The sequence below is a fragment of the Azospirillum sp. UENF 111221 genome (assembly GCF_058780625.1).
In genome coordinates, this window is record NZ_JBSNCH010000004.1 from 35,001 (window position 1) to 146,445 (window position 111,445).

A 111,445-nucleotide genomic window follows, 5' to 3' on the forward strand; every position below is an offset into this window, starting at 1 on the left:
GGCTGATGACTCCCAAGAGTCCATATCGACGGAGTCGTTTGGCACCTCGATGTCGGCTCATCACATCCTGGGGCTGGAGCAGGTCCCAAGGGTTCGGCTGTTCGCCGATTAAAGTGGTACGTGAGCTGGGTTTAGAACGTCGTGAGACAGTTCGGTCCCTATCTGCCGTGGGTGTCGGAGTTTTGCGAGGATTTGTCCCTAGTACGAGAGGACCGGGATGGACATACCTCTGGTGCACCGGTTGTCACGCCAGTGGCATGGCCGGGTAGCTAAGTATGGACGGGATAACCGCTGAAAGCATCTAAGCGGGAAACCCACCTCTAAACCAGAGCTCCCTTGAGAGCCGTGACAGACCATCACGTCGATAGGAGGCATGTGGACGGGCGGCAACGCCTGAAGCTAAGCCTTACTAATCGCTCGATCGGCTTGATCTCGACACCACTAACCGCGCCATGCGCAGCAGCAAGCCTGCTCCAAAGCAGTGCTTGACCAGCGCATCGCCGTTCGATACATCCTCCTCACTTGCACTGAACAAGCATTAAGCGCTTTCGGTAACAGCGTCGGTCTTGTGCCTCGGTGACCTGGTGGTCATGGCGAGGTGTCAAACACCCGATCCCATCCCGAACTCGGCCGTGAAAAGCCTCCGCGCCAATGGTACTGCGTCTTAAGACGTGGGAGAGTAGGTCGCCGCCAGGTCGCTCAGGCACATGAGACGCTCAAATCAAAAGCACGCACGCTTGCATCTTCATCCGGATCACGAACGCCCCGCCTCGAAAGAGACGGGGCGTTTCGCTGTTTACTTCAGGTTCATGCAGTTCGCGTAATAGGTGACGGTCGCCGGCCAATCCGAGAAGATGCCCTCGACGCCGACCTGCTGGGCCAGCACATCGACCAGCTCATAGATCATGCCGTCGTTGTTCACGATCTCGTTGATCGACTTATAGTAATACCCGCCGCCCTTCTGTAGCGGGCCCGAGCGCTCCAGCGACCAGGTGATGATCTTCAGCCCGGCGGCCTTGGCTTCCCTGGCGTAGGCCGACGGAGCGATCCTGCCATTCTCCACGGTCACCAGCAGCGGCAGCGAGGGGGCGATGTAGTTGACGCCCATCTCCTTCAGCTCCTGCATCGAGGGCTTGAAGGTGGCCGGGTCCATGTGGTTGAAATTCTTGTCAGTTTCGTCCCGCTCATCCAGCAGGATGGCCTGCCTGGCGAAAGCCGGCTCGGCCTTGATCCAGTACAGAATGTCGGACAGGTTGAAGGACTGCGGGAACACATCCTCCGGCGGGATGCCGGCGGCCTTGTATTCGTCGATCATCGCCTGGGCGTAATTCTCCTGGGTCCAGCCCTGGTACGGCATGTCGACCGCAGGCGCCTTCAGTTCGGGCGTGAATTTCAGACCCTGCGCCTTGACCAGTTGAATGTACTCGGCATGGGTCATCAGCGTGCCGCCGGCCGCGGCATACAGGTCGGTGCGCCAGGCGGGCGTACCCTTCATATAGGCATCGACACTGGTCGCCTTGGTATTGGCGGCATCCATCTTGCCGGTCAGGCTCTTGAACTCGGCCAGGGTGATGTCGCTGGTGCGGCATTCAGCCGAGGCCGGCTTGTCCCCGTCGGACGGAGTGAAAGGCTTGGTGCATTTCCTGGCGAGGTCGGTTGCCAGGATGTTCGTGGTGGTGTGCAGGTCGTTCTGGGCGTGACGGCAGACGAGTTGCTTGTCGGCGGTGAAGGCCACGTCGCATTCCTGGATGCCGACACCCATCCGTGCCGCCGCGCGGTAGGACTGAAGGGTGTGCTCCGGGAACTGCATCGGCGCGCCACGGTGGGCGATGGAGAAGAGCTTCTTCTCCAGCGGCTTGTCGGCACAGGCCTCCAGCTTCGCCTTCAGCTCCGGATTGCGGATCTGGTCGATCAGGAAATAGGGGCGGGGGCCGACCTCCACCGCGGCCGCCGAAGCGGCACCAGCGGGCAGCGCCAAGGCCACGAAGAAAACCGGTGCGAACAGCCTGCGCATGGGGGGTGTGTCCTTACAGTATCCGGGGCCTTACATGTGCTTGATCACCCGATATGATCTTATGCCGTTTCGATGAAGAAGCGATGACGTGAGGATATTTGGGCTTTCTCGGCACCAAACCAGCTGTTCCCGGCGCCGCTTCACCGGCTATTAACATGTTTTTGCTGAATTTGACGGATGCGGTCCATCCCATGCGGTGATGACCTTGACGGTGGCGTGGTGATGGCGATGGGCGATTCGGACGATCTCTTCGACATGTATCGCAAGGACCACGCCGCGGCGGCGCCGACCGGTCCGGCCCTGGCGGCGGCGCTTGCCGACACGGTGAAGCGCAGCTTCGCCCAGATCGAGGAGCTTTGCGCCGACGTGACGCGGGCGCTCGCCCAGGCGCGCTACACCACGAAGCTGGCGCAGACGGTGACCGACCGCTCGAGCTATGTGCGGCTCGACCGCCAGTCGGAGACCTTCCGCGACTATCTGCGGAACTGGAGCCAGCAGCGGGCCGACAAGGGCGCCGGCGGCATGCATTGGGAAGCGCAGAATCCTCGTCACCGACCATCGGCGGACGACGAAGGAGATCGGGCTGGGCGTCGCCTTCGAATGGCCGGGTGCGGGGGAGGAGGGCAGCCTCGCCTTCGTCGAATTCTGGCCGACCGGTGCCGGTGTGTCGCTGCCATCCGATGCCCGCGGCTTCCAGCGCGCGCTGGTCGCCAGCATCATCAAGCTGGAACAGGCCGGCGAGCTGTCCAGCGTGAAGGGCCGCTAAAGTCGATCAGATACCAACAGGCGCTACAGCGTGGCGTTCAGGCCGGAGGCCGACAGCTCCACCGGCCGGCGGGCCTGCCCGTCGCGGGCATAGGTGCCGTCGCTCGATGCCTTTTCCAGCGCGGTCAGCAGGTTGCGGTTGATGGTCAGCACCGCCTTGCGCAGGGCGACAAGGCCGGAGGCGTTGACCGACACCGCCCGCTCCAGCCGGTCGATGCGCTCCAGCGTCATTGTGCGCAGATCGTCGGGCAGGCGGATGCCCTCGTCGCGGGCGCGCAGGACGGCGCCTTCCAGCTGCTCGGCCATCGCCGCCTTGCGGTGGGCGAAGGCCTCCAGCCGGTCGAGCATGCCGGCGGCGATGCAGGCGGATTCCTCCTCCAGGACGGCGGACAGCGCCTCCACCGCGTCGAGGAAGTCGCGCACCAGCAGGGCGGTGGCACCGTCATAGCCGGGATCGGGAGCGGCCGGTCCCACAGCCTCCGCCTGTTCGGGCCGCCGGTCGGGGGCGAATTCGTGGATCAGGTCCTTGAGGGTGACGCTCATGAGCGCTGCTCCGCTTGGGCCGCGTAGAGGCGGGCGATCTCGTCGTGCGTCATCCTGCCGATGCCGAGCGTGCCGGATTCGGCGATGGCCTTGCCGTATTCCTGCAACATCATGCTGCGCCACGGCTTTTCCGCCGGACCGCCGCCGCCGAACAGCGGGCTTTCGCGCATGCCCGCGAACATGCTTTCCATCAGCTGGCCGACCAGCATCGCCTCGAATTCCTTCGCAACCTTGTCGGCCGCTTCCGGGGTGGGGATGGCCGGCGTCGCGGTTGTCGGCGTGGGCGTCGCAGGGCTGCGGAGGGTCGTTGCGGCGATGTCCATCGTCGTCTCCGGCGTTCAGATGATTTCGAGGTCGGCGTGCAGGGCGCCGGCTGCCTTGATGGCCTGGAGGATGGCGACCATGTCGCGCGGGCCCACCCCCAGCGCATTCAGCCCGTTGACCAGCTGTTGCAGGCTGACATTGCCGCCGACGGTCACGAACTGGCGGCCGTTGCCTTCCTGAACCTGCACGTCTGTGCGCGGCACGACGACGGTGGAGCCGTTGCTGAAGGGCTGCGGCTGCGACACCTGCGGCGTCTCCACCACGCGGACGGTGAGGTTGCCCTGGGTGATGGCGACCCGGCTGACCCGGACATCGTCACCGATGACGATGGTGCCGCTGCGCTCGTCCACCACCACGCGGGCGACGGCATCGGGGCGGACCGCCAGCTGTTCGATCTCGCCGATCAGGCGGGAGACGTTGCCGACATAAGAGCCGGTGATCCGCACGTCGACGGTGGTCAGGTCGACCACCCGGGCGTTGCCGGTGCCGAGCCGGCCGTTCACCGCGTCGGCGATGCGGATCGCCGTGGTGAAGTCGGGGTTGCGCAGGGCCATCCGCACCGCGCCGACATCGTTCAGCGCGAATTTCAGCTCGCGCTCCACCGTGGCGCCGTTGGCGATGCGGGCGGTGGTCGGCACGCCCTTGGTTACCGTCGCCGCCGCCCCGCCGGCGGTGAAGCCGCTGACCGACAGCGGCCCCTGGGCCACGGCATAGGCCTCGCCGTCGGCCCCCAGCAGCGGCGTCACCACCAGCGTGCCGCCCAGCAGGCTGGTGGCGTCGCCGAGTGCCGAGACCGTCACATCCACAGTGGTGCCTTGGCGCGGGAAGGGCGGCAGGCTGGCCGTCACCATGACAGCCGCGGCGTTGCGGGTGCGCAGGGTCTCGCCGCGGGTGTTGATGCCCAGCCGCTCCATCATCCCCTTCAGGCTCTGTTCGGTGAAGGGCGTGTTGATCAGCCGGTCGCCGGTGCCGTTCAGCCCGACGACAAGGCCGTAGCCGACCAGCTGGTTGCGGCGCACCCCGTCGAAGGTGACCAGATCCTTCACCCGTGTCTGCGCCGCCACGGGCACGGCCGACTGCATGCCGAACGCCAGCAGCAGCCCGCCGGCCAGCACCATGGCACGGCGCAAGGCGGGCCGGAGCCGGTACGATAGGGGGACCTGGATGCCGGGGATCATGTCGATGCGGCCTAGAGATAGTTGGTCAGGTGCAGCTTGGCGATGCGCGCGGTGGCGCTGGAGGTGGCGTCGATCTGCGCCTCCAGTTGGCTGATCCGCGTGCTGGCCTCGTAGGGATCGACCCCTTCCAGATTGTCGATCTGCAGGCTGAGGATCGATTTCTGCGTCTTGTGCTGTTCGGCCAGCGTCGCGAGCTGGGCGCGCTGGATGCCGAGCTGCGCCGTCGCCTCCCGCAGCTTGCCGAGGCCGCCGGACAGCTTGTCGACCGCAGTCCTGATGTAGTCGGGATAGGCGTCGACATCCATCTGCGAGGTATCGACCGCCGCCAGCATGTAGATGCCCTCCAGCATCTGCCGCATCATCGGGTCGTTTGCCTGCACGCCATAGGCGATGCCGGTGGACTCCGCCGGCTGGCCGCTGACGCGCGGCGATGCGGTGCCGCCCGGCTGCATCGCCGTGGTGCCGGTGTAGAGGCCACCCTCGAAGCTGTCGGTCAGCGGGGCGGGGGCCGGGGTCGCCGGATCGCGCACTGCGAACAGATCGTCGAGCCGGGCGACGACCGCCGCGGTCTCCGCCGCCGTGACCGGCATGGCGGTGCCGCCGGTGGCCGACTGGATGGCGTCCCGGACGATCTGCATCGGCGAGCGCAGGCCCGACTTGTCGCCGTCGACATTGCGCATCGGCGGCTGGTCGAGTGCTGTGCCGGCGAAGAGATAGCTGTTGCCGGACGAGGCGTTCAGCAGCCCGACCACCTGATCCAGCACGCCGCGCGCGCGGATTTGCAGAGACGTCCCGGTCGGCGACTGCTGTCCCAGCCCCGTCGAGGCGGCGGCCAGCAGGTCGGTGCCCGACGCGAGGATGCTGGTCATCGCGCTGTCCATCGTCTTCATCCGGCCGTCGAGCAGGTCGGTGGTCTTCACATACTCGTCGGTGCGGTCGAACAGGTTGCGCAGCGCGATGTCGCGGCCGGTGCCGGCGCCGATGGTCGCGGCGACGTCGGCATGGACGCCGGTCGACACCTCCTCGTTGGCGCGGGTCAGCTCCATCTGCTGCCGGGTCATGGTGCTTTGCAGCGACCGGCTCATCCCCAGCGTGGACAGGGCATTGTACAGCATCGGCTTACCCCTTGATCTGCAACAGGATGTCGATCATGCGGCCGGCGACCTGCACCACCTGGGCGCTGGCTCCGTAGCTCTGCTCGATCAGCAGCAGCTTCTGCATCTCGTCATCGATGTTGACGCCGTCGCGGTTGATGCGGGCGGTCTCCAGCGTGTCGGCGCTGATCTTGCGCGCGTTCATCTCCGACTCCGCCCCGGTGCGGTAGCCCTGCTGGGCCGACACCATGGCGGTGGCGTAGCTGCCGAGCGTCGCGGTGGCCGGCATGTCGGTGGCGGCGAAGCTGCGGATGCCGGTGAAGACGGCCTGGAATTTCTCGATCTGCGTCTGGTCGCCCGGCTGGAGCGGGGCCGCCGCCTGCACGCCGCTCTGCACCCGCCAGCTTTCCGTCCGCACCGCGTCGTTGACGGCGATGCGCGAGGCCAGCCCGGCGGTGGCGCCATAGGCGGCGCCTGCATCGGTGAACAGGCCGGGCTGGGTCGGGTCGGCCTCCGCCCCCTGGAAGGCCTGGACGAGGCCGGCGGCCAGCTCGTCCAACTGCGCCATGGCGCGGGGCATGTCCTGCTTGACGGTCTGGACATAGCCCATGATGCGGCCGCTCTGGATTTCGCTGTCCGGGTTGGCCGACAGGGCGACGCCATTGGCCATCACCTCGTCGCCCAGCAGGGTCAGCGGGCTTTCGCCGGGCGCCAGCGGATGGTCGAGCAGGGTCTGGCCGTTGCGGGTCATCACCACGACCTGGCCGTCCTCGCGGCTGTAGGTGCGGATGCCGATCTCCTGCGAGACCTGATCGAGCAGGCGGTCGCGCTGGTCGCGCAGGTCGCCGGCATCGCCGCCGCGCGTCTCCAGAGTCGCGATCTTGCCGTTCAGGTCGCTGATCCGCTGGAGCGAGGTGTTCACCGTATCGACGGAGGTCTGGAGCCGGCCCCTGGCATCGTCCTGCACCGTCTGCGCCGCTTCGGCGGCACGGTTCAGCCCGCCGGCCAGAGCCGTCGCCTGCGACACCACGGCGTTCCGCGCCGCGTCGTCGTTGGGCATGTCGTGCAGGCGGGAGAAGGCCTGTTGCAGCTTCGACAGCTGGGTCGAGACCGACTTCTCGTCCTGCGGCTGGCCCAGCACCAGCGCATAGTCGGCCAGCGCCGAGGCGCGCGCCTCCTGCCCGCTGTAGCGGCTGGTCTCGAACCGCGCATCGCGGATCAGCAACTCGTCCACCTTGCGGGCGACGGCGTCGACCCGCACCCCTGCACCTCGGCCCGCGGTGGTGACCGCCGACAGATCGAGGTTGCGGCGCACATAGCCGGCGGTGGTGGCGTTGGCGAGGTTGTGGGACACCATCGCCGCCTGCTGCTGCGTCGTGCGCAGGCCGGACAGGGCGGACGTGAGGGCGAGTTGGACGCTCATGGCCGGGGCTCCGTCGAGGCTGGGCTCAGCGCTTCAGGCGCGTGGTTTCTTCGACCATCTCGTCGGCGGTGCGCACCAGGGTGGCGCTGGACGAGTAGGCGCGCTGCGTCTCGATCAGCGACACCAGCTCGGTCGCGATGTCGACGTTGGACTGTTCCAGCGCGCTGCCGATGACGCTGCCGGCGCCGCCCTGCTTGCCCGCCCCCAGCGTCAGGGTCCCGGTGTCCGCGCCCAGCGTGTAGGTGTTGCCGTCCTGGGCGACCAGACCGTCCGGGTTGGTGACGGTGGCCATCGGGATCTGGTACAGCGCCTGACGGGCGCCGTTGTCGTACATCACCCACAGCTTGCCGCTGTCGTCGATGTTGACCGAAGTGACCTGACCGACCTTGGCGCCGTCGCCGGTGACGGTCGGCACGTAGTCGCCGTTCAGCTGGGTGAGGTTGCCGAGCGACAGGGTGAAGCTGTCGGCGGTCGGCGTGGCCGGCGAGGTGACGGTGAGGCCCGGCATCGGGTCGAGTGGCAGGCCGGCGCCGTCCACCGGCTTGCCGGCATAGGGGCCGGTCGCGGCGAAGGTCAGCGTCACCGGCGCGCCGGTCACGGTATAGCCGGCCGGGCCGGTGGCGGTCAGCGTCCATTGGTTGGGGCCGGCGGCCTTGGTCCAGGTCATCGACAGGTCGAGCGGGTTGCCCAGCCCGTCATAGAAGGTCGGGCTGCTGGTGAAGCTGTCGCCGGTCGCGGCCTGGGCCGGCAAATTGCCGGAGAAATCCATCTGCGTCGTTTTGCTGCCGCCATAGACCAGATTGCCGACATTCACCGACTGGAGGTCGTCGAAGCGGGAGCTGCTGACGTTCGGCATGGTGCCGTCCGGGTTCAGCTTCCAGGCCTCCAGATACTGGCCGGCATTGTTGCGCAGGAAGCCGGCTTCGTCGGGCAGGAAGCTGCCGGCGCGGGTCAGCGAATATTGCGGCGTGCCGGACGCCTTGTTGCCGACGACGAAGAAGCCGTTGCCGCTGATCGCCATGTCGGTGGTCGAGCTGGTCCCGAGGATCGTGCCGTCCTGCTGCATCTGATAGTGCGTGGCGGACTGCACGCCGCTTGCCGTGTAGGTGCTGCGGCTGCCGGGCGAGGTGACCAGGGTGGAGAAATCCACAGTGGCCCGCTTGTAGCCGACCGTCTGCGAATTGCTGATGTTGTCCGAAATGGCGGCAAGGCGCGAGCTTTGCGCGGACATGCCGCTGACACCGGACCGCATGGCGCTGTAAAGGCTCATCCTTGGAATCCTCTGGTCAACCGTCGAACGGGCCGTCGCAGTGACGACGAACGGAAGGGAAGGTGTGCGTTCCGGGATTCTCCGCGGATGACTGGCGGGGTTAACGGTAGCGAAGGGGTTTTAAAGGGGCTTTAAAAGAAAAAGCCGGCGGTTTTGTTAAAATGCGCAAGGCTTTTTCTTTTGATTGCCTTTCCGGCTTGATTGTTTTCGCCTATTGCCCCGCCGGCCGGCGCAGAAGCGTGATGCTGATCCGCCGGTTGCTGGGGTCCAGCGGGTCGCTGGCGCCGAAATGGTCCAGATCGGCCCGCCCTTCCACCCGGACGATGCGCCCGCCCGGAATGCCGCTGGCCAGCAGTTCGCGGCGGGCGGCGTTGGCGCGGTCGCTCGACAGTTCCCAGTTGCCGTACTTCGCATCCGGCGCATAGCCCAGCGCATCCGTGTGTCCGGTGATGCCGATGGGGTTCGGCACCGAGCCGAGCGCCGACGCCACCATCCGCATCAGCCGCCGCCCCTGGTCGTTCATCTGGGCCGAGCCGACCTTGAACATCGAGAAGCGGGCCTGATCGGTCAGCTGGACGCGCAGCCCCTCCGGTACCTGCTGGATCACCAGACTGCCTTGCAGGGCGCTGAGGTCCGGCGACGCGGCGATGCGCTGGCGGAGATCCCGTTCCAGCGACTCCAGCGCCACCTTCTCCGTCAGTTCGGAGGATTGGCGGTCGAGCAGCGCCTCCAGCTCGGCACGGGTGGCCTGGACAGTGGGAGCGGGCGGTTCCGCTGAGGGGGCTGCGGGCGCGCTTTCCGTCGCGGGGCGCAGCAGGTCCACCGGCGGGGCCGTGCCGCCGGGCGGGTGGGGCATCGGGTCCTTGCGGCCGGCGGGCTGGCGGTCGCTGTCGCCGACCGAGGCGACGACCGGCGGGGAGGCGACCGGGCTCGCCTGATCGCCGGCGGCGTTCGGGGTGGTCAGCGATCCGGTCTCTGTCGACCGAACGGCCGGCCAGCATGCCGTCGGCGCCGGAATTGCTCTGCGACACCGCGACCGGGTTGAAGTAATCGGCGATTCCCTTGCGCTGTTCGGTGGTGGTGATGTTCATCAGCCACATCACCAGGAAGAAGGTCATCATCGCCGTCACGAAGTCGGCGTAGGCCAGCTTCCAGGTTCCGTTGTGCTCCTCTTCCTCGTGGCCGCCGAGGTGGCGCTTGACGATGATCGGGGGCAGGGCGGTCTTGCGCGGCATGGCCGGTCACGCCGGCTGGCGGGCGTCGCGGGCCTTGGCCTGCGACGACAGCGCGGTGGCGACCTCGACCTCGGCAAGGCTGGGCTGGATGTCGGTGTACAGCACCTTGCGGGCATATTCGGCGCAGACCTGCGGCGGGCTGCCGCGCAGATAGGCGCACAGCGCCGCCTTGATGCAGAAATACATGTTCAGCTCCGATTCGCGGCGCTGGCGGGCGGCGCTGGCGATGGGACCGACCATGCCGTAGGAGAGCAGCACGCCGAGGAAGGTGCCGGTCAGCGCGCCGCCGATCATCCGGCCCAGCACCTCCGGCGCCTCGCTGATCGCGCCCATGGCGTTGATGACGCCCAGCACCGCGGCGACGATGCCCAGCGCCGGCAGCGCGTCGGCAAGGTTCTGCAACGCCTTCGGCACCTGGTTCAGCTCGCGGCCCAGCGTGTCCAGCTCTTCCGCCATCAGCGATTCCAGGTCGTGCGGGTTGTCCTGGCCCAGCGCGATCAGGCGCAGATAGTCGCACAGGAAGGTGATGCAGCGGTCATAGCGCAGGACGTTGGGGTACTGGGTGAACAGCGGGCTGTCGGCCGGCTTGTCGATGTCGGTTTCGATCTGCGACATGCCCTTGGACTTAGCGACGCGCAGCAGTCCGTAGACCAGCGCGATCATGTCGAGATAGTCGTTCTTGGGCGTGGTCCGCCCGCGGGCGATGGTGCCGACGGCGCGCAGCGTGTCGCGCAGCACCGCCGGGCTGTTGGCGATGGCGAAGCCGCCGATGCCGGCGCCGATGATGATGACGATCTCCACCGGCTGCCACAGCACCGCCATCCGCCCGCCCATCGCGTAGAACCCGCCGAGCACGCTGGCAAACACCGCGATCAACCCGAACATCAAGCGCATGTCTTCTTCTCCGGATGTGCAAAGGCCATCGCGATTGGGGGCAACGGTCTGCCGACGCTACAGCCCGCCGTTTAAAGCGGCTTTACGGATCGGGGCCGAACGGTCAGGGGGACTTCCGCCACCCGCGCGCCAGCCGGTCGAGCGCGGTCGCCGCGGCAAGGTCACGCTCCACCGACTCCGCGCGCAGCGGCCCGTCGGCCGGCGGCGGGGCCAGCGCATCGAGCAGCCCGGCCCAGCGAGTGCCGGCCAGCCGCGCGCGCTGGGCCGCGCCGAAACCGCGCGAGGCATCGGCGTCGCCGGCCAGATAGGCCGACAGCCCCTGCAAGGCCAGATCGTCGGCCGTCGGTTCCGTCCCGGTGGCGGCCAGTTCGGCGAAGGCGCTCCGCGCCGCCCGCCATTCGCCGGCCGCGAACAGCCCCTCGGCCCGCAGCCGCGCCGCCTCCGCCCCGCCCAGGCCGCGCAGCGCGTCGAGCGCCCGTACGGTGTCGCCGTCGCCGAGCAGCGCGTCGGCGCGCAGCAGGGCGCGGCGTTCGGCCAGGGCCGGCTCCAGCGCCGCGCCACCGGTGCGGGCCAGCACATCCAGCGCCTCCCCCTCGCGCCCGCCGTCGATCAGGGCGCGGGCCAGCGTGGCGCCAAGCTCCGCCCGGCGCGGGCCGGTGGCGCCTTCCGTCAGCGCATGCAGGATGCGGGTCGCCTCCAGCCCATAGCCGTCGCGCAGCAGCAGGGTGGCGAGGCGCAGCCGCAACCCGCCATCCGAGCCGTCGACCAGCGTCACCAGCCGTCCATGGCGTGCCTGCAACGCCAGCGCATAGAGCCCGCCGGGCGGGGATTGCTCCAGCCGGTCGAGCACGGCGGCCAGCAGGGTCCGCCCGGCCGCCAGCGCGTCGCGTCCGCGCGCGGTGGCGCCGAAACGCCGCCCCAGCAGGCCGAAGATGTCGAGCGCCGCTTCGGTCCTGCCGCTGCGGGCATAGGCGCCGCCGAGCGCCGCCAGCGCATCCGTTCTCCACATCGTCGCCGCGCCAGGCGAAGCGCAGGGCTTCCAGCGCCTTGATGGCGCCGTCCTCGTCCAGCCGTCCGAGCCCGCGGCGCAGTTCGATGGCGCGCACCTCCGCCCGGCGGGCGAAGGGACCGCGGCGCAAGGCCGCTGCGGCGTCGTAGCGGTCCAGAGCCGCGTCCGGTGTCGCCTTCAGCTCTGCTAGCCGGCCGCGGAAATAATCCAGCCGGCCGTCGGCCATGCCCGTCGAATCGACGGTGATCATCTCCAGCACGATCAGGTTCAGCGCCGCGCTGTCCCCTGCCTCGTCGGCCGCGGCGGCGAGCGTGGTCAGCAGCCGGCTGCGCAGGTCGGCCGGATAGTCGAGCAGCCGGCGCAGCGCGATGGGCAGTCCCTCCTTCGCCGCCATCCAGCGGCTCGGCGCCAGCGCGACGCTGCGCCAGACATGATGGTCGGGCATGGCGCCGGCCGGCAGCTGGACGAACAGGTTGTCGTCGGGCGCGTCCTCGCGGTCGAGCGCCCGGAAGGCGTCGCCCAGAATGCGCAGGCCATAGCGCTGGTCGGGCGCCGGCGACAGGCTGGCCGCCGTCTCCAGCGCCGCGCGCCCTTCCTCATCCATGGCGCGGGCCAGCAGGAAGCTGACCAGCGCGATCTGCGCCTCGACCCGCGCGCGGCCCTGCGCCGTGTCGAGCGCCCTTTGCAGAGCCTCGCGCGTGCGGTTGAAATCGTCCCCGGCCCAGCCGGCGAGGTCCATCGCCCCGATGGGCGGCGGAGCGGGCGGCTTGGGCGGTTCGGCGGTTTGCGGGACGGGTTTCGCTGGGCGTTCCGGCATGCGCTCCAACTGGCGCAGGGTCTGCTGGATGCTGTCGCGGATTTCGCCCTCCAGGCTGGCGACGACGGGGAGGGGCGGCGTCTCCCTCTCCCCCCGAGGAGAGGGGATTGCTCCTGGGGTGCGAGGGTGACAGGCGCAGCATTCGCTGTGCCGATAGGATTCAGCGCTTCAACGACCTCGGCGACAATGACAGGAGCCGAAGCCTGCGGCGGCGCAGTGGCGACCACCGCATCCGGCGTCCCCTCCATCGTCCCATCCGCCGGCGCCTCCGGCTTGACCCCCGGAACCGGCGGCCCGCCGACATCGACGATCAGGTTCCGCCGCTCCATGAAGCTCGCCACCCGCGCCCCGCAGGGCACCGTCGCGGTCAGGCTGCGCCCACCGTCCGCCGTGACGAAGTCCGACAGCCGGCGGGAAAAGCTGTCGCGCAGGCTCGCCAGCGGCCAGCGCACCGGATCGGGCACGGCGATGCGCAGGACGCAACCGTCGACGACCGCCACCGGCTCCATCCCCTTCGGCACCGACAGCACCAGCCGCGAATAGTCGCCGTGATCGCCCAGCTGAGCCCGGACGGCGGCCTGCGCCGTCCCCGACAGCAGGGCAAGGACCAGTGTCGAACCAAGCGTCAGTGCGGTATCCGGGCGCCGTTTCATCACAGTCGTCTCGCATTTTATCGAAATGATCGCCAAACCCGTGCCAAGTCCGGCAAGGCATCCGCCGGAATGGGTCAGGTTGAAACCCGGCTTTAAACTGCCTCGTCCAGATTAAGGCGGAGTTCAAAACCGGAGTGTTCGGCGATGGAGAACCAGCTTTACATCGGACTGTCGCGCCAGATGGCGCTGCGGCGGCAGCTGGACGTCGTCGCCAACAACGTCGCCAACATGAATACCGTCGGTTTCCGTGGCGAACGCACCCTGTTCGAAGCGGCGATGGAGGCGGGCGGGCGCAAGCCGACCGACCGCATCGCCTTCACCATCGACCGCTCCACTTACACCGACCTGCGGGCCGGCGCCTTCACCGAGACCGGCAACCCCTATGACGTGGCGCTGGACGGCGACGGCTTCCTGTCGGTGCAGACGTCGGACGGCGTGCGCTACACCCGCGACGGCCGGCTGCGCCGCGATGCCGACGGCACGCTGGTCGGCCCCAACGGGTATGCCGTGCTCGACGACGGCCGCCGGCCCATCGTCATCCCGTCCGATGCGTCCAGGATCACCATCGGGTCCGACGGGCTGCTGTCGGCCGACGGCGCCGTGGTCTCCCGCATCGCCGTCTCGCGCTTCGACAGCCCGCAGGCGCTGAAGCAGACCGGCGACCTGCTGTTCGAGCCGGCCGACGGCATGGAGGCGCGCCCCGCCCCCGACACCCGGCTGGTGGAAGGCAAGGTCGAGCGGTCCAACGTGCAGGGCATCGTCGAGATCGGCCGCATGATGGACCTGACCCGCGACTATCAGGCGGTGACCAAGATGGTGGACGACGGCCAGGACCTGCTGCGCTCCGCCATCAACCGCCTCGGCAAATCCTCTTAAAATCCCCACAGGGAGAGTCCGTCCATGCGCGTGCTCAGCATCGCGTCCACCGGGATGATGGCCCAGCAGATGAACGTCGAGGTCATCTCGAACAACATCGCCAACATCAACACCACCGCCTTCAAGCGCTCGCGCGCCGAATTCCAAGACCTGATGTATCAGGCGGAGCGCCGGCAGGGCAGCCAGTCGACCGACAGCGGCACCATCGTGCCGACCGGCGTCGAGGTGGGGCTGGGCGTGCGGCCGACCTCGGTCAACCGCATCAACACCACCGGCAACCTGACCTCGACCGGCAACGAGCTGGATCTGGCGATCGAGGGGCGCGGCTATTTCAACGTGACCCAGCCCGGCGGCGAGACCGTCTACACCCGCGCCGGCAGCTTCAAGCTGTCGCCGGAGGGCACCATCGTCACCGCCGACGGCTTCACCGTCGCCCCTGGCATCACCGTGCCGCAGGGCACGCGCGAGGTGGTGATCAACCGCTCCGGCGAGGTGCTGGCCTATGTCGACGGCAAGGCCCAGCCGGTCAACCAGGGCCAGCTGGCGATGACGGTGTTCGTCAACGACAGCGGGCTGGAGGCGCTGGGCGACAACCTGTTCCGCGCCACCCCGGCCTCGGGCGAACCGCAGGAGGGGCTGGCGGGCCAAGCCGGCTTCGGCACCATCCGCCAGAAATACCTGGAATCCTCCAATGTCAACGTCGTGCAGGAAATCACCGAACTGATCTCCGCCCAGCGCGCCTACGAGATGAACGCCAAGGTGATCGAGGCCGGCGACCAGATGGCCTCCACCATGACCAACATGCGGTGATCGTCGTGCTGCAATCCCTCCGCCGGCCGCTCTCCGTTCTCCTGCTCGGGACCATGCTGGCGCTTCCCCTTCCGGCTGCTGCCGGTCCTGTCGAGACGCGGCTGGCGGAGGAGCTTCTGGCCTCCCTCGGCCCGTCGGTGCCGCCGGACGCCCAGGTGGCGCTGACGCTGGGCCGTCCCTTCGATGGGCCTGTGGATGCCGTGCGCGACATCGCGCTCGACCCCCGCACCGGCATCTTCCAGGCCCGCATCCTCAGCAACGGCCATGCCGTCGAGCTGAGCGGCCGGGCCGACGTGGAGGTGACGATGCCGGTGCCGGTCCGCCGCATCCGGCCGGGCGAGGTGATCGAGCCGTCGGACCTGACCACCATGCGCCTGTCGCTCGACCGTGCCGGGGCCGGCTTCATCGCCACCGCCGATGCGCTGGTCGGCCAGTCGCCGCGCCGCCAGCTCTCCGCCGGGCGGCTGGTCCAGGTCGGTTCGGTCGGCGCCCCCATCGTCGTCCAGCGCAACCGGCCGGTGACGCTGGTCTACGAGGACGGCGCGCTGCTGCTGGCCGCCCGCGGGCGGGCGTTGCAGGAGGGCGGCGTCGGCGACAGCGTCCGCGTCATGAACATCGCCAGCAGCACCGTCGTCACCGGCACCGTCACCGGGGCCGAGACCGTGTCGGTCAGCGGCCCGCGGGTTCCGCAAGCGGCACGGCCCTAGGCCATCTCATCAAGGGAGCTTCCGTCATGCGCACCGCGCTCGTCCCCATCCTGCTGCTGTCGCTTGGCGCCGGCGGCTGCGCGCGGCTGGCCGACATCGGCAGCGCTCCTTCCCTGTCGGAGATCTCCAACCCGGCGATGCAGCCGGAGGCCCGCGTCATCTCGCTGCCGATGCCGCAGCCGTCGACGGCCGAGCAGATCCCAAGCTCGCTGTGGCGCACCGGGTCGCGCGATTTCTTCCGCGATCCCCGCGCCAAGGCGGTGGGCGACCTGCTGACCGTCGTCATCGACATCTCCGATCAGGCGCAGCTGCGCAACAGCACCCAGCGCGGGCGCACCAACAACGAGAAGGCCGGGCTGCCCAACTTCTTCGGGCTGGAGAGCCGCCTTCCCGCCATCCTGCCCGACGCGGTCGATCCGTCCAGCCTGGTCGATCTCGACAGTTCCAGCACGTCGAGCGGCAACGGCACCATCCAGCGCAACGAGCGCATCGCCATGCGCGTCGCCGGCGTGGTGACCCAGGTGCTGCCCAACGGCAATTTCGTCATCGCCGGCCGGCAGGAGGTGCGGGTGAATTACGAGCTGCGCGAGATGCGCATCGCCGGCGTGATCCGTCCCGAGGACATCAGCAACGCCAACACCATCGAATACGACAAGATCGCCGAGGCGCGGATCACCTATGGCGGCCGCGGCCAGATCACCGACGTGCAGCAGCCGCGCTACGGCCAGCAGGTGCTGGACGTGATTCTGCCCTTCTGATGATCCTGCCTGTTCGGGAGCCCGCGCCATGAAAGCCGTCCTGCTGTTCGCCGTGGCCGCGGCCCTCGCCTTCGCCGGCGGCTACGGCTTCGGCCGGTTCGAGGCCCCGCAGGAGGCCGCCCCCGCGGCCCCCGCCGAAACCGTCGCCGGCGGTCCCTATTACGTGGAGGCCGGCCAACTGGTCGTGCCGATGCTGGAGCGCGGGCGGACCGTCGCCTTCATCCTGACCCAGGTCACGCTGGAGGCGTCCAGCGCCGACGACGCGCTCCTGGTCCGCCGCCGCCTGCCGCACGCGCGCAGCGCCATGCTGGAAGCCCTGTTCGACCTTGCCGGCCATGGCCGCTTCAACGGCCCGGCGGTCGATCCGCAAGGGGTGGCGATTGCGCTGCTGGCCGGCGCCAACGGCTCCCTCACCGGCCGCGAGAGCGCCCAGCCGGTCCGTGCCGTGCTGATCGACCGCTTGCTGCGTCAGGACAACACGCGGCTGTAAGAGTGCCCTTTCTTCCAAGAATCCCCTCTCCCCGGGGAGAGGGAGAGTCCGCCGGGAGAGGGATTGTTCCGTCACGATGCCGACAGCACCGCGTTCGACTCCACAGTGGCGCCGTTCTTCAGCACGAACTTGCTGGCGCCGTCGACACTGCGCACCTCGGCGACCGTGTCGCTGACGACGGTGGCGCTGGTCAGCGCCTTGCCGTCCTTGTCCTTCGCCGTCACCCGCAGCGTATAGACCCCGTCGGGTGCCGTGCCACCGCTGGCGGTCCTGCCGGTCCAGTCGAAGACCTGCCGGCCCGTCTTCAGCGAGCCGGGGGCGCTGTAGACGACGCTGCCGGCGCCGTTCAGCACCTCCAGCTTCACGGAAGCCGGCGTGCCGTCGACGGTGTAGGCGGCCTCCGCCTTGCCGCCGGTCAGCGACAGCTGGTCGGACGCCACCTCCACCTTGCGGCCGAGCAGGGCCATGTCCATCCGCATGCCGCTGCTCTTCAGCGTGTCCAGCACCTTGCCCAGCGTGTCGTTGGAGCGCATCGACTGCTCCACCGTGGACAGCTGTGCCAGCTGGGTCATGAACTGGGTGGCGTCCATCGGCGCCAGCGGGTCCTGGTTGCGCAGCTGGGCGGTCAGCAGCTTCAGGAAGGATTCGTAATCGACCGTGGCCTTCTTGGGCTCTTCCGTGGCGGCCGTCCTGGTGGCGGCCGTCGTCGGGGCGGTGCTGGGCGTGGTGGTCATTGGGGAAGTCTTTCCTGTTCAGACGGTGACGTCGACCAGCCCGTCGATCGGGCGCAACGACCGGTCGGCAACGGGTTCGGGAACAGCCTCGGCCTGCACGCGCCAGCCGCCGGAACTGCCGCCGCGGTCGGGAGCGGCGAAACCGCGCGACTGGCCGTCGCCCTGCAACGAGAACTGAAGGCTGGAACTGTCGAGCGACAGGCCGGCATCGCCGAGCGCGCGTTCCAACTGCGTCAAGTCGCGCCGCAGCAGGACCAGCGTGTCGGCCTGTTCGGCCTGGACGGTCAGCGAGACCTTGCCGTCGCTGACGTCGGCGACGACGCGGATGCGGCCCAGTTCCGCCGGGGCGAGGTCGATGTGGAACTCGCCGCCGCCGGACTCCGCCACGCGGACCAGCGGGGCCGCCAGCTGCGCCATCGCCGGGCTGTGCGCGGTGGCGGCCCGGCCGGACGCGGCGGCAGCGGCATAGTGCGTCGCCGCCTGGGCCGGCAGGGGCGGCACCGCCTCGAACCCGGTGGCCGCCGCCTCGCCGCCGCCCGTGGCCGGGGGAGCGCCGAAGGGAAGGGCGGCATCCCGACCGGCGGGGGCGGGAGCGGTATCGGGTGCCGGCTGGCCGCGTTGGGGGGGTGCGGATGCAGCGGCCGGCTGGCCGGCATTGCCGGCAGCGGTATTCTGACGACTGCCTCGCAAGCCACGGACGACGGTGCGGGGATCGGTGCTTTCGTCGCGCCTGCTCTCCCGCCCGTCCGGGGAGGGCGTTGCCTCTGCGGTCGTGCCCGGTGTCGCGGATGTTGCGGCCGGCAGGGTGGCCTGTACGGCCTGGAGCGGCGCCGGAGCCTCCGCCGTCTGTCCGGCGCTGCCCTGTGCCGCCATGTCGGCCTGTGCCACCTGATCCGGTCCGCTCTTCCCGGCCGGTCCATTGGAGACGGACGGTTCCGGCGTCGGCTGCGGAATGGCTGCCGGTGCGGTCGTCGATGCGGTCGCCGCGGCTTGCTCGGCGGGGTGCCTGCCGATACCGGCGGGTTGTCCGGCTTTGGGCACGGCGGAGTCCGGCCCAGCTTCAGGGACCGCCGCTGTCAGAGCCGGTGAGACGGTGGGAGTCGCGTCGGACGGCGGAACGATGGCCACCATCCAGGGCATCAGCGGCGCGTCGGTGCCGCCAGCCTGGACGACCGCCTGCACCACCGCCTGGACGATTGCGCCCTGCGCGGCGACGGGATCGTCCGGCCGCGGGTCCCTGCGTTTGCGCAAGCGGTCGGGGCGGGCCGCATCGTCGGGCTCCTCGTCGGCGGACTCGTCGACCAGACTGGCGAAATCCTCGTCGCGCGCGTCGTCGCCGGACGAACCGCCGCGCTGGGTCTGGGTCGGGCGCGACGGGGCCGCGACGGCATCGGGCATGCTGGTCATGGCGCTCAATTGGTCAGGGTGGGGCGCGGCATGGCGGTGACGGGAACTGCGGCCCCGACGACCGCCGGAACGGCCTTGCGGTCGCCGGGCAGGGCGCGGCGTTGCAGGATCAGCCGCGTCACCTCGCGTGCCTTGGCGTCGGCCATCTCGGCCAGGATCGGCGCGGCGCGCCGTTCGGAAATGCGGTCCAGCACATCGACGACCATGTCGGTTTCCATGTCGGTCAGGATGCGGGCGGCGTCGCGCGGCTTCATCGCCTCGTAGATCGCCACCATCCGCTTCAGGTCTTCCTGCGCCAGGGTGGAGCGCTGGCTCATCAGCGCCTCGACCTCGCGCTTCACCCCGTTCAGCCGCTGGATCTGCGTGCCGACCCGCGCCTCGGTGGCGGCGAGCACCGCCTCGGCTTCGCGCAGGCGGTTCTGCCGGCCGGACGTGTCGGTCTTCTGCTCGTCGATGGCGGCGCGCAGCAGCGGATCGGTGCAGTTGGGCGGCGCCAGCGCCACCGGCGGCGGGATTTCGGCGACCGGCGTGGACGTCGGCTGTGGCAGCGGCAGCGGTGTGGGCGCCGCCTCCGCCGTGGCCTTGCCGTCGTTCGCCTTCAGGTCGGTCGCCCAGGGCCGTTCATGGGCGCCGAACTCGCGGTCGAACTGCTGGGCGATGACCGGAAAGCCGTCGACCAGGGCGCCGAGCTTCAGCGGCAGCACCATCAGCACGGCAACCAGGGTGATGGGAAGGATGCGCGGGATCATGCCGACGCCTCCGACCCGACGGTGCGCAGCCGCGCATAGAAGGCGCTGGCCGCCGCCTTCGCCGGGCCGGCGGACCCGGAAGCGGGCGCTGGGGCTGGGGCTGGCGCTGGGACTGGGGCGGCGGCCTCGACAGGCTGGCCGGCAACCGCGCGCAGCGCCGCTTCGAGCGCCTGGAACTCGCCCTTGTCCACGTCCGCCGCCTTCAATGCCGACAGCAGCGGAGAAGCGGGTGCGACCTCCGCGTCCCTGGTCACGCTACTGGCCTCATCACCCTCTTCCGGTCGCGCCCGGTTGCGCGCGGCGCGCGCAGAGCTTGCCATCGCGCCCTCGTCCAGGCGGCGCAGCAGGGCGCGGGCGTGCTGGACCGACTCCTCCATGCGCGCGGTGGTGCGCTCGCAGGAGCCCAGGATCAGCGTCATGTCCTCCTTCATGCCCCGGGCGCGGTCGAGATCGTCGGACAGCCGGGCAGCGATCTCCGTCGCCGACGCCACCATGCGCTTCATCGAGGCGTCGGTGTCGTCGATGGACTTGGAGAAGGTCGACACCAGGGCGTTGATCTCGGACTGGCCGGTGCGCAGCAGCTTCAGCCGCTTGTTGACGATGACCAGATAGGCGGTCGCCGTGACCAGCATCACCGCCAGGGCCGCATCAATGAGAAAGGAGACCATCGATCAGCTCCTGCTTGGTGTCGAGATCGGTGTCGATCTTCACCGCGATGTTGTCGTTGCGCTGTCCCATGTGTCCGGCGAACAGCGGGATGGTTTTGCTGAAGACCAGGACGGTGGAATTGGGGTTTATGCGCAGCTTCAGCGACTGGCCCTTCTGCCAGGCCAGCACCTCGCCCAGCGGAACCTTGGTCTCCGCCAGCACGGCGACCAGCTCCAGCTTGGAGCGCATCAGCTCGTTCTTCAGGTGGCTTTCCCACACCGTGTCATGGCCGAACTTCTCGCCCATGAACATCTGCACCAGCTTGCCGCGGACCGGCTCCAGCGTGGCGTAGGGGATGACGATGTCGATGTGGCCGATGCGGCGCTCCACCTCCACGGCGATGCGCACGCGGATGATGGCGTTGGTGGCCCGCGTGATGGTGGCGAACTGCGGGTTCACCTCCAGCCGGTCAAAGACGAAATCGACCTGGGCCAGCGGGTCGAAGGACTGCCCCAGATCCTGGAGCACCACCTTCATCATCCGCTCGGTCATCTTGCGTTCGATGGAGGTGTAGGCCCGCCCGTCGATCCGCCCCGGCCTCGACCGCCGACCGCCCAGCAGCACATCCATCATGCAATAGATCAGCGCGCTGTCGATGGTCACCAGCATCTGGTTGTCCCACGGCTCGGCGCGGGCGACGCCGATCAGGGCCGGCAGCTCGATGGCGTCCTGGAAGTCGGTGTAGCGCAGCCATTCGATCTTCGACAGCGATGCCTCGACGTTGGTGGAGGCAAACTGGCGCAGCGAGGTGTTCAGCATCCGCACCATGCGGTCGAACACCACGTCCAGCATCGGCAGCCGGTCCTTGTTGACCGTCGTCGAGCTGACCAGCCGCTGGATGGCGCTCATCTCCGGCCCGCCACCTTCCGGCGCGCCGAAATTCAGCAGCCGGTCGATCTCCTCCTGGCTCAGCGTCTTGGTCTCGCCGGCCAGCGCCTCCCGCATCGCCTCCGCCATTGCCGCGGCCTCCTCGGCCTGCGGCGGGGCGGGAGCGGCGGTCTGCTGGGCCGCGGCCAGTTCCCACGCGGCGTCCGACCAGTCCGCATCCTCGGCCGGAGGGGATTGGGGGGCTGGCATGGTCGTGGAAGGCGGGGCGGGGGTGTCGGTCGTCATCCGGTGCCTCTGGAGGTCGCTATTGCGTGAGCAGGCTGCGCAGCAGAACGTCGGTGACGACGTCGCGCCGGCCGGCGGGGTCGGACAGGATCAGGTTGAAGCGGCGCTTGATCTCGCTGCGCAGGCGGTGAAGCCCGGCCGATCCCTCAAGATCGTCCTGGTCCAGATTGCGCAGAAACTCCTGCAGGCTGTCGGTCAGCTGCGGCATCGCCTGTTCCAGCGCCTGCCGGTCGCGGTGGGCGACGGTCAGGGACAGGCCGATCTTCAGGAAGCGGGACGGCGTGTCGCGGCGAAGGTTGACCACCAGTTCCGGCATGTCGACCACGGCATCGGCCGGCGCCGTCTCCGCCGACCGCGTCCACAGCCGCTCGACCGCCTGCGGACCGGCAGCCAGCCAGTAGCCGCCGAACCCGGCCGCCGCCACCGCCGCCAGCGCCGCAAGGCCGGCGAGCAGCCGGGCGACCGGCAAGGCCACCACCAGGATGCGTCCCGATCCACGCAGCCGGTCGAGCACCTCGTCCCGTGCCGCACCCGTCCCTGTCTTCGCCATGCCGAACCGTGTAATCATCGCTCCATCCCACCGGACATTGCCGAAAATTTTAATCAACCGAGCGTTCTTTAAAGTTTTAGCGGCTTTGTCTTTGGCGACATCCCCGTTTTTTACTCCGCTTAAAAGTCGCGTCGTTAGCGTGACGGGGTGCGCAGGGCGAAGACTAGGCCCGCCGATTTTCAGAAACTTTAAAGGTGCGGGGAACCGTGGACAGTCTGATCGACACCTTGCGGTCCTTGGGGCGCGGTCGGCTGCTCGTGCTGGCGGGCACCGGGCTCGGCATCGTCCTGGCGGTCGCCGGTATGGCGCTGCTGCTGTCGCAGCCGCACATGACCGCCCTTTACAGCGGGCTGGAACCGGCGGAGGCTGGCCGCATCGCCAAGGCGGTCCAGGACATGGGCGTGCCGGTCAATGCCGGCTTCGACGGCACGACGATCAGCGTGCCGCATGCCGACGTCTCCCGCGTCCGCATGGCCCTGGCGGAGAAGGGCCTGCCCGCGCATGGCGGTGTCGGCTACGAGCTGTTCGACACCGACAAGCCGCTGGGCATCACCAGCTTCATGCAGCGCATCAACCGCCTGCGCGCCATGGAAGGGGAGCTGGGCCGCACCATCGAGACGCTGTCCGGCGTCGAGGCCGCCCGCGTCCACATCGTCCTGCCGGAGCGCGAGGAGTTTTCGCGCAGCGCGCCGAAGCCGACGGCCTCGGTGGTGGTGCGCATGCGCGGCCGGGGGTCGATGGACCGCAAACAGGCCCTGTCGATCCGTCATCTCGTCTCCGCCGCCGTGCCCAACCTGAAGCCCAGCGCCGTGACGGTGATGGACTCCTCCGGCGAGCTTCTGCTGACCGAGGACGATGGGCCGGGGCTGGCGTCGGCGCGCACCGACGGGCTGCGGGTCGCGGCGGAAACCCGCGTCGCCCGCGCGGTGGAGCAGATGCTGACCGCCCGGCTCGGCGCCGGCAATGTCCGCGTCCAGGTCGCCGCCGAGGTGGAGACCAAGCGCGAGGTGGTGCGCAGCCAGACCTTCGACCCCAACAGCCAGGTGATCCGCTCCACCCAATCCGTGCAGGAGCAGGAGCGCAGCCAGGACAGCAATGGCGAGCCGCCGGTCACCGCCGAACAGAACCTGCCGCAGCGCGACGTGCGCGCCCAGCAGCAGGGGCCGCAATCCTCCAACGACACCAAGCGGCAGGAGGAGACGGTCAATTACGAGATCTCCAACGTCAGCCGCGAAACGGTGATCGAGCCGGGCGACGTCCGCCGCCTCAGCGTCGCCGTGCTGGTCAACGGCACCTGGAAGACCGCCGCCGACGGCACCCGCCAGTACGAGCCGCGCAGTGCGGAGGAGCTTCTGCGCCTGGGCGAGCTGGTCCGCTCCGCCATGGGCTTCAGCGAGGCGCGCGGCGACCGGGTGACGGTGGACAATCTGGAATTCGTCGATCTGGCCCCCGACCTCGCGCCGCGCCCGCTGGGCGACGAGATCGCCGAGACGCTGACCCGCAACGTCATGACGCTGATCCAGTGGGTGATCCTGCTGGTGCTCTCCGCCCTGGTGATCCTGGTCGGCCTGCGTCCGCTGATCCGCCGCGTCTTCCCGGCGCCGGAACCGGTGGTGGCGGAGGCTCCCGCCCCGGCGCTGGCAGCTCCGGCCGGCGGCGCCATGCCGCAGCTTACCGGTCCCGCCGTCACCGCGGCGGCCGGTGCGGCGCTGGCCGACGGCGGGGAGGCCGATGCCGCGCTGGCCGCCGCGCCGATGGCGCCGCAGCTGGGCATCGAGGAGACGATGGACCAATTGATCGAGCTGCGCACCGTGGAGGGCCGCGTCCGCGCCTCCTCCATCCGCCGGCTGGGCGAACTGGTCGACCAGTATCCGGACGAGGCCATCGATATCCTGCGCTCCTGGCTCTATGAGGAGGTGGCGTGATGGCCGCCTATCCGCGCTACCGCTTCGACCACAGCTTCGGCGCGCCCGCCGCAGTGCTGGAACCGGACGAGGCGGATGCCGTCGATCCGCTCGACCTGCCGAGCCTGTCCGAGCGCGACCATCGCGCCGCACTGGACAAAACCCGCCGGACCGCGCTGGCCGAGGGCCTCGCCCAGGGCCGGCGCGACGGCGAACTGGCCGCCGCCCGCCGGATCGAGGCGGAGCTGTCGGCCACCCTCGACCGGCTGGCACAGCGGATGGCGGCGCTCGACACCGATCATGCCGCTCTGATGGAGCGGCTGGAGGCCCAGGGCGCCTTCGTTCTGCTGGCGCTCGTCCGTCGGATGGCGCCGCGGCTGCTCGACAAGGTCGCCCGCGCCGAGGTGGAGCGTCTGGCCGTCGATGCCCTGCGCGCCGCCGGGCCGGCTCCCGTCCTGACCCTGCGCCTGCACCCCTCGCTCTGCGGCCCGCTGGAGGAGCGGCTGGCCGGGCTGGGCAGCTTCCAGGGCCGCCTCGACATCCAGGGCGACCCGGCGCTGGACGTCGGCGCCCTGGAGGCGGGTTGGGGCGCCGGCTCCGTCAGCCGCGACCCGGCCGCCATCCAGGCTTCCATTGAGGCCGCCGTCGCCGCCCTCACCGACCGGGCCGTCGCCGCCCTGGCGCCGGCACTGTCGCCCGCCCCTTAACGATCCGGAGCGAGAACCCTCATGCCTCCCTTGAACCTCGACATGCTCGACGACGATCCCAAGCAGGCGGAGAAGGCCGCCGAAAAGGCCGGCGACAAGCCTTACGACGGGCCGATGAACGCGATCTACAACGTGCCGGTGGACGTGCAGGTGGTCCTTGGCCGCACCAGCATGCTGGTGGCGCAACTGCTGAAGCTCGGCCGCGGCGCGGTGCTGGAACTGGAGCGCAAGGTGGACGAACCGGTCGAGGTGCTGGTCAACCACCGTCTGGTCGCCCGCGGCGAAGTGGTGATCGTCGAGGATCAGCGGCTCGGCGTGACGCTGACCGAGATCGTGCGGACGGAGCTGGAGATCGACTGAGGGACTGTCCCCTCTCCCCCCTGGGGAGAGGGTTAGGGTGAGGGGGACGCGCGGCGTGCCTTGGTCGGCCCAGCAGCATTTCGCATCCTTGCCTATCCACCCCCTGCATCCCCCTCACCCCGACCCTCTCCCCGGGGGGGAGAGGGAGCATCCCCGAAAGCCTCCCATGCGCCTCCGATCGCTGATCCTCCTCGCCCTTCTCCTCGCCGCCGGCCCGGCCGCGGCGGCGCCGCTCGACCTCAATCTCGGTGCGCTGGGCTCGCTGGCGGACGGAGGGAGCCTGTCGGGGCGGATCGTCCAGGGCATCGTGTTGCTGACGGTGCTGAGCGTCGCGCCCGGCCTGCTGATCATGGTCACCTGCTTCACCCGCATCATCGTCGTGCTGTCGCTGCTGCGCTCCGCTCTCGGGTTGCAGCAGTCGCCGCCCAACATGGTGCTGGTCAGCCTCGCCATGTTCCTGACCTTCCACATCATGGGGCCGGTGATCGACAGCGCCTGGCAGGACGGGCTGCGTCCGCTGCTGAACGAGCAGGTCACCCAGGAGCAGGGGCTGGAGCGGATGATCGAGCCGTTCCGCGGTTTCATGGCCTCGCATGTCCGGGACCGCGATCTGGCCGCCTTCGCCGCCTTCACCGCAAAGCCGAAGCCGGCGGGCGAGGGCACCGAACCGGCTCGGGACGAGCGTCCGGTGACGGCGGAAAGCGTCGATCTGCGGCTCTTGATGCCGGCCTTCCTGCTGTCGGAGCTGCGCCGCGCCTTCGAGATCGGCTTCCTGCTGTTCCTGCCCTTCCTGGTGATCGACATGGTGGTGGCGGCGATCCTGATGGCGATGGGCATGATGATGCTGCCGCCGGTGATGATCGCGCTGCCCTTCAAGATCATCTTCTTCGTGCTGACCGACGGCTGGTTCCTGATCGCCGGCAGCCTGATCCGCTCCTATGGGGTGTGAGACGATGGACGACACGCCCGCCGACGTTGCCGCCAGTCCCGGCGCCAGTCTGGCCGACAGCCTGCTGGCGCTGGCCCGCCGCCGCGGGGTGGCGGTGCCGGAGGACGGTTCGGTCGCCGGGCTGCTTGCCGCCCTCGATCCCAACCCGCTGATCCCGCATCCGCTGCTGCTGGTGGCCGGGGCGGTGATGGCGGTGGCCTTCCGCCATGACCGCGCGCTGGCCCTGCCGCCGGCCGACGCGTCCGACAACGCCCCGTCTTCCGCCCGCTCCGCCGATTGCTCATTCTGAGGTGCCGCCATGGGAACGCCGATCAAGATCCGTGAGAACTACAAGAGCCTGACCGGCATCGAGAAGAGTGCGGTCATCTTCCTGGCGCTGGGCGAGGAACGCGGATCGCGGCTGATGGAGCGGCTGGACGAGGACGAGATCCGCCTCGTCAGCCGCTCGATGGCGACGCTGGGCAACGTCACCTCCAATCTGGTGGAGACGCTGATGCGCATCTTCACCGAACGCTTCGCCAATGCCGGATCGGTCGTCGGCTCCTACGACAGCACGGAGCGGATGCTGAACCGCTTCCTGCCGGCCGACCGCGTGACGGAGATCATGGGCGAGATCCGCGGCCCCGCCGGCCGCACCATGTGGGAGAAGATGTCCAACGTGAACGAGGGGGTGCTCGCCAGCTATCTCGCCGGCGAATATCCCCAGACGGCGGCGGTCATCCTGTCCAAGATGCGGGCCGACCACGCCGCCAAGGTGCTGGTCCTGCTGCCGCCGGCCGCGCGCACCGAGGTGATCGAGCGCATGATCCAGATCGAATTGGTGCAGCGCGAGGTGCTGCTGGACATTGAATCGATCCTGCACAACGAATTCATGGCGAATTACGCCCGCACCCACGGCAACGACTCGCTGGAGCGGATGGCCGACATCTTCAACCGCATCGACCGCGAGACGCTGACCGAGATCTTCGACGATCTGGAAACCGTGATGCCGGAGCCGACCCAGCGCATCAAGCAGCTGATGTTCACCTTCGAGGATTCGATGCGGCTCGACCGCGTCTCGTTGCAGGCGGTGATCCGCCGCTGCGACACCGGCCAGCTCGCCATCGCGCTGAAGGGGGCGCCGACGCCCCAGCGCGACCATTTCCTGTCGGTCCTGTCCGAACGCGCCCGCCTGATCCTGCTGGACGAGATCGAGAACATGGGCCCCTTGCGCATGCGCGACGTCAACGATGCCCAGGCGGAGATCGTGCGCGTCGCCAAGGCGATGGCGGAGGACGGCACCATCATCATCCCGCAATCCGACGACGCCGACGCCGTCGTCTATTGAGCGGAGCGCCAGCGAATGGGGACCATCCGGATGGAGGCCGATTGAATGGCGGGGCGCGACCTCGTTCCCCGGCATGTGCCGCCGCCGAGCCTGCTGGCGGCGCATTTCGCCTCGTCGCCGGCACCCGCCGCCCATGCCCACGGCTTGGCCGACGGCGACGAGGCACCGGCGCTGGTGCGCCGTCTGCTCGACCTGCTGGAGTCGCTGTCGCCGGCCGATGCGGTGCTGGCGCGCGGCTGCCTGCCGCGCTGCGATTCGACGTTCGGCGCGGCACTCGCCCTGTTCCTGGCGGCGACCGCCGGCGGCTGCCGCGGCTGGGTCGGCGCGGACGCGGCCGCAAGGCTGGCGGATCTGGACGGCGGATTGCTGATCGACGAGTGCGACCGGGCGCTGGCGTCGCGCTTCCAGCCGGTGGACGGGCGGCTGTGGCGGCTGTCGCGCGTGCCCCTGCTCGACAGCGACGACGGGCTGCTCTGTGCCGTCGGCATCGACGACGGGCTGTCCGACCGCGTCACCCTGGTGCTTCAGGCCCGGCCGCAGCGGCTGGGCCCGGTGCAGCTGATGGCGACGCTGGCAGGCCACCGGCTGGACGTGACCTTGCGGCTGGCGATGGGCCTGCCGTCCGCCGCCCTGGCCGACCTGCATGAAACCTTCAGCACCGCCCTGGCCGACTGCCGGATCGACGGGGCATTGACCGTCGGCCCGCTGGCCGATGCGTGGCTTGGGCTGGATCAGCCCCTATCGTCCGATCTGGCGCTGTGACCGGGGCGTTCCGCTCCTTCGGCCATCCCCGGATCGTCGCTCAGATCATTGCCAGCGGCTGCTTGCGTTTCGGCGGCGGAAAGGCCTTGTCGATCTCCGCGATGTCCTCGCCGGTCAGGGTCAGCTTCACCGCCTCGGCATTCTCCAGCGCATGCGCCGTCGTGCCGGCCTTGGGGATCGCGATCACCCCCTGCTGCCGCAGTGCCCACGCAATCGCGACCTGGGCCGGCGTCACGCCGTGGCGCTTCGCCACCGCCAGCAAGGCGGGGGAGCGCAGCAGGCGACCGCCCTGGCCGATGGGGGAATAGGCCATCACCGGCATCCGCGCGGTGTGCTGGAAGGGCAGCAGGTCGTATTCGATACCGCGGTGTTCGGGGTTGTAGAGCACCTGATTGACGGCGCAGCCGTGCAGGTCGGTGGCCTCCGCCAGTTCCTCCAGATCGTCGACATCGAAGTTGGAGACGCCCCAGCGGGCGATCTTGCCGGCCTGGATCAGCGATTGGAACGCCTCCACCGTCTCCTCCAGCGGCACGCCGCCGCGCCAGTGCAGCAGATAGAGGTCGATGCGGTCGATCTTCAGCCGCTTCAGGCTGCGCTCGCAGGCCTTGACCGTGCCGATGCGCGACGCGTTGCTGGGCAGCACCTTGGTGACGATGAACAGCCCGTCGCGCCGGCCGGCGATGGCCTCGCCCACCAGTTCCTCCGACGCGCCGTCGCCATACATCTCGGCGGTGTCGATCAGGGTCATGCCGCGGTCGATGCCGGCCCGGATGGCGGCGATCTCGGCGGCGCGGTCGCCGCGCCCTTCCGCCATCATCCAGGTGCCCTGGCCGAGAGCCGGGACCTCGGTGCCGTCCGGCAGGGTCACGCGCTTCATCTTCCTCTCTCCCGTCTCAATCGCCGAAAGACAACAAGCTGGTCCCGCGGGGCCAGCTTGTCGATGGGTCTTCGGTGGGCTTTCCGGGGGATGGGACGCCGCTATGCCGCCTTTTTCGGCGCCCCGGCATGGCCGCCTTCGAGGAAGTTCAGCAGCTCCTCGCGGTAGTCGTAATAGCGCGGGTGCTCCAGCAGGGCCTGGCGGGTGCGGGGATGGGGGATGTCGACGGATAGGATGTGGCCGATCTTGGCGTTCGGGCCGTTGGTCATCATCACCACCCGGTCGGCCAGCAGCAGCGCCTCGTCCACGTCATGGGTGACGCAGACCGCGGTGACCTTGGTGCGCGCCCACACCTCCATCAGCACTTCCTGCAACTCCCAGCGGGTCAGGCTGTCGAGCATGCCGAACGGCTCGTCCAGCAGCAGCAGCTTGGGCGACAGGGCGAAGGCGCGGGCGATGCCGACGCGCTGCTTCATGCCGTTGGACAGCTCCGACGCCTTCTTGTTCATGCTGTCGCCCAAGCCCACGCGGGCGAGGTAATAGCGGGCGATGTCGGCGCGCTCGCCCTTGCTGGCGTGCGGGAAGACGCGGTCGACGCCGAGCATGACGTTTTCGTAAGCCGTCAGCCAGGGGAACAGGCTGGGGGCCTGGAACACCACGGCGCGGTCGGGACCGGCGCCGTCCACCTCCTTGCCGTCCAGCACGATGCCGCCGCTGGTCACGTCGGCCAGCCCGGCGACCATCGACAGCACGGTGGACTTGCCGCAGCCGGAATGACCGATCAGCGAGACGAACTCGCCCTTGCGCATCTTCAGATCGAAGCCGTCTACCACGGTCAGCGGACCCTTCGGCGTGGCGAAGGTCTTGGTCAGGCGGGTGAATTCGAGATAGCGGTCCTCCATCCCGCGCCCGCCCATCGCCTCGATATAGGCCTTGGGCGGGGGCGAGGCGGTGATCGGCTTCACGTCGGGCAGGACAAGCCCGTCATCGCCGCCGGTCCCGCGGGCGACGCCGACCTCCATCAGATACGCGGTGACCTCGGCGCGCAGGCGTTTGAAATCCTCGTCATGGTTGACGGCGGTGCGGTCGCGCGGGCGCGGCAGATCGACGGTGAAGGCAGGGCCGAGCGTGGCGTTCGGGCCGGGGGTCAGGGGCACGATGCGGTCGGCCAGCAGGATCGCCTCGTCCACATCGTTGGTGATGAGGATGACGGTCTTGCGGTCCTTGCGCCAGATCGCCTCGATCTCGTCCTGAAGCTTGGCGCGGGTCAGGGCGTCGAGCGCCGACAGCGGCTCGTCCAGCAGCAGCATCTCCGGGCTCATGGCCAGCGCGCGGGCGAAGCCGACGCGCTGGCGCATGCCGCCCGACAGTTCCTTCGGCCGGCGGTCGGTGGCATGGCCGAGACCGACCGTCTCCACCGCCCGGCGGGTCAGCACGCCGCGTTCGGCGCCGCCCTTCGCCTTGTGGACGGCGTCCACCGCCAGGGCGACATTCTCCTTCACGCTGAGCCAGGGCATCAGCGAATAGGACTGGAAGACGAGGCCGCGCTCCGGGCCGGGGCCGGTGACCGGCTTGCCGCGGTAGAGCACTTCGCCGGCATCGGGCATCGCCAGACCGGCGATCAGGTTGATGAGGGTCGACTTGCCGGAGCCGGAGAAGCCGACGATGGCGACGAACTCGCCCTCTTCGATCGACAGGTCGATGTCGCGCAGCACGGTGTTGCCGCCGTAGGACTTCGACACACCCTTCAGGTCCAGGATCGCCATGGCCGGTCTCCTTAGCGGGCGGGGCTGTGGCTGACGGCGGACTGGAGCGCCAGCATCACGCGGTCGAGCAGGAAGCCGATCAGGCCGATGGTGAAGACCGCCACCATGATCCTGGCGAGCGAGCTGGCGGAGCCGTTCTGGAACTCGTCCCAGACGAACTTGCCGAGGCCGGGGTTCTGGGCCAGCATCTCCGCCGCGATCAGCACCATCCAGCCCACGCCCAGCGACAGGCGCAGCCCGGTGAAGATGAAGGGCAGGGCCGACGGCAGAACGAGGCGGCGGACCATGGTGAAGCCGGAGAGCTGAAGCACCTTGCCGACATTCATCAGGTCGCGGTCGATGGAGGAGACGCCGACCGCCGTGTTGATCAGCGTCGGCCACAGCGAGCACAGCGTGACGGTGATGGCGGACGTCAGGAAGGACTTCTCGAACAGCGGGTCGCTGCCCGACACGGTGGCGCTGACCACCATGGTGACCAGCGGCAGCCAGGCCAGCGGCGACACCGGCTTGAAGATCTGGATCAGCGGGTTGATCGCGGCGTTGACCGTCGGCGACAGGCCGCTCGCCACCCCCAGCGGCACCGCCACCAGGGCACCCAGCAGGAAGCCGGTGAAGACGGTCTTCAGGCTGGTGACGATCTGGTCGAGGTAGGTCGGCTTGCCGGCATAGGGGCGGGTCCTGACCTCCGCCTTCGGATCCTTCGCCAGGATCTCGGCGTTGCGCTTGGCCTGCCGGTCGTAGAAGGCGGCCTCCTTGGCGCGTTCGGCCTTGTGGTCGGCGTAGAGGTTGGTCGCCTGCTCCCACACCTGGGCCGGGCCGGGGATGGCGCCGAGGCTGGTCTGCACCTGCGGGGCGGCCCAGCCCCAGGCGGCGAGGAACAGCAGGATGGCGGTGAGCGGGATGCCCATCTGGCGCCACAGCTCGATGCCCTGCTGGCGCGGGTTCTCGCCGGATGCCAGCCGCAGCAGCGGCGCCAGCCAGCCGAGGCCGATCGTGGTCAGGGCGGAGGCGATGCGGTTCAGCACATGGGCGCGGCGGGCCTTGTGCTGGGCGCGGGCAAGGTCGGCGGAGGTGTCGGTCAGGCTGGTCATGGAAGTCTTCCCCTTGGAAAGATCCCTTCTCCCCCCTGGGGAGAAGGTTAGGATGAGGGGGTTCGGCGCAGCCGAAATCAGTTCGGCCTGTGCATCCCCCTCACCCCGACCCTCTCCCCGGGGGGAGAGGGGGAATTGGCGGGTAAAGGCGGGAGGACTCAGCCCCCCACCACCTGACCGCCCTCGATCTTCTGGTCGCCCTTCAGGCCGATGGGCTGCTTGGCGAGGTAGTCGTTCGGCTTGTGGCCGTCATAGGGGATGCCGTCGATGAAGCCGGTGTCGACCGGCTTGTAGCCGTCGCTCTTCCACGGGAAGTCGGCTTCCTTGGATTTGCCCTCCTCGACCAGCAGCTTCGCGGCCTGGAGATAGATGTCCGGCTTGTAGACGCTGCGGGCGGTCTCGTCGTACCAGTTGTCGGGCTTGGCCTCGGCGATCTGGCCCCAGCGCCGCATCTGGGTCAGGTACCAGACGGCGTCCGAATAGAAGGGGTAGGTCGCGTTGTAGCGGAAGAAGACGTTGAAGTCGGGAACGTCGCGCTTGTCGCCCTTCTCGTATTCGAAGGTGCCGGTCATCGAATTGGCGATGACCTTGGCGTCGGCGCCGACATATTCGGACTTGGCGAGGATCTTCACCGCTTCGGCGCGGTTGGCATTGTTGTTCTCGTCCAGCCACTGGGCGGCGCGGATCAGCGCCTTGACGACGGCCAGATGGGTCTTGGGGTTCTTGCTAGCCCACTCGTCGGTGACGCCGAAGACCTTCTCGGGGTTGTTCTTCCAGATCTCGGTGTCGGTGATCACCGGCACGCCGATGCCCTTGACCACCGCCTGCTGGTTCCACGGCTCGCCGACGCTGTAGCCGTAGATGGTGCCGGCCTCCAGCGTCGCCGGCATCTGCGGCGGCGGGGTGACGGAGAGCAGCGCGTCGGCGCCGATCTGGCCCGACACGTCGGTCGGGCTGTAGAAGCCGGGGTTGATCCCGCCCGATGCCAGCCAGTAGCGCAGCTCGTAATTGTGGGTCGAGACCGGGAAGACCATGCCCATGTTGAAGGGCTTGCCCTCGGCCTTGTACTGGGCGATCACCGGCTTCAGCGCATCGGCCTTGATCGGGTGGACCGGCTTGCCGTCGGCGCCGGTGGGCACGTTGGCCTTCATCTTGCGCCAGACGTCGTTCGACAGCGTGATGCCGTTGCCGTTCAGGTCCATCGAGAAGGCGGTGACGATGTGGGCCTTGGTGCCGAAGCCGATGGTGGCACCCAGCGGCTGGCCGGCCAGCATATGGGCGCCGTCCAGCTCGCCGGAGATCACGCGGTCGAGCAGGACCTTCCAGTTCGCCTGCGGCTCCAGCGTGACGGAGAGGCCTTCATCCTCGAAGAAGCCCTTCTCGGCGGCGATGGCGAGCGGCGCCATGTCGGTCAGCTTGATGAAGCCGAGCTTCAGCTGCTCCTTTTCGACGTCGAGCGGGGCGGCATAGGCAGAGACGCTTGCCGTCAGGGCGACGACGGCAGCAGCGGATGAGAGAAGGTGGCGGAAGGTGCGGTGGGCCACGTCGGTTGCTCCATCTCTGAAATCCGGACCAGCGGTCGGGCGTGCGACACCGGTGTCGATTTTCTGGGCAGATTCCGGACTGGCTGTTTTTCGGGCAGATGGCTCATGCGTGCCTTGGCCGTCGAAAGCGTCCAGCGGGATCGACCGGAAAAGCCTTTTGAAAAGGCCTGTCGATACCGGGGTCGGCAACACTGCCGGGGGCTGGCCCATCATTGGACGCTTGGGATGCACGCACCGTCGTTGGCGCGTCTCTGGCATGCCTCTTCGCAAGCCTCATGCCAAAGGATGGCTTTTGCCGAAAAATCGGCCGGAGCGGTTGATTTCGTTGGCTATGACCGGGCTGAAGGTATGAGCTGCCTGTCGAGAGTATCGGGCCGCCTGCTGATTTTTGCGGCGCACACAGGCCGGCATGTCCATGCTTTGTGCAATACCTAAGCATGATCCAAAAATAGGCACCTAGGTATCGGGTGCGATGATGGTCGGGAGCCCGCGGAATCCCTGGAGTTTTGCCGGACGCACCCATCGATGCGGTGACTGGCACGTGGATTGCTTAGGAGACGGCGAGACAACAGCGGGCGCCGGCAACGTCGTCGGTGCCCGCAACATCGGCCAACACCGTGCGACGACGTGCGGATTTGGCCCTGGTTCGACGACGAACCGCCCGGACAACGGCGTCCGAACAGGTTTGCACCGGTCTTCGCGGTTCACTCGCGGGGCAGGGACGCAGGCCCGTTCGGACGCCTTTCTTTTTGGCCCCGTGCCTGACTTTGCAGCAGGCCGGACACGATAGACGAGGCAGACGCGCCATGGACATGCATCTCTCATCGAACAACGGGCCCGCCGTCGAATCCAACGAATCAGAACTGCACAGCACCGGCCCGGTCAGGGAACGGCTGGTTGTGGTCGGCAACGGCATGGCCGGCATGAAGACGGTGGAGGAACTGCTGGCCAAGGCGCCCGGCCGCTTCGACATCACCGTCTTCGGTGCCGAGCCGCACCCCAATTACAACCGCATCATGCTGTCGCCGGTGCTGGCGGGCGAGAAGACCTTCGACCAGATCGTGCTGAACAGCCGCGAGTGGTACGACGCCAACGGCATCGCGCTGCTGACCGGCGAGGCGGTTGAGAGCATCGACCGCGTGGGCAAGATGGTGGTCTCGCAGTCCGGCCGCGTCGTTCCCTATGACCGGCTGCTGATCGCCACCGGCTCCATGCCCTTCATCATCCCGGTGCCGGGATCGACCCTGCCCGGCGTCATTGGCTTCCGCGATCTGGCCGACGTCGACGCCATGCTGGCGGCGGCGGCGAAGGGCGGCCGCGCCGTGGTGATCGGCGGCGGGCTCTTGGGGCTGGAAGCCGCCAACGGCCTGCGCGTCAAGGGTATGGAGGTCACCGTCGTTCATCTGATGCCGACGCTGATGGAACGCCAGCTCGACCCGTCGGCCGGCATGCTGCTGCAACGCGAGCTGGAACGCCGCGGCATCGAGGTGCTGACCGGCGCCGACACGGCGGAGATTGTCGGCGACGAGTGGGTCAGCGCGGTCCGGCTGCGGGATGGGCGCGAACTGCCGGCCGACATCGTCGTCATGGCGGTGGGCATCCGCCCCAACATGGCGCTGGGCAAGGCAGCCGGTCTGGACTGCGGGCGCGGCATCCGCGTCGACGACCGGATGCGCACCAGCGACCCGTCGATTTCCGCGGTCGGCGAATGCGTCGAGCATCGCGGCGTCACCTGGGGCCTCGTCGCTCCGTTGTTCGAGATGGCGAAGGTGCTGGCCCACGATCTCGCGGGCGGGGAGGGGGCGGCCTACACCGGCTCCGTCACCTCGACCAAGCTGAAGGTCACCGGCGTTGACGTGTTCTCCGCCGGCGATTTCTCGGGAGGGGTGGGGACCGAGGACATCGTGTTCCGCGACGCCGCCCGCGGTGTCTACAAGCGTCTGGTGCTGAAGGACGGCAAGCTGCTGGGCGCGGTGCTGTATGGCGATACCAAGGACGGCGCCTGGTACTTCTCGCTGCTGAAGGACGGCACCGACGTGTCGGCCGAGCGCGACAGCATGATCTTCGGCCAGGGCTTCGGCGGCGCCGACGCCGGCGACCCGAACGCCGCCATCTCGGCACTGCCCGACAGCGCCGAGATCTGCGGCTGCAACGGCGTCTGCAAGGGCACCATCGTCAAGGCGATCACCGAGAAGGGCCTGACCAGCCTGGACGAGGTGAAGGCGCACACCAAGGCCTCTGCCTCCTGCGGCGGCTGCTCCGGCACGGTGGAACGGCTGCTGGCGGTGACGCTGGGCGACGGCTTCACCGCCGCGCCCAAGGTCAAGCCGATGTGCAAATGCACTCACCACACCCATGATCAGGTGCGGGCGGCCATCGTCGAGAGCGGGCTGAAGACCATGCCCGAGGTCTTCCAGGCGATGGAGTGGACGACGCCCGACGGCTGCGCCTCCTGCCGGCCGGCGCTGAACTATTACCTGCTCTGTGCGTGGCCGGGCGAGTACAAGGACGACTACCAGTCGCGCTACATCAACGAGCGCGCCCACGCCAACATCCAGAAGGACGGCACCTATTCGGTCGTGCCGCGCATGTGGGGCGGCCTGACCAATGCGGCGGAACTGCGCGCCATCGCCGACGTGGTCGACAAGTTCGCCATCCCGACCGTGAAGGTGACCGGCGGCCAGCGCATCGACCTGTTCGGCGTGAAGAAGGAGGATTTGCCGGCGGTCTGGGCGGATCTGAATGCCGCCGGGATGGTGTCGGGCCATGCCTATGCCAAGGGGCTGCGCACGGTGAAGACCTGCGTCGGGTCGGAATGGTGCCGCTTCGGCACGCAGGATTCGACCGGGCTGGGCGTGAAGCTCGAGCGGATGACCTGGGGCACCTGGACCCCGCACAAGGTCAAGCTGGCGGTGTCCGGCTGCCCGCGCAACTGCGCCGAGGCCACCATCAAGGATCTCGGCGTCGTCTGCATCGACAGCGGATACGAGCTGCATGTCGGCGGCAACGGCGGCCTGCATGTCCGCGCCTGCGACCTGCTGATCCGCGTGGGCACGGAGGAGGAGGTTCTGGAATACACCGGCGCCTTCATGCAGCTCTACCGCGAGGAGGCCCGCTATCTGGAGCGCACAGCACCCTGGGTTGAGCGGGTCGGCCTCGACCACATCAAGGCGGCGCTGGTCGAGGATCCGGAGCGGCGCCGGGCGTTGAACGCGCGCTTCCTGTTCTCGCAGACCTTCTCGCAGGACGACCCGTGGGCGGAACGCGCCGCCAAGGGCGTCGACCGTCACGAATTCAATCTGCTCGCCGAAGTGGGGTAAGGGATCATGGACAGCATCATCATGGAAAACGCCGTCTCCGAGCCCGCCATCTCGGAAACCGTCTGGACCCAGGTCGGCAGCATCGACGACATCCCGGTGCTGGGCTCGCGCGTCGTCCGCACGCCCGGCGGCGACATCGCCCTGTTCCGCACGGCGGCCGACGAGGTCTTCGCGCTGGAGGATGCCTGCCCGCACAAGCAGGGGCCGCTGTCCCAGGGCATCGTCCATGGCCGCCGCGTCACCTGCCCGCTGCACAGCTGGGTGATCGAACTGGCGACCGGCGAGGCCGTCGCCCCCGACGAGGGCCGCACCGGCCATGTCCCGGTGCGGGTCGAGGGGCGCAGCGTCGCCATCGCGCTGGGCGAGGCCAAGCTGTCGCGCGGCGGCTGCCGCAAGGCCTGCGGCCATGTTTGACGGGGCGGAGTCGCCCTCCGGACCGGCACGGGAGGTGAAGACCACCTGTCCCTATTGCGGGGTCGGGTGCGGGGTGATCGCGCGCGTTTCGGCCGATGGCGCCGTGACCGTGCGCGGCGATGCCGACCACCCGGCGAACCGGGGACGGCTCTGCTCCAAGGGATCGGCGCTGGCCGACACGCTGGTGCCGGATGGGCGGCTGCTCTATCCGGAAATCGGCGACAAGCGGGTGTCGTGGGACGAAGCGCTGGACGAGGTGGCCCGGCGCTTTTCCGACACCATCGCCAGGCATGGGCCGGACTCGGTGGCCTTCTACGTCTCCGGCCAGCTGCTGACCGAGGATTACTACGTCGCCAACAAGCTGATGAAGGGCTTCATCGGCTCGGCCAACATCGACACCAACTCGCGGCTGTGCATGGCCTCGTCGGTGGTCGGGCACAAGCGGGGGCTGGGCGCCGACGCGGTGCCGGGGGCTTACGAGGATTTCGAGTGCGCCGATCTGGTGGTGCTGGTGGGGTCCAACCTCGCCTGGTGCCACCCGGTTTTGCACCAGCGGCTGCTGGCGGCACGGGCCGAACGCGGCACCCGGATCGTCGTCGTCGATCCAAGGCGGACCGACTGCGTCGATGCCGCCGACCGCCATCTGGCGCTGAGGGCCGGCACCGACGCGCTGCTGTTCAACGGGCTGATGGCCTATCTGGATGAGCGCGGCCATCGCGATGCGGGCTTCGTCGCCGCCCATGCCGAGGGGGTCGAGGAGGCGCTGGCCGCCGCCCGTGCCGATGCGCCGGATGTGGCGACCGTGGCCCGCCGCTGTGGGCTGGAGGAGGCGGAGGTCGCCGCCTTCTATGCCGAGTTCGCCGCCACAGACCGGGTGGTGACGGTCTATTCGCAGGGCGTCAACCAGTCCTCCCAGGGCAGCGACACCGTCAACACCATCCTGAACGTCCATTTCCTGACCGGGCGCATCGGCCGGCCCGGCTGCGGCCCCTTCTCCGTCACCGGGCAGCCGAACGCCATGGGCGGGCGCGAGGTCGGCGGGCTGGCGAACCAGCTGGCCGCCCATATGGGCTTTACCGAAACGGAAGTGGACCGGGTCGGCCGCTTCTGGAATGCGCCGCGCGTGGCGGCCAAGCCGGGGCTGAAGGCGGTCGATCTGTTCCGCGCCATCGAGGCCGGCACGGTCAAGGCGGTGTGGATCATGGCGACCAACCCTGCCGTCAGCATGCCCGATGCGGGCCGGGTGCAGCGGGCGCTGGAACGCTGCGAGACGGTGGTGGTCTCCGACTGCATCCGCGACACCGACACCGGCCGCTTCGCCCATATCCGCCTGCCGGCCAGGGGCTGGAGCGAGAAGGACGGCACCGTCACCAACTCCGACCGCACCATCTCGCGCCAGCGCGCCTTCAAGGACGGCGCCGGGGAGGCGCGGGCTGACTGGTGGATCGTCACCCAGGTCGCCCGCCGCATGGGTTTCGCCGAGGCTTTCTCCTACGAGAGTGCTGCGGCGGTGTTCCGCGAGCATGCCGCGCTGTCGGACTTCGAGAATGGCGGGACGCGGGCGTTCGACATCGGGGCGCTGAGCGGGCTGGACGATGGCGGGTACGATGCGCTGGCGCCCTTCCCCTGGCCCTGGCGGGTGGATGCCAAGCCGCAGAAGCGGCTGTTCGGCGATGGACGATTCTTCACCGCGGACGGGCGCGCCCGGGTGCTGCCGGTCACGGCGAAGCCGCTGCCGCGCGAGATGCCGGACGGGGCGCTGTTGCTGAACACCGGGCGGCTGCGCGACCAGTGGCATACCATGACCCGCACCGGACTGTCGGCGCGGCTGTCCGCCCATGCGCCGGAACCGCGGCTGGAGATCCACCCGGCCGATGCAGCGGCGTGGGGGCTGGAGGATGGCGGGCTGGCCCGCATCGCCACGGCGGCGGGTGAGGCGCTGGCGCGGGTGCGCGTCACCGATGCGCAAGGCGAAGGCACGGTCTTCCTGCCGATGCATTGGACCGAGCGCTTCACCGGTGCCTGCGTCATCGGCCGGCTGGTCGACGACGAGGCGGTGGACCCCTTCTCCGGCCAACCCGACCTGAAGCGGATGCCGGCGACGGTGGAGCCCTGGCGGCCGCACTGGAACGCCTTCCTGCTGGTCCGCCATGCCGTGGAGCCCGGCCATGGCGGCTATTGGGCGCGCCGCGCCGTGGCGGGCGGGCATCTGGTGGAGATGGCGGGGATGGGGGCGATCCCGGCGGTGGCGGAGTGGCTGCCCGGCCTCGACCCCGCCGGGGCGGTGGTGGAGTTCCGCGACCCTGCGCGCGGCGGCCTGCGGATGGCCTGGATGGACGGGGACCGGCTGGAGGCCTGCCTGTTCGTCGCCGCCGACGGGCGCCTGCCGCCGCGCGGTTGGCTCGCCGGGCTTTTGGAAAAGGATGGGCTGGACGACGGGGCGCGGGCCGGGCTGCTCGCCGGCCGGGCGCCGGGGGTGCAGGCCGATGAGGGGCGGATCGTCTGTGCCTGCTTCAGCGTCGGCATCAACCGGTTGGTCGGCGCCATCCGCGACCGCCGGCTGACCAGCGTGGCGGAGATCGGTGCGGCATTGAAGGCCGGGACGAATTGTGGTTCCTGCGTGCCTGAACTCAAGGAGGTGCTTCGTCATGCTCACCAGCGCGAAGTGGCGTGAGAGTCTCGCGGCGCTGGCGCGCCTCTTGGTGCCGCGCTTTGCGGGTGCTGGCGGCGGTGCCTTGTCCCTTCTCCCTCTCCCTTGGGAAAGGGCCGCCACGCGACCCCCTCACCCTAACCCTCTCCCCGGGGGGGAGAGGGGGTACCGTGCTGCTCGGCAAAAAGAGTGCGGGCAAGTCACCCTCGTCGGTGCCGGTCCCGGCGACCCCGACCTGCTGACCGTCGCGGCGGTCAAGGCGCTGGCGGCGGCCGAAGTCGTGCTCTACGACGCGCTGGTCGGCGACGGGATCCTCGACCTCGCCCATCCCAAGGCCGAGCGCATCTGCGTCGGCAAGCGCTCCGGCCGGCATTCGCTGCCGCAGGGGGAGATCAACGCGCTGATCGCCTTCCATGCCCGGCGTGGCAAGCGGGTGGTGCGGCTGAAGGGCGGCGACCCGATGGTGTTCGGCCGGGCCGGCGAGGAGATCGAGCATCTCGACAGCCTCGGCATTCCGGTGCGGGTGGTGCCGGGAATCACCGCGGCACTCGGTTGTGCCGCTTCGACCGGGCTGTCGCTGACCAAGCGCGGGGTGTCGCGCGCCGTCACCTTCGTCACCGCCCATGGCCGTGACGGAGAGCGGTTCGAGCCCGATTGGGCGCGGCTGGCCGATCCGCAGGGCACGCTGGCGATCTACATGGGACGCGAGCAGGCTCGCGCGGTCGGGCAGGGGCTGACCGGTGCCGGGCTGCCGGCCACGACGCCGGTGCTGGCGGTGGAGAATGGCTGCCGGCCCGACGAGCGGCGGTACTGGACGACGCTCGGCCGGATGGCGGAGCAGGGGGTGGCCGCCGGCAAGGGGCCGACCCTGCTGCTGGTGGGGGAGGCGCTACGCCCGCGCCAAATTGCCGGTGAGACGGTTGGGACGGCGGACACCATTGACCTCCGCGCGCTCGGCGACCTCGCTCAGGGGTTCGATCACGACTGACATGGTGAAGACGGTGGCGTGCAGCAGGTTCGTCCCGTCCACCATCAGCCCGACATGGCCGGGGAAGAAGACGATGTCGCCGCGCCGATACTCGACGCCGCGGCCGTCCTCGGACACCCACGCCCCCAGCCGCTCGTCTTTGCGCTGCATGCCGCTGCTGTGGTGGGAGACGATTCCGGCGGCCGCCATGGCGGTCAGCACCAGCCCGGAACAGTCGATGCCGAAGCTGCTGCGGCCGCCCCAGACATAGGGCGTCTCCAGGAAGCGCAGGGCGGTGGCGATGTGGTCGGGGGCGGGAGTGGCGCCCACCGGCTCCAGCCAGCCGGCGAACAGCCACAGCCCGTCGTCGGTGCCGACCCAGCCATTTTCGGCCCGGCCGTCCAGCGTCACCAGCGACCCGAAGCTGAGCGTCGCCACCGGCGGCGCCCGGTGCGTCGCCGCCGGGTGCAGGTCGGCGCGCAGGGCCCGCACACGGTGGGTGGGGGCGACCGGCTCCCGATGCGCGGTGCCCGGCGGCAGCCAGCCGACATGGCCGTCGAAGGCGTTCTCCGCCCGCAGCCAGCCGTCACGCTCCTCCAGAATGCGGAAGCGCTCACCGCGGATCATCTCGCTGGTCTGGGCGATGCCGTCCTGCGGCTCTTCCAGCAGGACGGCGTGCGGGGCGGTCAGTTGGCGAAGGGTCATGGGGGGCGGGCCGGATTTGGGGAAACCGGCTGCGACCTTAGCGCCGCCGCCGCGGTGGTGCGAGGGATAAAGCATGTCCGTCATTTCAACGGGAATTCCGTCATTTCACCGGAAAACTCAAGCGCCACCGGCGCATTGCCCGGTTCTGCCCGGCGGCATCCGCCGACATCTTTCGTGTGCGGGCCAAACCATCGGCATGGCCCGCCAACACGGGACACGGCTGAACAGAGGAGCGGGAGACCATGGCAACGATGAAGGTTCTGGTTCTGGGGGCGGGCAAGATCGGCTCGATGATCGGCACGCTGCTGTCCGAGACCGGCGATTTCGCCGTCACCATCGGCGACCGGGACGAGGCGCTGCTGTACCGCGCCGAACATGCCGGGCTGCGGGTGGCGCGTGTCGATGTCGAGGATCCGGCGTCTCTGCGCGCCGCCATGGAAGGCCAGCAGGCGGTGTTGAGCGCCTGCCCCTTCACCCTGACCCCAGTCATCGCCACCGCCGCCGTCGCGGCCGGCGCCCATTACCTCGACCTGACCGAGGATGTCGCCGCCACCCGCAAGGTGAAGATGCTGGCGGAGACGGCCAGTACGGCGCTGATCCCGCAATGCGGTCTGGCGCCGGGCTTCATCTCCATCGTCGGCCATGACCTCGCCCGCCGATTCGACGAGCTGCACAACCTGCACCTCAGGGTCGGCGCGCTGCCGCAATACCCGACCAACGCCCTGAAATACAATCTGACCTGGAGCACCGACGGGCTGATCAACGAGTATTGCAACCCGTGCGAGGCCATCGTCGACGGCCGTCCGCACGAGGTGATGCCGCTGGAGGGTGACGAGCGCTTTGCGCTGGACGGTGTCGATTACGAGGCCTTCAACACGTCGGGCGGGCTGGGCTCGCTGTGCGAGACGCTGGCCGGCAAGGTGCGGAACCTCGATTACAAGACGGTCCGCTATCCCGGCCACCGCGACATCGTCCGCCTGCTGATCCGCGACCTGCGGCTGGGCGAGCGGCGCCATCTGCTGAAGGACGTGCTGGAGACCGCCGTGCCGCTGACCTTGCAGGACGTGGTTCTGGTGCTGGCGACCGCCACCGGCATGCAGGACGGCGAGCTGCGGCAGGAGACCTTCGCCACCAAAATCTACAGCAAGCCGATCGCCGGCCGCACCTGGAGCGCCATCCAGGTCACCACCGCCGCCGGCATCTGCGCCGTGCTGGACCTGCTGCGCGAGGGCTCCATCCCGCAGGCCGGCTTCATCCGGCAGGAACAGGTGCCGCTGGATGCCTTCCTGAACAACCGCTTCGGCCGGCATTACAAGGGGTGAGCGTGTGGGGGGCCGATCCTAGTTGGGTTGGCTCCCCTCCGCGGGCAGGCTGATGATCAGAAGGGTGTCCTGCAGCTGGATGAGGTAGCGGTTGCGTTCGGTGAAGGGGATGTCGCGGCCGTGGCTGTGGACCTGCACCACCATGCCGGCGCTGACCTCCGCCATGGTCAGGCCGACCTCGTCCGGCTCCGCCCGGCGTTCGCTCAGCACCATCTGCCCGCCGGCCGACATCAGGTCGCACAGGAAGGGGGTGGCGTAGCGCGTCTCCACCGCGTCGGCCATCAGGTAGCCGCCGATCTTGGGCGGCGACACCACCAGGTCGGCGCCGCTGAGGTTGGCGAGCTTGATGTTCTCCTCCTGCTTGATGTTCGCCACGATCTTGGTGGCGGCGGACAGGTGGCGCACGGTCAGGATCACCAGGATGGTGGTGTCGTCGCGCCCGGTGCTGACGATCACCGCCTTCGCCTTGCCGACACAGGCATTTTTCAGCGTGTCCTCGCTGGTGCCGTCGCCGAGCAGGCCGACGAAGCCGCAGTCGGCCGCCAGCTGGATGCGGTCCTCCGACTCGTCGATGACGACGATGTGGTCGGCGGGATGGCCCTTCGAGACGGTCTCCTGCGCGGCGATGAAGCCGCTGTGCCCGAAGCCGCACAGCACGATGTGGCCTTGCAGCTGCTTCTGAATGCGGCTCAACCGGAATTCCTCCACGATCCTCTGCACCACCAGCTCATAGGCGGTGCCGAGGAAGATGAACCAGATGAAGATGCGGATCGGCGTGACGGCGAAGGCGTCGATCAGCCGGGCGGTGTGGCTGACCGGAACGATGTCGCCGTAACCGACGGTGGTCACCGTGATCATGGCGAAGTAGAGGATGTCGGGAAAGCTGATGTGGCCATCGATCTGGTCCTTCAGCCCGTCGCGGTCGAACCAGAACACCGCGATGACCAGCGCGATCAGGGCGGCGACGATCCCGACCCGCAGCAGCAGGGTCTTTTCCGCCGACAGTCCAGAGCGGACATGGAGAAGCCTTCCCTTTCGCAAGGACGGTTTGGTCCGCCGTCTGTCCTGAAGTCTCCGTTCCACCGCTTCCCGCATCCGCCGTCGGTCCATATGGGGCTTGTCGAAAGCCCCGGCTGATTGACTGAACGTACGGGATCGCCGTCCGGCTGCAAGGCTTGCGCTTTAAAATTTGAAGACTGCTTCCATCCCGGCGAAATGGATGGTCTTGGCCGGGCCGCTGTCCTTCAGGAAGGGCCCGGGCCGGAACAGCGAATAGGAGACCAGCCCCTCGAAGGAGCGGCCGGAGCTGTAGGACAGCACCAGTTCGCCCTGCGTGCCGACATAGCGCGCCTTCGACGCCGAACCGGAGCGCAGAAGCCCGCCGGTCAGGTCGTACACGCCGTCGTCCAGGCTTTCCCGCCAGAAGGCGATGGCGGAGGCGGACAGGCTGAAGTCGTCGGACAAGGAAAGGTCCAGCGACGGATGCAGGTTCATCAGGTTGTAGGGACCGATGGGCGTCAGTTCGCCGAAATACTTGGCGCGCGGGAACAGCGGGTTGAAGGTCTCCAGACGGTCGTCGCGCGGGTTGCTGTCGCCGCTGGCGATGTTGGCCTTCAGGCCGAGCCGGGGTTGCAGCGGCAGGTCTGTGAAGCGATAGCCGCTGTCGGTGGCGAACGACCAGGCCCGGATCGACCCGCTGCCGAAACGGCCGAACTGTCCCATCGCTTCCCAGTTCCAGTCCCAGCCGGCCGCCTTGCCGAAGCTGCGCAGCCCGACGGTATGCCGCAGCTCGTTCGCCCTGCCGGCGTTGAAGCCGGCGCGGCGGTTGCGATAGCCGATGTAATAGGCGTCCAGCCCGGCGCTGCCGCCCCCTTCGAATCCCAAATGGCCCAGATCGAGCGGCCGGGTGGCATAAAGCCCCCAGGCGGTGCGCTTGGCGTCGCGCCCATCGTCGAAGAGATCCGGTGTCGGCTGGACCGGCCGGCCGTAGAAGGCGTCGACCCGCCAGGGGCCGGCGGTGACGATGCCCTTCACCGCGTCGAAGGCGCGCGGGACATTGGCGCCGTAGCGGATGGAGATTAGCCGTTCCGAACCGTAGGCCAGCATCTGGCGGCCGACGCGCAGCGTGCCCTGGGCCTCGCCCAGCGGGGCGTTCAGGTCGGCGAAGCCCTGCATCAGGTCGATGCGGTCGGCATCGGGCGGTGCCAGCGGGTCCAGCTTGCCCACCGCGTCGGCCATGATCAGCTGGCCGAACAGGTGCAGGCTTTGGCCGACGCGCAGGTCGGCGTAGGGCAGGGCGCGCCACAGCCCATAGGCGTCGTTGCGCGGTTCGTCCTGGCCCCAGCCGCTGTTGCGGACCGCCTCGCCGCGCAGGCGCAACTCAAGCCCGGTGGAGAGCGAGGCGAAACCGTCCGGCGTGACCGGGATGGCCTTGAACCGCTCCCAATAGGCGCCGGTCCCTGCCCCGGGCTGGAGCAGGTAACGGTAATCCTCGTCATAGCGGGTGTTGGTCAGCGGTGGCGGATCGGCTGCATGGGCCGGACCGATCCACAGCAAAAGGGCGACCGCCGCCGCGCGAAGGCGGGCCGTCATGGGGCATCTCCGTGATGGCGCTGGACTGCACCGATCCTATGGAGATGCCCGGCCGGGTGATTGCTCCATCCGAACCGCTTTTGACGGTTCTGCGCACCCCCTTGCCGACTTGACCGGATTTGGCAGGGAGGGCGCTTGGGCCCTCCCTTGCCGCAGCGGTTACTTGCTGTAGTCGTAGAAGCCGCGGCCGGTCTTGCGGCCGAGGTAGCCGGCGTCGACCATCTCCTTCAGCAGCGGGGCCGGGCGATACTTCGGATCGTTGAAGCCTTCGTAGAAGACCTCCATCACCGACAGCATGGTGTCCAGACCGATCAGGTCGGCCAGCGCCAACGGGCCGATCGGGTGGTTGCAGCCCGCCTTCATGCCGGCGTCGATGTCCTCGGCCGTGGCGATGCCTTCCTGGAGCGCGAAGATCGCCTCGTTGATCATCGGGCAGAGGATGCGGTTGACGGCGAAGCCGGGGCTGTTCTTGGCGGTGATCGGCGACTTGCCGACGCGCTTGGCGAAGGCCATCGCCTTGGCATGGGTGTCGTCGCTGGTCTGGATGCCGCGGATGATCTCCAGCAGCGCCATCAGCGGCACCGGGTTGAAGAAGTGCAGGCCGATGAAGCGGTCCGGACGGTCGGTGGCCGTCGCCAGCTTGGTGATGGAGATCGACGAGGTGTTGGTGGCGACCAGCGCCTCCGGCTTCAGGGTGGCGCAGAAGATCCTTCAGGATCTTGACCTTGAGGTCTTCATTCTCGGTCGCGGCCTCGATCACCAGATCGCAGGTGGCGAGCTTCGACTTGTCGGTGGTGGCGGTGATGCGCGCGACGGCGGCCTCGCGGTCGGCGGCGGTCATCTTCTCCTTCTTGACCAGACGGTCCAGGCTGCCGCCGACGGTCGACAGGCCGCGCTGCACCGCTTCCTCGGAGATGTCGGTCATGACCACCGTCAGGCCGGCGACGGCGCAGACCTGGGCGATGCCGTTGCCCATCTGTCCGGCGCCGATGACGCCGATCGTTTCGATCCCCATGCTCTCGGCCATGTTTCTTGTCCCTAATCGGTTGAGCGCGTGCGTTGGTTCGCAGATGCAGCATCTTCTACACGCTTTTTCGTTGCGCTGCGATGACTTGTCGTAAGGGGCAACGGCGGCTTTCGCCCGGCGCGGCGACCTGCCGCAGGGCCGGGTGTCGGCGGAATTCCGCCTGTCCGTGCAACGACATCGGCGGCTTTCCGCCGATGCAGCCCATGGCCCGAACGGCCGGGTCCAGGCTTTCCAACTGTTTGCGCGGCGAACTGACAATGGCACGCCCCTTGCTCTCCTCCAGGCCAACCGCGGCGACGGGTCGCGGATCAAGCCCCATGGGAGAGACACGATGCTCCGGAAGACTCTGCTCGCCGCCACCGCCTTCGCTGCCGCAGCACTCGCCGCCCAGGGCGCCTCGGCCGCCGATCTGGTCCAACTCGGCAACCTGAAATTCGCCCATTACGGCGCGGTCTCCTACATGAAGGAGATCGCCGGCAAGTACGACCTGAAGATCGAGGAGCGGGTCTTCCCCAAGGGCATCGACATCCTGCCCGCCATCGTCGCCGGCGAGATCGACGTGGCCGCCAGCGCGGTGGACGCCGCCATCGCCGGCCGTGCGTCGGGCGTGCCGATCTATGCGGTGGCCGGCTTCGCCAAGGGCGGGGCACGCATCGTCGCCAAGCCGGATGCCGGCATCAAGAGCGTCGCCGACCTGAAGGGCAAGAAGGTCGCCACCCCGCGCGGCGGCGCCCAGGAACTGATCCTGCTGGCCGAGTTGGCGAAGCATGGGCTGAGCTGGTCGGACCGTTCCGGCAAGGACGTGCAGATCGTCTACATGGCCTACGCCGACATGAACCAGGCCCTGCTGGCTGGCAGCATCGACGCCATGTCGCAGTCCGAGCCGCAATCGAGCCAAGCCATCAACAAGGGCTTCGGCGTCGAGGTGGTCAAGCCGTACGACACCGAACTGGGCGAGCCGGTGCGCTCGCTGGTCATCACCGAGGACTTCTACAAGAAGAAGCCCGACGTCGCCCAGCGTCTGGTCAACTGTTTCGTCGAGGCGACGGCGACCTTCATCGCCAACCCCGATCTGGCCGAGAAGTATGTCCGCGAACAGATGTTCAAGGGCCAGATCTCCAGCCAGGACTTCAAGGACGCTATCGGCAACTCGCCCTACAGCTACGACCTGTCGGTCCATCACGTCCAGGTCACGACCGACATGATGCAGAAGTTCGGCGTCGGCCGCATGGACAACCCGCCGAAGGCCGCCGATTGGGTGAAGCTGGACCTGCTGGAAAAGGCGAAGGCCACCAAGGCGGCCGCGAATGACGCCGGTACCGGCACCGTGAAGGCGAACTGAGCCCCACCCAGCGGAAGGAGGACGCCCCATGTCCCAAGCCAAGCCCCGTTTCTCGCCCGCGGCCCTGCTGCGCGGCTCCCTGGTGCCGGTCCTGGTGATCGCGCTGTGGCAGATCCTGTCCACCTCCGGCCTGATCAACCCGGTGGTGCTGCCGTCGCCGGTGCAGGTGGTCGTGCGCTGGTGGGCCTATCTGCTGCCGACCGAAGCCTACGATCCGGCGCAATCCAGTTGGATCCTGTGGGCGCTGTCGGGCGAGATGCTGTTCGACGCCTGGTCCAGCCTGTACCGCGTGGTGCTGGGCTTCGCCGTCGGCGCCGGGCTGGCGCTTCCGCTGGGGCTCGCCATGGGCGGCAACCCGCGCATCTACGCGCTGTTCGACCCGCTGATGCAGGTGCTGCGGCCGATCCCGCCCATCGCCTACATCCCGCTGGCGATCCTGTGGTTCGGGCTGGGCAATGCGCCGGCGGTGTTCCTGATCGCCATCGGCGCCTTCTTCCCGGTGCTGATGAACACCATCGCCGGGGTGCGCCATGTCGACGGCATCTATCTGCGCGCCGCCCGCAACCTGGGGGCCGGCAAGCTGACCATGTTCCTGCGCGTCATCCTGCCGGCCGCCACCCCCTACATCCTGGCCGGCGCCCGGATCGGCATCGGCACTGCCTTCATCGTCGTGATCGTGTCGGAGATGATCGCCGTCAACTCCGGCCTCGGCTTCCGCATCCTGGAAGCGCGCGAGTTCATGTGGTCCGACAAGATCATCGCCGGGATGTTCACCATCGGCCTGCTGGGCCTCGCCATCGACATCGGCATGAACCGCCTGAACAACCACCTGCTGCGCTGGCACCGCGGTCTTGAGAATTGATGGGGAGGGGATGGAGATGACGCCCATGCTGAAGAGTGTTGCCGACACCACGCCCGTCACCGAAGCGGCGTCTGTGCAGATCCAGGTGCGCGGGGTGGAGAAGACCTTCGTCGTCGGGGCGCAGAAGATCGTCGCCTTGCAGAACATCGATCTCGACATCCGCAAGGGCGAATTCGTCTGCCTGCTGGGACCCTCGGGCTGCGGCAAGTCCACGCTGCTGAACGCGGTCGCCGGGTTCCAGCCGCCGACGACGGGGACCGTCACCGTCGATGGCCGCACCATCACCGAACCCGGTCCCGACCGCGGCATGGTGTTCCAGGAATATGCCCTGTTCCCCTGGATGACGGTGGCGCAGAACGTCGCCTTCGGCCTGGAGATCAAGGGAATGTCCAAGGCGGAGATCGCCGAGCGGGTGGAGTGGCTGCTGCAGAAGCTGCATCTGCAGGACTTCCGCAACCGCTTTCCCAAGGATCTGTCGGGCGGCATGCGCCAGCGCGTCGCCATCGCCCGCGTGCTGGCGCTCGACAGCCCGATCCTGCTGATGGACGAGCCGTTCGGCGCGCTCGACGCCCTGACCCGCCGCACGCTTCAGGACGAGTTGCTGCGCATCTGGGAGGAGGTCGGCAAGACCATCCTGTTCGTCACCCACTCCATCGAGGAGAGCATCTATCTGGCCGACCGCATCATCGTGATGACCTACCGGCCGGGCACCATCAAGCGCGACGTCGCCGTCGACATGCCGCGCCCGCGCGACGGCTCCGCCCCGGAGTTCAACCGCCTGAAGCGCGAGCTGTCGCAGATGGTGATGGAGGAGCAGCAGCGCTTCAGCCAGGACGAAATCCGCTCCGTCACCGCGGATTGACGGGAAGAAGGTTCAACCGGACAGGAAGGGGCGCCCCGCCGTGGGTGCCCCTTCTTCGTGTCAGAGCTTTGCCGCCTCTTCGCTCAGGCGCTGGCGCAGCCAGCCATGCGAGGGGGAGCCGGTGTTGCGGCGGTGCCAGATCATCGACATCTCGTAGTCGCCGATGTCGAAGGGCAGCGGGCTGGTCGCCAGCCCCAGCGCGTCGGCGTACAGACGGGCCAGCCGGGCGGGCAGCGAGGTCAGCATCGGCACCTGCATCAGGATCATCGGGATCGCCAGGAACTGGGTGGTCGAGGCGGCGACCCGCCGGCTGGTGCCGAGTGCCGCCAGCTCTTCGTCGATGAAGCTGGTCATCCCGCCGCGCAGCGACGGCATCAAATGCGGATAGCGGGTGTAGTCCTCCAGCCCGATCGGCGGGGTGACCGGCACGAGTTTCGGATTGTACAGACAGGCATGGGTTTCCCGGTAGAGCACCTGCCCGTCGTGCCAGCGCCGCAGATCCGGCAGATAGCCGATGGCGAGATCGAGGGTGCCGTCGTCCAACGCGTTCAGCATGGCGTCGGGGTCGAGGTTGAGCAGCGACACCGACACGCGCAGGTTGCCTTCCGCCGCATCGCGCAGGATGCCGGTCAGCAGGACCGCCTGCATGGAATCGGTGGTGGAGATGGTGAAGGTCCGTTCCTCCCGCTGGGGATCGAAATCCTCCTCCGCCGACAGGGCGCGGGCCGCACCCACCAGCAGGTCGCGCAGGGGCTCGGCCAGACGCTGGGCGCGCGGGGTCGGTTCCATCCGGTTGCCGGTGCGCACGAACAGCGGGTCGCCCACCAGCGTGCGCAGCCGGCCCAGCGCATGGCTGACCGCCGACTGGCTGACGCCCAGCGCCTCGGCCGCGCGGGAAACGTTGCGGGTCTCCAGCAGCGCGTCGAACACCTTTACCAGGTTGAGGTCGAGCGCAGGGTTATGAATAGCTTTCATGACGATATGAACCAAAGCGTTCTAGTTCATTGTGCACTGGACGGTGTATTCTGTCTAGCCAGCGCTGATCCAACAGCCATCAATCAAAAAAACCATATTCCGTAGCCAACGCCCGCAACCGGGCAGCGGACCTGTCGTCGTCCTTCCTCCAATCGTCGGGGCAGGCCGGTGGTTCCGTTCAGGGAGAAAGAGGCAAGAGCCATGGTTCGCATCAACGTCAACGGCGAGGAGCGTCAGGTCGACGTTCCCGAGGACATGCCGCTCCTGTGGGTTCTGCGGGACGAGCTTAACATGACCGGCACCAAGTTCGGCTGCGGCATCGCCCAGTGCGGCGCCTGCACCGTCCATGTCGACGGCACGCCGACCCGCGCCTGCCAGACCCCGGTCGGCATGCTGACGCCGGACAGCAAGATCACCACCATCGAAGGCGTCAAGGGCAAGGCCGCCCAGGCGGTCCAGGCGGCGTGGCAGAAGCTGGACGTCGTCCAGTGCGGCTATTGCCAGTCGGGCCAGATCATGAGCGCCGTGGCGCTGCTGACCGACAACCAGAACCCGACCGACCAGGACATCGACGCGGCGATGGACGGCAATGTCTGCCGCTGCGCCACCTATGTCCGCATCCGCGCGGCGATCAAGGATGCCGCCCAGACGATGAGGGCCTGATCCATGCTGCATCATCTGATCCGTCAGGCCGCACAGAATGGTTTTGGCGACGGGCTGTCGCTCACGCCGCTGCCCGCCCCGTCGCGCCGTGGTTTCCTGAAGGCCATCGGCGCCGGTGCCGGCGTTCTGGTGGTCGGCGCGCATCTGCCGATGCCGGCGCTGGCCGCCGAAGCGGCGCCCAAGATCATCGGCCCGGCCGACCCGCGCCCGCACGCCTTCGTCATCGTGGCGCCGGACAATACCGTTACCGTGCTGGCCAAGCATCTGGACAAGGGCCAGGGCATCGTCACCGGCATCGCCACCATTGCGGCCGAGGAGCTTGACGCCGATTGGGCCCAGGTGCGCGGCGCCTTCGCTCCGGCCGATGCCAAGCTGTACGCCAATCATTTCTTCGGCATCCAGGGCACCGGCGGCTCGACCGCCGTCGCCAACAGCTGGGACGAGCTGCGCATGGCCGGCGCCGCCGCCCGCGCCATGCTGGTTGCCGCCGCTGCCGTGCGGTGGAAGGTTCCGGCCGGCGAAGTGACGGTGTCGAAGGGCGTGGTCCGCCATGCCGCCAGCAACCGCAGCGCCACCTTCGGCGAACTGGCGGAGGAGGCATCCAAGCTGCCGGTGCCGCAGCAGGTCAAGCTGAAGGAGCAGAAGGACTATGTGCTGATCGGCAAGCCGGACCTGCACCGGCTGGACCACATCAGCAAGACCAACGGCACCGCCATCTTCTCGATGGACATCCGCCGCCCCGGTCAGGTGACGGCGGTGCTGGCGCGCAGCCCGCGCTTCGGCGGCACGGTGAAGAGCGTCGACGATGCCGCCGCCCGCAAGGTGCCGGGCGTCATCGAGGTGATCAGCCTGCCGGTCGGCGTCGCGGTGATCGCCAAGAATACCTGGGCCGCCATGAAGGGCCGAGAGGCGCTGACGGTCGCCTGGGACGATGGCAAGGCCGAGACCCGCGGCACCGACGCCATGCTGGCCGACTACCGCAAGGCGGCGGAAAAGCCGGGCTCGGTCGCGGCGAGCAAGGGCGATGCCGACAAGGCGATCGCCGACGCCAAGGCCAAGGGCGGCCATGCGGTGGACGGCGAGTTCGTCTTCCCCTACCTCGCCCATGCGCCGATGGAGCCGCTGAACGCCGTGGTGGCGCTGAACCCGGAGGGTGGCTGCACCATCTGGGCCGGATCGCAGTTCCAGACGGTCGAGCAGATGACCGCCGCCCACATCCTGGGCTGCAAGCCGGAGCAGGTGAAGATCGAGACCCAATGGGCCGGCGGCAGCTTCGGCCGGCGCGCCACCACCAACGCCGACTACATCGCCGAGGCGGTGATGATCGCCAAGGCCTATCCCAAGGCCCCGGTGCATCTGGTCTGGACTCGCGAGGACGACATCAAGGGCGGCCGCTACCGCCCGCTGTTCCTGCACAGGATCACCGCGGCGGTCGACGCCAAGGGTGCGCTCGTCGGCTGGAAGCAGCGCATCGTCGGCCAGAGCTTCATGGCCGGCACGCCGTTCGAGGCGGTGATGGTCAAGGATGGCGTCGATGCGACGATGGTCGAGGGCGCCTCGGACATGGCCTATCCGGTGGCGAACCTCGCGGTCGATGCCCACACTGTCGCCTCGCCGGTCACCACCCTGTGGTGGCGGTCTGTCGGGCACACCCACACGGCTTATGCCAAGGAGGTGATGATCGACCGCCTCGCCAAGGCGGCCGGCAAGGACCCGGTGGCCTTCCGCATGGAAATGCTGAAGGACCATCCGCGTCTGGCCGGCGTGCTGAAGCTGGCGGCGGAGAAGGCCGGCTGGGGCCAGCCCTTGGCGCAGGGCAAGGGCCGCGGCGTCGCCGTCCATGAGAGCTTCAACACCTATGTCGCCCATGTCGCCGACGTGACGGTCGATGCCAAGGGCCAGATCAAGGTGGACCGGATCGTCGTCGCCGTCGATTGCGGCGAGGTCGTCAACCCGGACATCGTCAAGGCCCAGATGGAGGGTGGTGCCGGCTGGGGCATCGGCCATGCGCTGCGCGGCGAGATCACCATGACCGAGGGCGTGGTCGATCAGGCCAACTTCGACAGCTACCTGCCGCTGCGGATGTCCGACATGCCGGTGGTCGAGGTCCACATCGTGCCGTCGCACGAGCGGCCGACCGGCGCCGGCGAGCCGGGCGTCCCGACCGTGGCACCGGCGGTGGCGAACGCCGTCTTCTCGGTGACCGGCCAGCCCTTGCAGACGCTGCCCTTCAGCCGGGGCGGCATCGTCAGCTGAGACGGGGCGGCTAAGGCGAGGCTTTGTCCGAGACTGCAACGATTCCGGCCGTCCGCGCGGCGGCCGGGATCGTTGCGGGCGGGTAGGCGGGCCAGCCATGGTCGACCAGCAGCTTCACTGCGGGATCCAGCCGCACAGGGCCGGCGGGGACAGGAGTCTCCGCCGGCCCTTTTTTGTCGGGTGCATCGAGATGCAGAAGCCGGGCGAGCTGCCGGTAATGGGTGTCCGTCAAGGGTGATGGGGGAAGCCGCGGTCCCCAAGGGTCTTTCCAGGGTTCTGTCGCGGCGGTCGCAGGCGTCAGCACCGTGAGATAGCAGGCCGCCCGCAGAACCCCTGCCATCAGCAGGACGGCCAGCGCCAGGATTGCCCAATGGCGGCGGCGCAGCCGCAGGGCGACCCTGTCGGTCTGCGGTGCCTGTTGGTCAACGGGACGGGTTCGGGCGGTCGCGGTCATGCGGGGCACAGCATGGCTCAAGCCGGTATCGGCCTGCCCGGCCTTTCCCGGCGAAATGCCGGGGCAGGGGGGGTGCCCCCCGCGTCCCGTCCTGACCGGCCGGCATTCTCCGTCCGGACAACAATCCCTGCCGCCTCCCCAGGAATTGCAACGGAGGCGACATCTCCGTCGGCGACGGGTTCAGGCAGGCCGGCGACGCCCGATTTCCGCCCGTACCTCGCGGAACCAGCGCAGCTTGTCCTCGAAGGGCAGGCGGGCGAGGCCGCTCGGCGACGGCACGACCACATCGGCGACGCCGTCGAACAGGCTGCGCTCCTGCACGCCCCAGGGCGCGTCGGGCAGGCCGGTCGCCGCCAGATAGACGCCCTTGCCGGTATAGGCCAGCACCCGCGGCCGGACGAAGCCGACGATCCGCGCCAGCCGCGGCACCCCGCCGCGCAGTTCCGCCCGCGATAGTTCGGCGGCGCTGGCGGTGGCGCGGGCGACGAGGTTGGTGGAGCCGAGCCCGATGGCCGGCAGGGTGATGTCCTCCTCCGGCCGGTAGAGGCGCGGCGTCAGCCCGGCCTCATGCAGCAGGCGCCAGAACTGGTTGCCGCGCCCGGCATAGTGATGGCCGAGCGCGCCGGAGCGCAGGCCGGGGTTGAAGCCGACGAACAGGCAGTCGAGCCCCGGCGCCACGATGTCCGGCAGCGGCCCGGCGGGAGGCGGCAATCCCGGCGGGGCCGGGGTCAGGGGCGGGGCCGGAACATCGTCGAACAGGTCCATGGCAATCGAATCCTCTCCGCAAGGGAGAGCAATATAGGACGCCGCCGCCCCGCTCAAAGCGAGGCGGCGACCGCGGGTGCGGGGGGGCTGCCGCGTTCATCCTGCAACAGGGCCAGGACGCGGTCGGTCAGGCGCAGGGCCAGCGCCACGATGGTCATGGTCGGGTGGTCGGCGCCCATGGTTGGGAAGACGGAACTGCCGGCGATGTAGAGGTTGCCGACGCCATGGACGCGCCCATCGGGATCGACCACGCCGTGGCGCGGCGAGTCATGCATCCGTGTGGTGCCCATATGGTGCCAGCACCAGCCGACGTCGGCCATCGTCGCCTCGGCCGTGTTCTCCCCGTCCTCCACCGTGATCAGACCGCGGCGCAGCAGGTCCTCGCGCAGCAGGCGCTGAGTTTCGCTGGCGCCCCAGCGGTCCTGCGCGGTCAGGCGCCAGTCCACCTTGGGCAGGTTGCGGCCGAACGGATCGGTGGCGTGGTCCAGCGTCACCCGGCTTTCTGGGTTGGGCACAGGCTCCAGCACCGTTTCCAGGGTGAAGCGGCGGGGCAGCCAGCCCGGATCGATGGTGCTGTCGAACAGCGCGTGGGCCAGCTGCGGCATGCTGCGCAGGATGCGCGGGCCGGCGTTGCGCAGCAGGCTCGCCGCCTCGTCCTCCGACACGCCGAAGCGGCGGCAACGGTGGCGCGACGGCAGGAGCCGCAGGTCGCGCATCGCCTTGAAGGCGTCCAGTGCCGCCGAATGGTAGGAGGCGACCAGATATGTCCGGGAATTGGGCAGCGCATGCCGTTCCTGGAGATCCTCGGTCGGCGACAGCGCCAGCGCGATCGACGGGTGCGGCCGCCGCAGCCGCCGCCGGGCGAGGCACAGGCTGACGTCGTAGAGCGTGCGGTGATGCCCCTGCCGGGTCAGGCGGATCGGCGAGGTCTTGAAGCGCGGGTGATCGGCGAAATAGCGGCCGACCAGATCGCTGCCGTTGCCCAGACCGGCAGCCTGCACCTTGTTGGACAGCAGCAGGATGCGCGCATTCTCGATGCCGCCGCAGCCCAGCACGAACAGCCGGGCGCCGACGGTGAAGCCGGGGCCGTCCAGGGTGCGGACCTGCACCCGCTCCACCGCCGTTGCCGAATGGTTGGTGTCCAGCCCGGTGACGTTGGCGTTCAGGAAGGCGGTGATGTTGGCGGCCCGTCCGATCTCGGCGCGATAGGCCTCGCCCATGCGGATCGGCGGGCTGAGCTGGGCGACGCGGTTCTCGAAGGCGCTGGCGCTGCCGTCCTCGTTCTCCACCGGAATAAGCTCGGTCTTCGGTCCGCGGACCTGCTCCATCCAGTAATCGCTGTCGTACTCGAAGGGGCCGAGGCCGAGCACGCTGTGCGAGCGCTCGTAATAGGGCATCATCGTGTCGCGCGGGATCGGCCAGCCGCTGCCGGGGATCCAGGGGCGCTCGGCGAAGTCAGTCCGCTCCAGCGGGCGGGAGAAGCCGCCCCAGCAATTGGTGCTGCCGCCGAGATAGCGGCTGCGCGCGGTGGTCAGCCGCTCATAGGGCAGGCCGACGTTGCGGCCGGCATACAGCGCCTGGGAAATGCCGTCGACCTCCAGCCCGCCGCCTTCCAGCAGGACGACGCTCAAGCTGCCGCCCGCCAGTTCGCGCGCGATGGTCAGGCCGGCGGCACCGCCACCGATCACGCACAGATCGCAGTCGATGTGCGTGCCGTTCAGGACATGGCGGGCATCACGAAGCAAGCGGGCCTCCGTACTGGGAACATAAGCATACCGGGGTCATCGGGGTCATAAGCCCCCCTTCTTGCCCCGGACACGTGGCCTAGACCGAGCACTCATTCGGATATACCCCCGGCGCGTCCCCCTTGGTCCGGAGGTCGCAAAAGCGCGGCACCCCGGACGAACCGGACGGCCCTCGACCGGGAGGGAACGACCGCCGCGCCCAACGGTTGAGAAGGGCAAGAGGGGTGCTTCGGCCCGGCCGCAGGCTTGGCCGCCCGGCACCGGAAACCTTGCAAGTCCCAATGCAATTCGAGGAACCGCCGCCATGAAACGCCACCATCTTCTCGCGACCGCCGCTGTGCTCCTGTTCACGGCGCCGGCACTCTCGCTGGCCCAGACGCCGGCCCCGGCCAAGACCGTGACCGAGAAGGGCCAGTTGGCGCAGCAGGACATGACCTTCGCCGAAAAGGCGGCGATCAGCGACATGTTTGAAATCCAGGCGGGTAAGCTGGCGCAGGATCAGGCGAAGGAACAGGGCGTCAAGCAGTTCGGCAGCCACATGGTGGCCGACCACACCAAGACCTCCGACGCTATGAAGACCATGGCCCGGGAAAAGTCGATGACCCTGCCGACCAAGCTCGATTCCGAACACCAGCAGAAGCTTGACAAGCTGCGCGGCCTGAAGGGCGACCAGTTCGATTCCGCCTATCTCCAGGGCCAGATGGACGCTCACCAGACCGCCGTCACCCTGTTCCGCCAGCAGGCGGAGAACGGCAAGGACGCCGACCTGCGGCGCTTCGCCGAACAGAGCCTGCCGACGCTGGAGCAGCATCTGCGTCAGGTCCGCGACCTGCGCCCGAATGTCGCTTCCGCTGCCGGCGGTGCCGCCCAGCAGAGCACCAGCTTTGAGAAGATGATGGGCAAAGATGTCTATGGCGAGAACGGCAAGAAGCTGGGCGACGTCGCCGACATCATCCTCGACGCCCAGAGCGGCAAGGCCACCCAGGTGATCCTGAACCGCGGCGGCGTGCTGGGCATCGGCGCCAAGCATGTGGCGCTGGACTACAACCTGCTGCGTTCCGACAGCGACCGCCTCGTCGCCCGGCAGGTGACCGAGGATCAGGTCAAGCAGATGGCGGAGTTCAAGTACGACGACACCACCGTCTCGCTGGGCAAGCGCCATGGCACCAGCAGCGGCAGCAGCGTCGACCACAACGCCACCGGCCACAACACGGGCGCTGCCGGCGGCGACGCGGCGCATGGCACTGCCAACAGCCTGGACAGCACCCAGCCGCGCAACCCTCAGTAATCCCGCTTGCCGAGGTCCGTTAGCGATTTCCCAAACCCAGCCGCCCGCCGCCGGGAGTCCACGTCCCGGCGGTCCGGGTGGTCAACCGATGGAGAACACGCCATGGCGAACGCCAGCAAGAAGCACATGAGCCCCAGCGGGCAGGGCAAGGGCACCGGCACCGGTGCCACCACCGACCTGCCGGCCGGCGCCATCGGCGACAACATGGTGCTGTCGAACCGCGACAAGTCCCGTCACTCCGACGCTCGCGGCCTGGACAGCAAGGCCGTGCAGACCGAACAGATGCAGGACCACGCCGCCAACCACAATCCGGACGACGACCGTCCCGAGCAATGACGGACAGGTCAGCCTGATGGCGCCTGTTGAGCGGGACCGGCTTGTGCCGGTCCCGTTTTTCATGTCTGCACCGCTGGAAGTGATCCGTCAGAACTGCTTCAGCAGCCGGTCGATGTAGTTGCGTTCCTCCTGCGGGCGCCCGTACTGGCCGGAGCGGCGGCGCAGCTCGTCGAGGATCTCGCGGGCGCGCTGGAGTTCCGACTGCTCGGGGATCTTCACGTCGTTGGAATCCTGCATGCCGTAGCCGGACGGACGGCGTCCGAGCGGGTCGCGGCCCCGGCCCTGGCGCGGCATCTGGCCCTGCTGGCCCATCATCGCCGGCCCGCCCTGGCCCATCATCTGCTGGGCCATCTGCTCGGCCATGCCCTGCATGCCTTGCTGAAGCTGTTCCATCGCCTCGGTCTGCGACGGAACCGCGGCACCGGGGGCGCCCTGCTGCAAGGCCTGGGCGGCGTCGCGCATGGCGCGCTCGGCGCGGCCCAGCGGTTGCGGGATCTCGCCGCCCTGCTGCTCGCCCATGCGCCGCATCAGCTCGCCCAGCTGGCGCCGCAGCGCCTCCTGCTGCTCGGCCTGCTTCTGTATGGTCGGGCTTCCCGAGTTCTGCTGCTGGCCCTGCTGGTTCCGGCGCTGGTTGGGCTGGCGGCCGCGGGGCTGGTCGCCCTGCTGCCCCTGCTGGTCCATCGACTCCTGCGACTGGCGGAAGCTCTGGTCGAGAAGCTGCTGCTGCTGCTGCGCCAGCTTCTGCAACTGCTGCATCATCTCCCAGGACTGGTTCTGCTGCTGGCCGTTCTGCTGGTTCATCTGGGCCATGGCGCCGGAGCGCATGTTCTCCAGCATCTGCTGGAGCTGGGACAGCATCTGGCGGGCGGCGTCGCGCGACCCCGTCTGCGCCATCTCGCGCATGCGGTCGAGCATCTGCTGGAGGTCGCTGCGGTCGGTCATCTTGTCCGCCATCTCCGGCGGGACCATCGGGATCTGCTCGCCGCGCTGCATGGCTTCCAGCATCCGCTGTTCCATGGCGTCCATGAACTTGTCGAGCGCCGCCTGCAGCTCGTCCATCAGGCGGTTCAGCTCCTCGTCGGAGGCGTTCTTGTCCAGAGCCTCGGACAGCCGCTTTTCGGCGTCGCGCAGGTCCTTCTCGGCCAGCGACAGGCCGCCATCCTCAATGCGCAGCGCGGTTTCCCACAGAAGCTGCTGGAGGGCGGGGACGGACTCCGCGCTCTGGTCCAGCATCAGCCGGGCCAGGGCAGTGCGCAGGGACAGGAAGGCGACGATGTCGTTGCCGTAGCTGTCGGGGCGGGCGGAGATCTCCGCCAGCGCGCGGGCGACCTGGACTCGGGACTCCTGCGGGCTGCGGGTCAGGATCTTGCGCTGATTGACGATGGCGCGGGCGACGGGGTGGTTGAAGGTGCGCTCCGGCAGGATGATCGCGGCATCCTCCGAACGGCCGGTCTGGCCGGCGCCGTCTGCTGCGGTCAGCCGCACCGTCACCGGCATGCCGGCCCAGGGATGGGCGGTCAGGTCCTGGAAGGCGGTGCCGCGCGCGTCCTTCGGGCGAACGCCGGGGAGCGACAGCGGGAATTCGAGCACCTGCTCGGTGCCGGGCTTGTCCGGCTTGGGTGCGGCATCCGGCTTCGCCGCGCCGGGAGCAGGGGCGGGCGGCGTCTCCGGGGCGAGGCGGATTTGCGCCTTCACCTCGGTCAGGCCGTAATCGTCGCGGGCGGCATAGTCCAGCTTCAAGGCACCGCGTTCGCCGGCGGCGGGCGGGCTGGCGTGGGCGATGATCGGTGCGCGGTCGGGCACCACCTGGATCGGCCAGGAGCCCAGCGTCCGCCCGCCCTGGGTGACGGCGATGCGGGTGCCGCCGGTCACCGGCTTCTGCACCTGGAAATTGCTGGAGTCCACCGCCTCGAACGGGCCGGTCTGGTCGCCGGCCTCCAGGCTGGGGGTGCCGCTGCCGCCGGTGACGCGGGCGAGCACCAGGCTGCCCTGCGGAATGTGGACCGGCTGGTTCGCGGCAGGTGTGCCGGCGGCAGTCTGCTGGGCTGCCGGCTGGGCTCCTGGCTGGGCGGTGGGCTTCGCGGAGGAGCCGGATTTCAGGAAGACCGGCGGCAGGCCGGTGTAGTCGGGCGGGTTGATCCAGAGGTCCAGCGTCGCCGCCGCGGTGACGGTGCCGCCCGAGAACTGCGGGGTCAGCGCGGCGGCGATCCGCGGGCGCCAGTCGCCCCAGGCGGCGGCTCCGGCGACCACCAGCGTCAGGATCACCAGGGCGCGCAGGGCATAGCGGTCGTGCGACGGCACCTCGGTTCCCGGCCACGCCACGCGCAGGCCGCGCATGGCGGCGCGCGTGCGCTCCTGATGCAGGCGCCACAGCGCCTGTGCGGTCGGGTCATTGCCGGCGGGGCGGTCGCGCAGGGTGTGCAGCGGACGATGGGCAAGGCCGCTGTCCCGCTCCAGCCGGCGGCGGGCCTCATCCTCGACCGGGGCGCGGAAACGCCGGACTCCGACGGTGAGCGACCACAGGAAGGCGGCGGCCATCACCAGCAGGGCCAGCCCATGCAGCCAGCCCGGCAGCAGGATCAGCAGGTTGAGCAGGGCGAGCGCCAGGAAGCCGCCCAGCACCGACAGCGGTGCCCACGATGCCGGCCCCAGCCGTTCCCACAGCAGCGCCGCGCGCGCCTGGGCAAGGCGGAACCGGGGCTCCGTCACGCCGTCCGCCGGGTCCGCGTTCCGGCTCCGCTCGGATCCGGCCCGCTCGATCCCGGGTTCGCCGCGTCGCTCGTTCTGCTTCATGCCGCCCCCTTCGCGCCGTAAGGCAGCCGGTCCGGCGGGTCGCCTGCCGTGGACCGGTGTGCTCGCGCGAACCAATCATATAGGCGTCGCCGGCGGATTTCGCCCGCCGGTTCGCTCACCTCGAAGTCGATGGTACAGCCCATCATCGCGGGATGGCGAAACTATGACGCGCGACGGTCGGCTGAAATTTCGGAGGGTTGGACCCTCAGTCGCCGTCGCCGGCCGGCAGCGGCTTGGTCACGGTGGTGCGGCGCCGGGTCTCGCGGTGCAGGATGTAGAGGCCGCTCGCCATCACCACGGCGGCGCCGGCAGCCATGGTCGCGGTCGGCACCTCGCCCCACATGAACCAGCCGAAGACGACCGCCAGCAGCAGCGAGGTGTAGTTCAGCGGCGCCACCACGGCCGCCGGGGCCAGCGAATAGGCGCGGGTCAGCATCAGCTGGCCGCAGCCGCCGAACAGGCCTGTCACCAGCAGCAGAAGCCAGTCCATCGGGTCCGGCGTGACCCAGGAGAAGGGCAGCGACAGCCCGAGCAGGACGGTGGTCAGCAGGGTGAAGTAGAAGACGATGGTGTCCGGCCGCTCCGTCCGGCTCAGCTGGCGGATGGCGATCATCGCCAGCGCGTTGGTCAGCGCACCGCACAGCGCGATGATGGCGCCCAGGTTCAGCACGTCGCCGCTCGGCCGCACGATGATCAGCACGCCGGCGAAGCCGACCAGAACGGCGCTCCAGCGATGGATGCCGACCTTCTCGCTGAGCAGCGGCACCGACAGGGCGGTGAGGAACAGCGGCGCTGCGAAGTTCAGCGCGATGGCGTCGCCCAGCGGCAGCAGGTGGAAGGACCAGAACATGGCGACCATGGTGGTCAGCCCGATCAGCGACCGCCCCATATGGCCCCAGGGATAGCGCGTGCGCAGCGTGGTGGCGAAGCCGATGCCGAGATGGATCGACAGGCAGACCGGGATCAGTGCGAACAGGCTGCGGAAGAACATCACTTCGGTCACCGGGAAGCGGTCCATCAGGAGCTTCGCCAGGACGTTCATCAGCGAGAAAAACAGCACCGACATCAGCATCGCGGCGATGCCGCGGGGCGTGTTGTCGACGCGCTTGTGCGTGGGGGGAGTGGATCGAGGCGGGGCTGTCACGGTGCGCCGAGCCTACCAAGCGTTGCCGCCCGCGTCACGGTGTCGCGACGCGGGCGGTCATGCCGGTGGGGAATGGCGGTGTTGCGTAAACCCGCTTCGGTTGTCCGTCAGGACTGGGCCTTGAACAGGCCGGAGACCTCCGCCTCGGCGCGCAGCCAGTGCTCCTGCTCGCGGCCCTCGGGACGGCCGTCCTCTTCCCAGATCTGGTAGGCGCGTTCCTGGATCATGCGGTTGCGGTGGCCGCTCAGCAGCCCCTCGGCGATGTTCATGTTCAGGCGGGCGAGCGAGACCAGCTTGGCCGTCTCGATGGCGCCCTGGGTCGCCAGCATGGTGGTGGACACGACATACTGCGCCAGATTGCGCAGGTTGGCCTTCACCTCCGGCTCCACCGGGCAGTCGCTGTTCAGCAGGACCGTTCTTGATGGCGATCCACAGCTTCAGGTTCTGGTCCAGCGTGACGGTCACCTTGTCCGGCGAGTCCGACTCCAGAAGGGCGCCGGCCGCCTGCAGCAGGACGATGCTGTCCTGTTCCACCGACGCGAAGTTGGTGCGCAGGATGGTGTCGGCCCAGCTTTCCACCGGAGCCTCGAACACCGGCGCAGCAGAGGCAGCGGCGGGAGCGGTTGCGGGAGCGGCGGAAGAAGCGGTCTTGCGCTTGGTGGCCATGGTGGGTTCCCCAGGGAGCGTTCGGTCCGCGTCCACTTGAGCCAACCATGTTTAAAATGCGGTTAAGACGCTACCGCTGCGCGCGTTTTCACCGCACCGGACGCCGCGGCACGATGTCCCGGCCTTGTCCCGGCCCTGTTCGGGCGGTCATGGGCCGCCGAACGGCAGGCGGTAGTAAAAGCCGAAGACGTTGTTGGTGCCGGCCGCCGGGTCGCCCGCCGCCGCGTCGTTGACGATGCGGCTGTAGCCCAGGCTGAAGCGCGACTTGTTGTCGAACTCATAGCCCAGCTCCAGCTGCGAGCGGAATTCGGTGGTGGGCGCGCCTTCGCGCCGGGCGGTGGGCAGGGTGCCGGCGCCGACGCTGGGGGTGAAGACGAAGGAACCGAGCGGTACGTCGACCAGCACGCCGCCGCTCAGGCCCCCGGAAAGGCCGCCGGAAAGACCGGTCACGGCGCTGCGCGGGGTCAGGCTGCTGCCGGTGGCCGGTCCGATCCAGGGCTGGATGTTGACATAGGGTTCGATCTGCGGGACCAGCGACGATCCGATCCGCACCTTGCTGTTCAGCACGGTGAGGTTGCTTTCCGGCGGTGGCTGCAGGCTGTAGGCGAGGCCGCCCAGCGCCCAGTTGCCGAACCGGCCGTCGGCGTCGATCGACTCCGCCCGCGCAACTCCGCCCCCCGTCAGGGCGAGCCAGAGCAGACTGGCGGCCAGGACGGCCGGCAGGCGGTTCTTCTGGTGGCTGCTGCGCAGGCGTTTCACGGGCACCCCCCTCCCCAGCCCTCTTCACGGCAAATCGGGTCGGACCATGAGGTCCGGCCACTATAACGAAGGGGCGTGGCAACTGACCCATGGAGTATCGGCACTACCCCTAGGATGTCGTCATCGCCATCTGCGTTTCAACCATGAAAGCAGGAGCGCGGCGGGATCATGCTCTGTTATTCTAACGTCATGACCGCGCATCCCGCCGAACCGTCCGCCGGCCGGTGTTCCGCCGCCGGGCAGCAAGAGGAGGTGATCGCCTTTCTCGGCGATCCGCACACCCATGGCGGGCTGGCGGTCGAGCGGATCGACACCCATGCGGCATCGGTGTTCCTGGCGGGGGACCGGGCGCTGAAGCTGAAGCGCGCGGTGCGCTATCCCTATCTCGATTACTCGACTGTCGGGAAGCGCCACGCCGCCTGCGTCGAGGAACTGGCGATCAACCGCCGCACCGCGCCGGCGCTCTACCGCGGCGTGGTCGCCATCCGCCGCGGCGACGATGGCCGGCTTCGGCTGGACGAGAGCGGGGGTGCAGATGGAGCCGTCGATTGGCTGGTGTCGATGGCGCGCTTCCCGGACGAGGCGCTGTTCGACCGCATGGCGGAGCGGCAGGCGCTGACCCCCGTGCTGATGCGCCGCCTGGCCGAGCGGATCGCCGCCTTCCATCGCGATGCCACGCCCCGGCCGGATGGCGGCGGGGTGGAGGCGATGCGGGCGGTGGCCGACGGCAATGTCATGGATCTGCGGGCCGCTCCGGATTCTGTTCCCCGCAGCTGTGGTGGACCTGCTGGCGGAGCGCACCGGCGATGCGCTCGACCGGCTGGCGCCGCTGCTGGAGGAGCGGCGGCGGGCGGGGTTCGTCCGTCATGGGCATGGCGACCTGCATCTGCGCAACATCGTCCTGCTGGATGGCGAGCCGACCCTGTTCGACGCCATCGAGTTCGACGAGGCGCTGGCGGTCGCCGACGTCTTCTACGATCTCGCCTTCCTGCTGATGGACCTGGATCACCGCGGACTGCGGCCGTTGGGCAATGCCGTGCTGAACCGCTATCTGGAGGAGACGGGTGATTACGGCGGGCTGGCGGCGCTGCCGCTGTTCCTGTCGCTGCGCGCGGCGGTGCGGGCCAAGGTGTCGGCCGCGGCATTGCGGCTGGAGGGGGCGGCGGACGAGGCTTTGGCCGGGGAGGCGCGGCGCTATCTGGAGCAGGCGCTTGCCGTGCTCGACCCGGCGCCGGCGCGGCTGGTCGCGGTCGGCGGGCTGTCCGGCAGCGGCAAGACGCGGCTGGCCCAGGCGATCGCGCCGGACTTGGGGCCGCCGCCCGGTGCGGTGGTCCTGCGCAGCGACGTGCTGCGCAAGCGGCTGTGCGGGGTGGCCGACGGCGACCGGCTGCCGGCCGAGGGTTATGGCCCGGCGATGACGGAGCGGGTCTATGGCGAGCTTTACCGGCGGGCCGCGGTGGTGCTGGCCGCCGGTCAGGCCGTGGTGGTCGATGCGGTCAGCGCCCGGCCCGACGAGCGCAACCGGATCGCGGAGGTCGCGGCCGGGGCCGGAGTCCGCTTCGACGGCATCTGGCTGGAGGCACCGCTGACGGAGCGGGTGGAGCGTGTGACCAATCGTCGCAACGATGCCTCAGACGCCACCGCCGAGGTGGTGGAACGGCAGGAATCCTACGATCTGGGGAGCATCGGCTGGGCGCGCGTGGATTCTGGCAGGGTTGCGTCGGATGTGCTGGACGACGCCCGTGCAAGCTTGGCCTAATTCCAGGTGAGACAACGCGTTAAGGGCCATATCTCAAAGGTTGGCGGCCTCCGCCCCGGGCCGCGGACCGCAGCGACGACGGGGCAAATGACGGCAAGGGCGAGAATTGCCCGCCACACCGGCGGGTGGGCCGCCGCCGTCCGGGAAGGGCCGCTCGAACCGGTCCGGGAGGAGTCCATGACCTACAAGACCATCCTTGTGCCGCTGTGCGGCAGTGACAACGATCCGGTCGCCCTGAAGGGCGCGGTGGCGGTGGCGCGGGACTTCGACGCCCACCTCGTCGGCCTGTTCGTCCGCCTCGACCCGCGCGACGCCGTGCCGATGCTGGGCGAGGGCATGTCCGGCGCCATGGTGGACGAGATCATGCGCGCGGCGGAGACGGAGTTGAACAACCATCGCGCCGCCGCCCGCCGCCATTTCGACAGCGCGGTCGCCGAAGCCGGGTTCGAGATTCGCGACGTCCCCGGCGGGGTCGAGGCGCCGTCCGCCTCCTGGCGCGAGGTGATCGGCCGGATCGAGGACGTCGTGCCGGCGGAAGGCCGCCTGTCCGACCTGATCGTCTGCGCCCACACCTCCATCGAGGCCGACACGCAGGGCTACACCACCATGGAGACGGCGCTGCTGGGCTCCGCCCGGCCGGTGCTGCTGGTGCCGAAAAACCTGCCGGCGGAGATCGGCCACACCGTCGCCGTCGCTTGGAACGGCAAGACGGAGGCGACGCGCGCCGTCGCCGCGGCTCTGCCCTTCCTGCGCAGCGCCGACCGCACCCATGTGCTGACCGCCGAAACTTCAGTGACGGAAGGCGCGACAGGACGTCGCATTGCCCAATATCTCGCTTGGCAAGGAGTTAACCCGGAGTTAACTGTATTGCATCCGGGATCGGAACCCGTTGGGGAGACGGTCACCAAGAAAGCCGTTGAGCTGGGCGCCGACCTGCTTATCATGGGCGGCTACGGCCACAGCCGGATGCGGGAAATGATCCTGGGCGGTGTCACGCGCTACGTGCTGAACCACGCCGGGCTGCCGGTTCTGATGGCTCACTGATTTTTGCCGGTCTTCGGCCGCGCGGTTTTCCCCGTCGCCCACAGTTGGCGGGGGCCCGTGCGGCTCCGGCATTTGCAGGGATGCCGTGTCAAGCAGGACCGTTTTCCGACCCTGCCAGCAGGGCAGTCCGGCCGTTCCCGGGAGGAACGCGCCATGTTGACGATCAAGGACTGCATCGCGCTCGAGCGATCTCACCGAAGCCGAGATCGACGCGATTGCCGAACACGAACATGTTCCGGAGATGGTCGCCGTGGAGATGGGCCATTGCCTTGCCCATTGCCCGGGCGGGGCCGACCGCATCGCCCACATCATCGCCGACGACATCGCGGAGGCCTGCGCCCATGGGCAGGTCGGCCATGCGGTGGATTTGATGCACACTCTGCGCGAATTCGTGGAAACGCACCCGCGCGGGTAAAGGTGTAAGGCGATGGCGAAAGGGACGCGGCCGGGAACAGTCCGGCCGCGACGGGGTTCTATCGGCAACCGTTCACCACGTTCCCAGAACGATTGCCCTCAATTGCCAAGGACCCCGACGATGGCCAGCAAGACCACCGGTACCCAGGCCGACATCTTCGCCCGCATCAAGACCGACCACGACACCATCCGCAGCCTTTTGGACAAGACCGAGAAGGCCAACGGCAGCGGCCGTGCCGTGTTCGAGGAACTGCAGCGCGAGCTGTGGGCCCATTCGAAGGTGGAAGAGGGCGTCTTCTACGCCTCCCTCAAGAAGGTGAAGGAAGCGAAGTCGGAAACCGTCGAGGGGCTGAACGAGCATCACCTCATCAACGGCCTGCTGGATGAGTTGAACGCGATGAAGACCACCGACAGCGGCTGGAAGGAAAAGCTCCAGGTGCTGGGCGAACTGGTCCGCCACCACCTGGACGAGGAGGAGGAGGAGCTGTTCGAGGAGGCCAAGGACGCTCTGGACGACGACCGCGCCGCCGAGCTGGGCAGCGCCTATGCCGAGCGCAAGACCCACATCATGGCCGGTCTGGCGCCGTTGTAAGCCGGTTGGCTCCGCCCTCTCCCACCGGGGAGGGGGCTGAGTCCGTTTGGTTGCCGTCGGCCGGCAAAGGGGCCATATCAGGGGCTTCTTTGATTTGGCCGGCGGTGTCGATGTCCAAGCGTGTCAGCCTCTTGCGAATGCTCCCACGGCGAGGAGAGCGGTTCGGCCGCACCACCGTCGCGGCGGTCTTCCTTGGAGTTTACGCCCTAATGTGCGGTTCGGGGTCGGCTGCACCGGTCCCGCCGGCGAAGGAGCTGGCGCAGAAGACCTGCGGCACGCTGGCAGCGCGCGTCGACGAGGTGTCCGGGCGCGGGCCGCTGTTCCTGCGCAGCTACGACAATTCCTATGCGCCCGGCCCGACCTCGGAGCCGGCACTCTCCAATGCGGCCTTCACCTACGACAATGCGCTGGCGATCATGGCGCTGACCGCTTGCGGCCAGCGCGACAAAGCCCTGCGCATCGGCGAGGCGCTGCTCGACGCCGTGTCGCTCGACCGTGCCGGCTGGAAGGGGCGGCTGCGCAACACCTATCGGGCTGGCGCGCAGAAGCAGCGGCCGATTCCGCCCAACGGCTGGTGGGATGCCGTCGGCAATCATTGGGGCGAGGACCCCTATCAGGTCGGCACCGCCACGGGGAATGTTGCCTGGGCCGGTCTTGCCCTGCTGACTCTGGGCGACGCCACCGGCGAACAGCGCTTCCGCGACGGTGCGGTCGAGTTGGCGCGCTGGGTGGTCGAGCACACCCGCGACCCGCGCGGTCCCGGCGGCTTCAACGGCGGCGTCCAAGGCTTCGACGACGCGCCGCAGCCGCTGACCTGGAAATCGACGGAGCACAACACCGATCTGGTCGCGCTGTTCGCCTGGCTCGGCAAGAGTTCCGGCAAGGGCTCCGGAGACAGTTCGGGCGACGATTTCGCCGGGCCGGAGCGCGAGGCGCGCGCCTTCCTCGACACGCTGTGGACGGCGGGCGGCGACCATTTTCCCATCGGCACCGCGCCGGACGGCGTGACGATCAGCACCTCGACCTCCGGCCTCGATGCGCAGCTCTGGCCGCTGCTGCTGCCGAAGGCGCCGGAGGCATGGCGGGCGGCACTCGCCTATGCGGAGCGCGCCCATGGCGCCGACGGCGGGTTCGACTTCAACGACGACCGCGACGGCATGTGGGTGGAGGGCACGGCGCAGGCGGCACTCGCCTACCGCAGCGTCGGCCGCCGCGGCGATGCCGACCGGCTGTTCGGCGAGATTCTGAAGGAAGTCAGCCCTGGCGGCTATCTCTACGCCACCCGGCCGCAGGTGCTGACCACCGGGCTCGCCATCGGGCCGGACAGCAAGACCGACGATTTCCTCTACTACCGCCGGCCCCATCTGGGTGCCACCGCCTGGGCGGCGCTGGCGGCGCTGGGCTGGAATCCGTTCACGGGGAAAGCGGTGCCGTAACCGTCTATCCGTGGAAATGCTCGTAGAGCTTCCGCGCGATGGTCTCGCTGATGCCGGGGGCGGCCTCCAGATCCTTCAGTCCGGCGGACGCGACGGCGGTGGCGCTGCCGAAATGATGCAGCAGGGCCTTCTTGCGGGCCGGGCCGATGCCGGGGATGCCGTCGATCCGGCTGTGCGAGATCGCCTTCATGCGGCGGGCACGGTGGCTGTCGATGGCGGTGCGGTGGGCTTCGTCGCGCAGCCTTTGCAGGAAATGCAGCACCGGATCGTTGGGCTCCAGGGTCAGCGGCGGCAGGCCGGGACGGAAGAAGCGCTCCCGTCCGGCATTGCGGTCCGGTCCCTTGGCGATGGCGACAAGCGGGATGTCGGTGATCTGAAGCATCGCCAGCTCGTCCTTCACCGCATTCAACTGCCCCAACCCGCCGTCGATCAGGACGAGGTCAGGCCATTGTCCGGAATCCCGGCCAGCCTCGTTGCTGCGGTGGAAGCGGCGGGTGAAGGTCTCGCGCAGCATGGCGTAATCGTTGCCGGCGGCCTCGGGATCACGGATGTAGAAACGGCGGTAGGCATTGCGCTGGAACCCCTCCGGCCCGGCCACCACCATGGCGCCGACCGGGAAGGATCCCTGGATGTGCGAGGTGTCGTAGATTTCGACCCGGCGCGGCGCGTCGGGCAGGCCGAAGACGCGCGCCACCCCCTCCAGCAGCGTCGCCTGGGTGGAGCGCTCTGCCAGCCGGCGGCCCAGCGCGTCACGGGCGTTGGTCTGCGCATGTTCGACCGCGCGGCGCTTGGGTCCGCGTTTCGGACATTCGACGGCGACGTGGCGCCCGGCGGACAGGCTCAGCGCTTCCTCGAGCAGTTCCGCTGACTCGACCGGGTCGCTCAGCAGCAGCAGGCCCGGCGGCGGGGTGTCGGCATAGAGCTGGGCGGCGAAGGCGGCCAGAATGTCGCCCGGCTCCTCCTCGGCATCCACGCGGGGGAAGAAGGCGCGGGTGCCCTGGTTGCGGCCGCCGCGGAAGAAGAAGACCTGGACGCAGGCCGCACCGCCGTCCCGGTGCAGGGCCAGCACGTCGGCATCGCCCAGCGTGTCCTCCAGATTGATGTCCTGGCGGCTTTGCAGTGCGGTCAGGGCGCGGATGCGGTCGCGCCAGCGGGCGGCGTCCTCATATTCCAGCCGGTCGGAACTGTCGAGCATGTGGCGGGCGAACTCCGCCTGCACCTCCGCGCTGCGACCGGACAGCACGTCGCGCACGCCCTGGACCTGGGCGGCGTAGTCCTCTTCGTCGACGCGGCCGACGCAGGGGGCGGAGCAGCGCTTGATCTGGTGTTGCAGGCAGGGCCGGGTGCGCGAGGCGAACACCCCGTCGTCGCAGGTGCGCAGCAAGAAGGCGCGTTGCAGGGCGGCGATGGTCATGCCGACCAGATGCGGCGAGGCGTAGGGGCCGAACAGGTCGGACTCTGCGGCGGTTGCCCTTTCCCGAGCTGCCGCGCCGCTCGGCGCTGCCGCGGTGATGCATCAGGCGAGGGAAGTCGTGTCCTTTTCCAATGACGATGTAGGAGAAGGAGCGGTCGTCCTTCACCAGGATGTTGAAGGGCGGCAGCAGGCTGCGGATCAGGTTCGCTTCCAGCAGGAGCGCCTCGGCCTCGGTGTGGGTGGTGACGAACTCCATGGAGCGGGTCAGCGACACCATCCGCCGGGTGCGGCCGGGCAGCCCGTCGGTCCGGGTGTAGCTGGCCACCCGCCGCTTCAGGTTCTTGGCCTTGCCGACATAAAGGACCGACCCGTCGGCCGCCAGCATCCGATAGACGCCGGGCGTGTCCGGAAGGGTCGGCAACTGGGCGCGGATCACGTCCGCTCCGCTGCCGGGCACCCCGTGCATAAGCTCCCTCGTTCCCGCAAAGCTCCGATTCGCCGCTCACTCAATCAGTAGAACGGAACGGGACCAAGAGACAAGAGTCGGACGAGGCTGCCGGGGCCTCATGCTCCGGTGCTTCTTTTGCGCCATTCGGTCGGAGGCATTCCGAAGGCCTTGCGGAATCGGGCGGTGAAATGGTCGGCATTCACGAAGCCGACAAGGAGAGCGATCTCCGCAACCGTCTTGGCGTCATATCTGCGGTCCTCCAGGAACGAACGGGCCCGGGCAAGGCGCATGCCGAGCAACTCCCGCATGAAGCTGTTGCCTGAAACGGTGAACACCGCATGGAGGGTTCGGACGGAAATTCCATGCTCGGCGGCAAAGCTTGTCGGGTTCAATGACGGATCGAACAGGCGGTCGCGCATATCCTGGCGAAGCCTTTCACGCAACGATCGTTGACTGCTGGTCAGGTGATCGATTTCGGGACCGATCGACAGGGCCAGCAGTCCGAGGACATGATCCGCAACGGTGCTGGGAGGGAGGGCAAGATGGTCGATGGTCCGTGGCGTGATCTCCCTCATCATGGATGCCAAAGCCCCGCCCCACCCGGTCGCCGTGGGCATTTCCTTCAGATGCAGGATGTCGGGATTGGGGATGATGGATTTCATGTAAGAAATGTCGAAATAGATCGCAGTGAAAACCAGTTCGCGGTCTGTAACAAAATGATAGGGAATTGAGTTCCCTCCGCAATAAATGCCTCCCCCCTTCCATGTGAGGTCACGGCCACCACAAGACACTTCTGCATTGCCATCCAATGTCATGGCAATGCAGATCGATTCTGAGCTATCCCTCGATATATAATAGGGAGTTCGGTCAACTTCATGAGAACCATTCAGACGAAAATGAGTCAGGGTTCCAAAATTAAATCCCTTGTAATCAACTTCCGCTTCAAACAGGTCGTCGTTTTTATAATTAATTTGCACATTGTAGCACGCGCTACCAACATGATCTGCCCAATATTCTTTTGCTTTATTTTGATTCAATCCTTTCGTGGTTAACTTCCGAAAGTTATCAGCGGTCATTGTCTTCCCCGTAAGCGCCTTTCGAAACTCAAGGGCCTATACAATCTATAAAGCTTTGATGAAAAAATTATGAAACTGACTTTTCTGTTGTTAAAAAATGCAATACCCATACAAAGTTTAACGATAATGAATGCCGCATTGTAAGCATTTTTATATAATTTTGAAATAGAAATTGTGAATCTTGTTGCGGTTTTGGTTTCAAAGCCACACAAGATATAGCCTTGGTGAGGTATCGTCAGTTCTTGGCATGGTGGTAATTCGAGAGAAGTCTCGTATAATCATCGAATTCAAGCGGAAAGGCAAGCAGATAGCCCTGACCGAATTGGCAGCCCGATGCCCGTAGCCAGTCCAATTGACATTGTGTTTCTATGCCCTCGGCAATTACCTTGAGATTAAGGGAATCTCCAAGTGTCACTATGGACCGGATGATCGCTTCATCTTCATATGTCCGGCCTATGCCGGAAATGAAGCTCCTGTCGATTTTGATCTCCGATGGGATGCGATGTTTGACATAGGAAAAGGACGAATATCCAATGCCAAAATCATCGACGGAAATTTTGATTCCGGCCTGTTTCATAGACTCCATTCGTGCCAAAGACACGGGATTGATTTCCAAAAGTGCACGTTCCGTAATTTCAACTATCAAAGAATGATGGGGAATGCCTGCATCCTCGACGCTTTGGACAAGCCCGTCGATGAAACCGGGGATACAGAAAGACAGGGGCGATATGTTGATGCTGATCGGTGGGAAATTGAGCGCGCACGCCTGCCATGCCTGGATCAGCGCAACAATCCGCCTGTAAACAAATCGATCCAGATCGACGATCAGGTTGGTCATTTCGGCAATGGGGATGAATTCGGCTGGCGACACTTCTCCCAGCCGCGGATGTCTCCACCGGACCAAAGCTTCCGTACCGATCAATCGACGACTGTCGTCCAGGGCGTATTGGGGTTGGAACACCATTCTCAGCCATTGGCTGGGGGTGGCGAGGGAATCCCGCAGGGCGTCGGCGATGGCGGTATGCATTTAGGGTCTACCTTGACTTCTTCGTTTTTCAGCGCGCCAGTATCTGCGCCGCATCCCTGGTCTTCAGCAGCGCATTGGCACTTTGACTGATGGCGGCCGAGATCTGGGCAATGTTGCCGGTGATCGTTTCGACGGCGATGGCTGCGCTCTGCATGTTGAAGGACATGTCGCGGGTCACGGCCGTCTGCTCTTCGACGGCGGACGCTGTGACCGATACGTTCTGGCGCACTGCCTCGATGGCGCTTGTGACCCCGTCGAGAGCGCAAACAACGTCATGCGACGTCGATCGGACTCTTTCGATTTCATGTCCGATCTGCTCGGTGGCTTTGGCTGCCTGGCCGGCCAAATTCTTCACCTCGTTGGCCACGACGGCAAAACCCTTGCCGGCTTCACCCGCGCGGGCGGCCTCTATGGTGGCGTTCAGGGCCAGAAGATTGATTTGCGCGGCGATCGATTGGATCAGGCCGAGGATGCTTCCCATATCGTCGGCTGTCTGGGCGAGGCGTTGCGCCGACGTGTCGGCGGAAAGGGTTTGCTCCACGGCGCGATCCGTGGCGGATTGGGATTTGACCATACTGTGTGAGATTTCGCCGATCGATGCAGACAGTTCTTCGGCGCTGGCGGCGACGGTTTGAACGTTGCCGAATGTTTGCCCCGCAGCCGATCCGACGGACAAGGCGAGAGAGTTGGATTGCGAGATTGCGGCTTCGATTTCGGTAAAATTCACATCGATCATTTTGTTGAGATCTGTCAGAAGTTTTATTTGGTCAGTGACATTGGTGGCAAACTTCACGACCTTGAAAGGAATGCCATTCAGGTCATAAATCGGATTATAGCTGGCTTCCAGCCAGATAATTCTATTTCCTTTTCCAATCCGTTTCCATTGTTTTGTTTGAAACTCTCCATTGCGAAGCTTTTCCCAAAAAACTTTGTATTCTGAATTTTCTCTGTGTCCATCTTCAACGAAAATGCTGTGATGCTTTCCTTCGATTTCTTGCAAACTATAACCAACTGTGGATAAAAAATTTTCATTGGCCGTGAGGATCGTTCCATCAAGATTGAATTCGATCACGGCCTGGGATTTTCTGATCGCATTGATCTGTCCAAGAAGATCGGCGTACTGCCGCTTCTGCGCGGTTACGTCCGTCGCATACTTGATCACCTTGCGGGGGGTGCCGTTCTTGCGCAAGACAGGGTTGTAGGACGCTTCAAGCCAGACTTCCCGACCGTCCTTGCCGATGCGTTTGAACTGCGTACGTATGAACTGGCCATTTTTCAACGTATTCCAGAAATCCTGGTATTGGGGGCTATCGCGGAAGGCTTTTTCCACGAACATGCTGTGATGTTTTCCTTTGATTTCTCCGAGGGTGTAGCCGACCGTTTCAAGGAAATTCCCATTGGCGGCCAGAATTGTCCCGTCCATATTGAATTCGATGACGGCTTGCGAGCGATCCAGTGATGCCAGAACCGCTTCGGCGTCACTTTTCTTTGACAACTGAGAAAACATGCGAGGCCCCTTTTGCTTATCGACCGGTAAGGCTTGGTTTTGCTCTCTGCCGGATATTGTGCCTGCGTCCATGGACGCCCTTTGCTGCTTCACTCAACCCTGTCCGTCCGCGTGACATCAAGAGTATGCAGATGCTCGGTCAAGGCGGCTGAGACTGTGCTTCAGGTCCGCCGGAAACAAGACGGTGGTCAGGGTTGGGGCCTGTATTGTGCAATCCCGATGCGGGAGCGGGATTTTCCGATACTACCGCCCTGTATTCTTCTTAGAAACCAGAAATGACTTTTCTGCATGTCTTTTAGTCTTTCCGCCTGACGCCATCGGCACAGCCAGTATGTTCTTCCGAGAAATTGATATTCCAGTCTTTTGGTCCAGAAATCATCCAAATGTATGGTTTCCGCGCTGAAGGAATGTGTTTCATGCACTGGCAAAAAGGGCGCTTTAAAATAGTGCAAAAGAACTATCATATGATGAAGGTATGATTCATTATCCACTAAGTTAAATTCCGTAATTATGTTTTTTACAGCGCTTATTTTATTGCTGATGTGCTTCGAAATTTGTTAATAAGAACTATTCAAAATTATGACGGGTTGGATTGGCGAATTTTCAGCGGCGGGGCCGACGCATGGTGCGTTTCTAAAAGAGGTCTTCGGCCTTCGATTGGGGGAGCAGGATTGCGGTGATATGCGCTCTCAGGATAGCGGAGATTCGCATGTGTCGTGCTCGGCGGCATCGCCGTCCCACTACGCTTCAAATATCAAACAGGCTCTTGAGTGCGCTTCATTGACACTCAAAGAGCATTTTCTGGCCGGAGACCGTGCTTTGAACCGACCCCGATTCCAGGTGACCCGAAGCCACTCTGTCGCACCCTATGGATCGTGAGGCGGCTTATGATATAAATAGCGGATTCAATTCATGAACTTTATTGTTCGCTGGCTGGGTGACCAATTTTTTCAAAAAGGTACTTTCCAGATTTGATATTGCGGACATTTATACTGTATAGGTAGTTTTTTCCTTTTAAGAAGCTGTCTATAAAAAAGGCAATTTCCTTCAAGGAGTATTCCGAAGATTCTTCTGGTTCATCGGATGAAATTACGCACTCTGATGTAGTATTCCATGTGGTTTCCGCTCATACACTGAAAAAGTTATTGGCCTTTCAAGGCCATGCAGGTTCCTGTCCATTTTTTGAACAGGATCGATTGTTTCTTTTGAGGATTTACATCCCTGCCTCCATCTGGTGTTCGCAACGTTCATTGCTGCCGATCTCATTGTTGCTGATATGTCAGGGCAAATCATTCAAATGTACGATGTCTGCGCTGACCGGATGTGTTTCGTGCGTTGAGAGAAAGTGGGATGTTGGAAGGCCCGGCAATAGCCGTCTCAAATGAAACCATTCGAGGTTCTGCTTGTATGGAAAACCAGAAGATATGGTTCCGTCCGTTTGTTGCAGGATGTACGGAACCATAGCTTCGAGCTCGGCAATCCGAGCGGCGCCTCTGCCCGGGTGCAATTCTCAGGCGATCCAAACTGGAAGTTCGCTGCGGCGAGCTCCCGGAGGCCGGTCAGCCTCCGAAGACGGTATTCAACTGGGCGCCGACGCGGACGAAGGTGGTGCGCTTGGGCACTTCCTTCAGCCGGGTGGCGCCGATGTAGGTCATCATGCTGCGCACGCCGCCCATGATCTCCTGCATCGTGTTCTCCACCGGGCCGCGATAAGGGACATCCACGGTCTTGCCTTCCGACGCACGGTAGGAGGCGACGCCCCCCGAATATTTGTGCATCGCGGTGTCCGACGACATGCCGTAGAAGGTCATGGCGACAGGCACCCGGTTGCCGTCCCGGTCCTCGTAGCGGATCTCGCCCTCGCACTCGTCATGGCCGGCCAGCATGCCGCCCAGCATGACGAAGTCGGCGCCGGCGCCGTAAGCCTTGGAGATGTCGCCCGGCACGGTGCAGCCGCCGTCGCCGCAAACCTGTCCCTTCAGCCCGTGGGCGGCGTCGGCGCATTCGATGATGGCCGACAGCTGGGGATAGCCGACGCCGGTCATCTTGCGGGTGGTGCAGACCGAACCCGGCCCGATGCCGACCTTGACGATGTCGGCGCCGGCCAGCAGCAGCGCCTCCGTCATATCGCCTGTGACGACGTTGCCGGCCATGATGACGGCCTCCGGATTCTCCTGGCGGAGGCGGGAGATCACCTCGACGAAGCGCTCGGTATAGCCGTTGGCGACGTCCAGGCAGATCTTGCCCACCGGCGCCTTGGCCTTCACCGCCAGGAACTTGTCGTGGTCGGCCTCGGCGATGCCCATCGAGTAGAAGACGTTGGACAGGGTGGCCGATTTCAGCCTCGGCCCGGAAGAAGTCGGCCAGCTCGTCAGCCTTGTAATGCTTGTGCAGGGCGGTCATCGCGCCGAAGCGCGACAGCGCACGGGCCATGCCCATGCTGCCGGTGACGTCCATGTTGGCGGCGATCAGCGGGAAGCCGGTCCAGTCGCGCTGGGTGTGCAGGAAGGTGAAGGTCCGGTTGACGTCCACGTCGTTGCGGCTCTGCAGCGTGCTGCGTTTCGGCCGGATCAGCACATCCTTGAAGTCGAGCTTGAGGTCGCTTTCGATGATCACCGCACACCTGCTCATCTCTGTTCGGTGGGCCAACCGCTTTTCACAAGGCCCAACACCACAGAGTGGAGGCGATGATGCGGTTCGGCAAGCGGCGTTGGGGCTGCGGTGAGGGGTGCCGCGTTTGAAGCTGTTTCGCCGAAACGAGGGGTATCCGCCTACTCCTCCGCCTCCTCCCCATCGCCGTTGGCCGCGTCGCTGCCGTCGGCGACATGCACCTGGCAGTCGGCGTTGCTCAGCACCTCCATCAACTCGGCCGGCGGCAGGCGGTCGGTGAACAGCGCGTCGAGCACGCTGACGTCGGCCATGCGGATCATGGCGTTGCGGCCGAACTTGGTGTGGTCGGTGACCAGGAAGACCCGGCGCGAGCTTTCGATGATGGCGCGGGCGACGCGGACCTCCTGCTCGTCGTAATCCAGCAGGTCGCCTTCGCTGTCGATGCCGCTGATGCCGATGATGCCGATGTCCACCTTGTAGCGGCGGATGAACTCCACCGTCGCCTCGCCGATGATGCCGCCGTCGCGCTCGCGCACGAGGCCGCCGGCGATGGACAAGGCGAAGTTCGTGTTCTTGTGCAGGACTGGTGGCGACGTTCAGGTTGTTGGTCAGCACCCGCAGCCGCTTGTGGCCGAGCAGGGCCTGGGCCACCGCCTCCGTCGTCGTGCCGATGTTGAGGAACAGCGAGGCGTCCTCCGGCACATGGCGGGCGACCAGTTCGGCGATGGGCGGCGCTTCTCCTCCGCCATCAGGGTCTGGCGGGTGGAGTAGGCGATGTTCTCCACGCTGGACGGCACGGTGACGCCGCCGCGGAAGCGCCGGACGGCCGACTGGCCGGCCAGATGCTCGATGTCGCGGCGGATGGTCTGCGGCGTGACGTCGAAATGTTCGGCCAGCCATTGGATCTGCACCATGCCTTTGGCATGGACCAGGGCCACGATTTCCTGCTGGCGGCGTTCGGCGTCCAGGCGCGCATCCATCGGTGGGCTGTCTCCGGTCTCGAAAGGGGGGCGCTGAGTGAATCAGATGCGCGCGATGGGTCAAAGCGAAAAGGCGACGGTTCCGGCGCCCGGCTGGAGTTGCGGCACCGTACGCCGGATATTGTTCGTAGCACAAGCATGTTTCTTTACGAAAATGAACGCGCATGCTATGACAGGATCCACGCGGTTCCGATGTCTGGCCGATGCCGTCAGCCCGATCAGGGTTTGCCGCGACTGACGGCTGTCGCCGCCATCCTTCAAACTTGTCGCGACGCTCAACGGTCCGGCCTGCCGACATAAAGATAACGTATAGGAGAGGAATATGACGCAACTGACGCCAGCCGGGGGGCGGCGGGGTGTTCGGCTCGGCATTCAGGGGCGGCTGTTTCTGGCCTTCGGCGGGGTGGCGATGCTCGCCGCCTTCGCCAGCGTGATGGCATGGTGGTCGCTGACCGAGACCGGACGGTCGATGGACCAGATCGGCCGCAGCAGCGTGCCGGCCATCGTCCGCTCGCTCAATCTGGCGAAGGACAGCACCGCGATCGCCGCCGACGCGCCTGCGGTGGCGGCCTCGCGCGATGCGGCGGAACTGACGGAGCGGATGGATGGCCTGACCAGGCGGCTGGCGGCCCTGCGCGACCGCATCGGGGCGATGCGCAGCCAGTCCGGCGGAGGAAATGGCGGGCCGGCCGGCGGTATGGAGGCCGGCGGCATGGCCGCGGATGCGGATGCGGTCGCCAAGCTGCTGGAGCGCATGGGGGCGGCACTCGACACGCTGGGCAAGCGCACCGCCGAACGGCTGGCGATGGAGGAGAAGCTCAACACGCTGGTTGCCGACGCGGTGATGGCGCACGAGGACTTCACCGATCTGGTGGCGCCGCTGCTGGAGGTGTCGACCCTGTCGGTCAACAATGTGGTGGGCGATCTGGCCGCCGCGCAGGCGGTCGAAACCGCAACCGGGCTGGGCCGCCGGCTGGCGCAGGAGGAACTGCCGGTCATCACCCAGCTGATGAACGTGCAGGCCAACGGCAACCTCGCCTTCGGCATGATCGCCGCCGCCTCCAGCGTGCCGCATGGGGCGACGCTGAACAACATCCGGTCGAAGTACAATTGGGCGCTGCTGCGCGTCGACAACGCCATCGGCGCCTTGCCGAAGGACAACCAGGACCGGCCGTCGCTGGTCAAGGCGCGCGATGGGCTCGCCGCTTTCGGCGGCGGCGCCGGCAGCGTCTTCCGCCTGCGCGACGAGCAGGCGCGCATCACCGCCGACATCGAAAGCGCGCTGGCCGAGACGGTGCGGCTGACCGCCGACCTGAACGGCACCATCGATGCGGTGGTCGCGCACCAGCAGGAGCGCACCGATGCCGATGTGACGCGGACCGAAACGGCGATTTCCGGTGCGGTCGCGGTGCAGGGCGGGGCTGCGGCGGTCGTGGTGCTGTCGAGCCTGCTGACCGCCTGGTTCTATGTCCGCAACCGGCTGACCCGGCGGCTGATGCGGGTGATCGACGCCATGCGCGCCGTGGCCGGCGGCGATCTGGCCGTCGACGCCGCGGTCGGCGGGCGCGATGAGATCGCCGAGATGGCGGGGATCGTCGGCGTCTTCCGCGACAAGAGTGCCGAGATCGCCCGCTTGCAGGAGGACCAGGACGCGATGAAGCAGGCGGCCGACGCCGAGCGGTCGCGCACCATCCAGTCGATCACCGCGAGCATCGAGGCCAGCGTGAAGGAGGCGTCCCGTCACATCAGCACCGCATCGGCCGATATGCGCGAGGCTTCGGAGGGGATGTCCACCACCGCCGAGCAGACCTGCCGCCGGATGACCGACGTGCGGTCGGCGGTCGCCGACACCGCGACGAACGTGCAGACGGTGGCCGCCACCGCCAGCCAGCTTTCCGCCTCCATCGGCGAGATCACGCGGCGGGTCGGCGATTCCAGCCAGATCGCCCGCAGTGCCGTGGCGGAGGCGCGCAGCACCAACGACCTGATGGTTGAACTCGCGGCCGCCGCGCAGAAGATCGGCGACGTGGTCGGCATGATCAACGCCATCGCCGGACAAACCAACCTGCTGGCCCTGAACGCCACCATCGAGGCGGCACGGGCGGGCGAGGCCGGGCGCGGCTTCGCCGTGGTGGCGGAGGAGGTGCGCAGCCTTGCCGGCCAGACCGCCAAGGCGACGGAGGAGATCGCCCAGCAGGTCCAGGCGGTGCGCACGACGGCGCAGGGAGCGGTGTCGGCCATCGACGACATCGGCCGCACCATCAGCCGCATCGACGAGATCACCGCGATGGTCGCCGCCGCGGTCGAGGAGCAGTCCGCCGCCACCGACGAAATCGCGCGCAGCATCAACCACGCCTCCGACGCGGTGCAGAGCATCGCCGACACGGTGGTTTCGGTTGACGATGCGGTGAACCGCACCGGCAGCGCCGCCGCCCAGGTGGTGGACGCCACCCGCGCGCTTTCGCAACGGTCCGAAAGCCTGAGCGAGGATATCGACCGCCTGCTGGGCCGCATCCGCGCGGCGTGAGCCTGGTGCGGGGAGGGGAGCCGGATCAGCCTTATTTCCGATAGGAAAGACGCTCGATCCGGCGTAGCCTCAGAAACATGGTCCGCTGAACAAACATTTTCCTTTTCAAACGCGAACGAACATTCTATGTTCCGAAACGAAAGCGGCCGGGTTCGAGAAGGAACCGCCGCGGTACGGAGAGGAACCCATGGCAAACGAGTCCGCGGTTACCGACCTTCTGATCGTCGGCGGCGGCGTCAACGGGGCGGGCATCGCCCGCGACGCGGTCGGGCGCGGGATGTCGGTGGTGCTGTGCGAACAGGGCGACCTTGCGTGCGCCACCTCGTCGGCCAGCACCAAGCTGATTCACGGCGGCCTGCGCTATCTCGAATATTACGAATTCCGTCTGGTGCGCGAGGCGCTGCAGGAGCGCGAGGTGCTGCTGCGCGCTGCGCCGCACATCATCTGGCCGCTGCGCTTCGTCCTGCCGCACGACAGCAGCATGCGCCCGGCCTGGATGGTCCGCATCGGCCTGTTCCTTTACGATCATCTGGGAAAGCGCAAGCTGCTGCCGGGCTCGCACGGTGTCGACCTGACCAGTGCGCCGGCGGGAAAGCCGCTGGCGGGCGGCTTCACCAAGGCGTTTGAATATTCCGATTGCTGGGTCGAGGACAGCCGGCTGGTCGTGCTGAACGCGATGGACGCGCGGGCCCGCGGTGCGGAGATCCTGACCCGCACCCGTTGCGAGAAGGCCGAACGGAAGGGCGGCCTGTGGGAAGCGACGCTGGTCGACACCTACACCGGAGCCACCCGCACCGTCCGTGCCCGTGCGCTGGTCAATGCCGCCGGCCCCTGGGTGCGCGAGATGATCGCCAAGCGCACCGGCGTCACCGTCGACAAGTCGGTCCGTCTGGTCAAGGGCAGCCACATCGTCGTGCCGAAGATGTTCGACGGCGACCATGCCTACATCTTCCAGAACGATGACCGGCGCATCGTCTTCGCCATCCCGTACGAGCGCGATTTCACCCTGATCGGCACCACCGACCTCGATTATTCGGGCGACCCCGGCTTGGTGGCGATCTCCCTGAGGAAATCGCCTACATGTGCCGGGCGGTGTCGCGCTACTTCGCCAAGCCGGTGCGCGAGAGCGACGTGGTGTGGACCTACAGCGGCGTCCGGCCGCTGTTCGACGATGCCAGCGGCAACGCCTCGGCCGTCACCCGCGACTATGTGCTGGAGATGGACGAGCCGGCCGGCGACGCGCCGATGCTGTCGATCTTCGGCGGCAAGATCACCACCTTCCGCCGGCTGGCGGAGGAGGCGACGGAAAAGCTTCGGCAAGGCGCTGGGCAAGGGCGGCATCACCTGGACCGCCGACGTGGCGCTTCCCGGCGGCGACATCGCCAACGCCGATTTCGCCGGCTTCCTGGCGGGGCTGAAGCGCAGCCGGCCCTGGCTGCCCGATGCGCTGGCCCTGCGGCTGGCGCGCGCCTACGGCACGCGGGTCGAGCGGCTGCTGGGCGACGCCAAGGGGCTGGACGATCTGGGCATCGATTTCGGGGGCGGCGTCTTTGAGGCCGAACTCGACTATGCCGCGCGGGAGGAGTTCGCCATGACCGGCGACGACTTCCTGTGGCGGCGCTCCAAACTTGGGCTGCACCTGGACGCGAATGTCCGGGAGGCCATCGGCGGCTGGTTCGACCGGCGCCGCGAAGCAACGGCCAACAGGGGTACGGGCGGCGATACCGCCACCCTGCGGTCGATGGGAGGAACGCGGTGACACTCACACTGGAAGGCGTGGCGAAGCGCGTCGGCGCCGAGCAGCATCTCCACCCGCTGTCGCTGGAGCTGCAACCCGGCAGCTTCAACGTGCTGCTGGGGCGGACGCTGGCCGGCAAGACGACGCTGATGCGGCTGATGGCCGGGCTGGATGCGCCGACCGCCGGGCGCGTGCTGGAGAACGGCAAGGACGTGACCGGCACATCGGTGCGCCATCGCGACGTGGCGATGGTCTATCAGCAGTTCATCAATTATCCGGCGATGACGGTCTTCGAGAACATCGCCTCGCCGCTGCGCCGCCAGGGCAAGGACAAGGCGGAGATCGACGCCAAGGTGCGGCGGACCGCCGCCATGCTGCGGATCACGCCGTATCTCGACCGGCTGCCGGCCGAACTGTCGGGCGGCCAGCAGCAGCGCTGCGCCATCGCGCGGGCCCTGGTGAAGGGGGCCGGCCTGCTTCTGCTCGACGAGCCGCTGGTCAACCTCGACTACAAGCTGCGCGAGGAGCTGCGCGCCGAACTGCGCGAGATCTTCGCCGACGGCAAGACCACCGTTGTTTACGCCACCACCGAACCGCAGGAGGCGCTGATCCTCGGCGGCAACGTCACGGTGCTGCATGAGGGGCGGATGTTGCAGACCGGGGCGACCGGCGAGGTGTTCCACACGCCGGCCTCGCTGGAATGCGCCCAGGTGTTCAGCGACCCGCCGATGAATGTGGTGGACGCGATCCTGACCAACGACCGCGTGGCGCTGTCGGACGGAACAAGCCTGCCGCTGTCCGCCCACGACCGCAACCTGCCGGCCGGTCCCTGCAAGGTCGGCATCCGCGCCAACCACCTGACGGTGCTGCGGCGGAACGAGCGGCTGGTGCCGGTCAAGGGAAAGGTCGCCCTGTCGGAGATCAGCGGGTCGGAGACCTTCGTCCATCTGCGCCACGGCGACAGCACGCTGATCGCGCGGGAGGAGGGGGTGCACAGCCACCCGATCGGCAGCGACATCCAGGTCTATGCCGATCCCGACCGCATCTTCGTCTTCTCCGCAGCCGGGCAGCTGGTGGCGGCACCCAACTGGCGGCGCGGCGCGCTGCGCAACATCGCTTAAGGGGGCGGGAGCGATGGCGACCATCCAATTCGACAATCTCGGCCACTCCTATCACCCGCACCCCAGCAAGCCCGAGGACTACGCGCTCCGCCGCCTGTCGCAGGAGTGGGAGGACGGCAAGGCCTATGCGCTGCTGGGGCCGTCCGGCTGCGGCAAGTCCACGCTGCTGAACATCATCTCCGGCCTGCTGGTGCCCAGCGAGGGGCGGGTGCTGTTCGATGGGCTGGACGTGACCCGCTGCACGCCTGAAGAGCGCAACATCGCCCAGGTGTTCCAGTTCCCGGTCATCTACGACACCATGACGGTGTACGAGAATCTCGCCTTCCCGCTGCGCAACCGCAAGGTTCCGGCGGCGGACGTCGACCGCCGCGTGCGGCAGGTGGCCGAGGCGCTGGATCTGACCGCCGATCTGAAGAAGCGCGCCCAGCGGCTGACGCCGGACGCCAAGCAGAAGATTTCCATGGGCCGCGGTCTGGTGCGGTCGGACGTGGCGGCCATCCTGTTCGACGAGCCGCTGACCGTCATCGACCCGCACACCAAATGGATCCTGCGCCGCAAGCTGCGCCAGATCCATGAGGAATACCGCCTGACCATGATCTACGTGACCCACGACCAGGTGGAGGCGCTGACCTTCGCCGACAAGGTCGCGGTGATGTACGAAGGCGCCATGGTCCAGCTCGGCACCCCGCAGGAGCTGTTCGAGAACCCCGAGCACACCTTCGTCGGCTATTTCATCGGCAGCCCCGGCATCAACCTGATGCCCTGCACGCTGGGCAGCGACCATGCGCTGGTCGACGGCATCGCCATTCCGCTGCCCGACCGCGCCGTGTCGTCGGCCGGCGGCCGGGTGGGCGGCAAGTTCGAACTGGGCATCCGGCCGGAATTCCTGGAGCTGACCCGCAGCGGCAATGCCGGCGCCATCCCGGTGCAGGTCACCGGTGTGGACGATCTCGGCACCTCCAAGCTGGCGACGGTGCGGTTGAACAATCACACCTTGAAGGTTCGGCTGAGCGAGGAACAGGAGATCCCGGCGCTGGACGCCGCCATACGTTTCCCCACCCGGTGGACCAAGCTCTACCGCGACAGCCATCTGATCGGTTGAGGAGGCACGAAGCCATGGATAAGGTCCAGGACAACCGGGCTTGGTTCCTGATCATCCCGGTCTTTCTGATCGTCGCCTTCAGTGCGGTGATCCCGCTGATGACGGTGGTCAATTATTCGGTGCAGGAGATCTTCGGCCCAGGCCAGACTTTCTTCGTCGGCACCGAATGGTTCGAGGCGGTGCTGAAGGACGAGCGGCTGCACGACGCGCTGGTCCGCCAGATCGTCTATTCGCTGGCGGTGCTGGCCATCGAAATCCCCTTGGGCATCCTGATCGCGCTCGGCATGCCCGGCGGTCGCAGCGCTAAGACGTCGCTGACGCTGGTGCTGCTGGCCCTGCCGCTGCTGATCCCGTTCAACGTGGTCGGCACCATCTGGCAGATCTTCGGCCGCGGCGACATCGGCCTCCTGGGCGCCACCTTCCGCGCCATCGGCATCGACTACAACTACACCAACAATTCGGCCCATGCCTGGGTGACGGTGCTGGTGATGGATGTCTGGCACTGGACCAGCCTGGTGGCCCTGCTGTGCTACGCCGGCCTGCAGTCGATCCCGCCGGCCTTCTATCAGGCGGCCAAGATCGACGGCGCCTCGAAATGGGCGGTGTTCCGCTACATCCAGCTGCCGAAGATGCGCGGCGTCCTGATCATCGCGGTGCTGCTGCGCTTCATGGACAGCTTCATGATCTACACCGAGCCGTTCGTGCTGACCGGCGGCGGTCCCGGCAACTCCACCACCTTCCTCAGCCAGTATCTGACGCAGATGGCGGTGGGTCAGTTCGACATCGGCAAGGCTGCGGCCTTCTCCATCGTCTACTTCCTGATCGTGCTGCTGTTCAGCTTCATCTTCTACACCATCATCACCCGCACCGGCGAGGGAGAGAAGAAATGAGCAAGGCTGCGGTTCTCGCTCCCGGTTCGCTGGCGATGCCGGCCAACATCCGCCGGTCTTCCGCGCGGGTATCCAAAAGGACGATCATTCTCGTCTGCTATGTTGTCTTCCTCATGCTGCCCATCTACTGGATGGTCAACATGTCCTTCAAGACGAACGAGGAGATCCTGTCGGGCCTGACGCTGTACCCGCACAACCCGACGCTGCGCAACTACGCCATCATCTTCACCGATCCCAGCTGGTACAGCGGCTACATCAACTCGATCTATTATGTGACGCTGAACACCATCATCTCGCTGACGGTGGCGCTGCCGGCGGCCTACGCCTTCTCGCGTTACCGCTTCATCGGCGACAAGCACGTCTTCTTCTGGTTGCTGACCAACAAGATGGCGCCGCCGGCCGTGTTCCTGCTGCCCTTCTTCCAGCTCTACCAGACGGTCGGTCTGTTCGACACGCACATCGCCGTGGCGCTGGCCCACTGCCTCTTCAACGTGCCGCTGGCGGTCTGGATCCTGGAAGGCTTCATGTCGGGCGTGCCGCGCGAGATCGACGAGATGGCCTACATCGACGGCTACAGCTTCCCGCGCTTCTTCGGCACGGTGTTCCTGCCGATGATCCGGGCTGGCGTCGGCGTCACCGCCTTCTTCTGCTTCATGTTCAGCTGGGTCGAGCTTCTGCTGGCCCGCACGCTGACCTCGGTCGATGCCAAGCCGATCGCCGCCACCATGACCCGCACCGTCAGCGCGTCGGGCATGGACTGGGGTCTGCTGGCCGCCGCCGGCGTGCTGACCATCCTGCCGGGCGCGCTCGTGATCTGGTTCGTCCGCAACTACATCGCCAAGGGCTTCGCCCTGGGCCGCGTCTGAGGGAGATCGCGTCATGGATATGGACTGGATGGCGTGGACCACGCCGACCGCGATCTTCTTCCTGTGCATCGCCCTGATGCTGGCCGGCATGACGGTCTGGGAGGTGGTGTCGCCGACGGTGGAGGCCAAGGGCTTCCTGCCGATGCGCACCACCCGAGGCGACCGCCTGTTCATCGGCCTGCTCGGCAGTGCCTTCATCCATCTGGGGTGGCTCGCCGCGACCGACGCGTCGCTGTGGGGCGCCTCTGCGGTCGCGCTGGTCTGGATCGCCCTGGTCATCCGCTTCGGCTGAGGGAAAACAGAGTTTTCAAGGAATTCGTCACTGCCGCCAAGACGGCATCTGACGAGGTGAGCGGCAGTTTCCGCCGGTAAGAGCAATACGAAACGTCAACCCGACATCAAGTCGATCAAGTGGGAGGAAGCATGCTTCAGCAACAGACTTCGCGTCGTTCTCTGCGGCGCCGCCTGACCGGGGCCGTGATGGCCGGTGGCATCGGCGTTCTGCTGGCGATGGCCTCGGCCGGCCCGTCCGCCGCCATGACGCCGGACCAGGAAGCCGTCGCCAAGCGCATCATCGAGGAACTCCAGCCCTCCACGCTGTCCAAGGACGAGCAGATGAAGGAGCTGGAGTGGTTCGTGAAGGCCGCCGAGCCCTACAAGGGGATGGAGATCAACGTCGTCTCCGAAACGCTGACGACGCACGAGTTCGAATCGAAGACGCTGGCCAAGCTGTTCAGCGAGCTGACCGGGATCAAGCTGAAGCACGACCTGATCCAGGAAGGCGACGTCATCGAGAAGCTGCAGACGCAGATGCAGTCGGGCCGCAACGTCTATGACGCCTACGTCAACGACAGCGACCTGATCGGCACCCATGTCCGCTACGGCCAGGCCATCGCGCTGTCCGACTTCATGGGCGGCGAAGGCAAGGACGTGACCCTGCCGACGCTGGACGTGAAGGACTTCATCGGCACCAGCTTCACCACCGGTCCGGACGGCAAGCTCTACCAGCTGCCCGACCAGCAGTTCGCCAACCTCTACTGGTTCCGCGCCGACTGGTTCGCCCGTCCCGACCTGAAGGAGAAGTTCAAGGCCAAGTACGGCTACGACCTGGGGGTCCCGCTCGACTGGTCGGCCTACGAGGACATCGCCGAGTTCTTCACCAACGACGTGAAGGAAATCGACGGCGTCCGCGTCTACGGCCACATGGATTACGGCAAGAAGGACCCGTCGCTCGGCTGGCGCTTCACCGACGCCTGGCTGTCGATGGCCGGCGCCGGCGACAAGGGCCTGCCGAACGGCAAGCCGGTGGACGAGTGGGGCATCCGCGTCGAGGGCTGCCGCCCGGCCGGCGCCTCGGTCGCCCGCGGCGGCGACACCAATGGCCCGGCCGCCGTCTATTCGCTGGTCAAGTACATCGACTGGCTGAAGAAGTACGCGCCGCCGGAAGCCGCCGGCATGACCTTCTCCGAAGCCGGCCCGGTTCCTGCCCAGGGCAACGTCGCCCAGCAGATCTTCTGGTACACCGCCTTCACCGCCGACATGACGAAGCCGGGCCTGCCGGTGGTCAACGCCGACGGCACGCCCAAGTGGCGCATGGCCCCCTCGCCGCACGGTCCGTACTGGGAGCAGGGCATGAAGCTCGGCTACCAGGACGTGGGCTCCTGGACGCTGCTGAAGTCCACCCCGGCCGAGCGCCGCAAGGCGGCGTGGCTCTACGCCCAGTTCACCGTGTCGAAGACCGCGTCGCTGAAGAAGACGCTGGTCGGCCTGACGCCGATCCGCGAAAGCGACATCAAGTCCGACGCGATGACCCAGGTGGCCCCGAAGCTGGGCGGTCTGGTCGAGTTCTACCGCAGCCCGGCCCGCGTCGCCTGGACGCCGACCGGCACCAACGTGCCGGACTATCCGAAGCTGGCCCCGCTGTGGTGGCAGAACATCGCCGAAGCCGTGACGGGTGAGCGCACCCCGCAGCAGGCGATGGACAATCTTGCCGAGCAGATGGAGCAGGTGCTGGCCCGCATGGAGCGTGCCAACATCGGCGGCGAGTGCGCGCCGAAGCTGAACCCGAAGAAGGACGCCAAGGAGTGGTTCGCTGCCCCCGGCGCCCCGAAGGCCAAGCTCGACAACGAGAAGCCCAAGGGCCAGACCATCGCCTATGACGACCTGCTGAAGGCGTGGAAGGAAGGCCGCGCCCAGTAACGGGCTGGCGGAACGGTTCTCCTCCTGGCGCTTCGTCCTGGTTGGGCCAGGGGTAAACTGTGGGGCGGCGGCATGCTGCCGCCCCACTTTTATCTTCGATCACCTTGCTATTCCCTCTCCCCCGCTCACGCGCAAACGAAGTTTGCGGGGGAGAGGGGGAGACGCGCGATAATTGAATAAGTGAGGGATACACAGCATGAGCAAGGCCGGCCACATCCTCGCCATCGACCAGGGCACCACCTCGTCGCGGGCGATCCTGTTCGACGGCCGGGGGACGCCGCTGGCCGAAGCACGGCGCGAATTTCCCCAGCATTATCCTGGCGACGGCTGGGTCGAGCATGATCCCGCTGACATCCTGCGCGACGTGCGCACCGTGGCGCGCGAAGCGGTGGAGAAGTCCGGGGTCGATGCGTCCGCCATCGCCGCCATCGGCATCACCAACCAGCGCGAAACCGCCGTGGTGTGGGACCGCGCGACCGGCGAGCCGATCCATCGCGCCATCGTCTGGCAGGACCGCCGCACCGCCGCGCTCTGCCACGATCTGGTGGCTGCCGGCCATGCCGAACTGGTGCGCTCCCGGACCGGCCTGCTGATCGACGCCTATTTCTCCGCCACCAAGATCGCCTGGATCCTCGACCATGTGCCGGGCGCCCGTGCTCGGGCTGAGCGGGGCGAGCTGTGCTTCGGCACCATCGACAGTTTCCTGATCTATCACCTGACCGGGCGGCAGGTGCATGCGACCGACGCGACCAACGCCTCGCGCACCATGCTGTTCGACATTCATGCCCAGGATTGGGACGACGAACTGCTGAGGCTGTTCCGCGTGCCGCGCGCCATGCTGCCGCGGGTGCTCGACAGCTCCGACGATTTCGGCGCCACCGAGCCGGACCTGCTCGGTCGGCCGATCCCCATCGCGGGCGTTGCCGGCGACCAGCAGGCGGCGGCCTTCGGGCAGGCCTGCCTGACGCCGGGCATGGCGAAATCGACCTACGGCACCGGCTGCTTCGCGCTGATCAACACCGGGGAGACGCCGGTGGTGTCGAAGAACCGGCTGCTGACCACCGTCGCCTACCGGCTGAACGGCAAGACATCGTATGCGCAGGAAGGCTCGATCTTCGTGGCCGGCGCCGCGATCAAGTGGCTGCGCGACGGCATCGGCATCATCACCCATGCCAGCCAGACCGACGACATGGCGACCCGCGTTCCCGACAGCCACGGTGTCTATTTCGTCCCGGCCTTCGTGGGTTTGGGCGCGCCGCACTGGGATTCGGATGCCCGCGCCGCGATCTTCGGCATGACGCTGGACGTCGGTCCGGCCCACATCGCCCGCGCAGCACTGGAGGCGGTGGCCTTCCAGACCCGCGACCTGATGGAGGCGATGGCCGGCGACTGGGGCGGCACCATCAACGCGCTGCGCATCGACGGCGGCATGGCGGCCAACGACTGGCTCTGCCAGTTCCTGGCCGACCTGCTGAACATGCCGGTCGAACGGCCGAAGGTGATCGAAACCACGGCGCTGGGGGCCGCCTGCCTCGCCGCGCTGAAGGTCGGAGTGTTCGATGGGCTGGAGTCGGTGTCGGACGCCTGGCGCAGCGAGCGCCGCTTCGAACCGCGCATGGAGCAGGGCAAGCGCGTCCGTCTCTATGCCGGCTGGCGCGACGCCGTGGCGCGGGTGCGGTCGGAGCGTTGACGGCTTCGGTGGCGGAAATTCGCAGAGACTTTGGCGCAGACGGGCAAGTGGCCCAGATCGCCTGCCGGTAATCTGACCTTGGTTGCGCGCTCCTCCCTCGGGTGCGTCGTCCTCGCCGGTTCAGCGGGGACACTGGGCCGGACGGTCGATACCGTCCGGCCCTTTTCTTTTCCGGTCACACCCCTTCGCGGTCGGCCAGCATGTGGCGGATTTCGCTCTTCAACAGCTTGCCGGTGGCGGTGTGGGGCAGGCTGTCGACGAAGCGCACGTCGTCGGGGATGCACCATTTCGCCACCTTGCCGTCGAAGACCGCCAGCAGTTCCTCGCGGGTGACGGTGGAGTCCGGCTTGCGGACGACGACCAGCATCGGCCGCTCGCCCCATTTCTCGTCGGGCACGGCGACGGCGGCGGCTTCCTGGACGCCCGGATGGCCGACGGCGATGTTCTCCAGGTCGATGGAGCTGATCCACTCTCCGCCCGACTTGATGACGTCCTTGGTGCGGTCGACGATCTGGATATAGCCGTCGGCGTCCATCGTCACCACGTCGCCGGTCTCGAACCAGCCCGGCACCGTCTGGTGGGCCGGGCTTTCCGTCACGCCGAAATAGCCGGAGCAGACGGTCGGGCCGCGCACCAGCAGCCGGCCGAAGCTGGTGCCGTCGCGTGCCACGTCGTTGCCGGAGCCGTCGACGACGCGGAACTGCACGCCGCAGATCGGCCGCCCCTGCTTGGACGCCAGCGCCAGGGCGGCCTCGGCATCCTGTCCCCGATGCTTGCCCTTCGGCGTGTTGGCGAGGCCGAGCGGGCTGGTTTCCGTCATGCCCCAGGCATGCAGGACCTCCACCCCCATCTCCTGGAAGCGCTGGATCATCACCGGCGGGCAGGCGGAGCCGCCGATGGCGATGCGGCGCATGCTGGTCAGTTTCTTCTTGTTGGCGTCCAGCCAGTTCAGCAGCGCCAGCCAGACGGTCGGCACACCGGCGCTGTTTGTGACCTTCTCGGCCTCGAACAGCTCATAGAGGCTGGCGCCGTCCAGCTTGCCGCCGGGGAACACCAGCTTGGCGCCGACCATCGGTGCGGCATAGGGCACGCCCCAGGCGTTGACATGGAACATCGGCACCACTGGCAGCACCACGTCCGATGCCGACAGGCCAAACACGTCCGGCACGCAGGCGGCGATGGCATGCAGGTAGGAGGAGCGGTGGCTGTACAGCACGCCCTTCGGGTTGCCGGTGGTGCCGGAGGTGTAGCACATGCCGCAGGCGGTGTTCTCGTCCAGTTCCGGCCAGTCGAAGCCGTCCGGCTGCCCGGCCAGCAGTTCCTCGTAGCACAGCAGGTTGGGCAGGCTGGAGTCCGGCATGTTGGCGCGGTCGGTCATCACGACGATGCCCTTCAGCCCGGTCAGCTCGTGGGCGATGCCCTCCAGCAGCGGCACGAAGGTCAGGTCGGTGAACAGCAGCCGGTCTTCGGCGTGGTTGACGATGTAGGCGATCTGTTCCGGGAACAGGCGCGGGTTGATGGTGTGGCAGACCATGCCCGAGCCGCCGATGCCGTAATAGCATTCCAGATGGCGGTAGCCGTTCCAGGCCAGCGTGCCGATGCGGTCGCCCGGCTTCATGCCCAGCGCCGCCAGCGTGTTCGCCAGCTTCTGGGCGCGGACCCAGGCGTCGGCATAGGTGTAGCGGTGGATCGGCCCCTCGGTGGTGCGCGACACGATCTCGGTGTCGGCATGGTAGAGCGCTGCGTGACGCAGGATCGACGTCACCAGCAAGGGGCCATTCATCATCATTCCGCGCAGCATCGTTTCACTCCCGGTTCGGTCGCTTCTGGTTTTGGGCCGTCTGCTCTTGGGTCGTCTGGTGGTGGGGTATCGTCATCCGTGCAGGTGGCGAGGCGCCGTTCGGCATCGGTTTCCATCGCCTTCAATTCACCGATCACCTCGCTGATTTCGGAGCGCATCCGCTCAAGCTCGACGAGGCGGGCGCGGATTTTGCGCAGCCCGTCGCGGTATTGCCTGGCGCTGGGCCGGCCGGAGCGGTAGTGGGCGAGATACTCGGCGATCTGCTCCAGCGAGAAGCCGACCCGGCGGAACTTCAGGATCATCATCAGCCGGGCACGGTCGCGGTAGGTGAACACCCGCCGCCCTCCGGCCCGTTGCGGCGCCAGCAATCCCTTTTCCTCGTAATAACGCAACGCCTGCGGCGTGAGGTCGAACTCCGCCGCCAGCTCCGTCACGCCATACACCCGGTCCCGTTCGGCCATGGACAATCCCCTGTGCCGACGATTTCGCCACGGCTGCCGGAGGGAAGTCAACGTCAATGAGCTAAAGCAGGCTTTACCTTGTGCCAAGCCTCCTGTCGTTTGCCGCGACGTTCGGTCTGCGGACGGCGCGGTGCGACTGTGGCAGAGATTTCACATGACAAGCCGCGGCGGCCGGTGCTTCCTGCGCTCGGCTTTGGGGATGAGCGGCAGCGAGGTTGGGGGAGTGGGTGTGACGGGAAGGACCAGCCTTTTGCGCCGTCTGATCGGCGAGCCGTGGGACCTTGCCGTGGCGTTGGGACTGCTGGCCCTGCTGGTGCTGGTCGCCGTCACCTTCCGCCAGTACGGCATCTCCAATGACGAGGAGGTGCAGCATGTCTATGGCGCCAAGCTGATCGACTGGTACCGCAGCGGCTTCAGCGACAATTCCGCCTTCACCTACAAGAACCTCTATCTCTATGGCGGGCTGTTCGACATGGCGGCGGTGGCGCTGGCGCCGCTGCTGCCCTTCGATCCGTACGAGACGCGGCATCTGTTGTGTGCCCTGATCGGGGTGGCGGGGGTTGCGGTGGTCTGGGCTGTGGGGCGCCGGCTGGCCGGACCGCGCGCGGGGTTCCTCGCCGGGGCGCTGCTGGCGCTCTGCGGTCCCTGGTATGGCGGGCTGTTCAACCACACCAAGGACGTGCCCTTCGCCGTGCTGATGATGGCGGCGGTGGCGCTGCTGGTGCGGCTGGCCGGGCAGATGCCGCGGCCGCGCCTGCCCACGGTTCTGGGATTCGGCGTTGTCGTCGGGCTGGCGCTGGGCATCCGGGTCGGGGCGCTGCTGCTGATCGGCTATGCGGCGGCGCTGCTGGCGGGGTGGCTGCTGCTGGGTGGCATTTCCGTCGCCCGGCTGCGCGAGACCGGGCGGGGGGCGCTGCGCCTGCTGCCGGCGCTGCCGGTCGCCTATGGGCTGATGGCTGTCTTCTGGCCTTGGGCGGTGCTGGAGCCGCTGAACCCCTTGCGGGCGCTGGCCGATTTCTCGCACTTCCATTACCCGATCCGCACCCTGCTGGGCGGCACCGACTATTGGATGTACGAGGTTCCGCGCAGCTATCTGGTCTGGTATCTCGGGATCAAGCTGCCGCTCGTGATGCTGGGCGGTGCCGTGCTGGGACTGCTGGCTCTGCCGGCGGCGATCCATCGGGACCGGCTGGCGGGCAGGGAGGGCATCGCCCGCGCGGTCGGCTGCGGGCTGGTGGCGCTGGCGGCGCTGTTTCCGGTGGTCTGGTTCACCGTCACCCATGCGCCCGGCTATACGGCGATCCGCCATTTCCTGTTCGTGCTGCCGCTGCTGGCCGTGCTGGGCGGAATCGGGCTCGACCGGCTGCTCGGCTGGGCCGGCGCCTGGAGGTTTGGCGTGTCCCAGCGCAGCGGGCGCGGGCTGTCGGCCGCCGTGCTCGCCGGGCTTGCGCTGGCGCTGGTCCTGGGGCGCGAGGCGGTAATCCTGGAGTCGCTGCACCCCAACGAATATGTCTATTTCAACGAACTGGTCGGCGGCGTCGCCGGCGCGGTGCGCAAATACGATGTCGATTACTGGGCCAACAGCCTTCCCGAAGCGGTCGAGGATCTGTCGGAGGTCATCGCCGCGGAGGAGGCGCGCACCCACCGCCACCGCAGCTACAGCGTTGCCGTCTGCGCCGAGCCGCTGGCCTTCGAGAAGCTGGCGCCGGCCAACCTGCATTGGGTCACCGACTGGACCCGTGCCGACTTTTTCATCGCGCCGACGCAGGAGGATTGCGACACGCTGATGACCGGCCCGACGGTGGCGGAGGTCGAGCGTGACGGCGCCCTGCTGGCGGTTGTGAAGGATCTGCGCAAGCCGGAGGAACCGGCGACGACCGTCGAAATGGCCCGCCTGCGCACCGGCCGCCAGCAGCGCCACTGGTGGTGACGGTCGGCTATCCCCGCGGCAGGAAGCGCGTGCGGTCCAGGCCGTGTCGGGCCATCTTCTCGTTCAAGGTGCGGCGGGGGATGTCCAGCAGGTCGATCACCGCCTTGATGTCGCCCTTGCAGCGCTCCAACGCCTGTTCGATCGCCCGTTTTTCGAAGGCATCGACCTGATCGGCCAGGGCGCGCGGCGGTGTAGCCGCCTCTCCCCCGACGGGGCGGCGGCGCAGCAGGCCAGCGATGCCACTACGCCCGACCGACAGGACATGGCGTTCGGCCAGATTGCGCAGCTCCCGCACATTGCCGGGCCAGTCGTGGGCGAGCAGGGCGTCGAAGTCGGCCGGCTCCAGCGGACGCGGTTCGCGGTTATGGCGGGCGGCGAACTCGGCGGTGAAATAGTCGAACAGCAGCGGAATATCCTCCGCCCGTGCCCGCAGCGGCGGGATGTGCAGTTCCGCCACGTTCAGCCGGTAATAGAGGTCGGCGCGGAAGCGTCCCTCCTCGCTGAGGTCGAGCAGGTCGATCTTGGTCGCCGCGACCAGCCGCAGATCGACCGCGACCTGCTTGTTGGAGCCCAGCCGTTCGATGGTGCGTTCCTGGAGCGCGCGCAGCAGCTTGACCTGGATGGCGAGCGGCATGCTCTCGATCTCGTCGAGGAACAGGGTGCCGCCGCTGGAATGCTCCAGCTTGCCGGCGCGGCGCTGGGTGGCGCCGGTGAAGGCGCCGGGCTCGTGCCCGAACAGCTCGCTCTCCGCCATGCTGTCGGGGATGGCGCCGCAATTGACGGCGACGAAGGCGCCCTTCTGAGCCCGCGAGCCGAAATCATGCAGGCAGCGGGCGACCAGTTCCTTTCCCGTGCCGGTCTCGCCATGGATCAGCACGCTGGCGCTGGTGGCGGCGAGGTCGATCAGGTCGCGCCGCAGTTCGGCGATGGCGGGGGAGGTGCCGATCAGCCGCGCCTCGATCCCGCCGCCCGCCGCGCGGCGGCGCAGGCCGCGATTCTCCAGCACCAGACGGCGCTTCTCCACCGCGCGGCGGAGGACGGCGACCAGATTGTCGGGCTCGAAGGGCTTCTCGATGAAATCGTAGGCGCCGCGCCGCATCGCCTCCACCGCCAGGGCCACGTCGCCATGGCCGGTCACCAGGATCACCGGCAGGTCGGCGTCGCGCTCCAGCGCCCGTTCCAGCACCGCCATGCCGTCCATCCGCGGCATCCGCACGTCGGTTACCAGCACGCCGGGAAAGTCGGGCGACAGCAGGTCCAGCGCCGGCTGCGGCGTCTCGAAACCCTGCGCCGCGAAGCCGGCCAGTTGCAGCCATTGCGTCACCGACACGCGCATCGCCAGCTCGTCGTCGATGAAAAGTACGGGGGTGGCAAGCGGATCGGTCTTCATTCGGCCCTCACTGTGCCTCCGGCAGTTGGACGACGAAGCAGGCGCCGCCCTCGGGATTGTTCTCCGCCCGCAGCGTGCCGCCGAAATCCCGCACGATGCCATAGGACAGCGACAGCCCGAGGCCAAGCCCCTGCCCGACCTCCTTGGTGGTGAAGAAGGGGTCGAACAGCTGGAACTGGTGCGCCTCGGCGATGCCGGTGCCGGTGTCGCGGATGCGGATCTCCCAACCCTCGGCGGTGCGGACGGCGGTCAGGGTCAGGCGGCGCTCATCGCTCCCGTCCATGGCGTCGGCGGCATTGCGCAGCAGGTTGACGAAGACCTGCTCCAGCCGCACCGCATCGCCGCGCACGCGGGCGTCGGGCGGGATCGATCGGTCAACCTGCACTTCCTCCTCGCGCAGGCGGGAGGTCAGCAGGGCCAGCGCGCGGTCCATGGCGCGGGCGACCGGAACGGCCTGCACCCGTGCCGGCCCCTTGCGGGCGAACTCCTTCAAATGGCCGGACAGCAGCGCCATCCGCTCCGCCAGATCGCCGATCATGGCGAGGTTGTCGCGGACCATCGCCGTTTCCCCCCGTTCCGCCAGCAGTCGGGTGGAGGCGACGAAGGTGCGGATGGCGGCCAGCGGCTGGTTGATCTCATGGGCCAGCGCCGCCGACATCTGGCCAAGGGCCGCCAGCTTGCCGGCCTGCACCAGCTCCTCCTGCGCGTCGCGCAGGATGCGGTTGGCGGTCACCAGCTCGGCCGTGCGCTCCTCCACCCGGCGCTCCAGCGTCACCCGCGCCTCACGCTGGAGCCGCAGGGTCTGGCGCCGCTGCCAGCCCAGCGCCGCTGCCGCGGCCAACAGCAGGATGCCCATGGCGGTCAGTGTGGCGGCCCCGGCCGCTTGCGCCTTCACCGGCTCCAGGTCGGACAGGAAGCGGATGGTCCAGCCGAACTCTGGCAGGGCAAGCTCCTGCATCAGAAAGGCGCGGCGGGTTGCACCCGGATCGGAGGTTCCCGGAACCGAGAACCGGCAGGCTGACCAGCCGGGCGCCGTTTTCCATCGGCGGGCCGTCACGCAGGCCGAGCGGGGGCAGGTCGCTGCGGTCATACTGGCGGGTCTGGGCCAGCCTGTCCGTCACCGCATCGGGCAGCGGACGCAGGGCGCGGTATTTCCATTCGGCATGGCTGGACAGGAAGACGATGCCGTTCTCGTCGGTCACCAGCACCCGCTCGCCGCCGGCGGCCCAGTCGCGCTGGACCGTTTCCAGATCGATCTTGACCACGGCGACGCCGGTCAGTGCCTCGCCCTGACGCACCGCGTGCGACAGGAAATAGCCGGGCAGGCCGGTGGTGACGCCGATGCCGAAATAGCGGCCGCTGCCGGTCTCCACCGCCTGACGGAAATAGGGGCGGAAGTCGTAAGTGTGCCCGACGAAGCTTTGCGCCGGATCGGCCCAGTTGCTGGACGCCAGCGCCAGGCCGGAGCGGTCCACCACATAGAGCGCCGCCGAACCCGCCGCCGTGTTCGCCATCTCCAGCCGGCGGTTTACGGCGTCGCGCCGCTGATCGGAAGGAGCGTCGAGCAGGTCGAGCACCTCATGATCGCGGGCGAGCAGGAAGGGCAGATAGTCGTAACGGCCGACCGCGCTGCGGATGCTGCTGGCATAGAGGCCGAGACGCTGGTCGCCGTCGAGGGTCAGCGCCGCCCGCGCCTCCGCCTCCGCCCAACGAAAGGCGCCCCAGCAGGCCAGTGCCGTCACCGTGGCCAGCGCCGCGACGAGGAGCGCCAGCCTGCGGCGGCGCAGCGGACGGGGGAGGACGGAGTCGGCCATGCCTGTCTATGGAGCCGCCGGGGCGACGCTGTCCAGCGCCTTTTCCGATGGAGCGGCGGAGCGGTGAGACAGCACCGGATTTTGAATGAACGTTCAATCAAAAAAGCCGGCGCAGGAAATGCTGGAGAACCATTTCTATGCCTATGTCAAATGAATGCCTGTCCAATGCGTGACATTGACCGGGTTTTGTTGTTTGCGTCACTTTCATGATGCACGAAAGCCGGCTATGGTGCGCCGCCGACGGCTTGGACTTGACCTTGCCGCACCTGCCGGCAACGGGATCGAAACGGGGGGACAGGATCATGGACGCCGAATCCATTCGCGCCGCTTATCGCCGCTATGCCGGCTTCTACGACCGCGTGTTCGGGGTGCTTCTGGCATCGGGCCGGCATGCGGCGGTGGAGTGGCTGAACCGTCGCGGCGGTCTGCGCATCCTGGAGGTCGGCGTCGGCACCGGCCTGTCGCTGTCCGATTACCGCAAGGACAACCGCGTCGTCGGCATCGACCTGTCCACCGACATGCTGAAGGTGGCGCAGGACCGGGTGGCGCGCGAGAAGCTCGACCATGTAGAGGGGCTGCTGGAGATGGATGCCGGCAAGCTGGCCTTCGCCGACGGCAGTTTCGACGTGGTGGTCGCCATGTATGTGATGACCGTCGTCCCCGACCCCCAGGGCACGATGGCGGAGCTGGAGCGCGTCTGCAAACCCGGCGGCGACATCGTGATCGTCAACCACTTCGCTGCGCCCGAAGCCGGTGTCCGCCGCGCGGTGGAGGGGTGGCTGTCGCCCCTGTCGAAGAAGCTGGGCTGGCGGCCGGATTTCACGCTCGATGCGATGATGACCGGGTCGCGGCTGGCGGTGGAGAGCATCCGCACCCTGCCACCCTTCGGGCTGTTCAGCCTGCTGCACTGCCGGCGTGGCTAGTGTGTGACGGCCGCGATGGTCAGGCTGGGACGCGCTCGGCACGGTCGTTCCGACGCAGGGCGCGGCTCCGCCGGCCGGCCATGATCGCCGGCCGCTCGATCGCCAGATGGACGAGGCTGGCGACTGCCACGACGAGGATTCCTGCCCCCGCCAGCGCCAGCGTGTAGAGCCCTGCATCCTCCCCGACAAGGGCACGGACGGGCGCGTTGGCGGTGATCGCTGTCCAGATCACGATCCCGTGCAGCAGATAAACGCCATAGCTGATGTCTCCCAGCCAGAGGATCGGCTGACAGGTCAGGGCTCCGCGAAAATTCTGACCGGCGGCAACGGCGATGAAGAACAGGCCGAGCCCCAGCACGGGGAGCGGCGCATAGGCGGTGTCGAAGCCTGCCACAGCCGCCGACAGGCCGGCGAGCGCCACCGCCAGACCGCGGTCCGACCGCGCGAACCGGGCGAGGCCGGGCCGGCGGATCGCATAGGCGGCGGCGATGCCGCCCAGGAAGCACTCCAGCACCGCAAGGCTGAAATTGCGGAAATAGAGCAGAAGGATCAGCGTCGCCGCGACCGAGACGAGGGCCGGCCGCAGCCGGCGGGCCGGCGTGACCAGGAAGGCGACTGCGGGCAGTGCCGCGTAGAACAGCAGCTCGTAGGGTAGGGACCAGGTGGCATAGGCGACGATCTGCCCGGTATTCTCCAGGCCGTTGATCGGCGGCGCCTTGAAGGTCGCCCAGCCAACCAGCCGGCGCAGCAGGTCGAGCGGACCGGTTTTGAGTTCGAAGCCCGTCGAAGCCAGCGCCAGCACCGCGACCAGCAGCACGGCGACGGCATAGACCGGATAGACGCGGTAAATGCGGGACGATACGAAGCCGGGCCAATCCATGCCCGGCCCTGTCTTCAGCAGCTTGTCCCAGAACAGGAAAGCCGTGACCATGAAGAACAGCGCCACGCTGGCCTGTCCCATCTGGATGTAAAGCCTGGAAGGCGGCAGCGCCCAAAGGCCGGTGTGGAGATACTGCCAGGTGATGATGCCGTGATGGATGAACACGGCATAGGCCAGCAGCCCGCGCATCCCGTCGATGGCGGCATAGCGGCCACCATATTGGCCTTCGGTGCAGACCCGCGGGCGAAGCGGACGGGGAACGAGGCGCAGAATGGCCCAGGACGCGCAGATCGCCACCGCGAAGAGGAAAACCGCCAGGAGCGGGGAGAAGGCCATAGCGTCGTTCCGGGTCATCATGCGCAGCCCTCGTGGGGCTGCGTGATGGGGAGATACCTGCGGATCGCTTGTCAAGGCCGTTCGCCGGTCTCCGGCTGGGGCCACCGCTCCATCCCGCGTGACCGCGCCCGCCGCCTGCTGTTAGTCTCGGCGTCACCACACAGGCGATCACGGGAGCGGGACCATGGCCGGACAGAGCGGCGATCTGGCGGGGAAGCGGATTCTGGTGCCGGAAAGCCGGGACCTCGACCTGTTTGCCGGCATGATGGAACAGCATGGGGCCGAGACGATCCGCTGCCCGATGGTGAAAATCCTCGACCTCGACGATCCGGCACCGGCACGGTCGTGGCTGGATCGGCTGCTGACCGAGGGGTTCGACGACATCGTCCTGCTGACCGGCGAAGGGTTGCGGCGGCTGATGACCGTCGCCCGCGCCATGGAGCGCGAGGCCGAGGTGATCGCCGCCATCGGCCACGCGCGGGTCTTCGTCCGTGGCCCGAAGCCGGTGAAGGCGCTCCGCGAGATCGGTTGCGCCCCCTACAAATCCGCCCCGGCCCCGACCACCGACGGCGTCATCGCCATGCTGGGGGAGGAGGATTCTGTCCGGTCGCCGCGTCGGTATCCAGCTCTATCCCGACAACCCGAACGAACCGCTGCTGGAGGCGGTGCGCGCGCGGGGCGGCCAGCCAGTGGCCGTCACCCCCTACCGCTACGCCAACGATTCGGAGACCGGCGCCGTCCAGGCGGCGATCCGCGACATGGCGGAGGGGCGCATCGACTTCGTCGCCTTCACCGCCTCCCCCAGGTGCGGCGCCTGCACGAGGTGGCGGAGGCCTGCGGCCTTGGCGACGCCTTCCGCCAGGGCTTCGCCAGGACGCGCATCGCCGCCGTCGGTCCGGTGGTGGCCGAGGCGGTGGAGGCGGCCGGCGGAACCGTTGCGGTTTCTCCCGAATCGACCTTCCATATGAAGCCGCTGGTCAACGCCATCCGGCGGCTGCTGACGGAGGGGGAGGGAAACGGGCCGGCTTGATCGGGCCGGGGCCTGTGGTGGTCAGCGACCTTTCGCCCCACCCCTCTTCTGCGCAGGTCAATTGATAACAATTCTCACTCTCGTTTAATCTTTGACGCTCAGTGTCGGCCTCAGTCAGCGGCCGTTGCCAGGAGCGTCATCATGTCCATCCCCTCTCTTTCCGTTCCCCGTGCGTTGGCGCTGGCGCTCTTGTCGGCCGGTCTCTCGGGGGGCGGGACGGCGCTCGCTGCCGATCTCTCAAACAAGGAAAAGCTGGGGGAAGCGCTGTTTTCCGAAACGGCCCTGTCGGCCAACCGCACCCAATCTTGCGCCGACTGCCACAACCCGGATTTCGGCTTCGCCGATCCGCGCACCGGCGGGGCGGGCGGGGCGGCGTCGGTCGGGGACAACGGCAAATCGGTGGGCGACCGCAACGCGCCGACGGCGAGCTATGCCGCCTTCACGCCGTCTTTCCACATCAAGCCCGACGGCAAGGCGGTCGGCGGGCAGTTCTGGGACGGCCGTGCAGCCACCCTGAAGGATCAGGCCGGCGGTCCGCCGCTGAACCCGGCGGAGATGGGGCTGGTGTCCAAGGAGCAGGCGCGCGCCCGGCTGGCGGAGAATCCCGACTATGCCCGCGCCTTCGTGGCGCTCTACGGTGCCGGTGTGCTGGACGACGCCGAGCGCGCCTATGACGCGATGAGCGACAGCATTGCCGCCTTCGAGAAGACCGAGCGCTTCGCGCCCTTCGATTCGAAATACGACCGTTCCCTGCGCGGCGAGTACAAGATGACAGCGGAGGAGGAATCTGGGGATGACCCTGTTCTTCTCCACCCAGTTCACCAACTGCAACCAGTGCCACAAGCTGAAGCCGATGCCGGCTGCCGTGGGAGAGACCTTCACCAATTACGAACACCACAACATCGGCGTGCCGGCCAATCCCGCCCTGCGCGACGCCACCGGCAAACCGGACTTCGCCGACCGCGGGCTGCACGACAATCCGGCGGCGGCCAAAGCCGCCTATGAGGGGAAATTCAAGACGCCGACCCTGCGCAACGTCGCGGTGACCGGCCCCTACATGCACAACGGGGTGTTCAAGGATCTGGAAACCGTGGTCCGCTTCTACGACCACTACAACAACCGGACGGAAAAGGCCGCGCTCAACCCGGAGACGGGCAAGCCGTGGGGACCGCCGGAGGTGGCGGCGAACCTGTCGTCAAAGGAACTGGAATCGGCGCCCGCCCTGGATACCCGCCGCGTCAAGGCGCTGGTCGCCTTCATTAAGACGCTGACCGATGCGCGGTACGAGCATCTGCTGAAATAGCGCAGTCACCGAATGGGGCCGGACGGCAGCCTTCAATGGCGGCCCTCAGTGGCCTCCCTCAATGGCCGATGTCGATGCGGAAGAGTTCCAGGTCCAGCAGTTCCATCGACATCCGGGGGCGCCCGGTTGCCTTGCGGGAGGCCAGCTTGCGGGCCAGCGGCTGGCTGAGCCAAGCGGCGCGGGCACGGTCGAACAGGGAGGTGCAGCGGTTGGACAGTCTGGCGTTCATGGCTGGTCGGACTCTCTCGCAAAGGGTTTAAGTCGGCGGCAGCATGGCTCCTGTGAGCAGTTGCGATAAGAATGTCCTGGCACTGTGACAGTTTCTATCGCCCGAAGGTCTAGTCCCTACGCCATTGGGCGGGGAATCGGTCCTATTCGCCGCGATCTTCGACCAAAGACGGAGGGGCAGGGCGTCACATCGCCACGCCGACCAGCCGGCGCAGAGCGTCGCGCGCCTCGCTGTCCAGAACGGGGATGCCGTTGCGGGCCTCCAGCATGAAGGCGCCGGGATCGGACAGGGTACGCATGGCGAAGCCGGCGACCGCCGGCGGTTCGCTGCTGAGCGGCTGCTGGTCGTAGACGGGGGTGAAGCTGCAGCCGGCGAGCAGGGCGCGGATCATCAGCGACTCGTCGGACGTGGCGCCGGCCGCCGGCGTGTTGATGCCGAACAGCAGCCGTTCCGCCTCCGCCTCGGTCACCATTCCGCGATCCAGCAGGATGTCGACCATGGCCGAGCTGGTCATCACCGGCGCCGCGCGCCCCTTCCAGCAGAAGCGGCCATCGTCCCAGCCGACATCCAGGCTGCGGAAGATCATGTAGGGCTCGCTGCTGCCGGGGGCGCCGGCCACGATGTAATTCACCCGGACAAGCCCGTTCCATGCCCCGGCCGGCGCAACGATGCAGGACAACCCGTTGCGTGTCAGGCGCAGGTAGGTGTCGTTGATGCCCGATGGTTCGAAATCAAAAAGCATGGGACCTTCACCTCGCTGCCACCCGTCACCACGCTGCCGGGCGGCACGGTGTCGCCGTAGCCCAGCCTGCGTTCGCTTGAGTCAGGTGAGTGGCTCGGGTGCCCGCGCAAACTGTCCATGCGGGCGTCCCCCCTTTGCGCAGAAAAGCGAAAGGCGGTAGGCCGTTCCGACGGCCACCGCCTTTCGCGCTCATGCCAAGGTGCTGGCGACCGTCAGTTGGCGGGGCCGAGGAAGACGCTGTCGCGGCTGTTCTTCTCTGCAGTGCCGGTGTCGGACAGTTGGAAGGTCAGCGGAAGCGAGGCGGCGGTGAGTGCCGCGCGCGGGGCCGTCACATAGACGCGATAGGTGGCGACGCTGTCGGGCTCCGCCGAGATGGTGGCGGTGTGGGCGGCTGCCTCATCCCCCGCCTCGCCGATCACCTTGATGTCGGCAGTGCTCAGGCCGGCGACGCTGAGGGTGTAGGAGCGGTTCTGCCGGGTCTTGTTGGCGACCTTGAAGGTGTAGGCGTTGCGGATCGACCCGTCGGACAGCGTCACGAACAGCGGGGCGCGGTCGCGCAGAACGGTGATGCTCAGGCTGGGGCGGAGCGCGAAGCTCCAGGCCATCGCGCCGCCGATGACCAGCATCATCAGGGCATAGACGATGACGCGCGGGCGGAACAGGCGCCACTGGTAGCTCTTGCCGGACGCCCGCGTATCCTGGGCGGCCAGCGAATCGAAGGCGATCAGGCGAGTGGGCAGGCCCTGCTGGATCATGATGCTGTCGCAGGCGTCGACGCACAGGCCGCAGTTGATGCAGTCCGACTGCTCGCCGGTGCGGACGTCGATGCCCATCGGGCAGACCTGCACGCACTGGCCGCAGTCGATGCAGTCGCCGAAGCCTTGGGCGCGGCGCTCGTCCCAGCTCTGCGATTTGCGCTTCGGGCCGCGGTTGTCGCCGCGGTCGACCTGATAGGTGACGACCAGCGAATGTTCGTCCAGCATCGCGCTCTGGATGCGCGGCCACGGGCACATGTACATGCACATCTGCTCGCGCGTCCAGCCGGCCATCACATAGGTCATGCCGACGAAGATGCCGAAAAACGATGTCGCCTCGTAGCTGGCCTGGAAGGTGGCCAGATCGTGCAGCAGGGCAGGGGCGTCGGTGAAATAGGCGAGGAAGCCGAAGCCGGTGACGAGGCTGAGCGCTATCCAGCCGGCATGCTTGCCGGCCTTGCGCAGGATCTTGCGCGTCGTCCAGGGCTGCTTTTCCATGCGGATGCGCTCCGCCCGGTCGCCTTCAAAGACGCGCTCGATCCACACGAACAGGTCGGTCCACACCGTGTGCGGGCAGGCGAAGCCGCACCAGACACGCCCGGCCAGCGCCGTCGCCAGGAACAGGCCCAGCGCCGCAACGATCAGGATGCCGGTGAGGTAGTAAATCTCCTGCGGCCAGATCTCGATCCAGAACAGGAAGAAGCGCGGCGTGGTCAGGTCGAACAGCACCGCCTGGGCCGGCGCATCGGGACCGCGCTCCCAGCGGATCCAGGGAGCGATGAAGAACAGTGCCAGAAGAACGGAGAAGGTGACGGTCTTCAGGCGGCGATAGAGGCCCTTGACCGCCTTCGGATGAATCGTCTTATGGTTTTCGTACAGCGGAACCTTGGCGGGTTGGGCGGGGCCCTGCTGAACGATGCTTCCGTCTGGCATGTCGATGCGCCTGATTTCCGGTTCCACGTTGGCGCGGAGCATAGTCGACCGCCGATGCGGCGCGTTTGACCTCTGTCAAACAACGTCGATATTCCGAAAAGCCCCGTCAGGTCCGAGGCTTTCCACCGGTTCGAGGGATCCGCGTTTCGGGGTCCGTTAATACTGTGCCGGCCGTCCCGTTCACAAGCTCATTGTTGTCTGATTTCAGCGGTATCACGCACAATGCTTCTACTACACTGTGCTATATTGCAACAATCAGTGCAACGTATCGTCCCAGCTTGCCGACGGTGACCAGCAGCAGAAAGAGGCGCAGGTCGACGCGCAGGATGCCGGCGACGAGCGTCAGCGGATCGCCGATCACGGGTACCCACGCCAGCAGCAGCGACCAGACGCCGAAACGCTGGTACCATCCGGTCGCCCGTTCGACCAGCGGGCGGGAAACCGGGAACCAGCGGCGGTCCTGAAAATGCATCAGATAGCGGCCGAGCGCCCAGTTGATCGTGGAACCGGCGACATTTCCGACGGTCGCCACCAGAATCAGCAGGCCATCGTGATAGTTGCCGGATGCATGCAGCCCGGCGAGCAGAAGCTCGGACTGGGCGGGAAAAATCGTCGCGGCCACCAGCGCCACCAGGAACAGGCTGCCATAGGCCGCGACATCCCCCATCATGCAAATCCTTTTCCCGCCAACGGCTTGACTGTCGCACCCCACGACAGGCGCTGGATTAGGCTTCGTGGTCGCGCAAAATCAAGAGGTCTGTCCGCCGGATTTCTCGGGAGGCATCCCGCAATGGCACTTGCCCGGCAACTTCAGAGATATAAGAATGCGAGAAACTAATCTTTTTTTGCGTTAGAATTTATGAGTATTCCCGTAATCAATGCTATTTGAATTGGGGTCTTCGCGCAAATTTGGTGGCTGGTGGACCGAGCGGAGGGAGTAGGCACGGGCATGGGGGAAACCGGGTTCGCCCGCTTCGACGCCGACGAACGTCTGGTGTGGGCCAATGCCGCCTTCGCGGCCCGGTTCGCCGTGGCCGGCAACACGACGCTGGACGGTCTGTTCGGCAGCCTGCTGGGCGGTGCCATGGCCGATCTGCGCCGTGGCCGGCCGATGACGTCCGCGCTTCCCGACGGCAGCGCCGTCACATTGGCGCTGGGGAGCGGCGGGGCGGGCGAGTGGCTGCTGACGGCGGTCGAGGCGGCCGTTGCCGGCATCCCGGCGGAGCATGGACCGTGGGCGAAGACCAGTTCGGTGCTCGACTGCCTCAGCCAGGGGGTGATGGCCTTCGACCGCGACCTCCGGCTGGTCGCCTGGAACCGGCGCGTGCTGGAGCTGCTCTACATCGATCCCGGATTCCCGCGCTACGCCCAGCCTTACGAGGCGGTGGTCCGCCACATCGCCGAACAGGGCGGCTACGGCCGCGGCAATGTCGACGATCTGGTGGCGCAGCGACTGCACCATATCCGCAAGGCGCCCTGGCCCTTCTATAACGAGCGTGTCCGGCCCGACGGCGTAATCATCGAGACGGTGACCCTGCCGCTGCCCGACGGTGGATTCGTCACCACCTACACCGACATCACCCGCCGCAAGCAGGCGGAGCGGGAACTGGCCTCCAGCCGGGACTTGCTGGAACAGGCGATCCGGGCGGCGCGAGAGGGCATCTCGCAATGGGACCTGCACAGCGGGGAGGTGTGGTTTTCCCCGCAATGGTGGGGCCTGCTGGGATATTCCGAAACGGAAATGGACAACAGCCGCCGCCGCTGGGAGGAGCTGCTCCATCCGCAGGACCGCGATGCAGCGCTGGAGATGGTGGAGGAACTGGCGACCGGCCGCCGGTCGGAAAGCCGCCAGCTCCAGCGTTTCCGCCACCGGTCCGGACAGACGGTCTTCCTGGAAACCCGCGTGCTCGCCGTGGCGGGGAATGACGGCCGGATCGCCCGCATCGTCGGCGCCCACACCGACGTCACCGAAAGCGTCCATGCGGCCGAGGCGGTGCGCGCCGCCAGGGATGAAGCCGAGCGGGCCCTGCAGGATTTGAAGGAGGCGCAGGTCCAGCTGATCCAGGCGGAGAAGATGGCGGCCCTGGGATCGCTGGTGGCCGGGGTGACGCACGAGATCAACACGCCGGTCGGCATTGCCCTGACCGGCGCCTCGCTGTTGGCGGAGAAGACCCGTGCCTTGCGGCATCTCTTTGAAGCCGGCAGCCTGCGGCGCGGCGATTTCGCGGACTACATCGACATCGCCGACGAGGCGACGCAGCTGATGCTGCTGAACATCGAGCACGCGACCCGCCTGATCCAGAGCTTCAAGCAGATCGCCGTCGATCAGGCCAGCGAGGAACGCCGCGTCTTCGAGCTGAACCAGTACATCCACGAGATTCTGCGCAGCCTTGGCATGCGCATCCGCCGCAGCGGGCATTCGGTCGAGGTGCGTTGCCCGGATGGTCTGACGCTCGACAGCTACCCCGGCGCTTTCAGCCAGATCCTGACCAATTTCGTCATCAACTCGCTCCTGCACGGCTATGAGCCTGGCGTCCGCGGCCGGCTGACCGTGACCGTCACGGCGACCGGTGGGGAGGTGGAACTGGTCTATGCCGACGACGGGCGCGGCATTCCGGCTGACCTGCACGGTAAAATCTTCGAGCCCTTCTTCACCACCAGCCGCGACCGCGGCGGCAGCGGGCTGGGCTTGAACATCGTCTACACGCTGGTCACGCGCACCCTGCGCGGGCTGCTGCGGCTGGAGAGCGAGCCGGGGGCGGGGACCGCCTTCACGCTGCGCTTCCCGCGGGTGACGCCGGCCGATCCGCTGCCGCTCTGAGGCCGGCGTCAGCCGGCGTCCGGTGTTTCCGGCATCCAGCCGGCCGGCAGTGTTTCGCGCAAAGCCTGCCGGATGATGGTGGCAAGATGATCGCCAATCGGGTTCGGCCCCCTGTCCGACCGCAAGAGCCGGAGGCCGAGCGACGGAAGTTGCGGCAAGCCGCCGGCGACGGGATCGAGCACGCGGACCGCCGCCGGCCGGCCCACCGGCGTCCTCAGGGCGATGCCGAGCCCCGCCGCCGTCGCCGCCCAGAGGCCGCCAAGACTCGGGCTGACGAAGGCGATGCGCCAGGCAATCCCATGCCGGTCCAGATGGTCGCAGGCGATGGTGCGCAGCAGGCATGGCGCCTCCAATGCGGCGAGCGGCAACGGCTCGGTCCCGCCGGCCCGCCAGACCGGCGCCTCCTCCGCCGCGGTCAGCCAGCACAACGGCAATGACGCGATCCGTTCGGTGGCCGATGCACTGCCGTCGTCCCATGCCAGGGCCAGATCGAGATGGCCGGAGGCGATTTTCTCGGACAGCTCGCTGTTGCGGGCGATGCGCCCCTCGATCCGGACCTTGGGGTGGGCGCGGGCAAAGCGGCCGAGGACCTGCGGCAACACGGTCTCGCCGAAATCCTCCTGGATTCCCAGACGGACCCACCCCTCCAGCCCCGCGCCGCGCACGGCGCTCATCGCCTCGTCATTCAGGTTCAACAGACGCCGGGCATAGGAGAGCAGCACCTCGCCGCCGTCGGTGAGCGTCAAGCCGCGACCCGACTTGCGCACAAGTGCCGTCCCGGCCTGTTCCTCCAGCTTCTTGAGCTGGGCGCTGACCGCCGATGTCGACCGCCCGAGCCGGTCGGCGGCCTGGGCGAAGGATCCGGCGTCGATGCCGGCGACGAAACTGCGCAGCGCATCCATGTCGAGGTTGGTCAGGCGCATTTGCAAAATCCCGCAAAACAGGACGATTCATTCAGAATAATCTGATTATCGGGACGATAATCTCCATCCATACTGGGGCTGTCAATCGCTCAAACAGGAGCGGCATGCCATGCCCTTCACACGGATTTCTTTGCTCGCGGGCAAATCGCCGGCCTATCTCGCGGCCATTTCCGACAGTCTGGACCGTGCGCTGGTCGACTGCTTCGAGGTTCCGGAGAATGACCGCTTCGTGGCCATTCATCAGCACCGACCGGATGAATTGATCTTCGACCGGACCTATCGCGGTGGCCCGCGCTCGGACGACTTCATCGTCTTTCACATCACCACGGGAAAGCTGCGGTCGCCGGAAACCAAGGCACGCTTTTACCGGCGGCTGGTCGAGACCCTTGCGGCATCGCCGGGCGTACGGCCGGAAGACGTGATGATCATGATCGCCGATTCGACCTTCGAGGATTGGTCCTTCGCATCCGGTGTGTCGGCCGGACTGCCGGCGCAGGAGGCCCGGTCATGACCGGCTATTTTGAAATGCAGATGTCCTGTCCGCCGGCCATGACCGTCCGACGCGCCGGCGAAGGCATTGTTGCCGCGCCCGAAGGGATCGCCAACGGCGCCTTCCTCGTCCAGATGCTGCTGTCGAGCCGGACGGAGGGGGAGATGACGGCAATGCGCGCCTTCATCCCGCCGGGCGTCGTGACCCATTGGCACAGCCATCCGTCCGGACAGCTTCTTTTCGTGCTCGACGGTGTCGGCCTCGTGCAGCGCGAGGGCGGCGAAGCGGTCGAGGTCCGTGCCGGGGACGCCGTCTGGTTCGCACCCGGCGAACGCCACTGGCATGGCGCGGCCCCGTCCAGCCCGTTCAGCTATGTCAGCGTCCAGCCGGTGCGGGACGGGACCGCCGTTCACTGGATGGAAGCCGTCGGGCAGGAGGAGATTTCCCAATGATCGCCATGCAATACAGCTTCGTGCTGCCCGCCGATTACGACATGGCGATCATCGACCGCCGCATTCGTCAGAAGGGGCCTCTGCTCGACGGTTTTCCACGGCTGTGTTTCAAAGCCTATCTCGCGGCAAGAAAGCAGGACGCCGGCTTTGCCAGTGCGGAAAACCTCTATGCGCCGTTCTACCTGTGGGATGAGCCGGAAGGGATCGACAGCTTTCTTTCCAGTCCGGGTTTTGCGGCACTGACACGCGATTTCGGCTGGCCGTCGGTGCAGACATGGCTGGTTTGGCATGCGGAACTGACGGGGAATTTGAAAGCCGCGACTTACGCGGCCCGCGACATCGCTGCGATTGCCGCCTATTCGGATCTGGCTTCTCAGCGGGACACTGCCATCGCGGAGGCAAAGTCGGCGATTGACGCCGGTGCATTGGCCGCCATTGCCGCGTTCGATCCGACGGGGTGGAAGATGACGAAAGTCACGCTCTGGCCCGGGCTGCCGCCTGTGATGACGGAGACGATGCAACTTTACACCGTCGGGCATGTCTCGCTGCCGAACGAACAATAAATCCGCGCATCGATGGCGCAGGATTGCTGTAACCAGGAGGGAGTTTTCAGCACAGTCGCCGCCTCAAGCGGCAACCCTGCGGGGCAGTGATTTCGCAGGGATGGTGGAAGGGGCTGGATTCGAACCAGCGTACGCTAACGCGGGCAGATTTACAGTCTGCTGCCTTTAACCACTCGGCCACCCTTCCATCGGGGTGCGGAGGAGTAGCCTTTCGACAGGGGGGCGTCAAGCCCCTTTTGCGCGAAAAACGCAAGCGGAGGCGCGGCAACAAATGCGGCAACAAAAAGCCTCCGTCCCACGGGGGGACGGAGGCTTTTCAAAGGGGCTTTTTCAAACCCGCTTTTTCAAAAGTCCGCTCAGTTCGGGCGGCGCGAAGCCCGATGCGCCGGGATCGGGATCGGGCGGATCGCCTGTTCCTCGCGGCGGCTGGCCGACATGTCGATTTCCACGCGGGCCAAGGCCTTGCGCAGTTCATGCACGGTGTCGGACAGGGACTGGATCGTCGCCTCGCTCGGCTGCTGACGCCAGCCGCGATAGGCGGAGATGCAGGCCTTGGCGGTGTCGCGCAGGCGGCCTTCGATCGCATCCACCGGTGGGGTCGGCTGGCCGGGAGCCCGCGGGGCCTCCGGCGCGGCGGCCACCGGTGCGGCTGGAGCCGGCGTGGGCGCCGGGGCCGCTGGGGCAGGGTCCGGGCGGTTCAGCCGCAGCGTTTCCGTCGGCGCCGGGGCTGGCGCCGGGGCCGCTGCCGGTGCTTCGGCCGGGGCCGGTTCGACAGCCGGTTCCGGCCGGGAGGCACGGGTCAGCGTGGTCCGGCCGGTGCGGCCGGCGGCGCGGCGCGGTTCGGCAGGTGCCTCGGCAGCCGGTGCCGGAGCGGGTTCGGCAGGAGCGGCCACCGGTGTTTCGGCCGGCGTCTCCGGGGTCGCCGCCGTCACCGGAGCAACGGCTTCGCCCGCCGTGTCCGCCGTGGCGGACGTGCCGGCCTCGGCGATCTGTGCATCGTCCTGCGCGTCACCGGAGACGGCGTCGCCCTGGCCGCTCGCGGCCTCCGCCTTCTTGATGATGTAGGAGATGGCGCTGGGGGTGCATTCGAATTCGCGCGCAATGGCCGAAAGGGTTGCACCGCTGCGGTAGCGATCAAGAATTTGGGGCCACGCCGACTGAGGAATGCGCCCACGCTTCTTGGGAGACTCCGGTTCGCTCCCGGTTTCTGAGTTCATTATATCGCTCGGTTGCCAAAGTGAATTTTCAGTCATTCGTCAGCATGTCCACCCGGACCGCACGCTTCAGACGCGGGACCACGCGGGCGCGTGCGTCAGCAGCATCGAGGCTTCACGCTGGCGGGCGATGTTTTCGGTATGGATGACTATCGGAAACTCTTCTCAAAAATGCCAGCATAACTTTGCACGGAATCGTGATTTTGTATCCGGTGTCACAACTGGGCACGATGCTTGGTGCAAGGCCTGCGGTTTTAAAAACTGCGGGCAGCCCGAAACCCAGAGTGGAACGAATCCGCCGCCGGCATCTTCCGGTCGCCGGACTTTTGAAAAGTGCGATGGACCCCGGACGGGGGGTTGCGTGTTTGCAGTTTCAGAACAAACCCGACCGGGGCCCGCCATTCAATGGTTTCTCGCCCAGGGTCTTTTGAAGAGCCGTTGGTCGCGACTCTTCGGCGTTTGCCCAACCGTTTTCTGCGGAGACCGTCCATGCCGCATGCGTCCGTGCCGCGTTCGTACCCGATCTTCCGACGCCTTCCGGCCGCGGCGCTGTGCGCGTTGCTGTCCGGTGCTGTGTTTTTGCCGGCGCTGCCGGCCGCAGCCCAGGACGCGCCCGCCGTCGGGGCGCAGCCGGGGGCGAGCAGAACATACGCGCCGCCGTCCTTCCGCGACCTTGCCCGCACGCAGATCGACACCGTCG

General features: G+C 67.4%; 100 protein-coding genes, 1 tRNA gene, 2 rRNA genes and 5 pseudogenes (2 of these 108 only partly in view). 54 read left to right on the forward strand and 54 right to left on the reverse strand.

Going from position 1 to position 111,445, the window contains the following annotated elements; genetic code table 11:
- Together ACWPN3_RS12195 and rrf are read left to right on the forward strand one after the other, a co-directional pair.
- Nucleotides 1-434 (forward strand): 23S ribosomal RNA (locus ACWPN3_RS12195); it begins 2,313 nt to the left of the window's first position.
- Nucleotides 435-580: 146 nt separating this feature from the next.
- A 5S ribosomal RNA gene (rrf, locus tag ACWPN3_RS12200) occupies nucleotides 581-696 on the forward strand.
- A 100-nt stretch (nucleotides 697-796) separates the two neighbouring features.
- Here rrf and ACWPN3_RS12205 read toward each other — a convergent pair.
- Nucleotides 797-2,014, reverse strand: a complete 1,218-nt coding sequence (locus ACWPN3_RS12205; RefSeq protein WP_109446091.1) for a glycerophosphodiester phosphodiesterase family protein — start codon at nucleotides 2,012-2,014, stop codon at nucleotides 797-799.
- Nucleotides 2,015-2,450: 436 nt separating this feature from the next.
- Between ACWPN3_RS12205 and ACWPN3_RS12210 the strand changes: the two genes are divergently transcribed.
- Nucleotides 2,451-2,780: a hypothetical protein gene (locus tag ACWPN3_RS12210; protein ID WP_492261440.1), complete on the forward strand. Its 330-nt coding sequence runs from the start codon at nucleotides 2,451-2,453 to the stop codon at nucleotides 2,778-2,780.
- Nucleotides 2,781-2,803: 23 nt separating this feature from the next.
- Here ACWPN3_RS12210 and ACWPN3_RS12215 read toward each other — a convergent pair whose 3' ends face one another.
- The 10 genes and pseudogenes from ACWPN3_RS12215 to ACWPN3_RS12260 form a co-directional block, all read right to left on the reverse strand.
- Nucleotides 2,804-3,322, reverse strand: coding sequence for a flagellar protein FlgN (locus ACWPN3_RS12215; protein WP_109446093.1), 519 nt, complete (start codon nucleotides 3,320-3,322; stop codon nucleotides 2,804-2,806).
- On the reverse strand, nucleotides 3,319-3,645 hold the full coding sequence (locus ACWPN3_RS12220) for a rod-binding protein (protein WP_492239725.1): 327 nt from the start codon (nucleotides 3,643-3,645) through the stop codon (nucleotides 3,319-3,321). Before ACWPN3_RS12220 ends, ACWPN3_RS12215 begins: the two co-directional genes overlap by 4 nt.
- A 15-nt stretch (nucleotides 3,646-3,660) precedes the next feature.
- On the reverse strand, nucleotides 3,661-4,824 hold the full coding sequence (locus tag ACWPN3_RS12225) for a flagellar basal body P-ring protein FlgI (protein ID WP_492239724.1): 1,164 nt from the start codon (nucleotides 4,822-4,824) through the stop codon (nucleotides 3,661-3,663).
- Nucleotides 4,825-4,835: 11 nt separating this feature from the next.
- Nucleotides 4,836-5,939 (reverse strand): flagellin N-terminal helical domain-containing protein, encoded by a 1,104-nt coding sequence (locus ACWPN3_RS12230; protein WP_492239723.1) that lies wholly within the window; start codon nucleotides 5,937-5,939, stop codon nucleotides 4,836-4,838.
- Nucleotides 5,940-5,943: 4 nt separating this feature from the next.
- Nucleotides 5,944-7,341 carry a flagellar hook-associated protein FlgK gene (flgK, locus tag ACWPN3_RS12235; protein ID WP_492239722.1) on the reverse strand — a complete coding sequence of 466 codons (1,398 nt, stop codon included), beginning with the start codon at nucleotides 7,339-7,341 and terminating at the stop codon, nucleotides 5,944-5,946.
- Nucleotides 7,342-7,366: 25 nt separating this feature from the next.
- Entirely contained in the window at nucleotides 7,367-8,611 is a 1,245-nt protein-coding gene (locus ACWPN3_RS12240; RefSeq protein WP_492239721.1) for a flagellar hook protein FlgE, read from the reverse strand.
- Nucleotides 8,612-8,822: 211 nt separating this feature from the next.
- A complete protein-coding gene (locus tag ACWPN3_RS12245; RefSeq protein WP_492261441.1) occupies nucleotides 8,823-9,467 on the reverse strand; it encodes an OmpA family protein in 645 nt (214 codons plus the stop codon).
- Between the two features lie 244 nt (nucleotides 9,468-9,711).
- A pseudogene (locus tag ACWPN3_RS12250) lies at nucleotides 9,712-9,846 on the reverse strand (flagellar motor protein MotB); the annotation flags it as partial.
- Between the two features lie 6 nt (nucleotides 9,847-9,852).
- Entirely contained in the window at nucleotides 9,853-10,740 is an 888-nt protein-coding gene (gene motA, locus ACWPN3_RS12255) for a flagellar motor stator protein MotA (protein ID WP_098735491.1), read from the reverse strand.
- A 103-nt stretch (nucleotides 10,741-10,843) separates the two neighbouring features.
- Nucleotides 10,844-11,749 carry a hypothetical protein gene (locus ACWPN3_RS12260; protein WP_492261442.1) on the reverse strand — a complete coding sequence of 302 codons (906 nt, stop codon included), beginning with the start codon at nucleotides 11,747-11,749 and terminating at the stop codon, nucleotides 10,844-10,846.
- A 224-nt stretch (nucleotides 11,750-11,973) separates the two neighbouring features.
- On the opposite strand from ACWPN3_RS12260, the gene ACWPN3_RS12265 reads away from it, so the two are divergent.
- The 7 genes from ACWPN3_RS12265 (at nucleotide 11,974) to ACWPN3_RS12295 (ending at nucleotide 16,860) form a co-directional block, all read left to right on the forward strand.
- The gene (locus ACWPN3_RS12265) at nucleotides 11,974-12,096 is read left to right on the forward strand and encodes a hypothetical protein (RefSeq protein WP_492261443.1); all 123 of its coding nucleotides are present in this window, start codon (nucleotides 11,974-11,976) and stop codon (nucleotides 12,094-12,096) included.
- A 656-nt stretch (nucleotides 12,097-12,752) separates the two neighbouring features.
- Nucleotides 12,753-13,109, forward strand: coding sequence for a hypothetical protein (locus ACWPN3_RS12270; RefSeq protein ID WP_492239718.1), 357 nt, complete (start codon nucleotides 12,753-12,755; stop codon nucleotides 13,107-13,109).
- Between the two features lie 254 nt (nucleotides 13,110-13,363).
- On the forward strand, nucleotides 13,364-14,095 hold the full coding sequence (gene flgF / locus ACWPN3_RS12275; protein ID WP_492239717.1) for a flagellar basal-body rod protein FlgF: 732 nt from the start codon (nucleotides 13,364-13,366) through the stop codon (nucleotides 14,093-14,095).
- A 24-nt stretch (nucleotides 14,096-14,119) separates the two neighbouring features.
- Nucleotides 14,120-14,905, forward strand: a complete 786-nt coding sequence (flgG, locus tag ACWPN3_RS12280; RefSeq protein WP_098735494.1) for a flagellar basal-body rod protein FlgG — start codon at nucleotides 14,120-14,122, stop codon at nucleotides 14,903-14,905.
- Nucleotides 14,906-14,910: 5 nt separating this feature from the next.
- On the forward strand, nucleotides 14,911-15,612 hold the full coding sequence (gene flgA, locus ACWPN3_RS12285; protein WP_247872951.1) for a flagellar basal body P-ring formation chaperone FlgA: 702 nt from the start codon (nucleotides 14,911-14,913) through the stop codon (nucleotides 15,610-15,612).
- Between the two features lie 26 nt (nucleotides 15,613-15,638).
- Nucleotides 15,639-16,370, forward strand: a complete 732-nt coding sequence (gene flgH / locus ACWPN3_RS12290; RefSeq protein ID WP_492239716.1) for a flagellar basal body L-ring protein FlgH — start codon at nucleotides 15,639-15,641, stop codon at nucleotides 16,368-16,370.
- A 28-nt stretch (nucleotides 16,371-16,398) separates the two neighbouring features.
- Nucleotides 16,399-16,860 (forward strand): hypothetical protein, encoded by a 462-nt coding sequence (locus tag ACWPN3_RS12295; RefSeq protein ID WP_109446115.1) that lies wholly within the window; start codon nucleotides 16,399-16,401, stop codon nucleotides 16,858-16,860.
- Nucleotides 16,861-16,931: 71 nt separating this feature from the next.
- On the opposite strand, the gene ACWPN3_RS12300 is transcribed toward ACWPN3_RS12295, so the two are convergent.
- Genes ACWPN3_RS12300 through ACWPN3_RS12325 form a run of 6 tightly spaced genes read right to left on the reverse strand, consistent with a single transcriptional unit; the run spans nucleotide 16,932 to nucleotide 22,139 of the window.
- Complete coding sequence (locus ACWPN3_RS12300; RefSeq protein WP_492239715.1) at nucleotides 16,932-17,594, reverse strand: flagellar hook assembly protein FlgD; 663 nt, start codon at nucleotides 17,592-17,594, stop codon at nucleotides 16,932-16,934.
- Between the two features lie 18 nt (nucleotides 17,595-17,612).
- The gene (locus ACWPN3_RS12305) at nucleotides 17,613-19,001 is read right to left on the reverse strand and encodes a flagellar hook-length control protein FliK (RefSeq protein ID WP_492239714.1); all 1,389 of its coding nucleotides are present in this window, start codon (nucleotides 18,999-19,001) and stop codon (nucleotides 17,613-17,615) included.
- 5 nt (nucleotides 19,002-19,006) lie between these two features.
- Nucleotides 19,007-19,750, reverse strand: a complete 744-nt coding sequence (locus ACWPN3_RS12310) for a MotE family protein (protein ID WP_492239713.1) — start codon at nucleotides 19,748-19,750, stop codon at nucleotides 19,007-19,009.
- Nucleotides 19,747-20,418, reverse strand: a complete 672-nt coding sequence (locus ACWPN3_RS12315) for a DUF6468 domain-containing protein (protein WP_492239712.1) — start codon at nucleotides 20,416-20,418, stop codon at nucleotides 19,747-19,749. The genes ACWPN3_RS12310 and ACWPN3_RS12315 overlap by 4 nt, the downstream gene beginning before the upstream one ends.
- Nucleotides 20,399-21,571 carry a flagellar motor switch protein FliM gene (gene fliM, locus ACWPN3_RS12320; RefSeq protein ID WP_492261444.1) on the reverse strand — a complete coding sequence of 391 codons (1,173 nt, stop codon included), beginning with the start codon at nucleotides 21,569-21,571 and terminating at the stop codon, nucleotides 20,399-20,401. The genes ACWPN3_RS12315 and fliM overlap by 20 nt, the downstream gene beginning before the upstream one ends.
- A gap of 19 nt (nucleotides 21,572-21,590) precedes the next feature.
- Nucleotides 21,591-22,139: a flagellar basal body-associated FliL family protein gene (locus tag ACWPN3_RS12325; protein ID WP_492239711.1), complete on the reverse strand. Its 549-nt coding sequence runs from the start codon at nucleotides 22,137-22,139 to the stop codon at nucleotides 21,591-21,593.
- Nucleotides 22,140-22,327: 188 nt separating this feature from the next.
- Between ACWPN3_RS12325 and fliF the strand changes: the two genes are divergently transcribed.
- The 7 genes from fliF to ACWPN3_RS12360 all read left to right on the forward strand — a co-directional run bounded on the left by fliF (nucleotide 22,328) and on the right by ACWPN3_RS12360 (nucleotide 28,130).
- Complete coding sequence (gene fliF / locus ACWPN3_RS12330; RefSeq protein WP_492239710.1) at nucleotides 22,328-24,046, forward strand: flagellar basal-body MS-ring/collar protein FliF; 1,719 nt, start codon at nucleotides 22,328-22,330, stop codon at nucleotides 24,044-24,046.
- Nucleotides 24,046-24,732 (forward strand): FliH/SctL family protein, encoded by a 687-nt coding sequence (locus tag ACWPN3_RS12335; RefSeq protein ID WP_492239709.1) that lies wholly within the window; start codon nucleotides 24,046-24,048, stop codon nucleotides 24,730-24,732. Before fliF ends, ACWPN3_RS12335 begins: the two co-directional genes overlap by 1 nt.
- Before the next feature lie 21 nt (nucleotides 24,733-24,753).
- Nucleotides 24,754-25,092: a flagellar motor switch protein FliN gene (gene fliN, locus ACWPN3_RS12340; protein WP_109446131.1), complete on the forward strand. Its 339-nt coding sequence runs from the start codon at nucleotides 24,754-24,756 to the stop codon at nucleotides 25,090-25,092.
- A gap of 166 nt (nucleotides 25,093-25,258) precedes the next feature.
- Nucleotides 25,259-26,041: a flagellar type III secretion system pore protein FliP gene (fliP, locus tag ACWPN3_RS12345; protein WP_199237638.1), complete on the forward strand. Its 783-nt coding sequence runs from the start codon at nucleotides 25,259-25,261 to the stop codon at nucleotides 26,039-26,041.
- Between the two features lie 4 nt (nucleotides 26,042-26,045).
- A complete protein-coding gene (locus tag ACWPN3_RS12350) occupies nucleotides 26,046-26,330 on the forward strand; it encodes a hypothetical protein (protein ID WP_492239708.1) in 285 nt (94 codons plus the stop codon).
- A 9-nt stretch (nucleotides 26,331-26,339) separates the two neighbouring features.
- Nucleotides 26,340-27,368: a flagellar motor switch protein FliG gene (locus tag ACWPN3_RS12355; RefSeq protein ID WP_492261445.1), complete on the forward strand. Its 1,029-nt coding sequence runs from the start codon at nucleotides 26,340-26,342 to the stop codon at nucleotides 27,366-27,368.
- Between the two features lie 45 nt (nucleotides 27,369-27,413).
- Nucleotides 27,414-28,130 carry a hypothetical protein gene (locus ACWPN3_RS12360; RefSeq protein WP_492239706.1) on the forward strand — a complete coding sequence of 239 codons (717 nt, stop codon included), beginning with the start codon at nucleotides 27,414-27,416 and terminating at the stop codon, nucleotides 28,128-28,130.
- Nucleotides 28,131-28,170: 40 nt separating this feature from the next.
- On the opposite strand, the gene ACWPN3_RS12365 is transcribed toward ACWPN3_RS12360, so the two are convergent.
- From ACWPN3_RS12365 to ACWPN3_RS12380, 4 genes are all read right to left on the reverse strand, one after another.
- On the reverse strand, nucleotides 28,171-29,007 hold the full coding sequence (locus ACWPN3_RS12365; RefSeq protein WP_492239705.1) for an aldo/keto reductase: 837 nt from the start codon (nucleotides 29,005-29,007) through the stop codon (nucleotides 28,171-28,173).
- Nucleotides 29,008-29,108: 101 nt separating this feature from the next.
- Nucleotides 29,109-30,773, reverse strand: coding sequence for an ABC transporter ATP-binding protein (locus ACWPN3_RS12370; protein WP_492239704.1), 1,665 nt, complete (start codon nucleotides 30,771-30,773; stop codon nucleotides 29,109-29,111).
- Nucleotides 30,774-30,784: 11 nt separating this feature from the next.
- Entirely contained in the window at nucleotides 30,785-31,864 is a 1,080-nt protein-coding gene (locus ACWPN3_RS12375) for an ABC transporter permease (RefSeq protein WP_492239703.1), read from the reverse strand.
- A 158-nt stretch (nucleotides 31,865-32,022) separates the two neighbouring features.
- Nucleotides 32,023-33,408, reverse strand: a complete 1,386-nt coding sequence (locus ACWPN3_RS12380; RefSeq protein ID WP_492239702.1) for a CmpA/NrtA family ABC transporter substrate-binding protein — start codon at nucleotides 33,406-33,408, stop codon at nucleotides 32,023-32,025.
- Nucleotides 33,409-34,220: 812 nt separating this feature from the next.
- Here ACWPN3_RS12380 and nirB point away from each other — a divergent pair.
- From nirB to cobA, 4 genes are read left to right on the forward strand one after another with little or no spacing between them, the layout of a single operon-like run.
- Entirely contained in the window at nucleotides 34,221-36,728 is a 2,508-nt protein-coding gene (gene nirB, locus ACWPN3_RS12385; RefSeq protein ID WP_492239765.1) for a nitrite reductase large subunit NirB, read from the forward strand.
- Nucleotides 36,729-36,734: 6 nt separating this feature from the next.
- Nucleotides 36,735-37,142: a nitrite reductase small subunit NirD gene (gene nirD / locus ACWPN3_RS12390; protein ID WP_109448330.1), complete on the forward strand. Its 408-nt coding sequence runs from the start codon at nucleotides 36,735-36,737 to the stop codon at nucleotides 37,140-37,142.
- A gap of 34 nt (nucleotides 37,143-37,176) precedes the next feature.
- Nucleotides 37,177-39,816 (forward strand): molybdopterin-dependent oxidoreductase, encoded by a 2,640-nt coding sequence (locus ACWPN3_RS12395; RefSeq protein WP_492239701.1) that lies wholly within the window; start codon nucleotides 37,177-37,179, stop codon nucleotides 39,814-39,816.
- Nucleotides 39,791-40,780: a uroporphyrinogen-III C-methyltransferase gene (gene cobA, locus ACWPN3_RS12400; protein WP_492261446.1), complete on the forward strand. Its 990-nt coding sequence runs from the start codon at nucleotides 39,791-39,793 to the stop codon at nucleotides 40,778-40,780. Before ACWPN3_RS12395 ends, cobA begins: the two co-directional genes overlap by 26 nt.
- Here cobA and ACWPN3_RS12405 read toward each other — a convergent pair.
- On the reverse strand, nucleotides 40,682-41,464 hold the full coding sequence (locus ACWPN3_RS12405) for a C40 family peptidase (RefSeq protein ID WP_492239700.1): 783 nt from the start codon (nucleotides 41,462-41,464) through the stop codon (nucleotides 40,682-40,684). The genes cobA and ACWPN3_RS12405 overlap by 99 nt on opposite strands.
- Nucleotides 41,465-41,706: 242 nt before the next feature.
- Here ACWPN3_RS12405 and ACWPN3_RS12410 point away from each other — a divergent pair, with 242 nt between their 5' ends.
- Nucleotides 41,707-42,786, forward strand: a complete 1,080-nt coding sequence (locus ACWPN3_RS12410; protein ID WP_109448334.1) for a saccharopine dehydrogenase family protein — start codon at nucleotides 41,707-41,709, stop codon at nucleotides 42,784-42,786.
- 18 nt (nucleotides 42,787-42,804) lie between these two features.
- Here ACWPN3_RS12410 and ACWPN3_RS12415 read toward each other — a convergent pair whose 3' ends face one another.
- The 3 genes and pseudogenes from ACWPN3_RS12415 to ACWPN3_RS12425 form a co-directional block, all read right to left on the reverse strand.
- Entirely contained in the window at nucleotides 42,805-43,827 is a 1,023-nt protein-coding gene (locus ACWPN3_RS12415) for a potassium channel family protein (protein ID WP_492239699.1), read from the reverse strand.
- 141 nt (nucleotides 43,828-43,968) lie between these two features.
- The gene (locus tag ACWPN3_RS12420; RefSeq protein ID WP_492239698.1) at nucleotides 43,969-45,378 is read right to left on the reverse strand and encodes an alginate export family protein; all 1,410 of its coding nucleotides are present in this window, start codon (nucleotides 45,376-45,378) and stop codon (nucleotides 43,969-43,971) included.
- Nucleotides 45,379-45,537: 159 nt separating this feature from the next.
- Nucleotides 45,538-46,405: pseudogene (locus ACWPN3_RS12425) on the reverse strand (3-hydroxybutyryl-CoA dehydrogenase).
- A gap of 331 nt (nucleotides 46,406-46,736) precedes the next feature.
- On the opposite strand from ACWPN3_RS12425, the gene ACWPN3_RS12430 reads away from it, so the two are divergent.
- The 3 genes from ACWPN3_RS12430 to ACWPN3_RS12440 are packed head-to-tail and all read left to right on the forward strand — an operon-like array spanning nucleotide 46,737 to nucleotide 49,471.
- Nucleotides 46,737-47,747, forward strand: coding sequence for an ABC transporter substrate-binding protein (locus tag ACWPN3_RS12430; protein ID WP_492261447.1), 1,011 nt, complete (start codon nucleotides 46,737-46,739; stop codon nucleotides 47,745-47,747).
- A 28-nt stretch (nucleotides 47,748-47,775) separates the two neighbouring features.
- Complete coding sequence (locus tag ACWPN3_RS12435; RefSeq protein ID WP_109448339.1) at nucleotides 47,776-48,609, forward strand: ABC transporter permease; 834 nt, start codon at nucleotides 47,776-47,778, stop codon at nucleotides 48,607-48,609.
- Nucleotides 48,610-48,634: 25 nt separating this feature from the next.
- Nucleotides 48,635-49,471, forward strand: coding sequence for an ABC transporter ATP-binding protein (locus ACWPN3_RS12440; protein ID WP_492239697.1), 837 nt, complete (start codon nucleotides 48,635-48,637; stop codon nucleotides 49,469-49,471).
- A gap of 60 nt (nucleotides 49,472-49,531) precedes the next feature.
- On the opposite strand, the gene ACWPN3_RS12445 is transcribed toward ACWPN3_RS12440, so the two are convergent.
- Nucleotides 49,532-50,446: a LysR family transcriptional regulator gene (locus ACWPN3_RS12445; protein ID WP_109448341.1), complete on the reverse strand. Its 915-nt coding sequence runs from the start codon at nucleotides 50,444-50,446 to the stop codon at nucleotides 49,532-49,534.
- Between the two features lie 201 nt (nucleotides 50,447-50,647).
- Here ACWPN3_RS12445 and ACWPN3_RS12450 point away from each other — a divergent pair, with 201 nt between their 5' ends.
- Nucleotides 50,648-51,109, forward strand: a complete 462-nt coding sequence (locus tag ACWPN3_RS12450) for a (2Fe-2S)-binding protein (protein ID WP_109448342.1) — start codon at nucleotides 50,648-50,650, stop codon at nucleotides 51,107-51,109.
- Nucleotides 51,110-51,112: 3 nt separating this feature from the next.
- Nucleotides 51,113-53,365 (forward strand): xanthine dehydrogenase family protein molybdopterin-binding subunit, encoded by a 2,253-nt coding sequence (locus tag ACWPN3_RS12455; RefSeq protein WP_492239696.1) that lies wholly within the window; start codon nucleotides 51,113-51,115, stop codon nucleotides 53,363-53,365.
- 10 nt (nucleotides 53,366-53,375) lie between these two features.
- Here the strand turns inward: ACWPN3_RS12455 and ACWPN3_RS12460 are convergent, their stop codons facing one another.
- The 3 genes from ACWPN3_RS12460 to ACWPN3_RS12470 all read right to left on the reverse strand — a co-directional run bounded on the left by ACWPN3_RS12460 (nucleotide 53,376) and on the right by ACWPN3_RS12470 (nucleotide 56,329).
- Nucleotides 53,376-53,819: a hypothetical protein gene (locus ACWPN3_RS12460; protein WP_492239695.1), complete on the reverse strand. Its 444-nt coding sequence runs from the start codon at nucleotides 53,817-53,819 to the stop codon at nucleotides 53,376-53,378.
- A 180-nt stretch (nucleotides 53,820-53,999) separates the two neighbouring features.
- On the reverse strand, nucleotides 54,000-54,584 hold the full coding sequence (locus ACWPN3_RS12465; protein ID WP_492239694.1) for a mismatch-specific DNA-glycosylase: 585 nt from the start codon (nucleotides 54,582-54,584) through the stop codon (nucleotides 54,000-54,002).
- 53 nt (nucleotides 54,585-54,637) lie between these two features.
- Nucleotides 54,638-56,329 (reverse strand): FAD-dependent oxidoreductase, encoded by a 1,692-nt coding sequence (locus tag ACWPN3_RS12470; RefSeq protein WP_109448348.1) that lies wholly within the window; start codon nucleotides 56,327-56,329, stop codon nucleotides 54,638-54,640.
- Nucleotides 56,330-56,633: 304 nt separating this feature from the next.
- Here ACWPN3_RS12470 and ACWPN3_RS12475 point away from each other — a divergent pair, with 304 nt between their 5' ends.
- Complete coding sequence (locus ACWPN3_RS12475) at nucleotides 56,634-57,617, forward strand: DUF4142 domain-containing protein (RefSeq protein WP_109448350.1); 984 nt, start codon at nucleotides 56,634-56,636, stop codon at nucleotides 57,615-57,617.
- A gap of 102 nt (nucleotides 57,618-57,719) precedes the next feature.
- Nucleotides 57,720-57,953 carry a hypothetical protein gene (locus ACWPN3_RS12480; RefSeq protein WP_109448352.1) on the forward strand — a complete coding sequence of 78 codons (234 nt, stop codon included), beginning with the start codon at nucleotides 57,720-57,722 and terminating at the stop codon, nucleotides 57,951-57,953.
- An 87-nt stretch (nucleotides 57,954-58,040) separates the two neighbouring features.
- Here ACWPN3_RS12480 and ACWPN3_RS12485 read toward each other — a convergent pair whose 3' ends face one another.
- The 4 genes from ACWPN3_RS12485 to ACWPN3_RS12500 all read right to left on the reverse strand — a co-directional run bounded on the left by ACWPN3_RS12485 (nucleotide 58,041) and on the right by ACWPN3_RS12500 (nucleotide 63,315).
- Nucleotides 58,041-60,662 (reverse strand): TIGR02302 family protein, encoded by a 2,622-nt coding sequence (locus ACWPN3_RS12485; RefSeq protein ID WP_492239693.1) that lies wholly within the window; start codon nucleotides 60,660-60,662, stop codon nucleotides 58,041-58,043.
- 289 nt (nucleotides 60,663-60,951) lie between these two features.
- Nucleotides 60,952-61,890 (reverse strand): DMT family transporter, encoded by a 939-nt coding sequence (locus tag ACWPN3_RS12490; RefSeq protein WP_492239692.1) that lies wholly within the window; start codon nucleotides 61,888-61,890, stop codon nucleotides 60,952-60,954.
- A gap of 107 nt (nucleotides 61,891-61,997) precedes the next feature.
- Nucleotides 61,998-62,267 carry a DUF2934 domain-containing protein gene (locus ACWPN3_RS12495; RefSeq protein WP_492261448.1) on the reverse strand — a complete coding sequence of 90 codons (270 nt, stop codon included), beginning with the start codon at nucleotides 62,265-62,267 and terminating at the stop codon, nucleotides 61,998-62,000.
- Nucleotides 62,268-62,703: 436 nt separating this feature from the next.
- The gene (locus ACWPN3_RS12500; RefSeq protein ID WP_247873092.1) at nucleotides 62,704-63,315 is read right to left on the reverse strand and encodes a hypothetical protein; all 612 of its coding nucleotides are present in this window, start codon (nucleotides 63,313-63,315) and stop codon (nucleotides 62,704-62,706) included.
- Between the two features lie 778 nt (nucleotides 63,316-64,093).
- On the opposite strand from ACWPN3_RS12500, the gene ACWPN3_RS12505 reads away from it, so the two are divergent.
- The 5 genes from ACWPN3_RS12505 (at nucleotide 64,094) to ACWPN3_RS12525 (ending at nucleotide 68,560) form a co-directional block, all read left to right on the forward strand.
- A complete protein-coding gene (locus tag ACWPN3_RS12505) occupies nucleotides 64,094-65,074 on the forward strand; it encodes a bifunctional aminoglycoside phosphotransferase/ATP-binding protein (RefSeq protein ID WP_492261449.1) in 981 nt (326 codons plus the stop codon).
- A gap of 177 nt (nucleotides 65,075-65,251) precedes the next feature.
- Nucleotides 65,252-66,118, forward strand: coding sequence for a universal stress protein (locus ACWPN3_RS12510; protein ID WP_492261450.1), 867 nt, complete (start codon nucleotides 65,252-65,254; stop codon nucleotides 66,116-66,118).
- A gap of 241 nt (nucleotides 66,119-66,359) precedes the next feature.
- A complete protein-coding gene (locus tag ACWPN3_RS12515) occupies nucleotides 66,360-66,533 on the forward strand; it encodes a hypothetical protein (protein ID WP_492261451.1) in 174 nt (57 codons plus the stop codon).
- A 120-nt stretch (nucleotides 66,534-66,653) separates the two neighbouring features.
- The gene (locus ACWPN3_RS12520; protein ID WP_109448366.1) at nucleotides 66,654-67,124 is read left to right on the forward strand and encodes a hemerythrin domain-containing protein; all 471 of its coding nucleotides are present in this window, start codon (nucleotides 66,654-66,656) and stop codon (nucleotides 67,122-67,124) included.
- Nucleotides 67,125-67,333: 209 nt separating this feature from the next.
- A complete protein-coding gene (locus ACWPN3_RS12525; RefSeq protein ID WP_492239688.1) occupies nucleotides 67,334-68,560 on the forward strand; it encodes a hypothetical protein in 1,227 nt (408 codons plus the stop codon).
- A gap of 4 nt (nucleotides 68,561-68,564) precedes the next feature.
- On the opposite strand, the pseudogene uvrC reads toward ACWPN3_RS12525, so the two are convergent.
- From uvrC to ACWPN3_RS12550, 5 genes and pseudogenes are all read right to left on the reverse strand, one after another.
- Nucleotides 68,565-70,440, reverse strand: a pseudogene (gene uvrC, locus ACWPN3_RS12530) (excinuclease ABC subunit UvrC).
- Nucleotides 70,441-70,538: 98 nt separating this feature from the next.
- The gene (locus ACWPN3_RS12535) at nucleotides 70,539-71,498 is read right to left on the reverse strand and encodes an AraC family transcriptional regulator (RefSeq protein ID WP_492239687.1); all 960 of its coding nucleotides are present in this window, start codon (nucleotides 71,496-71,498) and stop codon (nucleotides 70,539-70,541) included.
- A 235-nt stretch (nucleotides 71,499-71,733) separates the two neighbouring features.
- A complete protein-coding gene (locus ACWPN3_RS12540) occupies nucleotides 71,734-72,525 on the reverse strand; it encodes an EAL domain-containing protein (RefSeq protein ID WP_492239686.1) in 792 nt (263 codons plus the stop codon).
- A 28-nt stretch (nucleotides 72,526-72,553) separates the two neighbouring features.
- A complete protein-coding gene (locus tag ACWPN3_RS12545; protein WP_492261452.1) occupies nucleotides 72,554-74,125 on the reverse strand; it encodes a methyl-accepting chemotaxis protein in 1,572 nt (523 codons plus the stop codon).
- Nucleotides 74,126-75,591: 1,466 nt separating this feature from the next.
- Nucleotides 75,592-76,338 carry a GMP reductase gene (locus ACWPN3_RS12550; protein ID WP_492261453.1) on the reverse strand — a complete coding sequence of 249 codons (747 nt, stop codon included), beginning with the start codon at nucleotides 76,336-76,338 and terminating at the stop codon, nucleotides 75,592-75,594.
- 22 nt (nucleotides 76,339-76,360) lie between these two features.
- Between ACWPN3_RS12550 and ACWPN3_RS12555 the strand changes: the two genes are divergently transcribed.
- Nucleotides 76,361-76,723 (forward strand): hypothetical protein, encoded by a 363-nt coding sequence (locus ACWPN3_RS12555; RefSeq protein WP_492261454.1) that lies wholly within the window; start codon nucleotides 76,361-76,363, stop codon nucleotides 76,721-76,723.
- A gap of 80 nt (nucleotides 76,724-76,803) precedes the next feature.
- On the opposite strand, the gene ACWPN3_RS12560 is transcribed toward ACWPN3_RS12555, so the two are convergent.
- From ACWPN3_RS12560 to ACWPN3_RS12570, 3 genes and pseudogenes are all read right to left on the reverse strand, one after another.
- The gene (locus ACWPN3_RS12560; protein ID WP_492261455.1) at nucleotides 76,804-77,199 is read right to left on the reverse strand and encodes a hypothetical protein; all 396 of its coding nucleotides are present in this window, start codon (nucleotides 77,197-77,199) and stop codon (nucleotides 76,804-76,806) included.
- Between the two features lie 58 nt (nucleotides 77,200-77,257).
- Nucleotides 77,258-77,542: pseudogene (locus tag ACWPN3_RS12565) on the reverse strand (hypothetical protein); the annotation flags it as partial.
- Nucleotides 77,488-77,622, reverse strand: a pseudogene (locus ACWPN3_RS12570) (DeoR family transcriptional regulator); the annotation flags it as partial. The pseudogenes ACWPN3_RS12570 and ACWPN3_RS12565, both read right to left, overlap by 55 nt.
- Nucleotides 77,623-77,944: 322 nt before the next feature.
- On the opposite strand from ACWPN3_RS12570, the gene ACWPN3_RS12575 reads away from it, so the two are divergent.
- The 9 genes from ACWPN3_RS12575 to glpK all read left to right on the forward strand — a co-directional run bounded on the left by ACWPN3_RS12575 (nucleotide 77,945) and on the right by glpK (nucleotide 89,755).
- Complete coding sequence (locus ACWPN3_RS12575) at nucleotides 77,945-80,149, forward strand: methyl-accepting chemotaxis protein (RefSeq protein WP_492239683.1); 2,205 nt, start codon at nucleotides 77,945-77,947, stop codon at nucleotides 80,147-80,149.
- A 187-nt stretch (nucleotides 80,150-80,336) separates the two neighbouring features.
- Nucleotides 80,337-81,908: a glycerol-3-phosphate dehydrogenase gene (gene glpD / locus ACWPN3_RS12580; RefSeq protein ID WP_492261456.1), complete on the forward strand. Its 1,572-nt coding sequence runs from the start codon at nucleotides 80,337-80,339 to the stop codon at nucleotides 81,906-81,908.
- Nucleotides 81,905-83,008 carry an ABC transporter ATP-binding protein gene (locus tag ACWPN3_RS12585; protein WP_109448382.1) on the forward strand — a complete coding sequence of 368 codons (1,104 nt, stop codon included), beginning with the start codon at nucleotides 81,905-81,907 and terminating at the stop codon, nucleotides 83,006-83,008. Before glpD ends, ACWPN3_RS12585 begins: the two co-directional genes overlap by 4 nt.
- Before the next feature lie 13 nt (nucleotides 83,009-83,021).
- On the forward strand, nucleotides 83,022-84,110 hold the full coding sequence (locus ACWPN3_RS12590) for an ABC transporter ATP-binding protein (protein WP_492239681.1): 1,089 nt from the start codon (nucleotides 83,022-83,024) through the stop codon (nucleotides 84,108-84,110).
- Between the two features lie 14 nt (nucleotides 84,111-84,124).
- Nucleotides 84,125-85,000, forward strand: coding sequence for a carbohydrate ABC transporter permease (locus tag ACWPN3_RS12595; protein ID WP_098735304.1), 876 nt, complete (start codon nucleotides 84,125-84,127; stop codon nucleotides 84,998-85,000).
- On the forward strand, nucleotides 84,997-85,866 hold the full coding sequence (locus ACWPN3_RS12600) for a carbohydrate ABC transporter permease (protein WP_492239680.1): 870 nt from the start codon (nucleotides 84,997-84,999) through the stop codon (nucleotides 85,864-85,866). Before ACWPN3_RS12595 ends, ACWPN3_RS12600 begins: the two co-directional genes overlap by 4 nt.
- 13 nt (nucleotides 85,867-85,879) lie before the next feature.
- On the forward strand, nucleotides 85,880-86,158 hold the full coding sequence (locus ACWPN3_RS12605) for a DUF2160 domain-containing protein (RefSeq protein ID WP_244592272.1): 279 nt from the start codon (nucleotides 85,880-85,882) through the stop codon (nucleotides 86,156-86,158).
- Between the two features lie 131 nt (nucleotides 86,159-86,289).
- Nucleotides 86,290-88,065 (forward strand): ABC transporter substrate-binding protein, encoded by a 1,776-nt coding sequence (locus tag ACWPN3_RS12610; RefSeq protein ID WP_109448388.1) that lies wholly within the window; start codon nucleotides 86,290-86,292, stop codon nucleotides 88,063-88,065.
- A gap of 196 nt (nucleotides 88,066-88,261) precedes the next feature.
- On the forward strand, nucleotides 88,262-89,755 hold the full coding sequence (gene glpK, locus ACWPN3_RS12615) for a glycerol kinase GlpK (RefSeq protein ID WP_492261457.1): 1,494 nt from the start codon (nucleotides 88,262-88,264) through the stop codon (nucleotides 89,753-89,755).
- Between the two features lie 175 nt (nucleotides 89,756-89,930).
- Here glpK and ACWPN3_RS12620 read toward each other — a convergent pair whose 3' ends face one another.
- Nucleotides 89,931-91,556, reverse strand: coding sequence for a 3-(methylthio)propionyl-CoA ligase (locus ACWPN3_RS12620; RefSeq protein WP_492239679.1), 1,626 nt, complete (start codon nucleotides 91,554-91,556; stop codon nucleotides 89,931-89,933).
- On the reverse strand, nucleotides 91,541-92,017 hold the full coding sequence (locus ACWPN3_RS12625) for a MerR family transcriptional regulator (RefSeq protein WP_492239678.1): 477 nt from the start codon (nucleotides 92,015-92,017) through the stop codon (nucleotides 91,541-91,543). Before ACWPN3_RS12625 ends, ACWPN3_RS12620 begins: the two co-directional genes overlap by 16 nt.
- Nucleotides 92,018-92,267: 250 nt before the next feature.
- Between ACWPN3_RS12625 and ACWPN3_RS12630 the strand changes: the two genes are divergently transcribed.
- The gene (locus ACWPN3_RS12630) at nucleotides 92,268-93,947 is read left to right on the forward strand and encodes a glycosyltransferase family 39 protein (protein ID WP_492261458.1); all 1,680 of its coding nucleotides are present in this window, start codon (nucleotides 92,268-92,270) and stop codon (nucleotides 93,945-93,947) included.
- Nucleotides 93,948-93,954: 7 nt separating this feature from the next.
- Here ACWPN3_RS12630 and ACWPN3_RS12635 read toward each other — a convergent pair whose 3' ends face one another.
- The 3 genes from ACWPN3_RS12635 to ACWPN3_RS12645 are packed head-to-tail and all read right to left on the reverse strand — an operon-like array spanning nucleotide 93,955 to nucleotide 97,151.
- Complete coding sequence (locus tag ACWPN3_RS12635) at nucleotides 93,955-95,337, reverse strand: sigma-54-dependent transcriptional regulator (protein WP_492239677.1); 1,383 nt, start codon at nucleotides 95,335-95,337, stop codon at nucleotides 93,955-93,957.
- A gap of 7 nt (nucleotides 95,338-95,344) precedes the next feature.
- On the reverse strand, nucleotides 95,345-96,232 hold the full coding sequence (locus ACWPN3_RS12640) for a sensor histidine kinase (protein WP_492239676.1): 888 nt from the start codon (nucleotides 96,230-96,232) through the stop codon (nucleotides 95,345-95,347).
- On the reverse strand, nucleotides 96,120-97,151 hold the full coding sequence (locus ACWPN3_RS12645; protein ID WP_492239675.1) for a cache domain-containing protein: 1,032 nt from the start codon (nucleotides 97,149-97,151) through the stop codon (nucleotides 96,120-96,122). The genes ACWPN3_RS12640 and ACWPN3_RS12645 overlap by 113 nt, the downstream gene beginning before the upstream one ends.
- A 302-nt stretch (nucleotides 97,152-97,453) precedes the next feature.
- Between ACWPN3_RS12645 and ACWPN3_RS12650 the strand changes: the two genes are divergently transcribed.
- The gene (locus tag ACWPN3_RS12650; RefSeq protein WP_109448403.1) at nucleotides 97,454-98,074 is read left to right on the forward strand and encodes a class I SAM-dependent methyltransferase; all 621 of its coding nucleotides are present in this window, start codon (nucleotides 97,454-97,456) and stop codon (nucleotides 98,072-98,074) included.
- 19 nt (nucleotides 98,075-98,093) lie between these two features.
- Here ACWPN3_RS12650 and ACWPN3_RS12655 read toward each other — a convergent pair whose 3' ends face one another.
- Entirely contained in the window at nucleotides 98,094-99,311 is a 1,218-nt protein-coding gene (locus ACWPN3_RS12655; RefSeq protein ID WP_492239674.1) for an acyltransferase family protein, read from the reverse strand.
- Nucleotides 99,312-99,474: 163 nt separating this feature from the next.
- Between ACWPN3_RS12655 and ACWPN3_RS12660 the strand changes: the two genes are divergently transcribed.
- The 3 genes from ACWPN3_RS12660 to ACWPN3_RS12670 all read left to right on the forward strand — a co-directional run bounded on the left by ACWPN3_RS12660 (nucleotide 99,475) and on the right by ACWPN3_RS12670 (nucleotide 101,623).
- Nucleotides 99,475-100,320 (forward strand): uroporphyrinogen-III synthase, encoded by an 846-nt coding sequence (locus ACWPN3_RS12660; protein ID WP_492239673.1) that lies wholly within the window; start codon nucleotides 99,475-99,477, stop codon nucleotides 100,318-100,320.
- 141 nt (nucleotides 100,321-100,461) lie between these two features.
- Nucleotides 100,462-101,325, forward strand: coding sequence for a cytochrome-c peroxidase (locus ACWPN3_RS12665; RefSeq protein ID WP_492261459.1), 864 nt, complete (start codon nucleotides 100,462-100,464; stop codon nucleotides 101,323-101,325).
- Nucleotides 101,228-101,623: a hypothetical protein gene (locus tag ACWPN3_RS12670; RefSeq protein ID WP_492261460.1), complete on the forward strand. Its 396-nt coding sequence runs from the start codon at nucleotides 101,228-101,230 to the stop codon at nucleotides 101,621-101,623. Before ACWPN3_RS12665 ends, ACWPN3_RS12670 begins: the two co-directional genes overlap by 98 nt.
- 58 nt (nucleotides 101,624-101,681) lie before the next feature.
- Here ACWPN3_RS12670 and ACWPN3_RS12675 read toward each other — a convergent pair whose 3' ends face one another.
- The 4 genes from ACWPN3_RS12675 to ACWPN3_RS12690 all read right to left on the reverse strand — a co-directional run bounded on the left by ACWPN3_RS12675 (nucleotide 101,682) and on the right by ACWPN3_RS12690 (nucleotide 104,952).
- Nucleotides 101,682-101,852, reverse strand: a complete 171-nt coding sequence (locus ACWPN3_RS12675; protein WP_492239671.1) for a hypothetical protein — start codon at nucleotides 101,850-101,852, stop codon at nucleotides 101,682-101,684.
- A 184-nt stretch (nucleotides 101,853-102,036) separates the two neighbouring features.
- Nucleotides 102,037-102,594, reverse strand: coding sequence for a hypothetical protein (locus tag ACWPN3_RS12680; protein ID WP_492239670.1), 558 nt, complete (start codon nucleotides 102,592-102,594; stop codon nucleotides 102,037-102,039).
- Between the two features lie 212 nt (nucleotides 102,595-102,806).
- Nucleotides 102,807-104,282, reverse strand: coding sequence for a cytochrome c oxidase accessory protein CcoG (ccoG, locus tag ACWPN3_RS12685; RefSeq protein ID WP_247873095.1), 1,476 nt, complete (start codon nucleotides 104,280-104,282; stop codon nucleotides 102,807-102,809).
- A 241-nt stretch (nucleotides 104,283-104,523) separates the two neighbouring features.
- Nucleotides 104,524-104,952, reverse strand: a complete 429-nt coding sequence (locus ACWPN3_RS12690) for a YqaA family protein (RefSeq protein ID WP_492239669.1) — start codon at nucleotides 104,950-104,952, stop codon at nucleotides 104,524-104,526.
- Between the two features lie 279 nt (nucleotides 104,953-105,231).
- Between ACWPN3_RS12690 and ACWPN3_RS12695 the strand changes: the two genes are divergently transcribed.
- Nucleotides 105,232-107,103 carry a PAS-domain containing protein gene (locus ACWPN3_RS12695; RefSeq protein WP_492239668.1) on the forward strand — a complete coding sequence of 624 codons (1,872 nt, stop codon included), beginning with the start codon at nucleotides 105,232-105,234 and terminating at the stop codon, nucleotides 107,101-107,103.
- Nucleotides 107,104-107,111: 8 nt separating this feature from the next.
- Here ACWPN3_RS12695 and ACWPN3_RS12700 read toward each other — a convergent pair whose 3' ends face one another.
- Nucleotides 107,112-108,026, reverse strand: coding sequence for a LysR substrate-binding domain-containing protein (locus ACWPN3_RS12700; protein WP_492239667.1), 915 nt, complete (start codon nucleotides 108,024-108,026; stop codon nucleotides 107,112-107,114).
- Nucleotides 108,027-108,135: 109 nt separating this feature from the next.
- Between ACWPN3_RS12700 and ACWPN3_RS12705 the strand changes: the two genes are divergently transcribed.
- From ACWPN3_RS12705 to ACWPN3_RS12715, 3 genes are read left to right on the forward strand one after another with little or no spacing between them, the layout of a single operon-like run.
- A complete protein-coding gene (locus ACWPN3_RS12705; protein WP_492239666.1) occupies nucleotides 108,136-108,537 on the forward strand; it encodes a tautomerase family protein in 402 nt (133 codons plus the stop codon).
- Nucleotides 108,534-108,968, forward strand: a complete 435-nt coding sequence (locus ACWPN3_RS12710) for a cupin domain-containing protein (protein ID WP_492239665.1) — start codon at nucleotides 108,534-108,536, stop codon at nucleotides 108,966-108,968. Before ACWPN3_RS12705 ends, ACWPN3_RS12710 begins: the two co-directional genes overlap by 4 nt.
- Nucleotides 108,965-109,531 carry a DUF4865 family protein gene (locus ACWPN3_RS12715; protein WP_492239664.1) on the forward strand — a complete coding sequence of 189 codons (567 nt, stop codon included), beginning with the start codon at nucleotides 108,965-108,967 and terminating at the stop codon, nucleotides 109,529-109,531. Before ACWPN3_RS12710 ends, ACWPN3_RS12715 begins: the two co-directional genes overlap by 4 nt.
- Before the next feature lie 101 nt (nucleotides 109,532-109,632).
- Here the strand turns inward: ACWPN3_RS12715 and ACWPN3_RS12720 are convergent.
- Nucleotides 109,633-109,718 (reverse strand) — tRNA-Tyr (locus tag ACWPN3_RS12720).
- A gap of 169 nt (nucleotides 109,719-109,887) precedes the next feature.
- Entirely contained in the window at nucleotides 109,888-110,748 is an 861-nt protein-coding gene (locus ACWPN3_RS12725; protein WP_492239663.1) for a hypothetical protein, read from the reverse strand.
- 486 nt (nucleotides 110,749-111,234) lie between these two features.
- On the opposite strand from ACWPN3_RS12725, the gene ACWPN3_RS12730 reads away from it, so the two are divergent.
- Nucleotides 111,235-111,445, forward strand: partial view of a DegQ family serine endoprotease gene (locus tag ACWPN3_RS12730; RefSeq protein WP_492239662.1) — the 5' end (the start) only. It continues 1,406 nt past the right edge of the window; 211 of the gene's 1,617 nt are visible here — the first part of the coding sequence; the start codon lies at nucleotides 111,235-111,237; its stop codon lies off the right edge, out of view.

Excerpts from the sequence above, each read along its gene's own strand:
- ACWPN3_RS12475 (WP_109448350.1), top strand. The coding sequence starts at position 56,634 with ATGAAACGCCACCATCTTCTCGCGACCGCCGCTGTGCTCCTGTTCACG.
- flgG (WP_098735494.1), top strand. The coding sequence starts at position 14,120 with ATGCGCGTGCTCAGCATCGCGTCCACCGGGATGATGGCCCAGCAGATG.
- ACWPN3_RS12610 (WP_109448388.1), top strand. The coding sequence starts at position 86,290 with ATGCTTCAGCAACAGACTTCGCGTCGTTCTCTGCGGCGCCGCCTGACC.
- fliP (WP_199237638.1), top strand. The coding sequence starts at position 25,259 with ATGCGCCTCCGATCGCTGATCCTCCTCGCCCTTCTCCTCGCCGCCGGC.
- ACWPN3_RS12465 (WP_492239694.1), bottom strand. The coding sequence starts at position 54,584 with ATGGACCTGTTCGACGATGTTCCGGCCCCGCCCCTGACCCCGGCCCCG.
- ACWPN3_RS12300 (WP_492239715.1), bottom strand. The coding sequence starts at position 17,594 with ATGACCACCACGCCCAGCACCGCCCCGACGACGGCCGCCACCAGGACG.
- ACWPN3_RS12375 (WP_492239703.1), bottom strand. The coding sequence starts at position 31,864 with ATGACCAGCCTGACCGACACCTCCGCCGACCTTGCCCGCGCCCAGCAC.
- ACWPN3_RS12325 (WP_492239711.1), bottom strand. The coding sequence starts at position 22,139 with ATGATTACACGGTTCGGCATGGCGAAGACAGGGACGGGTGCGGCACGG.
- ACWPN3_RS12370 (WP_492239704.1), bottom strand. The coding sequence starts at position 30,773 with ATGGCGATCCTGGACCTGAAGGGTGTGTCGAAGTCCTACGGCGGCAAC.
- ACWPN3_RS12625 (WP_492239678.1), bottom strand. The coding sequence starts at position 92,017 with ATGGCCGAACGGGACCGGGTGTATGGCGTGACGGAGCTGGCGGCGGAG.
- ACWPN3_RS12350 (WP_492239708.1), top strand. The coding sequence starts at position 26,046 with ATGGACGACACGCCCGCCGACGTTGCCGCCAGTCCCGGCGCCAGTCTG.
- ACWPN3_RS12645 (WP_492239675.1), bottom strand. The coding sequence starts at position 97,151 with ATGGCCGACTCCGTCCTCCCCCGTCCGCTGCGCCGCCGCAGGCTGGCG.
- ACWPN3_RS12245 (WP_492261441.1), bottom strand. The coding sequence starts at position 9,467 with ATGCCCCACCCGCCCGGCGGCACGGCCCCGCCGGTGGACCTGCTGCGC.
- flgH (WP_492239716.1), top strand. The coding sequence starts at position 15,639 with ATGCGCACCGCGCTCGTCCCCATCCTGCTGCTGTCGCTTGGCGCCGGC.
- flgK (WP_492239722.1), bottom strand. The coding sequence starts at position 7,341 with ATGAGCGTCCAACTCGCCCTCACGTCCGCCCTGTCCGGCCTGCGCACG.
- ACWPN3_RS12405 (WP_492239700.1), bottom strand. The coding sequence starts at position 41,464 with ATGACCCTTCGCCAACTGACCGCCCCGCACGCCGTCCTGCTGGAAGAG.
- ACWPN3_RS12440 (WP_492239697.1), top strand. The coding sequence starts at position 48,635 with ATGCTGAAGAGTGTTGCCGACACCACGCCCGTCACCGAAGCGGCGTCT.
- ACWPN3_RS12270 (WP_492239718.1), top strand. The coding sequence starts at position 12,753 with ATGACAGGAGCCGAAGCCTGCGGCGGCGCAGTGGCGACCACCGCATCC.
- ACWPN3_RS12355 (WP_492261445.1), top strand. The coding sequence starts at position 26,340 with ATGGGAACGCCGATCAAGATCCGTGAGAACTACAAGAGCCTGACCGGC.
- ACWPN3_RS12435 (WP_109448339.1), top strand. The coding sequence starts at position 47,776 with ATGTCCCAAGCCAAGCCCCGTTTCTCGCCCGCGGCCCTGCTGCGCGGC.
- ACWPN3_RS12650 (WP_109448403.1), top strand. The coding sequence starts at position 97,454 with ATGGACGCCGAATCCATTCGCGCCGCTTATCGCCGCTATGCCGGCTTC.
- ACWPN3_RS12430 (WP_492261447.1), top strand. The coding sequence starts at position 46,737 with ATGCTCCGGAAGACTCTGCTCGCCGCCACCGCCTTCGCTGCCGCAGCA.
- ACWPN3_RS12225 (WP_492239724.1), bottom strand. The coding sequence starts at position 4,824 with ATGATCCCCGGCATCCAGGTCCCCCTATCGTACCGGCTCCGGCCCGCC.
- ACWPN3_RS12700 (WP_492239667.1), bottom strand. The coding sequence starts at position 108,026 with ATGCGCCTGACCAACCTCGACATGGATGCGCTGCGCAGTTTCGTCGCC.
- ACWPN3_RS12260 (WP_492261442.1), bottom strand. The coding sequence starts at position 11,749 with ATGTGGAGAACGGATGCGCTGGCGGCGCTCGGCGGCGCCTATGCCCGC.
- ACWPN3_RS12515 (WP_492261451.1), top strand. The coding sequence starts at position 66,360 with ATGGTCGCCGTGGAGATGGGCCATTGCCTTGCCCATTGCCCGGGCGGG.
- ACWPN3_RS12725 (WP_492239663.1), bottom strand. The coding sequence starts at position 110,748 with ATGAACTCAGAAACCGGGAGCGAACCGGAGTCTCCCAAGAAGCGTGGG.
- ACWPN3_RS12305 (WP_492239714.1), bottom strand. The coding sequence starts at position 19,001 with ATGACCAGCATGCCCGATGCCGTCGCGGCCCCGTCGCGCCCGACCCAG.
- glpD (WP_492261456.1), top strand. The coding sequence starts at position 80,337 with ATGGCAAACGAGTCCGCGGTTACCGACCTTCTGATCGTCGGCGGCGGC.
- ACWPN3_RS12210 (WP_492261440.1), top strand. The coding sequence starts at position 2,451 with ATGTGCGGCTCGACCGCCAGTCGGAGACCTTCCGCGACTATCTGCGGA.
- ACWPN3_RS12220 (WP_492239725.1), bottom strand. The coding sequence starts at position 3,645 with ATGGACATCGCCGCAACGACCCTCCGCAGCCCTGCGACGCCCACGCCG.
- ACWPN3_RS12420 (WP_492239698.1), bottom strand. The coding sequence starts at position 45,378 with ATGACGGCCCGCCTTCGCGCGGCGGCGGTCGCCCTTTTGCTGTGGATC.
- ACWPN3_RS12575 (WP_492239683.1), top strand. The coding sequence starts at position 77,945 with ATGACGCAACTGACGCCAGCCGGGGGGCGGCGGGGTGTTCGGCTCGGC.
- ACWPN3_RS12705 (WP_492239666.1), top strand. The coding sequence starts at position 108,136 with ATGCCCTTCACACGGATTTCTTTGCTCGCGGGCAAATCGCCGGCCTAT.
- ACWPN3_RS12680 (WP_492239670.1), bottom strand. The coding sequence starts at position 102,594 with ATGCTTTTTGATTTCGAACCATCGGGCATCAACGACACCTACCTGCGC.
- ACWPN3_RS12715 (WP_492239664.1), top strand. The coding sequence starts at position 108,965 with ATGATCGCCATGCAATACAGCTTCGTGCTGCCCGCCGATTACGACATG.
- ACWPN3_RS12335 (WP_492239709.1), top strand. The coding sequence starts at position 24,046 with ATGGCCGCCTATCCGCGCTACCGCTTCGACCACAGCTTCGGCGCGCCC.
- ACWPN3_RS12205 (WP_109446091.1), bottom strand. The coding sequence starts at position 2,014 with ATGCGCAGGCTGTTCGCACCGGTTTTCTTCGTGGCCTTGGCGCTGCCC.
- cobA (WP_492261446.1), top strand. The coding sequence starts at position 39,791 with ATGCTCACCAGCGCGAAGTGGCGTGAGAGTCTCGCGGCGCTGGCGCGC.
- ACWPN3_RS12605 (WP_244592272.1), top strand. The coding sequence starts at position 85,880 with ATGGATATGGACTGGATGGCGTGGACCACGCCGACCGCGATCTTCTTC.
- ACWPN3_RS12295 (WP_109446115.1), top strand. The coding sequence starts at position 16,399 with ATGAAAGCCGTCCTGCTGTTCGCCGTGGCCGCGGCCCTCGCCTTCGCC.
- ACWPN3_RS12450 (WP_109448342.1), top strand. The coding sequence starts at position 50,648 with ATGGTTCGCATCAACGTCAACGGCGAGGAGCGTCAGGTCGACGTTCCC.
- ACWPN3_RS12520 (WP_109448366.1), top strand. The coding sequence starts at position 66,654 with ATGGCCAGCAAGACCACCGGTACCCAGGCCGACATCTTCGCCCGCATC.
- ACWPN3_RS12480 (WP_109448352.1), top strand. The coding sequence starts at position 57,720 with ATGGCGAACGCCAGCAAGAAGCACATGAGCCCCAGCGGGCAGGGCAAG.
- ACWPN3_RS12315 (WP_492239712.1), bottom strand. The coding sequence starts at position 20,418 with ATGGTCTCCTTTCTCATTGATGCGGCCCTGGCGGTGATGCTGGTCACG.
- ACWPN3_RS12540 (WP_492239686.1), bottom strand. The coding sequence starts at position 72,525 with ATGCATACCGCCATCGCCGACGCCCTGCGGGATTCCCTCGCCACCCCC.
- nirD (WP_109448330.1), top strand. The coding sequence starts at position 36,735 with ATGGACAGCATCATCATGGAAAACGCCGTCTCCGAGCCCGCCATCTCG.
- ACWPN3_RS12590 (WP_492239681.1), top strand. The coding sequence starts at position 83,022 with ATGGCGACCATCCAATTCGACAATCTCGGCCACTCCTATCACCCGCAC.
- ACWPN3_RS12230 (WP_492239723.1), bottom strand. The coding sequence starts at position 5,939 with ATGCTGTACAATGCCCTGTCCACGCTGGGGATGAGCCGGTCGCTGCAA.
- ACWPN3_RS12365 (WP_492239705.1), bottom strand. The coding sequence starts at position 29,007 with ATGAAGCGCGTGACCCTGCCGGACGGCACCGAGGTCCCGGCTCTCGGC.
- ACWPN3_RS12695 (WP_492239668.1), top strand. The coding sequence starts at position 105,232 with ATGGGGGAAACCGGGTTCGCCCGCTTCGACGCCGACGAACGTCTGGTG.
- ACWPN3_RS12595 (WP_098735304.1), top strand. The coding sequence starts at position 84,125 with ATGGATAAGGTCCAGGACAACCGGGCTTGGTTCCTGATCATCCCGGTC.
- ACWPN3_RS12660 (WP_492239673.1), top strand. The coding sequence starts at position 99,475 with ATGGCCGGACAGAGCGGCGATCTGGCGGGGAAGCGGATTCTGGTGCCG.
- ACWPN3_RS12655 (WP_492239674.1), bottom strand. The coding sequence starts at position 99,311 with ATGATGACCCGGAACGACGCTATGGCCTTCTCCCCGCTCCTGGCGGTT.
- ACWPN3_RS12310 (WP_492239713.1), bottom strand. The coding sequence starts at position 19,750 with ATGATCCCGCGCATCCTTCCCATCACCCTGGTTGCCGTGCTGATGGTG.
- ACWPN3_RS12635 (WP_492239677.1), bottom strand. The coding sequence starts at position 95,337 with ATGAAGACCGATCCGCTTGCCACCCCCGTACTTTTCATCGACGACGAG.
- fliN (WP_109446131.1), top strand. The coding sequence starts at position 24,754 with ATGCCTCCCTTGAACCTCGACATGCTCGACGACGATCCCAAGCAGGCG.
- motA (WP_098735491.1), bottom strand. The coding sequence starts at position 10,740 with ATGCGCTTGATGTTCGGGTTGATCGCGGTGTTTGCCAGCGTGCTCGGC.
- glpK (WP_492261457.1), top strand. The coding sequence starts at position 88,262 with ATGAGCAAGGCCGGCCACATCCTCGCCATCGACCAGGGCACCACCTCG.
- ACWPN3_RS12665 (WP_492261459.1), top strand. The coding sequence starts at position 100,462 with ATGTCCATCCCCTCTCTTTCCGTTCCCCGTGCGTTGGCGCTGGCGCTC.
- ccoG (WP_247873095.1), bottom strand. The coding sequence starts at position 104,282 with ATGCCAGACGGAAGCATCGTTCAGCAGGGCCCCGCCCAACCCGCCAAG.
- ACWPN3_RS12510 (WP_492261450.1), top strand. The coding sequence starts at position 65,252 with ATGACCTACAAGACCATCCTTGTGCCGCTGTGCGGCAGTGACAACGAT.
- flgF (WP_492239717.1), top strand. The coding sequence starts at position 13,364 with ATGGAGAACCAGCTTTACATCGGACTGTCGCGCCAGATGGCGCTGCGG.
- nirB (WP_492239765.1), top strand. The coding sequence starts at position 34,221 with ATGCATCTCTCATCGAACAACGGGCCCGCCGTCGAATCCAACGAATCA.
- ACWPN3_RS12690 (WP_492239669.1), bottom strand. The coding sequence starts at position 104,952 with ATGATGGGGGATGTCGCGGCCTATGGCAGCCTGTTCCTGGTGGCGCTG.
- ACWPN3_RS12710 (WP_492239665.1), top strand. The coding sequence starts at position 108,534 with ATGACCGGCTATTTTGAAATGCAGATGTCCTGTCCGCCGGCCATGACC.
- ACWPN3_RS12445 (WP_109448341.1), bottom strand. The coding sequence starts at position 50,446 with ATGAAAGCTATTCATAACCCTGCGCTCGACCTCAACCTGGTAAAGGTG.
- ACWPN3_RS12240 (WP_492239721.1), bottom strand. The coding sequence starts at position 8,611 with ATGAGCCTTTACAGCGCCATGCGGTCCGGTGTCAGCGGCATGTCCGCG.
- ACWPN3_RS12550 (WP_492261453.1), bottom strand. The coding sequence starts at position 76,338 with ATGGGCATCGCCGAGGCCGACCACGACAAGTTCCTGGCGGTGAAGGCC.
- ACWPN3_RS12410 (WP_109448334.1), top strand. The coding sequence starts at position 41,707 with ATGGCAACGATGAAGGTTCTGGTTCTGGGGGCGGGCAAGATCGGCTCG.
- ACWPN3_RS12360 (WP_492239706.1), top strand. The coding sequence starts at position 27,414 with ATGGCGGGGCGCGACCTCGTTCCCCGGCATGTGCCGCCGCCGAGCCTG.
- ACWPN3_RS12620 (WP_492239679.1), bottom strand. The coding sequence starts at position 91,556 with ATGCTGCGCGGAATGATGATGAATGGCCCCTTGCTGGTGACGTCGATC.
- ACWPN3_RS12265 (WP_492261443.1), top strand. The coding sequence starts at position 11,974 with ATGCCCGTCGAATCGACGGTGATCATCTCCAGCACGATCAGGTTCAGC.
- ACWPN3_RS12535 (WP_492239687.1), bottom strand. The coding sequence starts at position 71,498 with ATGACCGCTGATAACTTTCGGAAGTTAACCACGAAAGGATTGAATCAA.
- ACWPN3_RS12215 (WP_109446093.1), bottom strand. The coding sequence starts at position 3,322 with ATGAGCGTCACCCTCAAGGACCTGATCCACGAATTCGCCCCCGACCGG.
- ACWPN3_RS12675 (WP_492239671.1), bottom strand. The coding sequence starts at position 101,852 with ATGAACGCCAGACTGTCCAACCGCTGCACCTCCCTGTTCGACCGTGCC.
- fliM (WP_492261444.1), bottom strand. The coding sequence starts at position 21,571 with ATGACGACCGACACCCCCGCCCCGCCTTCCACGACCATGCCAGCCCCC.
- ACWPN3_RS12525 (WP_492239688.1), top strand. The coding sequence starts at position 67,334 with ATGTGCGGTTCGGGGTCGGCTGCACCGGTCCCGCCGGCGAAGGAGCTG.
- ACWPN3_RS12455 (WP_492239696.1), top strand. The coding sequence starts at position 51,113 with ATGCTGCATCATCTGATCCGTCAGGCCGCACAGAATGGTTTTGGCGAC.
- ACWPN3_RS12460 (WP_492239695.1), bottom strand. The coding sequence starts at position 53,819 with ATGACCGCGACCGCCCGAACCCGTCCCGTTGACCAACAGGCACCGCAG.
- ACWPN3_RS12600 (WP_492239680.1), top strand. The coding sequence starts at position 84,997 with ATGAGCAAGGCTGCGGTTCTCGCTCCCGGTTCGCTGGCGATGCCGGCC.